The following is a 104125-nucleotide window of genomic DNA, read 5'->3' on the forward strand; positions in this document are numbered from 1 at the left end:
AGCGGTCAGGTCACCACTCCGGGCGTATGCCGGGTGGCGCGCTCCGTCAGGACCGGCGCGCCGTGGAGACGGCCACGAGCGCCTCGAGCACGTCGAGGGACGCCGCGTCGTAGGAGCCCGTGTCGCGAGCCCGGTCGACCGCACGGCAGGCGTCGTCGGCCAGGTCGGAGATGAGGCTCTCGACCCGGTCGACGGCTCCGGTGTCGACGAGCACCCGGCGGATCGACTCGACGCCGTCCAGCTCCAGGTCGTCGCGGCCGAGCAGGCTCTCGACGACGTCGCGCTGGGACTCGGACGCCGCATCGAGGGCGTGCGCGACGAGGACCGTGCGCTTGCCCTCGCGCAGGTCGTCGCCGGCGGGCTTGCCGGTCGCGTCGGGGTCCCCGAAGACGCCGAGCAGGTCGTCGCGCAGCTGGAAGGCCTCGCCGAGCGCCAGGCCGTAGTCCGACAGGGGCGCCAGCGAGCCGTCGGGGGCGCCACCCACGAGCGCACCGATGAGCAGGGGGTGCTCGATGGTGTACTTCGCGCTCTTGAAACGGATCACCTTGCGGGCCGAGGCGATCCGGGCGTCGAGGTCGAGACCGTCCCAGCCGCGGGCCGACTCCAGCAGGTCGAGGAACTGGCCGCCCATCAGCTGCGTGCGCATGGAGTCGAAGAGCTGCCGACCCCGGGCGAGCTCCTCACCGGGCAGCCCGCACGTGGCATACAGCTCGTCGCACCAGGTCAGGCACAGGTCGCCGGCGAGGATCGCGGTGCCCTCACCGAACCGGTCGGCGTCGCCCGCCCAGCCGCGCTGCTGGTGCAGCGAGGCGACGGCGCGGTGCGCGGACGGCATACCTCGTCGGGTGTCGCTGCGGTCCATGACGTCGTCGTGGAGCAGGGCAGCGCCCTGGAAGAACTCCATGCTCGCGGCGAGGCGCACGAGCGCGTCGGAGTCGGCGCCACCGGCGGCGCGGTAGCCCCAGTAGAGGAAGCCGGCCCGCAGCCCCTTGCCGCCCGTCAGCAGTCCCGTGACCGCCGACACGAGCGGGGCCGTCTCGTCGCCGATCGCGGCGAGCGACTGGGTGGCCCCGGCGATCTGCCCGTCGATCGCCTGCTGCACCCGACGGCGCAGCACGTCGAGGTCGGTGGGGGTCTGCACGGGGTCCTCCATCGAGTCGCGGGAATCGTGGTCAGCCTACGCGGCGCCCCGACCGCCCCGTGAACACGCCCATGCGTCGTGGACCTGCTCGGCCTAGGGTGTGCGGCATGGCACACGGCACGGCATCCTCGATGGCGCGGGCGGAACGGTTCACGCGGTCCATCCCGGCGATGATCGAGGCCGACACCCCCACCTTCAGCTTCGAGTTCTTCCCGCCCAAGGACGACGCGTCCGAGGCGCAGCTGTGGGACGCCATCCGGCGCCTCGAGAAGGTCTCGCCGAGCTTCGTCTCGATCACCTACGGCGCCGGCGGCGGCACCCGCGGCCGCACCGTGCGCCTGACCCAGCGCGTCCTCGAGGAGACGTCGCTGACGCCGATGGCGCACCTGACCTGCGTCGGCCACTCCGTCGCCGAGCTGCGCAGCATCGTCGGGTCGTATGCCGCAGCCGGGGTCCGCAACATACTGGCCCTGCGCGGTGACCCCCAGGGGGGCCTCGGCCAGCCCTGGGTCGCCCACCCCGACGGGCTCGACCACGCCGACGAGCTCGTCGCGCTCGTCCGCGGGTTGGGCGACTTCACCGTCGGCGTGGCGGCCTTCCCCGACGGTCACCCCGAGTCCGGCGACATCAGCGAGGACGCCGAGACCCTCATCCGCAAGGAGCGGGCCGGCGCGGAGTTCGCGATCACCCAGATGGTGTTCGACGTCGACAACTACCTGCGGCTGCGCGACGAGCTCGCGCTCCGCGGCTCGCAGCTCCCGGTCGTCCCGGCGATCATGCCGATCACCAACGCACGCCAGGTCGCGCGCATGGCCCAGCTCGCGGGCCAGCCGATGCCGGCGTCGGTCACCGACCGGCTCGAGAGCCACGGCGACGACGCGGAGGGCGTGCGGGCCGAGGGAATGGCCATCGCCACCGAGTCGTCCCGTCGCCTGCTCGACGAGGGCGCTCCCGGCATCCACTTCATCACGATGAACCGTTCGTCGGCGACGCTCGAGGTCTTCGGCAACCTCTGAGCCTCGACCGGACGGCCGGCCGAACGCCGAGGACGACCGGCCCCCAGGGAAGGGCCGGCCGTCCGGTCGGATGGTGCGTGCCGTGAGCGAGCCCAGGTGGTCAGGTGCTCACGTGCTCGAGGGCGTGGTCGCCGTGCCGTTCGGGGAGGTGGGCACCTCACCCTGCTGGGGCTGCTGACCCGACTGGCCCTGCTGGCCCTGGGGGCCGTCGCCGTCGTGGTCACCACCGCGGCCGCCCCCGCCGGGACCACCGCCGGGGCCGCCCTCCTGGACCGCAGTGACGGCGAAGGACGCGTCGACCTTCACCGTGACGTGGGTGCCGTCGGTGCGCACCAGGTGCGCCTCGTAGACGCCGTCCGAGTCGGTCTCGACGCGCTCGATCGTCGCGGTGGGCTCCTTGGCCCTGGCCGCCGCCGTCACCTTGGCGGCCGTGTCGCCCGTGAGCAGCTTCTCGTCCGAGCGCATGGGCTTGGTCGGGTCGGTGTTGCCGTTCATGCCGGAGCCGGCGCGTGCGCCCTCGCCGACCTGCCCGTAGGCGCCGCTCGTCGCCGTGCCGGTGCTGCCCGTCTCGTCCGCGCTGGCGAGGGCTGCGCCGCCGAGCGCGAGGGCCGAGGCGGCCACGATGCCGGCGCCTGCCAGGGCGATGGTCTTGTTCTTCATGCGTCCCACTCCTTCGATGGGCCGGCCTCGTGCCGGCTGTGTCCACCGTCGGCGGCGGCCCTGTGCCCACCCCCTCGTGGGCGTGGGGACCTCCTGTGAAGGCAGGGCGGACCTGTGAGCGGCCTTTCGGCGACCGGGGCGGGTCAGGTCTCCTGGTCGAAGGGTTGCCCCGGTCTGACGTCGGGGCGCGGCGGTGGCGCGGTCCCGGGGTCGGGCGCGGCCCCGGTGGCGGGGCCGCGGCGTCCGGACGGTGCGGAGATGCCGATGCGTTCGCCCCACGCGTCGTAGCGCCGCTTGTAGCGACGGATGCGGCCGGCGAGCTTGTAGACGAGGAAGGCCCCGAGCGCGAGGAGGACGAAGGCGATGGTCGCGGCCAGCCACGGGTGGGCGATGGCGAGGGCGGTGACGCCCGTGACCGTGACGTCCTCGGTGGTGCTGACGAGGACGTTGCTCGCCGGCTCGGGTGAGGTGTTGACGGCAGCGCGCAGGCCGGCCTTGATCCCGTGCGAGATGAGGGCGGTGACACCGCCGGTCGCTGCGCCGACCGCGGCGTCGAGGCTCGCCGTGTCGTGACCGATGAGGTAGCCGATGGTGGCCCCGACCGCCGGCCTGACGACCGTGTGCACGGAGTCCCAGACGGAGTCGACGTAGGGGATCTTGTCGGCGAGCATCTCGACCGCGAAGAGGATCCCGGCGCCGATGAGCACGTCGGTGCGGGCCAGGGCGTTCGGGATCTGGCTGAGGTTGAAGATCTTGTCGGCCAGCCCGAGGACGAGCACGACCGCGTACGCGTTGATGCCGCTGCCCCACCCGGTGGTGAAGGCCATGGGGATGAGCTCGGCGCCCACGACGCTCCTTCGGTCGTGCGCCGGTCGCGGGTGCGCCGGTGCGTCTGCTGCCGGGCCGGACGGCCGAGCACGGGTCCAACGTCCCCGACGCTCCCGCATTCCCACCGGCTGCGCAACGGGGGCGCGCTGTGGCCCGTTGCCGGGCAGCGGAACGGGCCCGATCCGTGAGCGGACAGGACCCCTGCACCTCTCCGTTCGCGGACCGAACCCGTGGCCCCACTCTGCCCGCGGGCGCGGCGGGCGGGCCTGAGCACGGGTACTCAGGTCTGCCCGTTCGAAGTGAAACGGCGGTCCTCGGCCGGGCCTCGGGCGTGTGCCGCGGGCCGGGGCGAGGGGTCTCGTGGACCTTCTTGACACGGTGTCGGCGGCGGGGGTTAGGGTTGTCGTATCGAACAAGTGTTCGAACGAAAATGTCAGTTCAGTCGTCGGTTGGTTGTCGGACCGCTCGTGTGGGGCGCGGGTGGTTCGGGTCGTGATGTCCGGCCTCGACGTGTCCGAGGGAGACGTGTCGTGGTGCGCAGGTTCAGTGACACCGTGCAGGTGAGAGTGCACGAGCGGGAGCAGTCCGAGGTGCCGGCCCGGCCCGAGGCGTTCATCTGGCGAGGCCGTCTCTACGTCGTGCGCGACGTCCTCGGCCAGTGGCGTGAGCGTCGGGCCTGGTGGCACGACGCCCTCGACGCCGACGAGGCGCAGGTGCGTCCCGGCGAGACGCTCGTCGCCGCGGCGAGCGAGCAGCACGTGTGGCGGGTGGAGGCGAGCCCGGGCTGGTCCTTCGCCCCCGGCGTCTACGACCTCGCCCACGACGAGTCCCCGCGCGGCGACCAGTGGTCGCTCGTCCGGGTCGCCGACTGAGGCGCCATGAGACGCGAGAGGAGAGGAACCACCATGACCACCGCCCACGACGTGCGTCGCCCACCCATCTCGGCCGCCGTGCTCGACCTGCTCGAGCGCGGCCGGACGACCCTCGAGTCGGCCTGCCGCACGAGCGACGCGTCCGAGCGCTACCGGGACGCCCACCTCGGAGCCCTGCGCGCCGCCGCAGCCCTCGTCGCCGCCCGCACCGTCCCGGCGCCGCGCTCGCGACCGCGCAGTGTCTGGCAGGTGCTGCCCGGGGTGGCGCCCGAGCTGGGGGAGTGGGCGGCCTTCTTCGCGGCCTGCTCGGCCCACCGGTCGGTCATCGACCGCGGTGGCCACATCGGTGCCCGCGAGGCCGACGACCTGCTGCGGCAGGCCGAGATGTTCCTCGAGATCGTCCAGGACCTGCTCGGCATCCCGCTGACCGTCCCGCTGCCGCAGTCGATCACGCCCGTCTCGAGGAGCCGGGCGACCGGGGCGTGACGACCAGCATGACCACCAGCACCCTGAACACCGTGAGCACTGTGAGCACCGGCGGCACCGGCGGCACCGGCGAGAGCTTCGTGCACCTGCACGTCGCCTCCGGCTACTCCATGCGCTACGGCACGGCGCAGCCGCGCCAGCTCGTCGAGCGGGCGGCCGCGTTCGGGCAACCGGCCCTCGCCCTGACCGACCGCGACGGGCTCTACGGGGCGGTCAAGTTCGTGCGCGCGTGCATGGACCACGACGTCGCCCCCATCCTCGGCGTCGACCTGGCCGTCGGCTCCGAGCAGCCCGAGCGGCGCCGGCCCGTGCGCACCCCGGTGCGCGGGGGCGCGCTCGTCGACCCGCGCCTGCCGCGCGTCACGGTGCTGGCCAGGGGCGGCAGCGGCGGTCTCGCCCCCGGCGAGGGATGGGCGGCGCTCTGCCGCCTCGTCACCGCCACCCACCTGCGCGGCGAGCGCGGCAACCCCGTCGCGACCGCGAGCCTCGTCGCCGAGCACGCCCGCGCCAGGCCCGAGGCGTCCGCAGTCCCAGAGGTTCCCGACCGTCGCGAGGCTCCCGACGAGGCAGGGGGGCGCTCCGCCCGGCGCGGCGGACGGCATACGCCATCGGTGACGGACGGCGGGCCCTCCCGGCTCGTCGTGCTCCTCGGGCCCGACTCCGACGTCGGCCGCGCGGTGCTCGCCAAGAGGCGCGACCACGCCCGCGCGGCCCTCGAGCGCTGGGTCGGCCTGCTCCCGCGCGGCGCCGTCGTCGTCGAGGTCGTGTGCCACGGCGGACCGGAGCACCAGCCCGGGAGCCTCGGACAGGCCGCCCGCATGCTCGCGCTGGCCCGCGAGGTCGGCGTGCCGAGCGTCATCACGGCAGCGGTGCGCCACACCGACCCGCAGGACGCGGCCGTCGTCGACGTGCTCGACGCCGCCCGTCGGCTCGTCGCCCTCGACGCCCGCCACCTCGACCGCGTCACGACGGCCGGGCACCTCTCGCCCACGCCCCTCATGCACGCCCTCGCCCTCGACGTCGTGCAGGTCTCCGGACCGGGCCTCGTCGGCGGCGGCGCGCTGGCGCGCGAGCAGGCGCGCGAGCTGCTCGCGCGCACCACGGCGCTCGCCACCGAGTGCGTCCAGGACCCGCGCGCCGACCTCGGCATCGGCTCGGTGCACCTGCCCGAGCCGGGCGTCCTCGGCATCCGGCCGGGCACCAACCCGCACCGGGTCCTCGCGCGCCGGTGCCGCGAGTCGATCCCGGCCCGCTACCCCGGTCGCACCGAGAGTGAGCTGGTCGCCGTCAGCGACCGGCTCGAGGACGAGCTCGGCGTCATCGAGACCCTCGGCTACGCGACCTACTTCCTCACCGTCGCCCAGGTCTGCGACCTCATCCGCGAGATGGGGGTCCGGGTCGCGGCGCGCGGATCCGGGGCCGGGTCGCTCGTCAACTACCTCCTCGGCATCTCCGGGGTCGACCCGATGCGGCACGGGCTGCTCATGGAGCGCTTCTGCTCGCCGCTGCGCGCCGAGCTGCCCGACATCGACATCGACGTCGAGTCCGCCCGGCGCACCGAGATCTACGAGCGCATCCTCGAGCACTTCGGGGGTGACCGCGTCACGTGCGTCTCGATGATGGACACCTACCGGGTGCGCCACGCGATCCGCGACGCCGGCGCCGCGCTCGGGCTGCCGCCGCCCGAGGTCGACGCGATGGCCAAGGCCTTCCCGCACATCGCCGCCCGCAACGTGCGCAACGCCCTCGCCGAGCTGCCCGAGCTGCGGGCGAGCGGCCTCGACGTGCCTCGCCTGCAGCTGATGTTCGACATCGTCGAGCGGCTCGACGGACTGCCCCGGCACATCGCCCTGCACCCCTGCGGGGTCGTGCTGTCCGACTCCGTCCTGCTCGACCGCACGCCCGTCGAGGCGAGCTGGCTCGGCTTCCCGATGAGCCAGTTCGACAAGGACGACGTCGAGGAGATGGGCCTGCTCAAGCTCGACGTGCTCGGCATCCGCATGCAGTCCGCGATGGCCCACGCGATCGAGGAGGTCGAGCGCGTCGACGGCGAGCACGTCGACCTCGACGACGAGAGCCAGGTGCCCTTCGACGACGAGCCGACCTTCGAGCTCGTCCGGTCGACGAAGACCCTCGGCTGCTTCCAGATCGAGAGCCCCGGGCAGCGGGAGCTCATCGGCAAGTTCGGGCCGCGCACCTTCGACGACCTCATCATCGACATCTCGCTCTTCCGGCCCGGGCCGGTCAAGAGCGACATGATCATCCCCTTCCTCAACGCGAGGCAGGGGTGGAAGGACCCCTCCTACCTCCACCCGACCCTCGTGCCCGCGCTCGAGGAGACCGAGGGCGTCGTCGTCTTCCACGAGCAGGTGCTGATGATCGTCGCCGAGACGACCGGCGTCACCCTGGCCCAGGCCGACGAGGTGCGCCGGGCGCTCGGCACGCCCGACGGGCAGAAGCGGATCGAGGCCTGGTGGCGGCCCGCGGCCCGTGACCGCGGCTACGCCCCAGACGTCGCCGACAAGATCTGGGAGGTCCTCAAGGCCTTCGCGTCCTTCGGCTTCTGCAAGGCCCACGCCGCCGCGTTCGCGCTGCCGACCTACCAGTCGGCATGGCTCAAGACGCACCACCCGGCCGCCTTCCTCGCCGGCGTGCTCACGCACGACCCGGGGATGTACCCCAAGCGACTCATCCTCGACGACGCCCGCACCTTCGGCATCGCCATCCTCGGGCTCGACGTCAACGTCTCGACCGGGGCCTACCGCTTCGAGCGCACCGACGACGGCGGCGAGGCCATCCGCCTCTCGCTCGCGGACGTCCACGGCATCAGCGAGGCCGAGGTCGCGCAGATCGTCGCCGGCCAGCCCTACTCCAGCCTCTCCGACTTCTGGCAGCGAGCCCACGTCTCCCGCCCGATCGCCGAGAAGCTCGTGCTCGCAGGCGGTTTCGACGCCCTGCACGACATCCACCTCGGCGGCCCGTCCCGGCTCGACGAGAGCAGTCCCGGTGTCGTGGGCCGCGCCGGGGCCGGCCTCGGGCGTCGTGGACGGGTCACGCGGCGCGACCTGCTGCTCCACGTCGCCGAGCTCGACCGCTGGTCGTCCTCGCAGCGGTCGACGCGCCGGACCTCACGGGTCTCGGCCGCGAGCCGGTCCTCGGGCTCGACGCGGGGGCGGGTCACGTCCGTCTCGGCCACCGGTGACATCCGGGCCCTCGCGGCCGCGCAGTCCCAGGCCTCCGCCGGCGCGCCACAGCACCTCGCCACGCAGCTGACGCTCGACCTCGGCGACACCCCACGCCTGTCAGCGACGAGCGGGCTGCCCGAGATGACCGGGCCCGAGCAGGTCCGGGCCGAGCTCGAGGTGCTCGGCCTCGACGCGAGCGGGCACGTCATCGACTTCTACGCGCCGCTGCTCGACGCGCTCGGGGTCACCCGGGCGCGTGACCTGCTCACCGGACGCAGCGGACGTGAGGTCCTCGTGGCGGGGGTCAAGGTCGCCACCCAGACCCCACCGATCCGTACGGGCCGCCGCGTCGTCTTCCTGACCCTCGACGACGCCACCGGCCCGGCGGACCTCACCTTCTTCGAGGACGTCCAGGGCCCGTATGCCGCCACCGTCTTCCACTCGTGGCTGCTGCTCTGCCGCGGCGTCGTGCGACGCACCGGCCCGCGCGGCGTCTCGATCCGGGCGACCGGCGCGTGGGAGCTCTCGGCGCTGCAGGACGCATGGACCTCCGGCGGCATCACCACCGTCCGCGAGACGCTCGAGGCCGCCGACGCGGCGGCGTGGGAGCGTGCCGGCGCACTCGCCGGGCCCGACGGGGCGCCGGCGGGAGTCGGCGAGGGGCCTGACGGCCGCCGCGTGCTCGTCCACGCGTCCGGTTTCAAGCAGTCGCCGTACGCCGACATCAAGCCGGCCGGGGACGACATCCGGGGTCCTCGCGGCACGAGCGGGCTCGTGCCCACCGAGACCGTCGGTGGGCCGCCACGCAAGCTGTGGCACGCGAGCCCGGGAAGCTCGGGGCACTAGGGTGAGGACGCACACGCACCCCACGCGGCACCACGCGTACCACGTTCCCAGACGGAGGATCCCGTGCCCGACGAGCAGCGCCCCCAGCGACGTGGAGGGCACCGTCCCTCGGCCGTCGTCTCTGCCGTGGGTCGCATCGCCGACGAGTGCGGCGCCCGGCTCGGCCGACCGCTCGAGGTGCTCGACCTCGGTGGCGGCACCGGTGGCGTCGCCGTCCCGCTCGCCGAGGCCGGGCACCACGTCACCGTCGTCGACCCCAGCCCCGACGCGCTCGCCTCGCTCGGGCGTCGAGCCCGAGAGGCCGGCATCGTCGACCGCATCACCGCCGTCCAGGGCGACGGCGACTCCCTCGACTCCGTCCTCGCCGGCCGTCACGTCGACCTCGCCTGCTGCCACGGCACGCTCGAGTTCGTCGACGACCCCGCCGCCACGCTCCACGCCATCGCGCAGGCCCTGGGGGAGGGCGGCGTCCTCTCCCTGCTCGTCTCCGGTCGGCTGTCGGTCGTCTTCGCCAAAGCCATCGCCGGTGAGTTCGGACAGGCCCGGGCCGCCCTCGTCGACCCGTCCGGCCGGTGGGGGAGCACCGACCCCCTCCCGCGTCGCTTCGACGTCGACCAGCTCGAGACCCTGCTCGCCGACGCCGGCTTCACCGACGTCCGGGTCCGGGGCACCAACATCCTCGGGCACCTCGTGCCCGCCTCGCTCATCGACTCCGAGGCCGACCGCGCCGCCCTCGCCGAGCTCGACGAGCTGCTCGTCTCCGGCCCCGGACGCGACTTCCTCCGCACCCTCGGAAATGCCCTCCACGTCGTGGCCCGTCGCGACTGACCCCGGCGCGACCGACCCGGTGCCGGCGAGCGCCCCGACGTCCCGGGCGGTCCGACGATGAGCCGCCGCCAGTTCACCGCCCCGACCCGCGGGGGCACCGAGCCGCCCGACGACACCGGCTGCACGGTGCTGCACGTCGACATGGACGCCTTCTACGCGTCCGCGTCGCTCATCTCGCGTCCGGAGCTGCGGGGCCGCCCCGTCATCATCGGCGGTGCGAGCGGCCGGTCCGTCGTGCTCTCGGCCACCTACGAGGCACGGGCCTTCGGGGTCGCCTCGGCCATGCCCATGGCGCGCGCCCGACGCCTCTGTCCGCAGGCGGTCGTCATCGAGCCGGACCACCGCCGCTACGCCGCGATCTCCGAGGCCGTCATGGCGACCTTCGCGACGATCACCGAGAGCGTCGAGCCGCTGTCGCTCGACGAGGCGTTCCTCGACGTCGCCGGAGCCGTGCGACGGCTCGGCCGTCCCACGCAGATCGCCGAGCAGCTGCGCGACACCATCGCCGACGAGCAGGGCATCACCTGCTCGGTGGGGGTGGCCTCGACGAAGTTCGTCGCCAAGCTCGCCTCCACCCTCGCCAAGCCCGACGGGCTCATCGTCGTGCCCCGCGAGGAGGTCGTCTCCTTCCTGCACCAGCTGCCGGTCGGGGCCATCTGGGGGGTCGGTGACAAGACCGAGGAGCACCTGCACCGCCTCGGCCTGCGCACGGTCGCCGACCTCGCCCACACCCCCCTCGAGACCCTCCAGCGAGCCCTAGGCGACGTCGCCGGACGCAGCCTGCACGACCTCGCCTGGGGCCGCGACCCGCGGTCGGTCGTGCCCGAGCGGCGCGAGAAGTCCATCGGCGCCGACGAGACCTTCGCCCACGACATCGACGACCCGGTCCGCATCCACCGCGAGCTGCTGCGCCTCGCCGACCGCACCGCGGCGCGGGCCCGGTCCGCCGGCATGATGGGACGCACGGTCTCGATCAAGGTCCGCTTCTCCGACTTCACGACGATCACGCGGGCCAAGACCCTGCGCCACCACACCGACGTCTCACGCGACATCTTCTCGACGGCGCGCGAGCTCTACGACCGGCTCGGCCTCCAGCGGGCCCGGATCCGGCTCGTCGGAGTGCGTCTCGAGGGCCTCGTGCCGTCGTCCGTCGCCCCCATCCAGGCGACCCTCGACGAGCCCGAGCACGGGTGGCGCGAGGCCGACCGGGCGGTCGACCGGGCGAGCGCGCGCTTCGGTGCCGGATCGGTGCGTCCAGCGTCACTCATGCCCGACCGACCCTCGGGTTCCCAACGCGAGCGGCGCGACTTATCCTGAGGGAAAGAAGTCCGTGTCGGCCGTTTCCGACATACGATTCGGGCACAGTCGATTTCGCACCAGGGAGGTGCCGGGTGGCACTCTCGGAACACGAGGAAGCACTCCTCCAGCAGATGGAGGAAGCCCTCTACGCCGAAGACCCTCGATTCGCTTCGCGCATCGAGAAGACGAAGTCACGCGGTCTGGGCCGTGGACGCGTCGTGGTGGGCGTCGTCGCCGGGGTCGCAGGCCTGGCGCTGGTCGTGTTCTCCGCCATGAGCAGCAACATCTGGCTCGGTGCGGGTGGCTTCGCGATCATGGTCGCCGGCATCGTCTACGCCATCACGCCCTCCAAGACCAAGCTCGCCGCCGTCGCTGCCGACGGCACGACCAAGCCGCGTCAGGGCAAGGTCAAGGCCAGCGCCCCCAAGCAGGGCACCTTCATGGAGCGGCTCGAGGAGCGGTGGGAGAAGCGTCGCCGCGACCAGTGGTGACCTTCCGTCACCACGCCTGCCTCACCGGGTGAGGTAGACCGCGACGCCCCAGGTCGCGATGATCGCGAACGCCGTCGCCAGCTCGATGCCGATGTTGAGGCCCACGGCGCGGATGGCCTGCACGGTGGCCTGCCAGGCGCCGGCGTGCTCGCGCCGCTTGGCCAGCTCAAGCACGTAGATCGCCACGACGAAGCCGACCGGCCCACCGACGACGGGGATGACGAAGAAGCCCACGACCGCGACGACCAGGGCCACCGCCACGATGACGGCGTCCACGCCTGCCGTCTTCATCCGACGGCCGGGCAGCAGGTACTTCGCGACGAGCCCCACGGCATACACGAGCGTCGCGAAGCCGAGCGCGAGCCAACCCGGCCCGTCCTGACGTGCGAGAGCCCACACGAGCACCGCACCCCACACCACGACGAGTCCCGGCAGCACCGGGACGACGATGCCGACGGTGCCCACGACCATCGCGAGCAGAACGAGGACGTTCGTCGCAGTGATCACCGGGCAGCCGTCGGCAGCGTGCTGATCAGGATGGGTTCAGGAAAGAGCCGGGTCGCAGATCGCCTGTCGGTCTCAGCGTTCGTCCACCGGAGCAGATCCCGGGATGTCGCTGAGTCGGTCCGTCTCGTCGCGGATGTCGAGAGCCTTGTCCTTCAGCGCCGGGAGGTGCTCCCGTCCGTGGTGCGCGCAGAAGAGCAGCTCTCCGCCGGAAACGAGGCGGGCGCGGATGTAGGCCTGAGCCCCACATCGGTCGCAGCGGTCAGCAGCGGTCAGTTCTGGTGCCAGTGCTGTCGTCATCGTATTTCGCCTCTTTCCTCCCTCGGGGGTTCCCCGGAGGGTAACCCTGCCATGTGCCTGCGACGCTCGGTTCGGTCCATTCGGTGGACCTCTCGTGCCTCGCGGACGTTCCAACAGTGAATCACGTGGAATCCTTCCCGACGATGAGGCTCGGTCGGTGAGACGCCCTCGCACCAACATCGTTACGCGTCGGTGATTCGCCGCGGCGCCGCTCCCGGATGGCCCGCCTGCACCGCGAGCCTGCGAGTGACCGTCGGCGACGGTGGCTAGGCTGCCCCTGCCAGCCCTCCACAGCCCGACCGCTGGCCGCTTCCCGACCGAAAGAGAACGACACCCCGTGGCCTCCGCCTCCCGTCCCGCTCCCTCCGGCAACGGCGACTACACCGCGCGCCACCTCCAGGTCCTCGAGGGCCTCGAGGCCGTGCGCAAGCGCCCCGGCATGTACATCGGCTCGACCGACCAGCGCGGTCTCATGCACTGCCTGTGGGAGATCATCGACAACGCGGTCGACGAGGCCCTGGCCGGCGTGTGCACGGGCATCGAGGTGATCCTCAGCAGCGACGGCTCCATCGAGGTCCGGGACAACGGTCGAGGCATCCCCGTCGACGTCGAGCCGCGCACCGGCCTCTCCGGCGTCGAGGTCGTCTTCACCAAGCTGCACGCCGGTGGCAAGTTCGGCGGAGCGTCGTATGCCGCCACGGGTGGCCTGCACGGGGTCGGCGCGTCCGTCGTCAACGCCCTCTCCGCCCGCCTCGACGTCGAGGTGGACCGCGGTGGCAAGACCTACGGCATGAGCTTCCGGCGCGGCGAGCCCGGCACCTTCGGCGACGCGGTCGGTGCGGTGCACTCGCCCGAGTCGACCTTCACCCCCTACGAGAAGAAGAGCGCGCTGCCCGTCGTCGGCAAGGCCAGGCGCGGGGTCACCGGCTCCCGCGTGCGGTTCTGGCCCGACCGCCAGATCTTCCTCAAGGACGCCGAGCTCGACTACGACGCCATCCTCGGCCGCGCCCGGCAGACCTCCTTCCTCGTGCCGGGGCTGCGCCTCGTCATCCGCGACGAGCGCCGGCTCAAGGGCACGCCGGGGGAGGAGGGGCCGATCGAGGAGGTCTTCCAGCACGACGGCGGGATCACCGACTTCGTCGAGTTCCTCGCCCCCGACACCCCGATCACCGACGTGTGGCGCCTCGAGGGCTCCGGCACCTTCACCGAGACGGTCCCCGTCCTCGACGTCAACGGCCACATGACCCCGACCGAGCTCGAGCGCGAGTGCGGCGTCGAGGTCGCGCTGCGCTGGGGCCAGGGCTACGACACCAAGGTCCAGTCCTTCGTCAACATCATCACGACCCCCAAGGGCGGCACCCACGTCGCCGGGTTCGAGCAGTCCATCGTCAAGGTCTTCCGCAAGCAGATCGAGGTCAACGCCCGCCGGCTCAAGGCCGGCAACGACCGGCCCGAGAAGGACGACATCCTCGCGGGCATGACCGCCGTCGTCACGGTGCGCCTGGCCGAGCCGCAGTTCGAGGGGCAGACCAAGGAGGTGCTCGGCACCAACGCCGTGCGCGCCATCGTGGCCAAGGTCGTCGAGAAGGAGCTGACCGAGCGGCTCACCTCGAGCAAGCGCGGCGACAAGGCGCAGGCGGCCCTGCTGCTCGAGAAGGTCGTCTCCGAGATGAAGTCGCGCATCAGCGCGCGCCTGCACAAGGAGACCCAGCGGCGCAAGAACGCCCTCGAGAGCTCGACGCTGCCCTCCAAGCTGCGTGACTGCCGGACCACCGACGTCGAGCGCTCCGAGCTGTTCATCGTCGAGGGCGACTCGGCCATGGGCACCGCCAAGGAGGCGCGCAACTCCGAGTTCCAGGCGTTGCTGCCCATCCGCGGCAAGATCCTCAACGTCCAGAAGGCCTCCGTGTCGGACATGCTCAAGAACGCCGAGTGCGCTTCGATCATCCAGGTCATCGGCGCCGGTTCGGGCCGCAGCTTCGACCTCGCCGCCGCTCGTTACGGCAAGGTCATCATCATGACCGACGCCGACGTCGACGGCGCCCACATCCGCACGCTGCTGCTGACGCTCTTCTTCCGCTACATGCGTCCCCTCGTCGACGCGGGTCGCGTCTACGCGGCGATGCCGCCGCTGCACCGGCTCGAGGTGATCAACGCCGGCGCGAAGAAGAACGAGCTGATCTACACCTTCAACGAGCCCGAGATGCGTCGCACCCTCGCTCGGCTCGAGAGGTCGGGCAAGAAGATCAAGCAGCCGATGCAGCGCTACAAGGGCCTCGGTGAGATGGACGCGGACCAGCTCGCGGACACCACGATGGACCCGAGGCACCGCACGCTGCGCAAGGTGACGATGCGCGACCTCGAGGCCGCCGAGAGGGTCTTCGAGCTGCTCATGGGCAACGAGGTGGCACCCCGCAAGGACTTCATCATCGAGTCCGCGGCCGAGGTGGACCGGGAGCGCATCGACGCCTGAGGCGTCGTCCGGCAGGTCGTCGACGGTCCCCGGGCGTGTGTCGGCGGTGCGACCGCACGCCACCGGCTGTGGGGACCGTGGGCGCGCCACAGCCAGCCGTGCTTACGATGTGTCCCTGCCGGCGCGACTCCCTCCGCCGGCACGCGTCGAGAAGGGGAATCGATGGTGGGCAACGTCAATGCCGAGGAGTCGGTCGCCGACGGGTGGTCCAGCGCGCCCTCGGACCGCGCGGGGCAGGAGCCGCACGAGGCAGGTGGCCCCGACGGCCGGTCCTTCACGGTCGACCTCCCCCAGTCCGGGGCTCACGGTCCCGTCCAGGACGACGCCGTGGCCCCCGAGGAGCCGCGTGAGCTCGCCGGGTCCTCGGAGCAGCCCGACGAGGACGTCGCCGTGGCCGGCATCGAGACGGTCCCGAGCCGCACCGCGCCGGCGCCCGCGCGCTACCTCACGCCGGACGAGCTGCACTGGGCCGGCGAGACCGTGCAGGCCATCTCGACGGCGTTCGCCTCCAAGGTCGTCGGGCAGGCCCGCCTGCAGGAGACCCTGCTCATCGCGCTGCTGACCGGCGGGCACGTGCTCCTCGAGAGCGTGCCAGGCCTCGCCAAGACGACGGCCGCGCAGACGATCGCGCAGGCCGTCGGTGGCCGGTTCCACCGCATCCAGTGCACGCCCGACCTGCTGCCGAGCGACATCGTCGGCACCCAGGTCTACAACCAGCACTCCGGCACCTTCGAGACCCAGCTCGGGCCCGTGCACGCCAACTTCGTGCTGCTCGACGAGATCAACCGCAGCAGCGCCAAGACCCAGTCCGCCATGCTCGAGGCGATGCAGGAGCGGCAGACCTCCATCGGCGACAAGAGCTACGCCCTGCCGGACCCGTTCCTCGTCCTGGCGACCCAGAACCCCATCGAGCAGGAGGGCACCTATCCGCTGCCCGAGGCACAGATGGACCGCTTCATGCTCAAGGACGTGCTCGACTACCCGTCGCCCGCGGAGGAGGCCGAGGTCCTGCGACGCATCGACTCCGGCGTCTTCGTCGGGGCGTCAGAGCCCGTCGTGTCTGTCGCGGACGTCAAGCGCCTCCAGGCCCTCGTCGGTCGCGTCTACATCGACCCGGCCATCGTCAACTACGTCGTCGGCATCGGCTACGTCACGCGGCATCCCCGCGACTACATCGAGCCGCGGCTCGCCGGCTACGTCGACTTCGGCGCGAGCCCGCGGGCGAGCATCGCCTTCACGAGCGCGGCCCGGGCACGTGCCCTCATCGACGGGCGCAACCACGTCGTGCCCGACGACGTCAAGGCGCTGACGCACCGCGTCCTCCGGCACCGCGTCACGCTCGGCTTCGAGGCGGCCGCCGACGAGGTGGCCGTCGAGAGCATCATCGACGCGATGGTCAACGGGATCCGCACGCCCTGACAGGGGCGCGGGACGAGGGACGCGAGATGACGACGACGCTGCTGACGCGGGTGAAGAGCAAGCTCTTCGTCCACGCGCGCCGCAGGTCGCGCAGCCTGCTCGAGGGGGAGTACGCCTCGGTCTTCCACGGCCGCAGCCTCGACTACGACGACCTGCGCGACTACGTTCCCGGGGACGAGGTGCGCGACATCGACTGGCGGGCCACGGCGCGCCACCAGTCTCCGCTCGTCAAGCGCTACGTCGCGACCCGCAAGCAGAACCTCATGCTCGTCATCGACACCGGCCGCGGCATGGCGGCCACGACCCGGAGCGGCGAGCCGAAGAAGGCCGTGGCCATCGCCGCGGCCGGCCTCGTGGGCTACCTCGCCCAGCGCCACGGCGACCTCGTGGGGCTCGTGCGCGGCACTGCCGGCTCCACCGTCGCCCACGACCTGCGCGGGTCGGAGGCCCACCTCGAGCTGCTCCTGCGTGCCGTCGACTCGGCGACGGTCCTGGACGGTGACCAGAGCAACCTCGCCACCCAGCTCCAGTGGATCGTGCGCCACGTCCGCCGCCGGCTCGTGCTGCTCGTCGTGGCCGACGACAAGGAGCTAGACCCGAACCTCGACGAGCTGCTCCGGCGCCTGCACGTGCAGCACGAGATCCTCTGGATCACGGTCGAGGACGCCGACCCGACCGCCGTGGACGGCAGCCGCACGACCTACGACGTCGCCGACACCTACACCCTGCCGACCCTCGTGCGGCTCGACCCCAAGGTGCGTGCGGCGTATGCCGCCTCGGTCCGGGAGCGGGTCGAGCGCACCACGGCGCTGCTCGACCGCCGCGGCATCAACCATGCCCGGCTCGGGTCGTCCGACGAGGTCGTGGCCACCGTCTTCGAGCTGCTCGAGAGGCAGCGCCGTGCACGCCGCTGACGCCCCGCCTCCGGGCTTCTACGCCCCCGACCCGTATGCCGCGCGGTGGCTCTGGATCGGCATCGGCCTGCTCGTCCTCGTCGCCGCCTGGTACGCCTGGGTCTGGTGGTCCACGCGGGAGCGCAAGGTCGTCGTGCCGGCGCGCGTCACCCCGGACCGGCTCTCGCGCCTGCGCGCCGACTACACGCGCCAGATCGACCTCGTCCTCGGTCGCGCGTCGGCGGGGGAGATCAGCCAGCGCCGGGCCCACCAGCAGCTGAGCGTCCTCGTGCGCCACTTCGTCCAGGAGGTCTCGGGCATCGACGCGCCCACCATGACGCTCACCGAGCTCAACGCGAGGGGCTCCCGGCTCACGCCGGTGTCCGAGGTGGTCGGCACCCTCTACCCCGGAGAGTTCGGCCCACGTGAGACGGCGACGCTCGCCGGGGCCGGCACCGTCGCCAAGGAGGTGGTGGCGCGATGGAGCTGACCGGACCCGACCTCAAGTGGCCCGCGGTGCTCGTCATCGGCACCGTGGTCGCTCTCGGGATGGCGTATGCCGTGTACCGCCTCATGTCGCGTCGGCAGGCTCGCGCGTCGGCCGCCGTCGCCAACTCGAGCGCCCTGACCGAGCTGCCGGAGTTCCGACGCGCGCTGCGCCGCCACCGGATCCGCATGGTCGTGCTGGCCTCGAGCGCCGCCCTCCTCGGCGGTGCCGCCCTCGTCGGGGCAGCCCGACCGCTCGACACGACGGTCGACCGGCCGCAGACGCGCAACCGCGACATCATGCTGTGCCTCGACATCTCCGGCTCGATGGCGGCCTACGACGCGACACTCGTGTCGACGTTCACGTCGTTGGTCAAGCGCTTCGAGGGCGAGCGCATCGGCCTCGTCATCTTCAACAGCTCCGCCGCGACCGTCTTCCCGCTCACCGACGACTACGACTTCATCAACACCGAGCTCGGCTCGGCGGGACGCGCCCTCACCGGCGACCCGGCATACGACTCGTTCTTCGCCGGGACCTTCAACGGCCGCGGGACCTCGCTCATCGGCGACGGGCTGGCGACGTGCTTGTCGAGCTTCGACAAGGTCGACACGCAGCGAGCCCGCTCGGTCGTCTTCGCGACGGACAACCACCTCGCCGGGCGCCCCATCATCACCCTCGGCGAGGCCGCGGAGCTGGCCAAGGCCAAGGGGGTGCGCGTCTACGGGCTCAACCCCGAGGAGGACGGCCCCGACGAGGAGGCCACCACCATGCGCACGGTCGTCACGGGCACGGGCGGCCAGTACTTCGCGATGAGCGACCAGTCGGCGATCAAGGGCATCGTGGACTCGGTCGAGGCCCAGGAGGCGACGCTCATCGACTCGGCCTCGCGCTCGCTGTACTCGGACGACCCGACGCTGCCGATCACCCTGGCCGGCATCGGTCTCGTCGGCGTCATCGGTGCCACGCGGAGGTGGTCGTCGTGAGCCTGCTCCCGCTCGCGCCCTGGCCGGTCCTGCTCGTGCTCGTCGTGGCCGCGCTGGCCGCCGTCTGGTGGAACCCCTCGTCGCGCTCCCTCCCCGGCGAGTCACGTGCCACGCACTGGCGCCTGACCGCCGCCGTCGTGCTGCTCGGCGCCGCCGCCTTCCGGCCCGCCGTCCCGGGCGAGCAGGTCGACACGACGGCTGCCAACCTCAACGTCTACTTCGTCGTCGACACGACGAGCAGCATCATCGCCGAGGACTACGGCGACGGTCGTCCGCGGGTCGAGGGGGTCTCGTCCGACATCTCGGCCATCGCGGCAGCGCTGCCGGGCGCGCGCTACTCGGTCGTCACCTTCGACCAGGCGGCTCGGGTGCGCCTGCCGCTGACGACCGACACCACGGCCCTCGACGCGGCCGTCGAGACGCTCCTGCCCGAGTCCTACGAGGTCTCGCGCGGCACCTCGGTCACCGAGGCCGACGCGCAGCTGAAGACCCTCCTGGAGCAGGCCGACAAGCGCACGCCGGAGCGGGGGCGGGTCGTCTTCTACTTCGGCGACGGGGAGCAGACCGCTGCGGACCCGCCGGCGCCGTTCGACATCGACAAGAAGCTCATCAACGGCGGCGCGGTGCTCGGCTACGGCACGACCGAGGGGGGCCGGATGAGGGCGACGAGGTCACGCTTCGACACCACCAGCGACTACATCAAGGACCCGGCCACGGGCGAGGACGCCCGGTCGGTCGTCAGCGACGCGACCCTGGGCTCCATCGGCGACCAGCTCGGGCTGGCCTACGTCCACCGCGAGGCCGGTGACGGGATCGGCCCCGTCGTCGACGGCATCGACCTCGAGCGGTTCGGCACGAGCGAGCAGATCGAGAAGCAGAAGGTGATGGCCCGCCGCGAGCTGTACTGGCCGCTGCTCATCGGGGTGGCGGGCATCGCCGCCTGGGAGCTGGGCGCAGGCGTCACGGCACTGGTGCAGACCCGTCGCCGCAAGGGGGCCCGCCCGTGACGCTGCTCGAGGACCGACCCCTCCAGCCGGACCGGGACGCCGAGCCCGACGCCCGTCGCCGGCTGCGCCTGCCCCGTCCGCTCCGGCCGGGGCGAGGTGGCCGACGACCGCTGCCGCCGCACCTGCGCCGCCGTCGGCGACGCCTGCTGCTGGCCTCGGCCCCCGTCGTCGTGCTGCTCGTCCTCGTGGCGGCACGCCTCGTCTCGCTCAACCTCGTGCACGCACAGACGCTGGACGCCTACACCGCCGGTGACAAGCCCCGGACCCTGGTCTGGGGACAGCGCCAGGGGTGGGTCAACGTCGTCGAGCAGTTCCGCTCGCCCTTCGCGATCGGGGACGCCCATGTGCTCTCCGGCCACTACGACCTGGCCCGTCCGTGGTTCGAGCAGGCGTTCGCTGAGGTGCCCAAGGGTGGCATCGACGACTGCAAGGTGCGCGTCAACCTCGGCCTCACCTACGAGGCCCTCGGGGACGCGGCCAAGGCACGCGAGCGCACCGACGAGTGGAAGCAGTTCTACGACAAGGGCATCACGATCACCAAGGAGCGGCCGCCGCTGTGCGAGGCCCCTGACGGCGGCCGGACCGGCCAGCAGCTGAAGCAGGCGCAGCAGCGCATGGAGCAGAAGAACGCCGACGCGCCGCCCCAGGACCAGCCGAAGCCGGACCAGCCGCAGTCGCAGCCGAGCCAGCCGGATCCCAAGCCCGACCCGGGCAACACCCCGAGCCAGGAGCAGCAGGACTACCTCAAGGAGCAGCAGCGCCAGAACACCATCGAGCGCAACCAGGAGCAGCAACAGCAGCAGGGCAGCGACGACACCTCGCCCGGCGGGAGCACGCAGACCGTTCCGAAACCCTGGTGAGCAGCCCCTTCGGCGGAAGGTCCTAGAACCACGCCTCGAGGATCGTGGCCCGGTGCTCGAGCACCTCGATGGCCTTCTTGCCGCACGACTCCGGACGCGTACGGCCCGCGGGTTCCCGCGTGACCCGGACGCGCCAACGGCGCCCGTCAGCGTGCGTGACGATGACCTGCCAGCCGTCCGCGTCCTGCTCCGGGGGGCCGGCCCACAGCGCACCGAGCCGGGTCTCGCCGGTCTCGGCGCGGACGTGCGACTCGGCACACTGCGCCGCGGCGGGCACGCCGGAGCGTCCCCGGTCGTGCACCGGTCCGAGCAGCTCGACCGGCAGGTGGCCGGTCTCGGCGGCAGCCAGGACCCACTCGGACGCGCGCTCGTCGAGGCGGGCGAGCGTCTGCCCCCAGGGGAGCAGGACAGCGGTCGGCGCAAAGCGGTGACCGCCGGTGTGCGACACCTCCCAGGCGCGCCCGGGTGCGACGCGAGCCGCGTGGGCGGCCAGGGGGCGACCCCGCACCGCGCAGCACACGTCGCGGCGACCGTTGGTGCAGACCAGCAGGGTGGCAGGAGCCGGACGTGAGCCGAGCAACGAGGCCTGAACGAGAGCGCGGCTGCCACGGGACAGCGCGCCCCAGTCGAGCCCGAGCAGGTCACCGATCTCGTCGACCTCCGCCGCGAGCAGCCAGGCGTCCTCCGGCTGGGCGCCCGAGTAGGCGACCAGCACGTGCCGTGGGCCGTCGTGCGCCGGGTGTCCTCCCGGACGGCGCATCAACATGAACCGACCGCCGGCCCGGCTCGTGCGGGCGTCCAGCTCGGCCCCGAGCTCGCGGTCGAGGTGGGACTCACGGGCCGCGTCGCGACCCCACGGTCCGGGCTGCTCGACGATGACGAAGAAGCCGGCGACGGCGGCCGTGCCGTAGGCGCTCGTGCCGTCGTGGTCCCACTGGACCGAGCAGGCGTCCGAAGCGGGGGTACCGTGACCCGTCGTCGCCGGGTGCTCCGCGTGCTCCGGCTCCGCGTGGGCCGTAGGCGAGTCCGCGTGGGCCGTGGGCGAGTCCGCGTGGGCCGCGGGCGACTCCGGCTCGTCCCGTGCCACCGACGTCCCCGGTTCCGCCGGCCCAGCGGAGGCCGCCGGTGCAGCGGGAGCCGCGGTTGCGGAACCCCCGCCCTCAGCGGGGTCTGCCTCGTCCGGGTGGCCGGTGCTCCCCGCCACGACCCCGGCGACGGCGTCGACGACGGAGCTCACCGTCGCCGAGGCCGCCGCACTCGCTGCCGCGGCGGCCCGGCGTGCGGCCTTGCTGCCCCCCGGCCGGCTCACGCGGGACCTCCTTCGAGACCGGCCTCGCCGGCCTCGGCGTCACCGTCCGACGGTGCGGTCGGGGAGGCGTGTGCCGACTGCTGGCCGTCCGCCGGGGGACCGGCCACGTGGGCGATGACCGTAGTGGTCGCCATGCCGGAGCCGTCACGCCGGCCGTCGGCGGGCGGCAGCTCGATGGAGACCCCGTTGGCTGCGGCAGCACGTGCCGGCAGGTTGCCGGCGAAGGCCAGGACGAGCGTGTCCTCGCCCCGCAGGAAGCGGTGGCAGCGGACGCCCCCGGTGGCGCGACCCTTGGCGGGGTACTCGGCATACGGCGTCACCTTGAGCGAGCCTCCCTCGGTGCCGGGCAGGGCACCGGATGACCCGGAGGACGTGACGACGACACCCTCCTTGGTTGGGTCGACGACACCGAAGAAGACGACGCGCCCGAAGCCCCCCAGCTTGATGCCGGCCATGCCACCGGCCGAGCGGCCTTGTGGGCGAACGGACTTCGCGGGGAATCGCAGCAGCTGTGCGTCGCTGGTGAGGAAGACGAGGTCGAGGTCGTCACGGTCGGCGACGGCGGCCCCGACGACCCGGTCGCCGTCCTTGAGGCTGATGATGTCCCACTCGTTGCTCTTCGGCGCGTCCGGCGTGACGCGCTTGACGACACCGCTCGCGGTGCCGAGCGCCACGACCGGCGCGTCCGCACCGATCGGCACGATGGTCAGCGGTTCCTCGCCCTTACCGAGGTCGACATAGGCAGCGAGGGGAGCGCCGCCGGAGAGGCTCGGCGCGCCGTTGGTCGGCGGGAGCGTCGGCAGGTCGAGGGCCGACAGTCGCACCATCCGGCCGGCGCTCGTGACGAGGCCGAACTCACCACGTGCGGTCGTGCGCACCGCGCCGATGACGACGTCGTGCTTGGAGCGCGAGCCCTCGGCGGTGACGGGCTCGGCCGAGCCCGTGCGGGCCAGGAGCCCCGTCGAGCTGAGCAGCACCCAGCACGGGTCGTCGGCGATCTCGAGCGGTGAGGCGGCCGTGGCCGTGGCGCTGGCGCCCGAGCTCTCGAGGAGCACGGTGCGGCGGGGCGTGCCGTGGGCCTTGGCGACGTCGGCGAGCTCGGTCGAGACGAGCTTGAGCAGCAGCTTCTCGTTCTCGAGCAGGGCCCGCAGCTCCTCGATGGCGCGCTCGAGCTCGGTCTTCTCGGTCTCGAGCTCGATGCGCGAGAACTTCGTCAGGCGGCGCAGCTGGAGGTCGAGGATGTAGTTGGCCTGCAGCTCTGACAGGTCGAAGACGTCCATGAGCCGCGCGCGGGCGGTCGCGGCGTCGTCGGAGCTGCGGATGACCTGGATGACCTCGTCGATGTCGACGATGGCGATGAGCAGGCCCTCCACGAGGTGCAGCCGCTCCTCGCGCTTGGCGAGCCGATGCGCGGTGCGACGCCGAACGACGTCGGTGCGGAAGTCGACGTAGACCTTGAGCAGCTGCTTGAGGCCCATCGTGCGGGGCTGGCCCTCGACGAGGGCGACGTTGTTGATGCCGAAGTTCTCCTCCATCGGCGTCAGCTTGTAGAGCTGCTCGAGCACGGCGTCGGGGTTGAAGCCGTTCTTGATCTCGATGACCAGCCGCAACCCGTGGGCACGGTCGGAGAGGTCCTTGAGGTCGGCGATGCCCTGCAGCTTCTTGCCCTGGACGAGGTCCTTGACCTTGTCGATGACCTTCTCGGGGCCGACGAGGTAGGGCAGCTCGGTGACGATGATGCCCTTGCGCCGCGGGGTGATCGACTCGATGCGGGCCGTCGCGCGGGTGCGGAAGCTGCCACGGCCGGTGAGGTAGGCGTCGCGGATGCCCTCGAGCCCGACGATCTTGCCGCCACAGGGCAGGTCGGGCCCCGGGACGAACTTCATCAGGTCCTCGAGGGAGCAGCTCGGGTTGGCGATGAGGTGCCGGGCCGCGCCGATGACCTCGACGAGGTTGTGGGGCGGCATGTTCGTCGCCATGCCGACGGCGATGCCGGCTGCGCCGTTGACGAGCAGGTTGGGGTATGCCGCGGGTAGCACTCCCGGCTGCAGCTGGGTGTCGTCGTAGTTGGGGACGAAGTCGACGGTGTCCTCGTCGAGCCCGGCCACCATGAGCAGCGCGGCGCTGGCCATGCGCGCCTCGGTGTACCTCGCAGCGGCCGGGCCGTCGTCGAGCGAGCCGAAGTTGCCGTGCCCGTCGACGAGGGGCAGCCGCAGCGTGAACGGCTGTGCCATGCGCACGAGGGCGTCGTAGATGGCCTGGTCGCCGTGCGGGTGGTACTTGCCCATGACCTCGCCGACGACACGCTGGCTCTTGACGTGCCCACGGTCGGGGCGCAGGCCGAGCTCGTTGGCGCCGTAGAGGATCCGGCGCTGGACGGGCTTCAAGCCGTCGCGCGCGTCGGGCAGGGCCCGGCTGTAGATGACGCTGTAGGAGTACTCGAGGAAGGCGTTCTGCATCTCCTCCTCGACGTCGATGCCGACGATCTTCTCCTCGAAGTCCTCCGGTGGAGGCGGGGGGGTCTTTCCACGGGCCATGCCGGGTGGTGCTCCTTGCCTAGCGGGTCAACGCCCCATCATCGCGCAGGGCCCTCACGGGTTCTCACCTGCCACGCCGAAACGGCCCCAGTGGGCCACCTCGCGTCCGGTGCGCCGGTGCCGACGCAGGCTCGGGCTCCTGGGTCCCGGGACGGCATACCCGATCGACACGACGCCGACGACCGTGCGCGACGCGGGGATGTCGAACGCGTCGTGGACGGCGGCGTGACGCTCGGGAGGCACGCCGAAGAAGAGGCTGCCGAGCCCCTCGTCGGTGGCCGTGAGCAGGATGAGCAGCGAGGCCATGCCGGTGTCGACGTCCCAGTAGGGCACCGGCCAGCGCGCCTCGTCCCGGTCGGTCCAGCCCTTGTCAGGGGCGGCGTACCGGTCGAGGTAGGCGTCCTTGTGGGACAGGCACAGCACGAGCACGGGGGCAGCACGTATGCCGTCGAGCCACGCGTCGCTCTCTGCGCCGGGCTCCGTCGTGGCAGCCCAGAAGGCGTCGCGCTCGTCGGGGGTGGTGAGGACGAGGAAGTCCCAGCCCTGGCTGAACCCGGCGCTGGGGGAGCGGACGGCGTTGGCGAGGCAGCGCTCGACGACCCCACGGGGGACCGGTCGATCGGGGTCGTAGCGGCGGACCATGCGTCGGAGGCGGACGACCTCGGTGAACTCCATGCGACCAGACTCCCATCTCCCGGGGGCGCGGAGCCGGGCGTGACACCATGAGCCCATGGAGGGCGGCGAGCTCAGCGACGACACCGGTGCGACCCTGCGGATCTCGGCGCGCTCGACCGGGGCGCCGGTCGAGTGGGAGGCCGACGTCGTGCTGCGCGACGGCACGGTCGCCCACGTCCGCCCCATCACGCCGGAGGACGCGGAGGGCATCCGCCACTTCCACAGCCTCCAGTCGGCGGAGTCGATCTACCTGCGCTTCTTCGCGCCGCTGCGCGAGCTGAGCGACCGCGACATCCACCGGTTCACGCACGTCGACCACCACGACCGGGTCGCCCTCGTGGCCACCCTCGACAGCGAGATCATCGGCATCGGCCGCTACGACCGCATCGACCCCCGGTCGGCCGAGGTCGCCTTCAACATCTCGGACCACTACCAGGGCAAGGGCATCGGGTCGGTCATGCTCGAGCACCTGGCCGCCATCGCCCAGGAGATGGGGATCAACCGCTTCGTCGCCGAGGTCCTGCCGCAGAACCGCAAGATGCTGACGGTCTTCAAGGAGGCCGGCTACGAGGTCACGCACCACATCGAGGACGGTGTCGTCGAGGTGTCGTTCGACATCTCGCCCACCGAGCAGAGCAAGGCCGTCCAGCTCTCGCGCGAGCACCGCGCCGAGGCGCGCAGCATGCGCACGATCCTCTTCCCCGAGCGGGTGGCCATCATCGGGGCGAGCCGCCGGGAGGAGTCGATCGGCGCTCTCGTGATGCGCAACATCCTCGCGGCGGGCTACCAGGGCGAGCTCTACCCGATCCACCGCGTGGCCGACCGCATCCAGGGCCTCACGGCCTACCCGACCATCCACGACGTGCCGCAGCCGGTCGACCTCGCCGTGGTCGTCGTCCCGGCCGCCCAGGCCATCGAGGTCGTCAAGGACTGCGGCAAGGCCGGGGTCAAGGCGCTCCTCGTGCTGTCGGCGGGCTTCGCCGAGGCGGGCGAGGAGGGGATCCGGCTGCAGGAGAAGCTGCGCCGTCGGGTGCGCCGGGCCGGTATGCGCATCGTCGGGCCCAACAGCTTCGGCCTCATCAACAACGACCCGTCCGTGCGGCTCAACGCGACCCTCGCATCGGTCATCCCCGAGTCCGGACGCCTCGGCCTCTTCGCGCAGAGCGGCGCCCTCGGCGTCGCCGTGCTCGCGTCCGCCGCCCGGCGCGGCCTCGGCATCTCCGTCTTCGCCTCCGCCGGCAACCGGGTCGACGTCTCCGGCAACGACCTCATGCAGTACTGGATCGACGACCAGGAGACCGACACCGTCGGCCTCTACCTCGAGTCGATGGGCAACCCGCGCAAGTTCTCGCGCATCGCCCGGGCCCTCGCCGCGGTCAAGCCGGTCGTCGTCGTGAGCTCCGGGGTGTCGAGCTTCGCCGCGCCGCCCGGGCACCGCACCCGCGTCACGAACGTGCCGCCGCAGGCCTTCCGCGCCCTGCTGCGCCAGGCCGGCGTCATCCGCGTCGAGAACGTCCACCAGCTCTTCGACGTGGCCCAGCTGACCCTGCACCAGCCACTGCCCAAGGGCGACCGGGTGGCCATCGTCGGCAACTCCGACGCCCTCGGCGCGCTCAGCGCGAGCGCCTGCCTCAGCTGGGGCCTCAAGGTCACGCACGGGCCGGTCTCCCTGCAGCCGCAGGCGTCGGCCGAGGAGTTCGCGGCCGCCCTCGACGCCGCGTTCGCCGACCCCGAGGTCGACAGCGTCGTCGCGGCGTTCATCCCGCCCCTCGTGACGCAGGACGAGGAGGTGCTCCAGGCTGTCCGCAACATCGTCGCGGATCACGAGAAGCCCTGTGTGGCAACGTTCCTCGGGATGCGAGGCGTCGGCGACGACCTCGCCTACGAGCAGGAAGGCGTGCGGAGGTCCGTGCCCGCGTACTCCATGCCGGAGGACGGCATCCGCGCGCTCAACGCCGTGACCCGCTACGCGTTGTGGCGTCAGCGCGACCGCGGCACCCAGGTGGCGCCCGTCGGGATCGACCGACTCAGGGCGGAGGGGCTCATCGAGGGCTACCTCGTCGACAGTCCCGAGGGCCGCGCGCTGACGCGCGAGGAGGCGCGCGAGCTGCTCAGCGCCTACGGCATACGCGTCTGGCCCGCGGTCGAGGTCACCGGGGTCGACGCGGCGGTCGCCGCGGCCACGGAGCTGACCTTCCCCGTCATCCTCAAGTCCACCTCGCCCGTGGTGCGCCACCAACCGGGGCTCGTCGGGGTCCGTGGCGACCTCGTCGACGCCGAGGCCGTCCGCGACGCCCACGCCTCCCTCACCCAGCGACTGGGCCCGCTGGGGGCCGACAGGTTCGTCGTGCAGCGCATGGCCGTGCCCGGCGTCTCGTGCGTCATCCGGGCGAGCGAGGACCCCCTGTTCGGGCCGGTCGTCAGCTTCTCCGTCGCCGGGCCACCGACCGAGCTGCTCGGTGACGTCGCGCACCGCATCCCGCCGCTCACCGACGTCGACGTCACGGACCTCATCGACGGCGTCAAGGCGGCCCCCCTGCTGAGCGGCCACCGGGGAGCGGCGCCGGTGCACCGCGCGGCGCTCGCCGACCTCATCGCCCGACTCTCGGTGCTCGCCGACGACCATCCCGAGCTGTCTTCGGTCGAGCTCAACCCGGTCAACGCCTGGACCGGTGGGGTCGACGTGCTCGGGGCGGAGGTCGTCGTGCGGCCGGCCCTCGTGCGCAAGGACCCTGGCCGGCGGCGCATGACCTGACGTCGGCGCCTGGTGGGGCCGAGTCGGACGATGTCGGGCGACTCCCGAGCGGTCCGCCGGCCTCCAACCGGTGGCCGTCCGGGGGCCGTCCGGCGGTCCCGTTGGCGCCGCGGTGCCCCGGCGCCTGTGGGCGGCGTGACCGGCTCCCTGCCGCACGAGTGCAAGGATGGGGCCATGCGACGCGCGATCCCGGGCACCGGCCGGGCCCTTCCCGAAGACCTCACCGAGGCGATCACCCGAGCCGGCTACTACCCCTCGCTCGTCTGCGACGTCGTCGAGTCCGCGATCGCCGACGACGAGGTCGTCTCGCACCTCGTGCACCAGGAGACGACCTTCGACCACGAGACCGTGCGTCGGCACGTGACCGTCCTCGTCGTCACGCCCCTGCGCCTCGTCATCGCGCACGCCGACGACCACGCCGAGTCCGAGGACAAGCTGATGGCCACCGCCACGACCGAGACGGTGCCCCTGGCGGCCGTCCGCGGCGTCATGCTGACCCACGTCGTGGCGCAGCCCGACACCTTCACTCCCGGCACCCACGGACGTGACCTCACCCTGACGCTCGGGTGGGGCGCCGTGAGCCGCCTCGACATGATCCCGGCCCAGTGCGGCGACCCCGACTGCACGGCCGACCACGGTTTCGAGGGCACCATCGCCTCCGACGACATCTCGCTGCGCATCAGCTCTGCCGCCGACGGCGAGGATGCCGTGGGCCGGGCCATGCACTTCGCCCGGGTGCTCTCCGCGAGCATCGGCGGCGGCACCGCCCACTGACCCGACGGCCGTGGCTCCCGAACCGACAGCACCCGCTGCCACGCCGACCGACTGGTCGGCCGGCACGCTGGCCTCCGTGCTCCCCTCGGTGGCCGACCGGCTCGGCGTGCAGCGGTATGCCGGTCGCGACGTCTTCGACCTGCCCGCAGCCCCGCGCACGGTCGTCGTGCTCGTCGACGGGCTCGGCCACGACCTGCTGCGCCAGCGCAGCGGTCACGCCCCCTTCCTGCGCAGCCTCCTGGGCTCGGCGCACCGGGTGCCGTGCGGCTTCCCGACGACGACCGCGACCTCAATGGGCACCTTCGGCACGGGTCTCCCGCCGGGGTCGCACGGGCTCGTCGGCATGCAGGTGCTCGACCCGGCGACCGACCGCCTGCTCAACGAGCTGTCGTGGGAGGACGGGCCCGACCCCCGGGTTTGGCAGCCCAACGAGACCGTCTTCGAGGCCGCCGAGAACGCCGACGTGACGGTCACGATGGTCGGTCCCCACTACTTCGACGGGTCGGGCCTCACCCTGGCGACACTGCGCGGTGGACGCTTCCGCGCGGCGCGCTCGCTCGAGGACCGCGTCGACGCCGCCGTGGCCGCGGTGCGCGCCACGCCCCGAGCCCTCGTCTACCTCTACTGGGGCGAGGTCGACAAGGTCGGTCACGTCCACGGCTGCCAGTCGTGGCAGTGGGGTGACGAGGTCGAGTCGGTCGACGGCGCGCTCCGGTCGCTCGCGGCCCGCGTGCCCGACGACACCTCGATCGTCGTCACCGCCGACCACGGCATGGTCGACATCCCCTTCCGCGACCGCATCGACCTCGTCGACGAGCCGGACCTCATGGCCGGGGTGCGCCACCTGGGCGGCGAGCCGCGCAACCTCCAGCTCTACACCGAGCCCGGAGCGGCCGCCGACGTCGCCCAGGCCTGGACGGCCCGGCTCGGGGACCGCGCGCGGATCCTCGAACGTGACCGGGCGGTGGGGGAGGGCTGGTTCGGCCCCGTGCGTCCGGGCGTCGAGGGCCGCATCGGAGATCTCGTCGTCGTCATGGGCGGGTCGTTCGCCGTCGTGCACTCGGGACTCATGCGACGCGAGGTCGTCGCACTGCTCGGCCTGCACGGCTCGACGAGCGACGCGGAACTCGCGGTGCCGGTGGTCGTGGTGCCACCCCGCCGGGGCGCCTAGGGTGGTGCCTCGTGGCTGAGCTCGTCTTCTTCTCCGGGACCATGGACTGCGGCAAGTCGACCCTCGCACTGCAGATGGACCACAACCACGGCGCGCGCGGGAGGGTCGGGCTCATCTTCACCAAGATGGACCGGGCCGGCAGCAACGTGCTCAGCTCGCGCCTCGGCCTCTCGACGGGTGCGCTCGAGGTAGGGGACGACCTCGACTTCTGGGAGGCCATCGTCGGGCGGGCCACGGCGGGCACGCGCATCGACTACCTCATCTGCGACGAAGCGCAGTTCTACACCAGCGACCAGGTCGAGCAGCTGGCTCGCATCGTCGACGAGATGGACGTCGACGTCTTCGCCTTCGGGATCACGGCTGACTTCCGCACCGAGCTCTTCCCCGGGAGCAAGCGCCTCATCGAGCTGGCCGACAAGGTGCAGGTGCTCCAGGTCGAGGCGCTCTGCTGGTGCGGTCGCCGCGCGACGACCAATGCGCGCGTCATGGACGGTGTCATGGTCGTCGAGGGCGAGCAGGTCGTCGTCGGCGACACCAAGCCCGGCACGGCGGGCATCGTCGAGTACGAGGTGCTCTGCCGTCGCCACTACATGCGCCGGATGACCTCGCACGCCGCCAAGGCCGCCGCCGTCTCTTCCGAGGTGCTGCCGTTCGACCTCGACGTGTGCCCCCTGCCGCCGCTGCCGATCACCCAGGCGGACTGACCCCGTTCCGGGCGCGTATGCCGCCCGGCCCGCTCGAGCGGTCAGGCTGGCTCACCGCCTGGGTCGGGCGGCCCGCGCCACCGCCGGTGGCCAACCCCCGGGGTTACGTCCGGTTCCGGTGAGGGTCGGGCGCGTAGAGCTCGCGCTCAGTCGTTCTTGCGGCCGAACATGATGTCGTCCCAGCTCGGCACGCTCGGGCGCCCGGACTTGCGGGCGGGCTGGGCGGGGCGAGGGGTGGGCTTGGGCCGCTGCGGCTGCACGCGCTGCTCGACGACGTCCTCGCCGTCCTGCTCGAAGGACGTGGAGGAGCGGGTCGACCCGGGCGACCCGCCGGGCCTCGGTGTCGCCGGGACACCGGCGGCTCCGGGCCCGCGCTCGGCAGGGATCCGGGACACGGGACGCTGGTCCGGGCGTCGGCGGGCAGCCGGCCGCAGGGGCTGGTCCTCGTCGAACGCGCGGTCGCCGCTCCGGTCGGGGCTCTCGCGGGGTTCCGGGTGGGAGTCCCGGCCGGTGTCCCGGTCGGTGTCCTGCGGTCGAGCGCTGCGGGCCTCGTCCTCGTGGGTGCGGTCGCGCCGAGACGTCGGGTCGACCGCGGCGGTGGGGGAGCCGGCGTGCTCGTCGGCGTGGGCGTCCCTGTCGTGGACGTCGATGTCGTGGGACTGGCTGTCGTCGGCGTCGTCCTGGTCGTCGTGGTCGAACGTGTCCGTCTGCGTGGCGTTGCTGTCCACCGAGGCCGGAAGGCCTGCCGAGTCGCCGTCACGATCCATGTCGAGATCGTCGTCGAGATCGTCGTCGAGCTCCCCGTCGACGTCGATGCGGTCGTCGGCGTCTGCGCGTCCGCGCGAACGGAGCTTCTCGGGCTCCGCGTCGGGACGGCCCGGCTCGTCGGCGACGGACTCACGGCCCGCCGGACGGGGGCGGGACGGTGAACCGGCAGGCTGTCCGGCGGATTGGCGCACCGGCTGGGTCGGCTCGGTGCGGCGTGCCTGTCGCCGAGCCGCCTCGACGCCCACCCGCTCCTCGACCGTGCCGGTCTTCACGACGTCAGGGTCGTCCTCGGGGTGGGTGTGGGCCGGGGGCGGCAGCTCGTCGCGCGGGTCGGCAGCCAGCTCGTCCAGGGGCAGAGCCTCCTCGGGGGCCTCGTCGAGCCCCGGGACCTCCGTCGAACGCGGGCGGCGCCGACGCCCACGCTGGGCGCTGCGCTCGCGCATGGCGGCCATGAGGTCGACGGTCTCGCCGTCCCGACGACGGGTCGCCGAGGCACCCACGCCACCCTCGGCCTCGACGTCGTAGACGCGGCTCGGGCGGTTCGAGGCAGCCAGGTGCGGAGCCGGGATCGGACCCGGTGCCTGCTGGTCCTCGTCCTCGCTGAGCCAGCGGGCCTCGTCGTCGACGGCGGAGACGGTGCGGGCGAGCGGGTCGAACTGCCAGGCGGCCTCGCGCTCGCGGCCGCCGGCGTTGAAGAGGAGCAGCACGGTCCAGGCGCCCTTGTCGGTGCGTCGTGAGTCCCACCGGGCGCTGCCGGCGTCGATCTCCCGCGTGCGCAGCCGCTCCGAGACCCGGGCATCGAGCGTGGGCGCGCCTCCGTGCGAACCGCCGCGGGGGCGCAGACGGACCTGTCGGGCCAGGCCCGCGACGTGCTCGCGCTCGGCCAGGATCGGGCCCTCGTAGCGGTGGACCTTCTCGACCGTCCAGCCGGCGCGCTCGGCCACCTCCTCGGCGGTCAGGCCGGCACGGATCATCGCCTGGACGTCCTTGGGGCGCAGACCTCCCGAGACCTCGATCTGCAGCTGTCCGAGGCGGGGCCGGTCGCGACGCACCGCGGCACGGAGCGCCTCGTCGAGCGGGACGGCGAAGCGGCTGCCCTCGTCGTCGGCCAGCAGCAGGTGCATTCCGTCCTCGTGGACGCCGACGAGCCTGAGGTGCTGCATGGGTGGGTCTCCCGGTGCCGAGTCTGCGTGGTCGTGCCTGGTCTGCGCCGACAACCCCGGTGTCCGCGTGACGGGCACGCCGGTGCGTCGTGCAGACGAGCATGCCACCGGGCCGGGTGCGAGCCAAAGCGCCCACGCCGCACAGGTACCGTTTGCTCTGGCATGCCTACCTCCTTCGCATCCGCGCAGCTCGCCCTCGACCTCGTCGGCGTGTTCGTCTTCGCGCTCTCCGGGGGCCTCGTCGCCGTCAAGAAGCGCTTCGACCTCTTCGGGGTCCTCGTCCTGGCGTGCGCCGCAGCCCTCGGCGGCGGCATCGTCCGCGACCTGCTCATCGGCGACATCCCGCCGATGGGCATCAGCGACTGGCGCCTGCTGACCGCCGCTGCCCTCGGCGGTCTGGTGACCTTCCTCTTCCACCCCGGCGTCGAACGCATCACGCGCTTCGTCCGCGTCCTCGACGCGGCGGGCCTCGGCGCCTTCGCCGTCGCCGGCAGCCTCAAGGCGGTGACCACGCCCGGGGTCTCGCCCATCGCCGCCGTGCTCGTCGGCGTCATCACGGCCGTCGGGGGAGGCGTCGTGCGGGACGTGCTCGCGGGTCAGGTCCCCGAGGTGCTGCGCCGGGAGCTGTATGCCGTCCCCGCCATGCTCGGCTCCGTGGTCGTCGTCGTCGCTGCCCAGCTCGGCTCCCTGCAGGACTGGGTGCTGTGGACCGCCGCGGGGGTCGTGTTCGCCCTGCGCATGCTCGCCGTGCGCCTGCACCTCAACGCCCCGACGCCGCTTCGCTCCAATCCCATGTAGCCGGAGCGGCGAACCATCAGCGCACCCCTGCACCACCCCGTTCGCCAGTCCCACCCGAAACCCCTCGACCACCCCGATGGCGGAGACATGACACCAGACGCAGCACCGACCCCCGACCCGACCATCGAGCCGACCATCGAGCCGACCACCGAGCCGACCAGCGAGCCGACCAGCGAGCCGACCAGCGAGCCGACCCAGGCCGCGACCGAGCACCCGCCGCTCGAGCCCTACGACGCCGTGCTCCTGCTCGGTTTCGGCGGCCCCGAGGCGCCCGAGGAGGTCATGCCCTTCCTGCGCCGCGTCACGGCGGGTCGCGGCATCCCGGACGAGCGGCTCGAGGCGGTCGGGGAGCACTACCACCACTTCGGGGGCCGCAGCCCCATCAACGACCAGAACCGCGCTCTCATCGCCGCCCTCCGTGCCGAGCTCGACGCGCGCGGCATCGACACCCCGATCATCTGGGGCAACCGCAACAGCGCGCCGTTCATCGACGACGCGCTCCGCGAGAGCCACGCCGCGGGGCACCGTCGGGTCGTCGCCCTGACGACGAGCGCCTACTCCTGCTACTCCTCCTGCCGGCAGTACCGCGAGAACCTCGCCGACGCCGCCGCAACGGTCGCCGAGGAGGGCATCGAGCTCCAGATCGACAAGGTCGCCCAGTACGCCCGGCGCCCGGGCTTCGCCGAGGCCAACGCCGGCGAGCTCGTGCGCTCGCTCCGGGCCCTCGACGGCGCGCCGGACTCCGAGATCGCGCTGCTGTTCGTGACCCACTCGATCCCGGACGCCATGGACGACACGTCGGGACCCGGCGACGGTGAGGGCAACCTCTACCAGCGTCAGCACCGGGCCCTGGCCTCGCAGCTCACCGAGGAGGCCAACCGGGTGCTCGGTCGTGACCTCACGGGCGAGCTCGTCTTCTGCTCCCGCTCCGGGCCTCCCAGCCAGCCGTGGCTCGAGCCCGACGTCAACGACCGCATGCGCGAGCTCGCGGCTGCCGGCGTCCGCACGGTCGTGACGGCGCCCATCGGCTTCGTCAGCGACCACATGGAGGTCGTCTACGACCTCGACACGGAGGCGCAGGAGACCGCCGACGAGCTGGGACTGACCCACGTGCGCGTGCCGACCGTGGGCACCGACGCCGTCTTCGTGCGCGACCTCGTCGACGCGCTCCTCGAGCGTGCGGCCGAGGCGCGCGGCGAGGACGTCCCGCAGTTCGAGGGGCGCATGCCGTCGGTGTGCGCACCCGGCTGCTGCCCCAACCTGCGCCAGGCGCGTCCCGCCCTGTGCGGCAGCGACTGAGGCCGGCGATGGCCACCACACCGGCGGGAGCCGAGGGCGCGCTGCCACAGGGCGTCACCGTCGCGGGCCTCGAGGACCTGTGCATCCGGTTCGCCACCGAGGCCGCCCGCTTCATCCGTGACGAGCGGCCCGAACGCATGGGAGTCGCCGCCACCAAGTCGAGCGAGACCGACGTCGTGACCGTCATGGACCGGCGCTCGGAGGAGCTTCTGCACCGGCTGATCCAGGCCGCCCGCCCGGACGACGGCATCCTGGGCGAGGAGGGCGCCGACGTCGCCGGCACGTCCGGTCTGACGTGGGTCATCGACCCCATCGACGGCACCGTCAACTACCTCTACGAGGTGCCGGCGTATGCCGTGTCCGTGGCCGTCGTCCTCGGCGACGCGCGCGCCCAGGGCGGTTGGGTCCCCGTCGCGGGTGCCGTCGCCGACCCCTGCCTGCGCCTGGTGCACCACGCAGGTCGTGGCACCGGCGCGTGGACGAGCCCGGAAGGGGCAGAGGGCGTCGGCGACCGGCGCGACGCCCCGGGGCCGGACCGCCTTTCGGTCTCCGCGGAGGACCGTCTGGCCCGCACGCTGCTGGCGACGGGCTTCGGCTACGACCCGGAGGTACGTGCCCGGCAGGCCGAGGTGCTGCTGCGCGTGCTCCCGCAGGTGCGCGACATCCGGCGCATCGGCAGCGCCGCGCTCGACCTCGTGCGGGTGGCCGAGGGCTCGGTCGACGCCTACGCCGAGACCGGGCTCAACGCCTGGGACCTCGCTGCCGGCTGGCTCGTCGTCGAGGAGGCCGGGGGCGTCGTCGTCGGGGCGGAGGAGCACGGCCCGCTGAGCGCTCCCGGGAAGGCCCTCACGGTCGCGGCCGGGCCGGCCCTCGTCGAGCAGGTGCGCAGCCTCTTCGTCACCCCGAGCGGCGGCGCCTCGGACTGAGCGAGCACCCGACCGGAGAACGGTCAGCGCCCCACCCGGCACGGCCGGGTGGGGCGCTGAACGTCCTCACGGGAGCGGACGGCATACGCCCGCGGTGGATGGGTGGTGCTGGGGACCGGCTCAGGCCGCCTGGAAGGGCTCGAGCTCAGGGACGCGGATGCCGTTCTCGGCAGCGAGGCGGGCGAAGGACTCGAGCTCACCGGTGTGGACCTGCACCCGGTAGTCGTCGCCCGCGGTCTGCGCGTCGGCAAGGTCGCCCAGCGCGTCGTTGACACGTTGCCTGATCTGGTCGACGAACTCGGTCATGGGTGCCACCTCCGGGCCTGGGTCGTTGATCGGTCGGGTCCGGAGACCCTACCGCGCCGTAGGACCCTCAATGTGCACCCGCCAAGGTCGGTGGATGGCAAAGGGAAGGTGAACTCTTGGTCCGAAAACGGCAGGTGTGGGAGGTGCGTCCCGCCTCCGTCTCAGGCCTTGGCTCGGGCGACGTGACAACGCGAGGGCGATCAGGCACCATACGCGCCAGCGGACATCTCTCGCCGCCGTCACGATACCGACGGCGGTATGGGGGGCCCGGGAACAAGCAGGGCCCCGCGAGCGTTCTCCGCGTCACAGACCGCAAGGCGCATCACAAGTAGAAGTGAGACAACGAGATGGCAACCGATTACGACGCGCCACGCAAGACTGACGACGACCTCAACGAGGACTCCATCGAGGAGCTCAAGTCACGACGGGTCGACAAGACGTCGTCCAGCGTGGACGTCGACGAGACCGAGCAGGCAGAGGGCTTCGAGCTGCCCGGCGCCGACCTCTCCGGCGAGGAGCTGTCGGTCCGCGTGCTGCCCAAGCAGGCCGACGAGTTCACCTGTGGACGCTGCTTCCTCGTCCACCACCGCAGCCAGCTCGCCAAGGAGAGCAACGGCATGATGATCTGCACGGAGTGCGCCGCCTGAGCGCAGCTCCGACCAGGCAGCAGCACGGCCTGGAGCCAGTAGGGTCGGTCCTCGTGACCGACCCTTGTGCTGTCCCGGTCCGGCTCCTCGAGCCGGACCTGCCGCTTCCCGGCTACGCCCACCCCGGCGACGCCGGAGCCGACCTCTGCGCGCGGGTCGACGTCACGATCGAGCCCGGCGAGCGCGTCCTCGTCCCGACCGGGGTGGCGCTCGCGCTGCCGGCCGGCCACGCCGGCTTCGTGCACCCGAGGTCGGGGCTGGCGGCCCGTCACGGGATCTCGATCGTCAACGCCCCCGGCACCGTCGACGAGGGCTACCGGGGCGAGATCCTCGTCAACCTCGTCAACCTCGACCCGCGCGAGGCCTTCACGGTCCGGCGCGGCGACCGGATCGCCCAGCTCGTCGTCCAGCGCGTCGAGCGGGTGCACTTCCTGGCGGTCGATTCGCTCGACGAGACCGTGCGGGGGGACACTGGACACGGATCCACCGGCGGCTTCGGCCCCGGCGGCTCCGCCTCGCCGACATCGGGGGAGACGCCCGGCGTGGCGTGATCATCGGATACGGTTCGCCCGGCGCTGCGTCGGCGCCGTGAACACCTCCCCGCCCGGGCACGACGCCCGCCGGGCAGCAGGACTCAAAGGACGGAATGACGTGGGACTCTTCAGCCGGGGCAAGTCGAAGGACCGCCCGGACGCCACTGCCGTGGACGCAGACCTGACCGACGACGGCCTCGACCGCGCCGGGCAGGACGAGGTCACGGACGAGGCGCACGGTGACACCGACCGCACGGACGCCGCCACCGACGGGCTGGGCGGTCAGGGCGGCCAGGTCGGTCGCGACGGCACGACCGGCCCGCTCGACCGCAGCGAGATCGACGACGACAGCGACTACCTCAACCTCGGCGCCATCTGGCTGCGCGGGCAGCAGGGCATGGAGCTGCGCCTCGAGGTCAACGAGCAGGAGCAGCAGATCACCGGTGTCACGGCCGTCATCGGTGAGTCCGCCGTGCAGCTGCAGGCCTTCGCGGCCCCGCGCACCGAGGGTGTGTGGATCGACATCCGCAACGAGATCGCCGCGAGCATCGTCGACGCCGGGGGCACCGCCGAGGTGCTGACGGGCGAGTTCGGTGAGGAGCTGCTGACGCGCATGCCGCAGGCCGACGCCGAGGGCCGCACCGTCTTCATGCCCGCCCGGTTCGTCGGCATCGACGGGCCGCGGTGGTTCCTCCGGGCCGTCGTCTCCGGTCGCGCCGCCATCGAGCCGGCAGCGGCCGAGGCCGTCCACGACGTCATCCGCACCGCCGTCATCGACCGCGGTGACGAGGCGATGCCTCCGCGCGAGCTGCTGCCGCTGCGGCTGCCCGACGCCGACGGCGCCGCCCAGGCCGACGGCTCGGCCGACGAGGCAGCGGGCGGCCCCGACCTCAACCCGTTCGAGCGCGGCCCCGAGATCACCGAGGTCCGCTGATGACCCGCCCGGGTCACGCGCCGCGTCGAGCCCTCCGTCGGATGGTCCGCCGAGCGGGGGCACGCGCGTGACCACGGGCCAGCCGGGCGCCCTGCGGCGGCTGACCGAGCGCCTGACGCGCTCGGCGCACGAGATCGAGGCCGCCGAGCTGCGTCGCGAGTCCTCGGACCTCGCCGGGGTCGTCCACATCGGCGATGCCCCGCAACGCACGACCGTCACGGTCTGCGGCGAGGTGCGCTCGGTGACCCTGCGGCCCCGGGAGGAGACCCCGGCGCTCGACGTCGAGGTCTGGGACGGCACCGAGTCGCTCCACCTCGTCTGGCTCGGCCGGCGCCGCATCGCCGGCATCGTGCCCGGCATCAAGGTGCGGGCCACCGGGCGCATCACCAACCGCCGGAAGGTCATGACGATGTTCAACCCCGCCTACGAGATCATCGGTCGCTCGGGGCAGGCGCATGGCTGACGTCGACGGCGAGGCCGCCGTGCCGGGTGTGGGGGAGGCGGACGGCGTCGCGCGCTCCGAGGCGGACCTGCGTCGTTACGTCACCGTCGAGGACCTGCTGCGCGACAAGCTGTCCGAGGCGATCGGCGGGTGGCGCGGCGCCGTCGAGTCGGCCGTGCCGACGCTCGCCTTCGCCCTCGTGTGGGCGCGCACCGAGAACCTCCGCACCGCCCTCGTCGTGGCCGGAGTCTGCGTCGCGCTCCTTCTCGTGGTGCGCCTCGTGCAGCGCCAGGACCCTCGCTTCATCGCGTATGCCGCTGCGGGAGTGGCCATCTCGGCCTTCTTCGCGCTCCGGTCGGGCAAGGCGGAGGACGCCTTCCTGCCCGGCATGCTCCAGAACGCCGGCCTCCTGGTGCTGCTGCTCGTGACGAACTTGACGCGCTGGCCGCTCTTCGGCTTCGTCGTCGGCGTCGCCGAGCCGGAGGCGTTCGCCGAGAACCCCACGTGGTGGCGGCGACACTCCGGCATCGTCACCGTCGCGGCCCGACTGGCGTGGGTGCTCATCGCGCTCAACGTCGTGCGGCTCGCGATCATGGTGCCGCTCTACCTCGCGGAGCAGGTCGCGGCCCTCGGGGTGGCCAAGGTCGTGCTGGGCTGGCCGGCCTACCTCGTGGCCATCACGGCCATGGGCGCGATCCTGCTGCGCGGTCGCACGCCGATCGACCCGAACCGGCTGGTCTGAGCCGCCGCCGCCTCCCTCGCGGACGGGCGGTGGTCGACGGGTGCCGCGGCTTCGGCAGCCTGGGGCGTCAGCCGTCGGTGTCGTCGGTGCCGTGGTGCCGCTCACCCGGGGCCACGAGGTCCTGGAGGCGGTCCTCCTGCTCGGTCGTGGTGATGAACAGCAGCTCGTCACCGGCCTCGATGGCGTCGTCGGGCGTCGGCGCGAGCGGCCGCTCCTCGCGGATGATCGCGACGAGCACGGTGTCGGTGGGCCAGTCGACGTCACCGACGCGCCGACCGGCGAACGGGCTGCCCTCGGGCAGGGTGATCTCGACCATCGAGGCCCGGCCCTGCTGGAACTCGAAGATGCGCACGAGGTCGCCGATGCTGACGGCCTCCTCGATGAGTGCCGTCATGAGGCGTGGGGTCGACACGGCCACGTCGACGCCCCACGACTCGTCGAACATCCACTCGTTCTTCGGGTTGTTGACGCGGGCGACGGTGCGGGGGACCCCGAACTCGGTCTTGGCCAGCAGGGAGAGCACGAGGTTGGCCTTGTCGTCGCCGGTCGCGGCCACGCACACGTCGGACTCCTCGAGCCGCGCCTCCTCGAGGGCGGCCAGCTCGCAGGCGTCGGCGAGCAGCCACGACGCCTCGGGCACCCGCGAGGCCTGGACGTCGTCGGCGTCCTTGTCGATGAGGAGCACCTGGTGCCCGTTGCCGAGCAGCTCACGGGCGATGGACCGGCCGACGCTTCCGGCTCCGGCGATGACGACGCGCATGGGGGATTCTTCTCCTGTGCCGGTCAGTGGGCGGCCGGGGCCTGGTCGCAGAGCCGCTCGACGCGAGCGAGGTCGTCGCGCGGGACGGTGAGGTGCACGAGGTCGCCCTGCTGGACGACCATGTCGGGCCGGGGGAGCGTGCCCTCACCGAGGCGGGTGACGTAGGCGACGCGGGCGCCGGTCTGCTCCTCGACCTCTGTGAGGTGGCGTCCGACCCAGCCCTCGTCGAGCGGGACCTCGGCGATGACGATCTTGCCGCTGGGGTCGGTCAGCTCGGGGACGGCCCCCTGGGGCAGCAGCCGCTGGATCATCTGGTCCGACGTCCAGCGCACCGTGGCCACGGTCGGGATGCCGAGCCGCTGGTAGACCATGGCGCGCTGCGGGTCGTAGATGCGCGCGGCGACGTGCTCGACGCCGAACGTCTCCCGCGCCACGCGCGCCGCGAGGATGTTGGAGTTGTCTCCGCTGCTGACGGCAGCGAAGGCGTAGGCCTCGCGGATGCCGGCTGCGACGAGGGTGTCGCGGTCGAAGCCGATGCCCGTGACGGTCTGGCCCTCGAAGGAGGTGCCCAGACGACGGAAGGCCGACGCGTCGGCGTCGATGATCGCGACGTCGTGGCCGCCTCGGCCGAGGGTGCGGGCGAGGGTCGACCCGACGCGGCCGCATCCCATGATGACGAAGTGCACGGACGCGACGCTACACCGTGACGGGGTCACCCACCCCGCAGGCCGCGCACGGCGCCCAGCCCGTGAAACGGCCGTGACGGCATACCTTCTCGGGGGTGTGTCCGCGCCGTCCCGAGTGGGTCGGTGCGGGGTGCCGATCCGTCATACAGTGTCGTCGTGCCCGGTACCGGTTCGCTGTTCAAGCGCCTCCTGCTCGGTCGTGCGATGCGCAGCGACAAGCTCGGCGAGACGCTGCTGCCCAAGCGGCTCGCCCTCCCGATCTTCGCGAGCGACGCCCTCTCGTCGGTGGCCTACGCCCCCGACGAGATCCTGCTCATGCTCGGCCTCGCCGGCGGCGCCTTCGTCGCGACGCACAGCTGGCAGGTGACGGTCGCCGTCGTCCTCGTCATGGTCGTCGTCGTCGCCTCCTACCGCCAGAACGTGCACGCCTACCCCTCCGGTGGCGGCGACTACGAGGTCGCGACGGTCAACCTCGGCCCGCGCGCCGGCCTGACCGTGGCCAGCGCGCTGCTCGTCGACTACGTGCTGACCGTCGCGGTCTCGATCTCCTCCGGCGTGCAGAACGCCGCCACGGTGCTCGGGTTCGTCCGCGGCCACGAGGTCATCGTGGCCGTGGCCCTCATCCTGTTCCTGACCGCCATGAACCTGCGCGGCGTCCGCGAGTCCGGCAAGGCCTTCGCGGTCCCGGTCTACGCGTTCATGCTGGCCATCATCGGCATGGGCGTCTACGGCTTCGTCCAGCACTTCACCGGCACCCTCACCCCCGCCGAGAGCGCCGGCCTGACCCTCAAGCCGGAGGACGGTCAGGGCCTCACCGGCCTCGCCGCGGCGTTCCTGCTGCTGCGCGCCTTCTCGTCCGGCTGTGCCGCCCTCACCGGCGTCGAGGCGATCAGCAACGGCGTGCCGGCCTTCAAGAAGCCCAAGAGCGACAACGCCGCCACGACGCTGCTGCTCATGGGCACGCTGTCGGTGCTCATGCTCGGCTCGATCATCACCCTCGGCCAGTGGACCGGCGTCAAGATCGCCGACGACCCGGGGGCGCAGCTGCTGCGCAACGGCCAGCCGGTGGGCGACTCCTACGTGCAGCACACGGCCATCGGCCAGCTCGCGAACTCCGTCTTCGCCAGCTTCCCGATCGGCGTCGTCTTCGTCTCGATCGTCACCGGCCTCATCCTCGTGCTCGCCGCCAACACGGCCTTCAACGGCTTCCCGGTGCTCGGCTCGATCCTCGCCCGGGACGGCTACCTGCCCCGGCAGATGCACACCCGCGGTGACCGGCTCGCCTTCAGCAACGGCATCCTCATCCTCGCCGGGGCTGCCATCGTGCTCGTCATCGTCTTCAAGGCCGAGGTCACGGCCCTGATCCAGCTCTACATCGTCGGGGTGTTCGTCTCCTTCACGACGAGCCAGATCGGCATGGTTCGGCACTGGACCCGCAACCTCCGGCTCGAGCGCAACGCCAAGGAGCGCTCGCGCATGCAGCGCTCGCGCGTCATCAACGCGGTCGGGGCCGCGATGTCGGCCACCGTGCTCGTCGTCGTGCTGATCACCAAGTTCCAGGCCGGGGCGAAGTACGCCATCCTCGCGATGGTCGTCCTCTTCGTGCTGATGCTCGGGATCAAGAAGCACTACAACCGGGTCCGCGACGAGCTCGCCATCGACTGGGACGTCGAGCGGCCGATGCTGCCGAGCCACGTGCACGCCATCGTGTGCATCTCCAAGGTGCACAAGCCGACGATGCGCGCGCTCGCCTATGCCCGCGCCAGCCGCCCGTCCTACCTCGAGGCGGTCACCGTCGACGTCGACCCGGACGAGACCCAGACGCTGCTCGACGAGTGGGACAAGCGCGACATCCCGGTGCCGCTCAAGGTGCTGAGCTCGCCCTACCGGCAGATCACCAAGCCGATCCTCGACTACGTCCGCTCGATCCGCAGCGGCAACCCCCGCGACATCGTGACCGTCTACCTGCCGGAGTACGTCCTCGGGAAGTGGTGGGAGCAGATCCTGCACAACCAGAGCGCCCTGCGGCTCAAGGCGCGTCTGCTCTTCACCCCGGGAGTCATGGTCGTCAGCGTGCCCTGGCAGCTCCAGTCCTCCGAGGGCGCCGAGCGTGACTGGATCGACGAGCCGCCGATCAGCGGGTCCGTGCGCGGAGGGGCGCTGTGAGCACGCGACAGCCCCGCGAGCGCACCGCCGGCGGCGAGTCGCTCGTCGGCCAGGAGTGGACCGTCGAGGTCGGGGCGGTGGCCCACGGCGGTCACTGCGTGGCCCGCCACGAGGGTCAGGTGCTCTTCGTGCGTCACACGCTGCCCGGCGAGCGCGTCGTCGCCCGGGTCACCGAGGGCCGTGTCGGCGACAGCTTCCTGCGCGCCGACGCCGTCGAGGTGCTCGAGGCCGCCGCCGGCCGGGTCGAGGCTCCGTGCCGGTATGCCGCGCCGGGACTCTGCGGAGGGTGCGACTTCCAGCACGCGTCCCTCGCGACGCAGCGCGAGCTCAAGACGGCCGTCGTGCGTGAGCAGTTCACGCGGGTGGCCGGGCTCGACGTCGACGTCGAGGTGCGCCCGGTGCCGGGCGACGAGGACGGTCTGCGTTGGCGCACCCGCGTGGAGTTCGCCGTCGACGGTTCCGGCCGTGCCGGGCTGCGTCGCCACCGCTCGCGCGAGGTCGTCCCCGTCGAGGACTGCCTCATCGCCACCCGCGGCGTCATCGACTCCGGGGTGCTCGACACGGAGTGGCCCGACGTCGAGTCGGTGGACGTCGTGGACGCCGCGCACCCTGACGAGCCGGTGCTCGTCCCGCTGCCGGCCCCCGAGGGTGCCGCCGCCGGAGGGGGTCTCGTCGGGGAGCTGGCTCGTGACGGTGACTGGGAGGGCGAGTACGTCGTCTCGGCGCGCGGCTTCTGGCAGGTCCACCCGGGCGCCGCCTCCACCTTCCTGTCGCGGGTGACCGCACTCCTGGGTGCCCAGCCCGGAGACCGGGTCGTCGACCTTTATGCCGGGTCGGGGCTGTTCACGATGCGCCTCGGCGAGCTCGTGGCTCCCGACGGGTTCGTCCTGGGCATCGAGGGCGACCGCGGCGCGGTCGCGAACGGCACCACCAACACCGAGCACCTCGAGAACGTGGAGTGGCGCGCCAACCGGGTCGACCGCGAGCTGCGGTCGCTCGTCGGGCAGGACGTCACTGCCGACCTCGCGGTGCTCGACCCGCCGCGCATCGGAGCGGGCAAGGAGGTCATGGGCCTGCTGGCCCGCATGGCACCTCGGCGCGTCGTCTACGTCGCCTGCGACCCCTCGGCGCTCGCGCGCGACGTCAAGGCCGCCGCGACACACGGCTACGACCTCGTCTCCCTCGAGGCCTGGGACGCCTTCCCGATGACCCACCACGTCGAGTGCATCGCCGTGCTGGAGCCGCGCGGCTGACGCTCGGCGACGGCACCCGTGTCGCGGTGACGGTGTGCCGTGCTGGGTGGGACGTGCAGGCTGCCGATCCGGGTGCGCGTCAGCCGGCGTGGACCGGGTCCCCAGGGCGCTGGGCGAGGCGAGTGCGCCTGCGCCGTCGGCAGCCCCGGTCCGGCGGCCCGTGCGCCGGCGGACCAGCGCCACGACCGCGGGGGCCGCGGACACGAGGACGCCGGCGACCATCACGACGTCGAGGTGGTCGGCCACGGCCGGGATCGCCCCGAACCAATAGCCGCCGCCCAGCATCGCGACGGCCCAGCCCGCGGCCCCGACCGCGTTGTAGGCCATGAAGCGCCGCCGGTCCATGAGGCCGACGCCCGCCACGACGGGGGTCAGGGTTCGGACCACCGGCACGAACCGCGCCAGGACCACGGCCCGCGGCCCGTGCCGCTCGACGAAGGCCCGTGCCTGCTCGACCCGACCGGCCGTGAGGACCCGCGCGCCGGGCCGGCCCAGCCGGTGACCGAGGTGGCGGCCGAGCAGGTAGGCGATCGTGTCTCCCGCGACGGCGGCCACGGTGATGCCGACGAGCGAGAGCCACAGGGGCAGTTGGAGCGCGCCGGTGGCGACGAGGAGGCCGGCGCCGACCATGAGCGTGTCGCCCGGCAGGAGGAAGCCGGCCAGCAGGCCGGTCTCCGCGAAGGCGACGCCCATGAGCAGCAGGAGCGCGAAAGGGCCGAGCGCCGTGAGCTGGGCGAGCAGCAGGCTGTCCATGGTGGCCTCGAGACGGTGGGTCGGTGATGGTCGGTGGTGGTCGGTGGTGGTGTGCAGAACGGCGCCGGTGGGTACCGGTCGAGTCGCGGACCGTGACGGTCGTCCGTCGACGGCGGCGACGTCGGTCTCCTCGATCGTCGCCGCCGGCACTGTGCTCGTCACAGCACGGTCCTGTGCCCGGGCTGTGGCTGCCCGTGCGGGTCCGGCTGGTACGTTGCCGCGGCAGGTCGGTCCCACGAAAGGCGACACCCATGTCCTTCAGCTATCCGGTAGCGGTGAAGTTCTCCGAGATCGACCTGGCGGGAGTGGTCTTCAACTCCCACTACCTGACGTGGTGCGAGGACGCGAAGATGGCCTTCCTCGACAGCGTCGGCTACGGCCCGTACCGCTTCGCCGACGAGCACCGGCTCGCGCTGGTGCGGCACGCCGAGATCGACTGGACCGCCAGCCTCAAGCCGCTCGACCACGCCGACATCCGGGTGTCCGTCGACCGCATCGGCACGTCGTCCTTCACGCTGCGACACGAGATCTGGCGCCGCGGGGACAGCGCCCTGCTCACGGCCACCTGCGTCATCACCTACGTCTGGTTCGACACCGGTGCCGGGGCCAAGGCCGACCTCGACCCGTCGTTCCGGGCCGCGCTGGAGCAGTCCGAGGCTCAGGCGTCCCCGGCCTGAGACCAGGGGCGACAGGAGTGCGAACGCGGACGAGGATGGGCGGGTAGGGAGGGACTGACAGGGGCCGAGCCCATGTGGTTAGATATATCTTGACGTCAAGATAAATCGAGCACCGTGACATCAGTGTTGCTGGAAGGAGCCCGACGTGGGCAGTGTTGACAGCTTCAAGGCCAAGGGGACCCTCGAGGTCGAGGGAAAGGCCTACGAGATCTACCGCCTGGCACAGGTCGAGGGGCAGCAGACCCTTCCCTACAGCCTCAAGGTCCTCCTCGAGAACCTCCTGCGCACCGAGGACGGCGCGAACATCACCGCCGACCACATCCGCGCCGTCGGCTCGTGGGACGAGAACGCCGAGCCCGACACCGAGATCCAGTTCACGCCCGCGCGCGTGATCATGCAGGACTTCACCGGCGTCCCGTGCGTCGTCGACCTCGCCACGATGCGCGAGGCCGTCGCCGACCTCGGTGGCGACCCGGCCCGGATCAACCCCCTCGCGCCGGCCGAGCTCGTCATCGACCACTCCGTCATCATCGACGTCTTCGGCCGCGCCGACGCCTTCGAGCGCAACGTCGAGATCGAGTACCAGCGCAACAAGGAGCGCTACCAGTTCCTGCGCTGGGGCCAGACGGCCTTCGACGACTTCAAGGTCGTCCCGCCGGGCACCGGCATCGTGCACCAGGTCAACATCGAGCACCTGGCCCGCACGGTGATGGTCCGTGAGATCGACGGTGAGCTCGTCGCCTACCCCGACACCTGCGTCGGCACCGACTCGCACACGACGATGGTCAACGGCCTCGGCGTGCTCGGCTGGGGCGTCGGCGGCATCGAGGCCGAGGCGGCCATGCTCGGCCAGCCCGTCTCGATGCTCATCCCGCGCGTCGTCGGCTTCAAGCTGAGCGGCTCGATCCCGGTCGCCGCCACCGCCACGGACGTCGTGCTCACCATCACCGAGATGCTGCGCAAGCACGGCGTCGTCGGCAAGTTCGTCGAGTTCTACGGCGAGGGTGTCTCGCAGGTGCCGCTCGCCAACCGCGCCACCATCGGCAACATGAGCCCCGAGTTCGGCTCGACGTGCGCGATCTTCCCGATCGACGACGTCACCCTCGACTACCTGCGCCTCACCGGCCGCTCCGACGAGCAGGTTGCCCTCGTCGAGGCGTACGCCAAGGAGCAGGGCATGTGGCTCAAGGCCGGTCCCGACCAGCCCGAGGCACGCTACAGCGAGTACCTCGAGCTCGACCTGTCGACCGTCGTCCCCTCGATCGCCGGCCCGAAGCGTCCGCAGGACCGCATCGCGCTCACCGACGCCAAGGAGGCCTTCCGCAAGGTGCTCCCGACGTACGTCGCGCACGACGAGGGTGACGCCGGCGCCGCGTCGTCGTTCCCCGCCAGCGACCCGTCGCCCCAGGGCACGACCGACGGCACCAACGGCGGCTCGAAGCCCGCCGACGAGGGCGACGGCAACGGCCGCCCGTCGAAGAAGGTGTCGGTCACCGACGCCGGGGGGCGCACCTTCGAGATCGACCACGGCATCGTCTCGATCGCCTCGATCACGAGCTGCACCAACACCTCCAACCCGTCGGTCATGATGGCGGCCGCGATGCTCGCCAAGAACGCCGTCGAGAAGGGCCTGTCGGTCGCCCCCTGGGTCAAGACGTCGATGGCCCCCGGCTCCAAGGTCGTCACGGGCTACTACGACAAGGCCGGCATGTGGCCCTACCTCGAGAAGCTCGGCTTCCACCTCGTGGGCTACGGCTGCACGACGTGCATCGGCAACTCGGGCCCGCTCAACGAGGAGATCTCCAAGGCGATCAACGACAACGACCTCGCGGTCACGTCGGTCCTGTCGGGCAACCGCAACTTCGAGGGGCGCATCAACCCCGACGTGAAGATGAACTACCTCGCGAGCCCGCCGCTCGTCATCGCCTACGCCCTCGCCGGCACGATGGACTTCGACTTCGCGTCGCAGCCGCTCGGCCAGGACACCGACGGCAACGACGTCTTCCTCGAGGACATCTGGCCGGCCCCGGCCGACGTCGAGCGCACCATCGCGGCCTCGATCAGCCAGGAGATGTTCACCGAGGACTACGCCGACGTCTTCGCCGGTGACGAGCGCTGGCAGTCGCTGCCGACGCCCGAGGGTGACACGTTCGCGTGGGACGGCGAGTCGACCTACGTGCGCAAGCCCCCGTACTTCGACGGCATGTCGATGGAGACGACCCCGGTCGCCGACATCGAGGGTGCGCGCGTGCTCGCCAAGCTCGGCGACTCCGTGACGACCGACCACATCAGCCCCGCGGGCGCCATCAAGAACGACAGCCCGGCCGGCAAGTACCTCGCCGACCACGGCATCGAGCGCAAGGACTTCAACTCCTACGGCTCGCGCCGCGGCAACCACGAGGTCATGATCCGTGGCACGTTCGCCAACATCCGCCTGAAGAACCTCCTCCTCGACGGCGTCGAGGGCGGTTTCACGCGTGACTTCACCCAGGGCGGCGAGCAGACGACGATCTACGACGCCGCGCAGAGCTACGCCGCCGCCGGGACGCCGCTCGTGATCCTCTCGGGCAAGGAGTACGGCTCGGGAAGCTCGCGTGACTGGGCCGCCAAGGGCACGAGCCTGCTCGGGGTCAAGGCCGTCATCGCCGAGAGCTACGAGCGCATCCACCGCTCCAACCTCATCGGCATGGGCGTCATCCCGCTGCAGTACCCGGCCGGCCAGAACGCCGACTCTCTCGGTCTCGAGGGCACCGAGACCTTCTCGATCACCGGCATCACCGCCCTCAACGAGGGCACGACGCCCAAGACCGTCAAGGTCGTCGCCACCAAGGAGTCGGGCGAGACGGTCGAGTTCGACGCCGTCGTGCGCATCGACACCCCCGGTGAGGCCGACTACTACCGCAACGGCGGCATCCTCCAGTACGTCCTGCGCTCGCTCGTCGCGAGCTGACGCACGCAGCACCCGTCGGGCCCCGTATGCCGCATCGCGCGGCGTGCGGGGCCTGACCGCGTCCCTGGCCGGACGACCACGTATGCCGTCCGCCCGGGTCGACGTGCCCGTCACTCGATCCGAGGTGGCCGGACGCAGAGGACGCGACCCGACCGAGCGGCACACGCAGCCGGATGGCATGCTCGTCGCGTGACCGACCGACATGCCCTCCTGACCGTGTGGGAGACCGGCTTCGACTGGTCCCCGGCCCCCGACATGGAGCACGCGGACATCCACGTCGCCGGAGCCGAACCGGTCGCCTACGCGGCGCGTGTCTGGGAGTCTCCGGTCGTCGAGTCGCCTTTTGTCGCAACGGAGCTCATCCCGTCGTGGAACGCCCGGACGCCGGCCGGCACGTGGCTGCACGTCGAGGGGCGCGTCGGCGACGATGAGGGCTGGGAGCCGTGGTTCACCTTCGCGCGGTGGGCCGAGGACGACCGGGCGGGGGAGGCGCCGATCACGCGCACGACCGTGGGTGACCAGCGTCGCGCGTCGGGCCGGGTCGAGACCGACACGTGGGTCGCGGCGCCCGGGCGCGGCGTGCACCGCTGGCAGCTCCGGATCACCGCCCTCACCGAGCGAGGGCGCGAGATCGTCTGGCCCACAGTCATGCTCGTCGCCGGTGCGGCCTCAGCCTTTGCGATCGGGGCCGATGAGCGGACGAGCGCGCCCGGTGTCGGTCGGGGGTGCGAGGTGGCGGTCCCGCCCCACTCCCAGCGCCTGCACGTCGACACCTTCCCCGACTGGGACAACGGCGGACAGTCGTGGTGCTCACCCACCTCGACGACGATGCTGCTCGAGCACTGGGGTCTGGGCCCCAAGCCCGACGAGGTGGCCTGGGTCGGTCACGCCGTCGACCCGGAGGTGGTGCACGGCGTACGCCGGGTCTTCGACCGCGCCTACGGGGGCGCGGGCAACTGGGCGTTCAACACGGCATACGCGGGCGCCCGAGGTCTGCGGGCCTACGTGACGCGGCTGCGCGACCTGAGCGAGGCCGAGGCGTTCCTGGCCGCGGGGGTGCCGCTGGTGGTGTCGGTGACCTTCCGTGAGGACGAGCTCGACGGCGCCGGCTACGCGACCAGCGGCCACCTGCTCACGATCGTGGGCTTCACAGCCGAGGGCGACGTCGTGTCGAACGACCCGAACTCGCACCGGCTCGCGAGCAACGAGCAGGTGCGCACGGTCTACCGGCGCGACCAGTTCGAACGGGTCTGGCTGGGGGACAACGGCGGTCTGGCCTACGTCATGCACCCGCGCGACGTGCCCCTGCCGGTGCCACCGGCAGAGGCCAACTGGCGGTGACGTCGGTCAAGCGCACGTAGATGTGTTGCGTTTGGCCTCTGCTGCCGCCACGACCCGGCTCGGGCCGGCGGCATCCGCCGCACCTTGGTCACGGGGCAGGGCGACGCCGTGGCCACGGTCTGCACCGGCACCCTCGCGACACGTCCTCGACGAGTGGCAGCTCGTCGTGCACCCGATGCGGCCCAGCGGGACACGCGAGACGCCGCGCCTGCGGTCCGTGGGGTGCCCGCTCAGCGACCGAGGCCGGAGCGCGGGTCGCGCTCGGTGACGCAGTAGAGCGCCCCGGCGGGGTCGCGCAGCGTGGTCCAGCCGCCGCCGTGGTCGGCGACGACCGTCGCGCCCAGCGCCTCGTGCCGTGACACCTCGGTGGGTCGGGCGTCGCAGGCGAGGTCGAGGTGGCCGGTGACGAGGCCGTCGCCCGCGGCCTCGAGCCGCTGGAGCAGGAGTCGGATCGGGATGCCGTCGGGACGCACGAGATGGCGGAACTCGGGCCGGCTCACCGAACCACGGACCGGCCACCCCGTCAGCGCCGACCAGAACGAGCACTCGGTCTCGTAGCGCGACGGCGGGATGTCGAGGCACACCTGGTCGACGATGCTCTCGTGCTCCTGGGGCCAGCGCGTCGGCCAGGGCCGCTCCGAGAGGACCTCGTGCACGAGGCAGAAGACGAACCCGCCGGGGGAGCGCAGCACCACGTAGCCGTGCTCCGACCGGTGCACCACCTCGGCGCCCAGGCCCTGCGCCCGTTCGGCCGAGGCCGAGCCGACGTGGAGGTCCAGGTGCAGGCCCGGGCGCGCCGTCGCGTCGCCCGTCGTCCGCTGGATCTTCAGGAAGGGGTCCCCGACCGGCGGGAGCAGCGTCGTGAACTCGGCGTCGTCCCCACGAGCCGGCGACACGGCATACGCCGTCACCGCGGACCAGAAGCGGGTGCCTGCCTCGTGCACGTGCGGCGGCAGGTCGAGGAAGGCCGTCACCCAGCTGACCGTCGTCATGGTCCGAGACTAGGCGAGGCAGACTGGGAGCATGCCGTCCCCGACCCCAGCCGCGACCGGTCACACCCCACCCGGGTGGCCGCCGGGCGTCCCGCCGGCCCACACGCCGGGCTGGGAGGAGCGGGCGGTGCTCTGGCTGCTCGACCAGTGCCCCCCGGACTACCGGGCGTATGCCGGGTGGCGGCGGCACCCCATCGCGCTCGCCTGGCTCGCCGGGCGGCACATCGACGGCCAGGTCGTCGCGATGCGGGACGCGTGGCGCGAGGCGCGGGTCGCCATCGGGCCGCACGTCCCGGCCGAGGCGTTGACCGAGATCCTCGGACAGATCGAGGCGGAGGGGATCCGCCTCATGGCCGCCTCCCGCTCGGCGCGCCTGCTGCACGAGGCCCTCCAGGGCAAGGTCTTCGCGCCCCGACTGTGAGAGCTCGCGAGTGAGAGTTGTGTGACGAGGTCGACAGCGTCCTGCGTGCAGCGTTGGGAGCGCCCGGACGTTGACCCGTAGACTCGACCGACCCACCCGTGTGGTCGACGGACCCACCCGTGTGGTGCCGGACCCACCCCCGAGAGGACGACGCAGCGTGGCCCTGCTGGAGACGATCACGAGCCCGGTGGCGCTCAAGGCGCTGCCGGCGGACCAGCTGCCGGCGCTGGCCGAGGAGATCCGCACCTTCCTCGTCGCAGAGGTCTCCAAGACCGGAGGGCACCTCGGCCCCAACCTCGGGGTCGTCGAGCTGACGATCGCGCTGCACCGGGTCTTCGACTCGCCGCGGGACACGCTCGTCTTCGACACCGGCCACCAGTCCTACGTGCACAAGCTGCTGACGGGACGGCAGGACTTCAGCAAGCTGAAGAAGAAGGGCGGCCTGTCCGGCTACCCGAGCCGCGCCGAGTCCGAGCACGACGTCGTCGAGAACTCCCACGCGTCGACGGCTCTCTCGTGGGCCGACGGCATCGCCAAGGGCCGTCGTCTCAGCGGTGAGGGCGACCGGCACACCGTGGCCGTCATCGGCGACGGCGCGCTCACCGGCGGGATGGCCTGGGAGGCCATCAACAACATCGCCGTCGACAAGACCCTGCCGCTCGTCATCGTCGTCAACGACAACGAGCGCTCCTACGCGCCGACCATCGGTGGCCTCGCCGACCACCTCGCCACGCTGCGCACGACGCGCGGCTACGAGCGGTTCCTCGACTGGGGCAAGCGGTCGCTCGCCAGGACGCCGGTCGTCGGCGGAGCCATGTTCGAGACGCTCCACGGCGTCAAGAAGGGCATCAAGGACATCGTCGCCCCGCAGGGCATGTTCGAGGACCTCGGGCTGAAGTACCTCGGCCCGGTCGACGGTCACGACGAGCAGGCCCTCGAGCGGGCGCTCAGCAAGGCCAAGGACTTCGGCGGCCCGGTCATCGTGCACGTCATCACCCAGAAGGGCCGCGGCTACCAGCCCGCCATCGACGACGACGCTGACCAGTTCCACAGCGTCGGCAAGATCAACCCGGAGACGGGGCTGCCCTTCGAGGTCGGCGGCCGCATCTGGACCGACGAGTTCAACGACGAGATGGTGGCGATCGGACGCGACCGTCCCGACGTCGTCGCGCTCACCGCCGCCATGCTCATCCCCGTGGGGCTCGACGGGTTCGCCGCCGCCTACCCCGACCGCGTCTTCGACGTCGGCATCGCCGAGCAGCACGCCGTGACGATGGCCTCGGGGCTGGCCTACTCCGGACTGCATCCCGTCGTCGCCGTCTATGCGACCTTCCTCAACCGCGCCTTCGACCAGCTGCTCATGGACTGTGCGCTGCACCGCGCCGGCGTCACCTTCATCCTCGACCGTGCCGGCGTGACCGGCAGCGACGGCGCGTCGCACAACGGCATGTGGGACATGACGCTCACCTCCATCGTGCCCGGCCTGCGCCTGGCCGCACCCCGCGACGGCGAGCAGGTGCGCAAGCAGCTGCGCGAGGCCGTCGACGTCTCGGACGGCCCGACGGTCATCCGCTTCCCCAAGGGCGACGTCGCCGATCCCGTGACCGCCGTGCGCGCGGTCGGTGACGTCGACGTGCTCTTCGAGAACGCCGGCGACGAGGTCGACCTGCTCGTCGTCGGCGTGGGCGCCTTCGCCGCGCTCGCCATCGAGGCGGGCGAGAAGATCGCCGCGCACGGCCGCACGGTCCGTGTGGTCGACCCCCGGTGGGTGCTCCCGGTCAGCGACGACGTCGTCGGCCTCGCCCGGCGCGCCAAGGCCGTGGCCGTGGTCGAGGACAACCTCGTCAGCGGTGGCGTGGGCGCTGCCGTGACGCTCGCCCTGCGCGAGGCCGGCGTCGACGTGCCGGTGCACACCTACGGCATACCGAAGCGCTTCCTCGAGCACGCGTCACGGGTGCAGATCCTCGAGGAGCTCGGCCTCACGGCCGACCAGGTCGTGGCCGACCTCGAGCCGAAGCTCTGACGGTCACGGCAGCTCAGCGCGCCAGGCAGCGTGACGCCGCCCCGGCGGCTCCCGCACAGGCGGGCTGCCTAGGATCGAACGCATGCAGCTTCGAGACGCAGCCGACGTGACGACGGCCCCCATCGCAGCCCTCGGGCTCGTCGGCGGCTACGTCGCCGCCCGCGAGACCGGCATCCGTCCCCTCCGGGGCGTCGTGCTCGGCGCAGCGGGGCTGTATGCCGGGCGCACCTGGCTGGCCAGGGCCGGGGCCCCGGCCACCGCCGGTCTCGCGGCGCTCTACCTCGGCGGCTTCGGGGCGTCGCACCCGCTGGCGAAGAAGATCGGCGCCTGGCCGTCCGTCCTCGCCGTCGCCGCCGTCAGCGCAGCGGCCTCGTGGGCCGTCGTCGACCGGCGGAGCTGACCCTCAACCTCCGGGGCGGGCGCCACCCATCCGGCGGACCAGGGCGTAGGCGTCGCCGACCGGCCCGAGGTGGACGAGCTTGTCGGGGTTGACGACCGCGCGGACTCCCGCGACCTGGCCGTCGACGACGTCGAGCGCCCAGACGGCGAGCAGACGGCCCTCGACGAGGAACAGCGCACCGGGATCCCCGTTGACCTCGGTGAGCCGGATCTCCATCTCCGGCAGGCGACGCAGCGCGCGCAGCCAGTTGGTGAGGGTGTGCGCGACCCGGCTGCGACCGCGCTGCGAGCGGGCGAGCGAGGGCGCCTTGCCCCCGCCGTCGCCGACGAGCTCGACGTCGTGCGTGAGCAGCGCCTCGAGGCCGGCCAGGTCGCCGGTCCGGGCCGCGGCGAAGAACCGGCTCGCCAGCTCGCTCTGCTGCTTCCGGCTGGTGGTGAACCGCGGTCGGCGCTCCTCGACGTGACGCCGCGCCCGCACGGCGAGCTGGCGCACGTTGGCCTCGGCCTTGCCGACGATGGTGGCGACCTCGCCGTAGCCGTAGCCGAACACGTCGTGGAGCAGCAGGACGGCGCGCTGCTCCGGCGACAGGCTCTCGAGGAGCACGAGCAGGGCCATCGACAGGGAGTCCGCGGTCTCGGCCGCACGGGCCGGGTCCTCGCCCGAGCCCTCGGTGAGCACCGGCTCGGGGAGCCAGTCACCGACGTAGCGCTCCCGGCGCACGCGCGCGGACCGCAGCTCGTCCATGGCGAGCCGCGTCGTAACGGTCGCGGTGAACGCCCGCGGCGAGGCGATCTGCTCGCCGCCCTCGAGGGCGCGATGCACTCGCAGGAGTGCCTCCTGCACGACGTCCTCGGCCTCGGTGACGCTCCCCAGCATCCGGTAGGCGATCCCGAAGGCCACGGGGCGCAGGGCCGTCAGCAGCTGCTCCCGCTCGGGAACGCCTGCCGTCCGGCCGTCGGCGTCGGCGTCGGTCACGCCGCAGCACCGCTCTCGGCACGCAGCTGGGCCGCCAGCTCGCGGAAGCCGTCACGCCAGGTGGCGTGCGTCGGTGCCCAGCCCAGCTCACGGCGGGCCTTCGCGTTGGAGGCGCCCCGCAGCTCGTTCATCATCACGGCGCCAGTCTCGCCCGCGAGGAGCCTGCCGACCAGCCGCGGCACGCGCAGGGGCGGCCTGGCCCCGAGCGCCTCGGCGAGCACCGGCAGCCAGGTCGCCACCGTCGCGGGCTCGTCGTCGACGACGTTGTAGATGCCCGGCGCGCCCCGCTCGACGGCCGCGACCGTGGCCTTGGCCGCGTCGGCGATGTGCACGAACGACCAGACTCCGGCGCCGTCACCGATGACGGGGAACCTCCTGCGCCGCACGGCCTCGGTCTGCTCTCCGTCCGGCCCGAGGAAGGTGTGCGGCCCGTAGAACCCGCCGTACCTCAGCACGAGGCCCTCGGTCCACGTGGCGGCCTGCACCGCGTCCTCGACGTGCCGGATGGCGCCGACCGTCTGCTCCATGCCGGGCGGCGGCGCGGTGCCGAACGGGTCGTCCTCGGACTTGACGGCCCCACCGACCCGGTCGTAGCCGGCGAAGAAGCTCTGGGCGACGAACCGTTTCACTCCGGCGGCCCGCGCCGCCGAGAGCAGGTGGTCGGTGCCCTCGGTGCGCAGCCGGTTGGTCTGGGCGAAGGCGCGGTCGAAGTGGCGCAGGTCCATCGGCCCGATCGACGTCAGCTGGTGCACCACGACCTCCGGGCGTGACGTGGCGACCGCCCGGGCCACCTGCTCGGGATCGAGCGCGTCGGCCACCACGGGCACCGCGCCGAGCCCCCGCAGGAAGGCCTCCTTCGACGCGCTGCGGGTCATGCCGTGGACCTCGTGCCCTGCTCCCACCAGGCGCGGCACCAGCTGACGTCCCATCGCACCTGTCGCCCCTGCCACCAGAACCCTCATCACGTGCTCCTTCGCTCGTCTGCGTGCCTACACCCATCAAGACGGGAGAGCAGGGCTTCCTGTGACACCTCGCATGGAGGACGTATGCCGTCATGCTCGTCCTCCCTGCGGGTGCTGACCCGTTCCGGCTCGGACAGACAGGGGTGGCGGACAGCCACATGCGGAGTCGGTCTTTGTGGTGGCAGGTCCCACCGTCGGCCGTCAGACGCTGAACTACTTTCGCCGAAACGGTTGGGCGTCAACGAATCTCGTTGCAGCAAAGGCGCGAGCGCCCGCCAGAGGTGGAGGACATCGGTGTCCAAGCGGTGGAGTCTCGCGCTCGCGAGCGTCATGATCACGCTGTCGGTCGCGGCCTGCGGCTCGCCCGGGCAGCCGGGTGCACCGGCCGGTGACAACGGCGCGAGGAGCACCGGAGGGGCCTCGGGAGGCTCCGGCGCGCCCTACAAGGTCGGCCTCGTCTACTCCAAGTCCGGGCCGCTGGCCAGCTACGGCGCCCAGTACCGCCAGGGACTCACGGCCGGGATCGACTACGCCACCAAGGGCACCGGCGCGGTCGCCGGCCACCCGATCCAGATCACCGAGCAGGATGACGCGGGCGACCCCGCGAAGGCCGTCGCCTCGGCGACCGACCTCATCGGACAGGGCAACAAGATCATCGCCGGGTCCACCTCGAGCGGTGTGGCCCTGCAGGTGGCGCCGCTCGCCAAGGACAACAAGATCCTCTTCATCTCCGGCCCGGCTGCAGCCGACGCCGTGACGGGCGCGAACCGCTACACGTTCCGCTCGGGCCGCCAGACGTACCAGGACGTCGCGACCGCGGGCAGCATCCTCGGTGACGTCAAAGGCAAGAAGGTCACGGTGCTCGCGCAGGACAGCGCCTTCGGCAAGGCCAACGTCGCCGCGGTCACCGCCATCCTCGGTACGAAGGGCGCGACCGTGACCGCGGTCGAGGTGCCCGCCGCCGCGACCGACCTGACGCCGTTCGCCACGAAGGTCAAGGACGGCTCGCCCGACCTGCTCTTCGTCGCCTGGGCCGGTGCCAACGCCACCTCGATGTGGACCACCCTCGGCCAGCAGGGCGTCTTCGACTCGACGAAGGTCGTGACCGGCCTCGACATCAAGGCCACCCACGCCCTCTTCGGGGAGGCCGCCACGAAGATCAACTTCCTCTCGCACTTCTTCGAGGGAGCCGCCGACAACGCCGCCTACCGGGCCCTCGACGCGGGTCTGAAGAAGCAGGGAGCCACCGTCGACCTCTTCACCAACGACGGCTTCGTGGCCGGACAGATGATCGTGCACGCGCTCGAGGCCGGTGGGGGAGACGTCGACAAGATGGTCACCTCGCTCGAGGGATGGAAGTTCGACGGCCCGAAGGGCGGGCTCGAGATCCGGGCGGAGGACCACGCCCTCCTGCAGCCGATGTTCACCGCCACGCTGAAGAAGGAGGGCAGCAACGTCGTGCCCCAGCTCGTCGACACGTTGGGCGCCGATGCCGTGGCGCCGCCCGTCACCCCCTTCAAGTGACCGGGGACCCACGGTCGTGATCAGTGCAGAGTCGGTCGGCTGGAAGGTCGGCGGTGCCCAGATCCTCGACGACGTCTCCCTGACCGTGGGGGCCGGTGAGCTCGTGGGCATCATCGGCCCCAACGGTGCGGGCAAGTCGTCGTTCGTCAACATCCTCAGCGGTGTGACCCGACCGTCCAGCGGCCGGATCACCCTGCAGGACAAGGACGTCACCGGCGCGAGTGCCACGAGGCGCGCCCGGATGGGTCTGGCCCGGTCCTTCCAGACGTCGGCTCTCTTCGACGGGCTGACGGCGGGTGAGAACGTGCGCCTGGCCGTGCAGGCGGCGGGGTCGGCGCCCTTCTCGCCGTTCCGCTCGGCGGGGTCGTCGACGACGGGCGTCATCGACGACCTCCTCGCCCGGGTGCGTATGCCGGGTCGCTCACGCACCCCTGCCCGTGACCTCTCGCACGGCGACCGTCGCAAGCTCGAGCTGGCGATGGCCCTCGCCTCGGAGCCGGCCGTGCTGCTCCTCGACGAGCCGATGGCGGGCGTCTCCGCCGAGGACGTCGACGGGCTGACCGAGATCATCGGCGAGGTGCGCGACGGCGGCGTGGCCGTGGCGATGGTCGAGCACCACATGCACGTCTTGCTGGGCCTCGCCGACCGGGTCGCGGTGCTGCACCACGGGCAGCTCCTCGCCGTCGGTGAGCCCACCGAGGTGACCGCCGACGAGCGGGTCCAGCAGGCCTACCTGGCAGAAGCGCTGTGAGCGACCGGAGAAGCGACGGGCGGCCCGCCCGCGAGAGCGTGTCCGTGCTCGAGCTCGACGACGTGCACGTCCGCCACGGCGGCTCGCACATCCTGCAGGGCGTCTCGTTCGAGGTGCCTGCCACCGGGGTGACGGCCCTCTTGGGGCGCAACGGCGTGGGTAAGACGACGACCCTCAAGGCGATCATCGGGCTGGCACCGCGTACTGGCCGCATCCTGCTGCAGGGCAAGGAGATCCAGTCCATGACCACGTCACGGATCGTCCGGGGCGGCATCGGCTACGTGCCGGAGGACCGTGAGGTCTTCGGGGGTCTGACCGTCGACGAGAACCTCCGTCTCGTCGACCCGGACCAGGGCGTCGACGCGCCGGTCGTCGGCCGGCTCTTCCCGGACCTCGTGGCGCGCCGGGGCCAGCGGGCGGGCACGCTCTCGGGCGGACAGCAGCAGATGGTCTCGCTCGCCCGGGTGCTCCTGCGCGAGAACGCCCTGCTGCTCATCGACGAGCCCACCAAGGGCCTGGCCCCCAAGCTGGTCACCGAGGTCGCCGACGTGCTGGCCGAGGTGGCGCGCACGACGCCCGTCCTGCTCGTCGAGCAGAACCTTCCGCTCGTGCGACGGATCGCCGACCGCGTCGTCGTGCTCGACGCGGGCACGGTCGTGCACCGCGGGGCGGCCGCTGACCTCGTGGCCGACGCCGACCTGACGCGCGAGCTGCTCGGGGTCTCCATGCGACGGGAGGGCGCAGCATGAGCGACCTCGTCCTGCTCCTCGTGACCGGCCTGGGCCTCGGAGCCCTCTACTTCATCGCGGCCAGCGGACTGAGCCTCATCTACGGCCTCATGGGCGTGCTGAACTTCGCCCACGGTGCCTTCATGACGGCCGGGGCGTATGCCGCGTGGCTGACGATGGGCGCGCTGCCCCCGGACTGGCCCGTCGTCGTCCGGCTCCTCGTCGGGATCGTGGCGGCCGTGGTTGTGGGGGCCGTGGTCGGACTCGTCGTCGAGGTCGTCCTCATCCGTCCGCTCTACCGCCGCCACATCCAGCAGGTGCTGGTCACGGTGGGCCTGTCGTTGGCCGGCGTGGCCGCGGCCCAGGGGATCTGGGGCGCCGACCCGCGAGCGGTCGTCAAGCCGGTCTGGATGGGGGGAACCACCGACGTGCTGGGGGCGCGGCTGCCCAACGACCGGTTCGTCTACGTGCTCGTCGCTGGCGTGCTGTTCATCGGTCTGCTCGCCCTGCTGCACCTGACGCGTCTGGGGCTCGTCATCCGGGCCGGCGTGGAGAACCGCACCATGGTCGAGGCCCTCGGCATCGACGTCCATCGGACCTTCACCGTCGTCTTCGCCCTCGGTGGAGCCGCTGCAGGTCTGGCCGGGGTGCTGTACTCGCAGTACGCCGGGGCGGTGTCACCGGCACAGGGTGGATCGCTCCTCATCTTCGCCTTCATCGTCGTCGTCATCGGCGGCATGGGCTCGCTGACCGGCACCGCCGTCGCCGCTGTCGTGGTGGGTCTCGTCCAGCAGCTCGCCAACTACTACGCGGCGAGCGGCGTCGGCGACCTCTCTGTCGTGCTGCTGCTCGCCCTGGTGCTCCTGCTCCGACCGACCTCCCTGAAGGGAGCGACGGCATGACGTCGCCGACCGACCACGTGACCGACCGGCCCACCGCAGAACCAGGCACCACGCATACGCCCCCGGAGGCCGTCGTCGCGGGCGCCGCGACCTCTGCGCCGTCGAACAGGGAGGGCACACGGGCCGACGGGCTGCGTCGTCTGCTCCGCCCCCTGCCGGCCCTGCTCGTCCTGGCGGTGCTCGTGTACCTGCCCTACGTCCCGGTCGAGCTGCCGGGCATCCTTCCCGGACGGGTCAACGGTCCCGGCTCCCTGCAGCTGCTCGCCACCTGTCTCGTCATCGGCGGCATCGCCCTCAGCTACGACGTCCTCTTCGGCCGCACCGGCCTGCTGAGCTTCGGTCACGCGCTCTTCGTCGCCGCGGGGAGCTACCTGCTGACCATCTCGCTGTCGACCTGGGCGCTGCCCCTCCCGCTCGCGCTGCTCACGGCGCTCGGGCTCTCGACCGTGCTCGCGCTCGTGGTCGGAGCCGTCGCGCTCCGCGTCGGCGGCATCGCCTTCGCCATGGTGACGCTCGCCTTCGCGCAGGCCGCCTCGATCATCGTCATGCGCAACCCCGGGGGCGTGACGGGCGGTGAGGAGGGGCGCCCGCTCGACCGCGATGCCGTGCCCGACCTGCTCGTCGGTGTGGCCAACGCGCCCTACCGCTACTGGCTGGCCCTCGGCTTCGTCGTCGTCGCCTGGGTGGGGGTCACCGCACTCGTGCGCTCGCGAGCGGGCCACGCCATGGCGGCGGTCCGGGAGAACGAGCAGCGCGCCGCGGTGCTCGGGTTCGGGACCTACCGCGTCAAGCTCCTCGCCCTCGTCGCAGGCTCGTTCCTCGGCGCGCTAGGCGGCGTCGTCCACGCCCTCGTGCTGGGCGGCTCCAACCCGCACCTGACGACGTCCGAGTTCACGCTCTCCCTCCTCGTCATGGTCGTGCTCGGCGGTGCCGGCAGCCGGTGGGGCGCACTGCTCGGAGGGGTGCTCTACACCTACGCCGATGCTCGGCTCGTCGAGGTCAGCGACGCCGGGGTCCTGCAGGGCCTGCCCGACCTCGTCCGTCAGGTGCTGTCGCAGCCGCTCTTCATCCTCGGCGCCTTCTTCGTCGTCGTCGTCTACTTCGCGCCCTCCGGCCTGACCGGGCTCGGCGGCAGACTGATCAGGAGGTCAGGGTCCCGATGAGCACCACACCGTCCGCCTTCGTCATCGAGCTGCCCGAGGGCAGCCTCGCGATCCACGACCTCAGCCTCGGCACTCCCGCCGCCGACGCCCCGGTCGTGCTCGCGGTGCACGGCATCACCGCCAACGGGCTGTCGTGGGCGCGGGTCGCCGACGAGATCGGTCACCGGCACGGGCCGGGAGCCGTGCGGTTCCTCGCCCCCGACCTGCGTGGTCGCGGTGACAGCCGCTCGGCCCCAGGCCCCTACGGGCTGGGGGTCCACGTCGACGACCTCACCTCGATCGCCACCGTCTTCGGATCGGCGCCCGTGCTGGTCGGTCACTCGATGGGTGCCTTCATCACCGCACTCGCCGCGGCACGGCACCCGGACCGCTTCCCGGCCACCGTGCTCGTCGACGGCGGCCTCGCCTTCCCCGTGCCCGAGGACCTCGACGTCGACGAGGCCCTCCGGTCGGTGATCGGGCCGGCCCTGGACCGGCTGTCGATGCGCTTCGCCGACCCCACGGCATACCTCGGCTTCTGGGCGGCGCACCCGGCGCTCGGCCCGGTTCTGGACGGGCCCGGCGGAGACGCGGCGCGCGCCTACATCGAGCACGACCTCGTGCAGGACCGATCGGACGGCCAGTGGCACAGCACCTGCGTGCTCGACGCGGTCCGGGCCGACGGGGCCGACGTCATGGCCGACCGGGAGACCCATGCCGGGCTGCGGACCGCCGTCTCGCAGGGGGTCCAGGCCGAGCTCGTCTGGGCCGAGCGCGGCATGCTTGACGAGCCGCAGGGGCTCTACGACGAGGCGCGACTCGCGGCGCTCGACGTGCCAGAGGGCGTTCGCACGACGAAGGTCGACGCCAACCACTACGACGTGATCCTCGGCGACCGTGGGGTCGCGGCGGTCGCGGACGCCCTCGACCGTCAGCTGCGCCCCTGAGGGACCAGTCACCCATAGGCGGACGTTTCACCGCCTGAGGGTGATGTCGAGGGGGAGCCGGCGTCCCAGACTGCCGTCATGAGCGCCCAACACGTCAACGCAGACAACTTCGTCCGGGCCGAGACCGACCGCATGTTCGCGGCTGTGCTCGCGGACGCCGGCGGCGTCAACAGGCTCAACCACAACCGGACCCCCACCCCCCTCGACCACCAGCCGGTGATCCGGATGAACCGCGACACCCTCTACAGTGCGGCCATCGTCGACATCAGCGAGGGCGCCACGCTCACGCTGCCGGACACGCAGGGCCGGTACCTGTCAGCGATGGTGGTGAACCGGGACCACTACATCAACGCGGTGCTGCACGATCCCGGTGACCACGAGCTGACGACCGACCGCTACGACAGCGACTTCGTCCTCGTCGCGATCCGAACGCTGGTCGACCCGGCCGACCCGGACGACGTCGCCACCGTCAACGCGGTGCAGGACCGCATCGCGCTGACGGCCGCCGCGAGCCGACCCTTCACCATGCCCGACTACGAGACGGCGTCCCTCGACCGCACCCGGTCGGCCCTGCTCGAGCTCGCCAAGGGCTACCCCGGGTTCGACCGGGCCTTCGGCGCTCGTCAGGACGTCGACCCGGTGCGCCACCTCATCGGTGCGGCTGCGGGATGGGGAGGTCTGCCCTCGGGCGAGGCCACCTACGTCAACGTCGACCCGGGACTGCCCGTGGGGGAGTACCGCCTGACGGTCCGCGACGTGCCCGTGGACGGCTTCTGGTCGATCTCGCTCTACAACTCCGACGGCTTCTTCGACGACGACGGGAGCAGCGTGAGCCTCAACAACCTGACCGCTCAACGGGATCCGGACGGCAGCGTGACGGTGCACTTCGGCGGCTGTGGCGACGGGCGGTCCAACTGCCTCGGCATCAAGGAGGGATGGAACTACCTCGTGCGGCTCTACCGGCCGCGCTCCGAGATCCTCGACGGGACCTGGACCGTCCCGGCGGTCACGCCCATGACGTGACGCGTGGGTCCGTCACGCCGGAGACTGCAGGGCGCGCAGTCGTAGCGCGATCTGCAGCTCCAGCGACGGGTCGGGCTGCTGCCAGGACTCGCCCAGCAGCGCGGTGATGCGCTCGAGCCGCTGGGAGACGGTGTTGACGTGCACGTGCAGCGTGCCCGCCGCGTGACGCGGGCTACCGCCCGCCGCGAAGTATGCCGCCAGCGTGCCGACGAGGTCGGTGCCCCGCCGCTCGTCGTAGTCGAGGACGGGCCCGAGCAGCTTGCGCACGTAGTCGTCGACGTCGGGGTCGGAGCCGACGATGAGACCGGCGAAACCGAGCTGTGTGGCGGCGGCCCCCTTGCCGCGGTGCCCCAGGGCGATGAGGGCTCCGACGGTGCGGTGCCCCTCCTCGTGGGCCTCCGCGATGGCGTCGACGTCGGACACCGGTCCGACACCGGCGACCGTGACGCAGGTGCGCTTGCCGATGCGCGCCGCGACCGCCCGCGCGAGGCCGTCCGCGTCCACGCCGGGCACGAGAGCGACGACGTCACCGTCGTGGGCGCCCACGATCGCCGCTTCCCCCGTGGCCGCGCTGGCCGAGATGAGCAGTGCCCGGTGACCGCCGGGGTCCTCGCCGCGGAGCACGAGCAGGCAGAACGGCTTCTGCGGGTCGAAGCCGACCGTCCGGGCGAGCGACAGCCGCTCCTCGCGTGACCCGCGCCTGCTGACGAGGTCGCTGACGAGCCGGTTGCGGGCCGACTGGCGCGCGTCGGCCGCCTGGCGCTCGAAGAGCAGCACGAGCGCCGTCACGACCCCGGCCCGTTCGACGGTGCGCTGGTCGGAGTCGGCGAGGCTGAGGCCGCCGACGTAGATCGTGCCGAGGCGCTCACGTGCGGCCGTGACGGCCACGGCGTAGATGCCGTCCTGCTCGACGAGGCGACCGGTGCCCAGACCCGGGAGGGCGTCGAACGCCGCGACGGGGTCGTGCCCGGAGGCATCGGGCTGGGGCGCCGGGCCTGCGGCGCTGTGCCGGCTGCCGTTCTCGTCGACGAGGACCGCCCAGCCGCCGAGGAGCTCGGCCAGGGCGTGGGTGATGTCGTCGACGCCGCCGCCGCCGAGCACGAGCGAGGCGAAGCGGTCGTGGGCCGCAGCCGCCTTCTCGACCCCGTCGGCGTAGTGACGGACGGTCTCGTGCGCGTCGGAGAGCGCCGCGAGCGCGTTCTCGGCGTCGGCGAGGGCACGGGTCTGCACGAGGGTGACCGCCGCCAGCGTCGCGAGGTTGCCGAGCAGCCCGACCTCCTCGCGGGTGAACGGACGCGAGGACCGGTTGGCGGCGAAGAGGACACCGACGAAGTGCTTCTCCACGATGAGCGGCGTGCCGCAGATCGCGATGATGCCCTCCTCACCGACCGCGCCGTCGATGTCCGTGGTGTGCCGGAAGCGCTCGTCGGCCCAGTAGTCGGCGGTCCAGTACGGCTTGTGGGTCGACGCCACGAGGCCGCCGAGCCCCGCCCCGAGCGCCCGCCGGACCGACTGGAAGACCGCCGAGACGGAGCCGTCGGTGGCGCGCATGAACGTGTCGCCGGCCTCGGCGTCGTAGAGCGTCAGGTAGGCGAGGTCGGTCCCGACCAACCGGCGCGCGCGGCGCACGATGGCGTCGAGGACCGAGCCGGGGTCGCTCTCGGTCGCCAGCTCGCGGGCGGTGTCGAGCAACGCCGCCAGGCCGGCCTCGCGGTGCTGGTGCACCTCGCGCGCCCCGGTGATCCGCAGCGCGAGGTCCCGGGCCTCCGCCGGCGCCTCGGCCGCCGCGATCTCGGCGAACGGGGCGTCTGCCGCCAGCAGGTGGAGCAGGTGGAGCACCTGTTCGGCTGTCGATGTCTCGCTGCGGGTGACCACGGGCAGATCCTAGGCGGGTGGGTCGGTGGGGTGCGGGGGAGCGCGGCGTCGGTGCGATGGGTCGTCGTGCCAGCACACGCCGCCAGTACGCCGTCGGCACGGCGTCCGTGGGCCCTCAGTGGGCCGTCCAGGCGCCGTCCATCGAGAAGGACGTGCCGCTGACCGAGCCGGAGGCCGGGCCGCAGAGGAAGAGTGCGAGCGCCGCGACCTCGTCGGGCTCGACGAGCCGCTTGACGGCGACGGGCGCCAGCATGACCTTCTCGACGACCTCGGACTCGGGGATCTCGTGCGTGCGCGCCTGGTCGGCGATCTGCCGCTCGACGAGCGGGGTGCGGACGTAGGCGGGGTTGATGCACGTCGAGGTGACGCCGTGGGGGCCGCCCTCGAGGGCCACGACCTTCGAGAGGCCCTCGAGCCCGTGCTTGGCCGTGACGTAGGCCGACTTGAAGGGGCTGGCCCGCAGACCGTGGACGCTCGAGATGTTGATGACCCGGCCCCAGCCGCGGTCGTACATGTGGGGCAGGCTCTGCCGGATCAGCCGGAACGGCGACACGAGCATGAGGTCGATGATGAGCTCGAACCGGTCGAGCGGGAAGTCCTCGATGGGGCTGACGTGCTGGATGCCGGCGTTGTTGACGAGGATGTCGACCTCGGTGGGCAGGTCGGCGAGGGAGTCGAGGTCGGCGAGGTCCGCCGTGATCGTGGCGATGTCGCAGCCATGCGCCATCGACGCGAGGCCGTCGGCGTCGCGGTCGACGGCGTGCACCTTGGCGCCGGCCCCGGCGAGAGCCCGGGCGACGCTCGCTCCGATGCCGCTGGCGGCGCCGGTGACGAGGGCCGTGCGGCCGGTGAGGTCGATGGGTCGGTTGACCGCCGAGGGAGCCCCGAGGAGGGAGTCCGGGGCGTCGTCGCGGGCGTCGGTGCGGGCGTCGGGCATGCGGGAAGACTAGGGAGCGCACACCGAACCCCCTGTGTGGCCGACCACCACAAAAGTGGGGCGAGTCATGTGGCGCACGACGACATGGTCACGAAGGCGCCCAGCGCGCCTTCACGACCCCGCTGGTCGCTGCGGTCGTGCGTATGGCGCTGTTCGGGAGTCTGCAAAGACTTGGTCAATTCACCGCGCTCCGGACGTGGGCGGGAAACGATCGCAGGACCGCATCGCGATCGGAGACCTGAGATGACCGACGACAAGGACTTCCCGGTCCCTCCCTGCTTCGACGACCCGGCCTCTGCGACCGAGCGCCTCACCGACATGTTCGTGAGGACGGGCCAGGCGCGACGCATCGCGACCGGCCAGGTCCCCGCGGAGCGGGCGGTCTTCCGCAAGGTGCACGGCGTGGCCCACGGGCGCATCGAGCGCCTCGACTCCGTGCCGGAGCAGTGGCGGGTCGGCTTCCTTGCGCACGAGGGGCTCGATGCCTGGGTGCGGTTCTCGAGCGATGCCAGCCCCACGACCGCCGACCTCGGCACGACGCTCGGCATCGGCGTGAAGCTCTTCGGCGTCCCCGGCGCGACGGCTTTCGGCGAGGACGGCAACACGGCAGACCTCGTCCTGCAGAACCACGACGTGTTTTTCGTCGACGACGCGAAGGAGATGGTCGAGTTCACCTACGCGGGCGTCGTGCAGCAGGACTATCCGGGCTACCTCGACACCCACCCCGAGACGCAGCGCATCCTCGACGAGATGAGCGCGCCGGAGAGCAGCGTGCTCACCGCGAGCTACTGGGGCGTGCTCCCCTTCCATCTCGGCAGCGAGATCGTGAAGTACCGCCTCGACCCGGAGACTCCTCCGGTCAACATCCCCGACGACGACCCCGACTACCTCGCGACGGACCTCGCACGCCGCCTGAGGGAGCGAGAGCACTCGCTTGTGCTCTCGGTCCAGGTGCGCACCGACCCCGACACGATGCCGCTCGACCGGGCGACCGTGCTGTGGCCGGAGGAGGCGAGCCCGTACGTCCCGGTCGCCCGGCTCGTGCTCGCCCGTCAGGACGTCGAGGCGCGCGGCCAGTGCGACTACGGGCAGAGCCTCGCCTTCAACATCTGGCGGGTGCCCGAGGACAACGCGCCCGTCGCCGAGTCCTCCATCGCCGCCGTCCGCAAGCAGGTGTATGCCGCAGGGGCAGCTCTGCGGCACACCGCCAACGGCCAGCCGCTGACCGACCCCACCGTGGCTCGTGCCACCGGCCAGACTCCTCCGACCGTCGACGACTGCATCGTCCAGGCGGTCATCCACCCCTCCATCGGCGTCGCGAGGGTGGGCAACAGCCCCGACGAGTACGTCATCGGGCCGGAGGTCGTCGACCCCGACCCGCTGCCGCCGGGCTCCTATCGCGACGCGGAGGGCCGGCTGAAGAGGCAGGCCGCCCGGTTCCGGATCTTCGGCGTCAACGCGCTCGGGACGATCGTGCGAGAGCTCACCCCGGCCGAGGACGGCGTTGAGCTGACGTGGCACGTCGAGCTCGCCAACACGAAGTCCTCGTGGTTCGGCTTCCAGCTCGCCCTCGACATCCCGGAGGCCGGCTCCGCACCGGCAACGACCCTGCGCAACCCGACGGTGAGCGACCGGTCCAGCCTCGAGATCCGCCCGGGGAGCCGGTCGGTCTCGGGCACCGGACAGGGTCCGGTGCCCTTCGACGGGGGCGCCTTCATGGGCTCTCCCGTGCCCCTAGGCGACATCCGCACCGACGAGGACGGCCGGCTCGTCGTGCTCGGCGGCAGCGGCTGCTCGGCGTCGTACGACGGCAGCCGCGCGATCACCTTCGCCAACAACGAGGCCTGGCACGACGACGTCTCGGACGGGCCGGTCACGGCGACGGTGACCCTGGACGGGCTCCCGCTCGAGGTCGTCCCCGCCTGGGTCGTCGTGGCACCCCCGAACTACGCGCCCCAGCGCACGTCCGTGCGCACCATGTGGGACCTCATGCGCGACGTGGCCATCCAGGCAGGAACCCTTGCCAGGCCGGCCCGCCCGTCGTTCCGCGATGACATCCTTCCCCTCTTCGAGCGTCTGGCGGGCCTCCAGTGGGTCAATGCCGGCTTCGCCGCAGGCTTCGGGTTCGACGGCGCTCTCGACCTCACGTCCGCTGCCGCCCTGGCCCGGCTCGCGAGCCCGCTCCCGGCCCACCGCGAGGTGCGTCGCACCGTGGCGCGGTCGTTCCGCGACTTCGATGTCGACGGCATGTCGCCCAAGCCCTGGCCGTGGCTCTACGGCGACGCCATGAACATCCCGCCGGTGTCGTCTCCCCGCCAGAACGCCGCGCTGACGGCGACCCAGATGTGGATGCTCGAGCAGTGGGCGGAGGGCTGCTTCGATGCGGACCTCGATCTCGACGAGCTCGACGGTGATGGTGGCGGGGGTGAGGTCACGCTCCCGCGCCGTGGGCCACGGGTCGTCGACGACCTGCCGGTCGAGGAGCAGGGCGACATGCTCACGAGGGCGGCCCTCGAGTTCTGCCTGGCGGATGCCTTCCACCCCGGCTGCGAGATGACCTGGCCGGTGCGCGCGGCGACGATGTACCTCTCGCCCTTCCGCTTCGCGCACGCGGCTCCGGGCTGGGAGCCGCCCACGCTGGGTGCCGTCCTCACCTCCGACTCGGTGACGATCCCCAACGGTCCGCTCTGCGCGCAGGAGCCCGGCTCGATCACCCGCTGGATGGCAGTGCCGTGGCAGACCGACACGGCCAGCTGCCGGTCCGGCTACTCGACGGCCTACGACCCCTACGTGCCCACCTTCTGGCCGGCTCGGGTGCCCAACCAGGTGCTCACTCGCGAGAACTACGAGGTCGTCATGGACGAGTCGCGCTCACCGGGCGAGCGAGCGGCGGCCTTCGCCAACCGAGCGGCGTGGATCGAGCCCCTCGGCGCCGACAGCTACACGAGCCAGATCAACAACATGGTGCGCGCCTTCGACCACCTCGGCGTCGTCGAGGTGCTGCCCGGTCCGCCCGACGGCGCCTTCCCGGCCGTCATCGAGGTGGAGGACAGCCATCGGCTCATCCCCGTCGAGAGCGGGGACGACGCTGCAGCCATCGAGGCGCGCACCGGTGCGGCCAACGGAGATCCCTCCGGGGCCCCGGCGCTCAGCTCGCTCGGCGCCAGCCACCGGGTCGGGCGGTCCGCCGCCGACGTCGACGTGTCCGGCATCGAGAAGGTGCGTCGCTTCCCCGGCGGCCTGCGCACCTGAGTCGTCAACGATGACCGTGCTCGATGCCGACGTCGCAATCGTCGGCGGTGGTCCGGCCGGTGCCGCCCTGGCGACCGGGCTGGCGATGCTGCCGGGGCCGAGGCTCCGGGTGCTCGTCGTCGACCGGGGCGCACCGGGCCGGGACCGGGGCACCGGCCGCCCTGGGCTCGGCGAGACCCTTCCCGGTGCGGCTGCACGGCTGCTGCGTGATCTGGGCGCCTGGGACGGTTTCGTCGCGCAGGGTCATCCTCCCTGTCATGCGCGGCTCAGCCGTTGGGGCGGTCCGCAGCTGATCGTGCAGGACGCAGTTCGCGATCTCGACGGAGCCGGTTGGAGCCTCGACCGCACGGCCTTCGACGACCTGATGCTCTCTGGTGCCCGGGCTCGGGGAGTGGTGGTCCTTGCCGGTCGGGCGAGCGTGGTCGGGCACGACGAGGGTGCCTGGCGGCTGCGCGTCGGCACCGGGGGTGCCACGTCGCGGCAGGAGGTGCGCGCTCGCCTCATCGTCGACGCGAGCGGTCGCGGCTCGAGGTTGCTGGCGCCCGTCGGCCGGCACCGCACCGTCGTCGACCGCCTCGTCTGCGTGTGGACGCTCCTACCGGGTCGGCACACCGCCCAGGGCACGTCCTACGTCGAGAGCGCCGCCGACGGGTGGTGGTTCACCGCGCCCTTGCCGGGTGGTCGACGCCTGCTCGCCTTCCACACCGACCCCGAGGTCGTCGACGTCAGGGCGCTCAGCAGGACACTGGGTCAGCGGGCGGCTGCCTCGGCCGAGCTCTCCGAGCAGCTGGGCGACTCCCGTCTCGACGAGGGCACGAGCCCGCGGGTGTGCGCTGCCGGCGCGAGCCGGATGCCCGACATCGCCGGCCGGGACTGGCTCGTCGTCGGTGACGCCGCGATGGCCTTCGACCCGCTGTCGTCGCAGGGGCTCTTCCACGCGCTCTACACGGGACTCACCTCGGCCGAAGCTGTCGCGCGAGCCCTGACGTCAGAGGCCGGGGTGAGCGCCGAGGCCGGCCCCTCACTCGAGCCGGTGTGGTCGGCCTATCGCGAGACGGCCCGCCACATCTACGGCAGCGAGCTCCGCTGGGCCGACCGGCCATTCTGGAGGGCGCGGCACGAGCGGATGTCCCTGGCCGGCTGAGTAGCGGTCTTCCGCTCGAGTGAGCGGAAGGCAGGAGGAGAGCCCACGTCAGATGTCGCGGAAGACCTCGATGGTCGCGCCGAGGGCGTTGAGGCGCTCGGCGAGGTCCTCGTAGCCACGGTTGATGACGTAGACGTTGCGCAGCACCGACGTGCCCGGGGCGGCGAGCATCGCGAGGAGCACGACGACACCGGGTCGCAGCGCCGGCGGGCACATGACCTCGGCCGCGCGCCAGCGGGTCGGGCCCTCGACGATGACGCGGTGCGGGTCGAGCAGCTGCACCTTGGCGCCGACCTTCGTCAGCTCGGTGAGGTAGATGGCGCGGTTCTCGTAGACCCAGTCGTGGATCATCGTGCTGCCCTCGGCGACGGCGCCGATGAGCGCGAAGAAGGGAAGGTTGTCGATGTTGAGCCCGGGGAAGGGCATCGGGTGGATCTTGTCGGTCGGCGCCTGCAGCGGCCCGGGGATCGTCGTGAGGTCGACGAGGCGGGTCTTGCCGTTGGCGGAGGTGTACTCCTCGCCGAGGTTGTACTTCATCCCCATGCCGTCGAGCGTCGCGAGCTCGATCTCGATGAACTCGATCGGCACCCGGCGGATCGTGATCTCGCTGTCGGTGACGACGGCGGCCGCGATGAGGCTCATCGCCTCGATGGGGTCCTCGCTGGGGGAGTACTCGACGTCGACGTCGATGTCGGCGACGCCGTGGACCGTGAGCGTGGTGGTCCCGATGCCCTCGATCCGCACCCCGAGCTTCTCGAGGAAGAAGCAGAGGTCCTGCACCATGTAGTTGGGGCTGGCGTTGCGGATGACGGTCGTGCCGGCGTGCCGGGCGGCGGCCATGAGCACGTTCTCGGTGACGGTGTCGCCACGCTCGGTCAGCACGATGGCCCGCTCGGGGTTGACGCTCCGGTCGGAGCGCGCCTCGTAGAAGCCGTGCGTGGCCGTGACCTCGAGGCCGAAGGCTCGCAGGGCGGCCAGGTGGGGCTCGACGGTGCGGGTGCCGAGGTCGCAGCCACCGGCATACGGCAGCTGGAAGCTCTCGTGCTCGTGCAGCAGCGGCCCGAGGAACATGATGACGGTGCGCGTGCGGCGGGCGGCCGCGACGTCGATGTCGTCGAGGTTGAGCTCGGCCGGAGGGGTGATCTCGAGGTCGTTGCTGTCCGGGAGCCAGCGGGTGCGCACGCCGATCGAGGCGAGGACCTCGAGGATGCGGTTGACCTCCTCGATGCGGGCGAGGCTGCGCAGCGTCGTGCGGCCGCGGTTGAGCAGGGCCGCGCACAGGAGGGCGACGGCGGCGTTCTTGGAGGTCTTGACGTCGATCGAGCCGGTGAGCTTCTGGCCGCCGACGATGCGCAGGTGCTGGGGGCCGGAGTGGCCGAGGGAGACGAACTCCGAGTCCAGGGCGTCGCCGATCTTGGCGAGCATGTCGAGGCTGAGGTTCTGCTTGCCCTGTTCGATGCGGGTGACCGCGCCCTGTGACGTGCCGAGCAGCTCGGCGAGGTCGGACTGGGTCATTCCTTTGTGGCGTCGGGCGTCGCGGATGAGTCCGCCGATCCGGGTCAGGTAGGTCTGAGACACGGTTTCGAGGCTAACTCATATATGAGTTATGGCAAATCGCCCCAGCCGCGGCGAGGCCACGAACCCCGGGCGGGGTTCGTGGCCTCGTGCAGCAGATGACGTATGCCGTGTGGTGGCGCGGGGTGCGACGCCCGCCTGTCAGGCGGGTGCGTTCGCGACCCCGGCCGGCAGGAAGCGCGAGCCCGTGACGGCCTCGGCGACGCCGGTGCGGTCGAGCAGGGGCGTGATGCCACCGTTCCAGAACTGGAAGCCGGCGCCCGTGATCATCGCGAGGTCGATGTCCATCGGCGCCTGCGCGACGCCCTCGTCGAGCATCCTGCGCGCCTCGTCGGCGAGGACCGTCAGCACGCGCTGGCGCACCTGGGCGAGGTCTAGGACGACCGGGTCGGCCGGCTTCTCGATGAGCTCGGCGACCTCGGGGTCGAGCACCGGCCGGCCGGAGCTGAGGTCGTAGAAGCCGCGCTTGCCCGCCGCGACGATGCGCTGGAGCGTCGGCGAGGCGTAGAAGCGGTCGGGGAACGCCTTGACGAGCGTCTCACCGTTGTGCAGGGCGATCGCCGGTCCGACGAGCCCGATGAGGACGAACGGCGGCATCGGGGCCAGGCCCGCGAAGGCACGGTCGACGACCTCGATGGGCGTGCCCTCGTCGAGGATCTTGGCGGCCTCGCCCATGAAGCGTCCGAGGAGGCGGTTGACGATGAAGGACGGGCGGTCCGCAGCGCGGATGCACGTCTTCTTCAGCGCCTTGCCCACGGCGAACGCCGTTGCGAGCGTGGGGTCGTCGGTGCGCTCGCCCGGGATGATCTCGAGCAGCGGCATGACGGCCACGGGGTTGAAGAAGTGGAAGCCGACGACGCGCTCGGGGTGCTCGAGCTGCGACGCCATCTCGGCGATCGACAGGCTGGAGGTGTTGGTCGCCAGCACGCACTCGGGGGACACGACCGCCTCGACCTCGGCGAAGACCTGCTGCTTGACCGACATCTCCTCGAAGACGGCCTCGATGACGAAGTCGGCGTCGGCGAAGCCGTCCTTGCTCGTCGAGCCGGACACGAGGGCCTTGTAGCGGTTCAGCTTGTCGGGGTTCAGCCGGCCCTTCCCAGCGAGCTTGTCGAGCTCGGCGTGGACGTAGCCGACACCCTTGGCGACGCGCTCGTCGTCGATGTCGGTCAGGACCACCGGCACCTGGAGGCGCTGGAGGAAGAGCAGCGCGAGCTGGCTCGCCATGAGACCGGCGCCGACGATGCCGACCTTGGTCACCGGGCGGGCCAGGCTCTTGTCCGGGGCGCCCGCGGGGCGCTTGGCCCGCTTCTGCACGAGGTCGAACGCGTAGAGCCCGGCGCGGAGCTCGTCGCTCATGAGCAGGTCGGCGAGCACCTCGTCCTCGGCGGCGAAGCCCTCCTCGCGGGTCGCGGTGCGCGCGGCCGAGAGCAGCTCGAGGGCGGCATACGGGCTCTTGGCCTGGCGGCCGGTCTTGACGTCGGCGAGGCCCTTGGCCTTGGCGATCGCGGCGTTCCACGCCGTCTCGTCGCGGTCGACCTCGGGGCGCTCGACGGTGACCTCGCCGGACAGCACAAGGGCGGCCCAGGCGATCGACTCCTCGAGGAAGTCGGCCGGCTCGAGGAGCACGTCAGCCATGCCGAGCTCGTAGGCCTGGGGGCCCTTGAGCATGCGGTTCTGGCTCAGCGGGTTGTCGATGACGACGGTCAGCGCCCTGTCGATGCCGACGAGGTTGGGCAGCATCCAGCATCCGCCCCAGCCGGGCACGAGGCCCAGGAAGACCTCGGGGAGCGCGACGGCCGGCACGCCGGCGCTCATCGTGCGGTAGGTGGCCGACAGGGCCAGCTCGACGCCGCCGCCCATCGCCGCGCCGTTGACGAACGCGAAGGTCGGCACCGGGAGGTCGGAGAAGGCGGCGTATGCCGCGTGGCCGGCCCGGGCGATCTCGATCGCCTGGTCGCGGGACCCGATGAACGGCACGCCGGTCAGGTCGGCGCCCACGGCGAAGATGAACGGCTTGCCGGTGACTGCGACGGCGACGATCTCGCCGGCCTCGGCACGCGTGCGCAGGGTCTCGACCGCCGCCGTGAGACCGGCGATCGACTGCGGGCCGAAGGTGTTGGGCTTGGTGTGGTCGAAGCCGTTGTCGAGCGTGATGAGGGCGAGCGTGCCGGCGCCACCCGGGAGCGCGACGTCGTGCACGGGGGTGTGCGTCACGACCTCGGTCGCGAAATCGGCTGCAGCCGTGGGCTTCTCGGTCGTGGCGGTCACGCGACGTCCTCCTTCTCGGTCGAGGCGACGTAGTCCTCGTGGTGGGGGTTCTCCCAGATGACGGCGCCGCCCATGCCGATGCCGATGCACATCGCGGTGAGGCCGTAGCGGACCTCGGGGTGCTCCTCGAACTGGCGGGCGAGCTGGGTCATGAGACGCACGCCGGAGCTGGCGAGGGGGTGACCGGTGGCGATGGCTCCGCCGTACTCGTTGACGCGCGAGTCGTCGTCGGCGATGCCGAAGTGGTCGAGGAAGGCGAGCACCTGCACGGCGAACGCCTCGTTGAGCTCGAAGAGGCCGATGTCCTCGATGGTGAGGCCCGCCTTGGCCAGGGCCTTCTCGGTGGCCGGGACCGGGCCGACGCCCATGACCTCGGGCTCGACGCCGACGAACGAGAAGGAGACGAGGCGCATCCGCACCGGCAGACCGAGGTCGGTGGCGGCCTGCTCGGAGGCGAGCAGGCACGCGGTGGCGCCGTCGTTGAGACCGGCGGCGTTGCCGGCGGTCACGTTGCCGTGCGCACGGAACGGGGTCTTGAGCTGGCCCAGGTCGTCGACGGTCGTGCCGGGGCGGGGCGGCTCGTCGGCGGTGGCCAGGCCCCAGCCCTTCTCGGCGTGGCGGGTGGCCACGGTGACGAGGTCGCGCTGGATCTTGCCGTCGGCATACGCCTTGGCGAGCTTGTCCTGGCTGCCGACGGCGAAGGCGTCGGAACGGGCCTTGGTCAGCTGCGGGAAACGGTCGTGGAGGTTCTCGGCGGTCTTGCCCATGACGAGCGCGTCGGGGTCGACGATCCTCTCGGACACGATGCGCGGGTTGGGGTCGACGCCCTCGCCCATGGGGTGACGGCCCATGTGCTCGACGCCGCCGGCGATCGCGATGTCGTAGGCGCCGAAGGCGATCGAGCTGGCGGTGTTGGTGACGGCGGTCATCGCGCCGGCGCACATCCGGTCCACCGAGTAGCCCGGGGTGGTGTTGGGCAGACCCGAGAGCAGCGCCGCGGTGCGGCCGAGCGTCAGGCCCTGGTCGCCGATCTGGGTGGTCGCCGCGATGGCGACCTCCTCGACCTTGTCCTTGGGCAGGTTCGGGTTGCGGTGCAGCAGCTCGCGGATGCACCGGATGACGAGGTCGTCGGCGCGGGTCTGGGCGTACATGCCCTTGTCGCCGGCCTTGCCGAACGGCGTGCGGACGCCGTCGACGAAGACGACCTCATGAAGTGCGCGGGGCACAGTGCCTCCTGGTGTGGTTCTGGGGCGGTCAGGACGAGACTACTGCTCGGTAACTTCGAGGCCAACGGACCCGTGGGTGAGCATCCTCACGACGGGCGGGGCGGGGCGCGGCGAAGAGGGGCGGGGCGCGGCGAAGTCGCGCAGCCCGGGTCCGCGGGCAGGTCCCCGTGCGGAGGCATCGCGTCTCGGTCAGGAGGCGCGGCGGCCGGCCCTCAGGCGGGTGGGTTCTCGCTGCAGGCGAGGGAGATGAGCGGCGCGGTGATCGTCGTCTGCCAGCGGCGGGCCCCCATGGCCGACAGGGCCTCGGCCACCTCGGCGGTCGTCGGGGCGGCCGGACCCTCCCAGAGGAACCGGCGCAACAGGTCGGGAGTCAGGAGGTTCTCGACCGGGACGGCCAGCTCTTCGGAGACCGCCCCGAGCAGCTCACGCGAACGCGCGAGACGGGCTGCCGCCACGGGGTCGCGGTCGGCCCACGCCTTGGGCGGCGGCGGTCCGCTCGGGGGCAGCGACAGCACCGGGAGGTCGGACTCGGGCAGCGCGAGCGCGCGCCCGACGACCTCGATGATCGCCTCCTGGTGCCGGCGGACCGAGCGCGCCAGACGGGGCTCGGCGGAGCCGACCGTGCGCGGCGGCTTGGTCGCGCGCTGGTTGGCGATGGCGATCTCGCTGATCGCGGCGTCGGGCAGGATGCGCCCGGGCGAGGTGTCGCGCTGCTGGGCCATCGCGTCGCGCCACAGCCACAGCTCACGCACGATGGCGAGGCCTCGGCGCCCTCGCACCTTGTGCATGCCGGAGGTCCGGCGCCAGGGGTCGACGCGGGGCTCCGGACCGGTGAAGTCCAGGAGGTGCTCGAACTCCTCGGTCGCCCAGGCGATCTTGCCCTGCGAGGCGAGCTCGGCGGCGACGGCGTCACGAAGGTCGACGAGCACCTCGACGTCGAGCGCGGCATACCGCAGCCACGGCTCGGGGAGCGGTCGCACCGACCAGTCGACGGCGGAGTGCTCCTTGGCGAGCTGGAGGCCGAGGTAGTGCTCGACCATCGCGCCGAGACCGACACGGGGCAGGCCGGCGAGGCGCCCGCCGAGCTCGGTGTCGAAGAGTGACTGCGGGCGAAGCCCCACCTCGGCGAGGCACGGGAGGTCCTGGGTGGCGGCGTGCAGGATCCACTCGGCGTCGCCGATGGCCTCGCCGACGGGGGAGAGGTCGGGGCAGGCGATGGGGTCGATGAGCCAGCTGCCCGAGCCCTCGCGCCGGATCTGCACGAGGTAGGCGCGCTGGCCGTAGCGGTAGCCCGACGCGCGCTCGGCGTCGATGCCGACCGGGCCGGTGCCGGAGCCGATGGCCTCGGCGGCGCGCAGCAGGGTGCGCTCGTCGACGACGACGTCGGGCACCCCGTCACGTGGGTGCGTCAGCGGGACGAGGCCCGACGCGAGGTCGGCCGGAGGCTCGTTCGCGAGGTCGGCAGCGGCGTCGAGGACCGGGGTGCGCTCGGTGGGCTCGGTGGGCTCGTTCGGCTCTGCCGTCACCGTCGCTGCCCCGGCAGGGGGACGACACCGTCGGGCAGGGGCGGGATGCCGGCGATGGTGCACAGCATGTCGGCCCAGGCGCGCAGGTGGTCGGCGGCGTCCCCACCCACCGGCGTCCACGAGGCGCGGATCTCCATCTCGACGCTGGCCTCGCGGTCGGCCAGGCCGGCGAAGCTCTCGCTGACGACGCGTGTCACGGTGCCCGCCTCTGCGGTCCAGCCGAGGTTGCGGTGCGTGAGGGAGTCGGTGAGCCAGGACCAGCCGACCGCTCCGAGCATCGGGTCCCCGGCCAGCTCGGGCTCGAGCTCTGCACGCGCGAAGGTGACGATGCGCCACTGCCCGTCCCAGGTGTCGGGGGCTGCAGGGTCGTGCAGGACGACGAACCGGCCGGTGGCCAGGTCTTCGTCGGGGTCGGCAATGTCGATGACGTCTGCGGTCAGGGCGGCGGCGTACGGGGCGATGCGCGTGGGCGCCGGCACCTCCGTCAGACGGATCTCTGAGCGCAGACGGACGTCTCGCAGGGCGCTGAGCGTCCGTGCGAAGACCGCGCCGTGGTTGCCCGGCAACGTTCGCGTGTGCACCAGATGAGGGTATGCCGGAGTCGGGCGTTCTGTCCTCAGGGCGCGCCGGTGGTGGGTGGGGCACGGCGCGTGGCACGGGGCGCCCCGGCCACCGTGGCAGGATTGACCGGTGCCGACCACAGCCCCGCCTTCCACCCGCCAGAGCGACCTCGTCCGCGCGGCTCGCCGCGAGTCGGTGACCCGGACGCCGGTGTGGTTCATGCGCCAGGCGGGCCGGTCGCTCCCGGAGTACCGCGCCGTCCGCGAGGGCATCCCGATGCTCGAGTCGTGCATGCGCCCCGACCTCGTCACCGAGATCACCCTGCAGCCGGTGCGCCGGCACGGCGTCGACGCAGCCATCTTCTTCAGCGACATCGTCGTCCCGCTCAAGGCGATCGGGGTCGACCTCGACATCGTCCCCGGGGTGGGCCCGGTCGTGGCGCGCCCGATCCGCTCGGCTGCCGACCTCGACCAGCTCGTCCCGCTGATGCCCGACCACGTGCCCTTCGTCACCCAGGCCGTGCAGCAGCTGGTGCGCGAGCTCGGCGAGGTCCCCCTCATCGGCTTCGCCGGCGCGCCCTTCACGCTCGCCTCCTACCTCGTCGAGGGCGGCCCCTCGAAGAACCACGAGAAGACCAAGGCGCTCATGCACGGCGACCCCGACCTGTGGGACGCCCTGTGCGCCAGGCTCGCCCAGATCTCTGGCGAGTTCCTCCGCGTGCAGGCGCAGGCCGGTGCCAGCGCCGTGCAGCTCTTCGACTCGTGGGCCGGCGCCCTGTCCAAGGCCGACTACGCCGCCCGGGCCATGCCGCACTCCGCGACCGCCCTGGCTGCTGTGGCCGACCTGGACGTCCCCCGGATCCACTTCGGGGTGGGCACGGGCGAGCTGCTGGCGCTCATGGGACAGGCGGGCGCCGAGGTGGTCGGGGTCGACTACCGCGTGTCGCTCACCGACGCCGTCGAGCGCCTCGGGCCGACGTATGCCGTGCAGGGCAACCTCGACCCCGCCCTGCTCTTCGCGCCGTGGGACGCCCTCGAGCGTCGCGTCCGCGAGATCGTCGAGGAGGGGCGCCACGCGCCGGGGCACATCTTCAACCTCGGTCACGGCGTGCTGCCCAGCGTGGACCCCGACGTCCTCACCCGCGTGACGGCGCTCGTCCACGAGTGCTCGACACGATGACCACGACGACGGCGGCCCCGTCGGTCGCGCGCTCGAGCCTCACCATGCTCGGTGGGTCGGTGGCGTCGCGCGTGCTCGGCGTCGTGCGCAACGGGCTGCTCACCGCGATCATCGGTGCGCAGCTGGCCGGCGACGCGTTCTCCCTCGCGAACACCCTGCCCAACGTGCTCTACGTCCTCGCAGCGGGCGGCATCCTCAACGCCGTGCTCATCCCGTCGCTGGCGCGGGCCATGAAGCTCGAGGACGGCGGCCAGGAGTTCACCGACCGCGTCATCACCGTCGCCCTGGCGGGGATGGCCCTCATCACGGTCGTCGTCATGGCGGGCGCCGGCGGCTTCGTGTGGCTGCTCGCGCGCAACTCCTCGCCGCAGTTCAAGGACCTCGCGCTCGCCTTCTCGCTCATCTGCCTGCCGCAGATCTTCTTCTACGGCCTCTTCGCGCTGCTCGGGCAGATCCTCAATGCCCGGGGACGGTTCGGGGCGTTCGCGTGGGCGCCCTTCATCGCCAACGTCGTCGCGGTCGCCGGGCTCGTGCTCTTCCTCGCGGTCTTCGGGCGCCCGGACGACGGTGCCGGCGGGCAGCAGCGCCCCCGTGAGCCGTCCGAGTGGACCGGTCCGATGATCTGGCTCTTCGCGGGCTCGGCGACGCTGTCGGTGGTCGTGCAGGCGCTCTCGCTCGTGCCCGCCCTGCGCCGGACCGGATTCCGCTACCGGCCGCGCTGGGGCCTGCGCGGTGTCGGGCTCGGCGGTGTCAGCCGGCTCGCCCTCTGGGCCTTCGGCGGCCTGGCGGTCTCACAGGTCGGCTTCTTCATCAGCCAGGGCGTGCTCAACAACGCCACGGCCCAGGCCGGCGCCCTCGGGCTCGAGGACGCGGCCCGCGGGCCGGCCGCCTACAGCATCGCGTTCACGCTCTTCATGCTGCCGCACGCCTTCGTCACCGTCTCGATCATCACGGCGCTCTTCCCGCGCTTCTCGGCGGCCGCGGCGGCCGGTGACACGGCCAGCCTGCGACGCGACTTCCGCACGGGCCTGACGATGCCGCTCGTGGCCAACGTGCCGATCATGGTGGCCGTCATCGTGCTCGCCAACCCCATCGTCGCGCTGCTCAACCCCGGGATCGACACCCGTTCGGTCGAGGTCTCCGGCAGCGTCCTCGTCATCATGATCCTCGGCCTCGTGCCCTTCGGCCTCGACCTGCTCTGCTACCGGATGTTCTTCGCCCTCGAGGACGGCAAGCCCACCGTGGTCATGCAGGCGCTGCTCACGGGCATCAGCGCCCTGGCGGGCGTGGTGACCCTGTTCATCAACCCGGTGTGGGCCATCGGCATCATGGCCATGGGCCAGACCGTGGGCAACGTCGTGAGCTCTGCGGTGGGCCTCTACCTGCTGCGCCGGCGCACCGGCCCCCTCGGCCTCTCCAGCGGGCTCGTCACCGCGGCGCGGGTCGGAGTCGCCGCGACCGTGGCCGGCCTCGTGGCCTGGGGGGTCACCCTCGTGCTGCACCCCATCACCGGGGCCGCCATCGACAGCTCGTCGTCCGACCTCAAGCGGATGTTCGCCAGCGCCCTGGAGATCGGTCTCGTGGGGCTCGTCTTCGGTGTCATCTACCTCGGCATCGCCCACGCGCTGCATGTCCGCGAGGTGCGCCAGGTCGCGGACCTGCTCCGCCAGCGGCTGGGCCGCTGAGCCAGCCGCTGACGGAGCGCTGACGGAGCTTGCCGATCGAGCGCTGACCGAGCTCCCGATCGAGCCGCTGACGGAGCCGCCGGTCGAGCTGCCCCACTGATCGACCGGACGGCTCGCGAGGCGTCAGCGGCGCCGTCAGTCCTGAGCCACGGACTGCCCGGGCGCGGTGGGTGCCGAGCCGGCCCCCGTCGCGCCGGCGCCCGTCGAGGTGGCCGGCGACGCAGTCACCGGCTGGGTCTGAGGTGCCGAGATCGCGGGCTCCTGGCCGGCGAGCACGGGCGAGGTCGGCGACGGCATACCTGCGCCCCGTCGGCGCCACACCCGCAGGCCCAGCAGCGTGAGCGGGACGAGGAGCACGAGCCACGGCAGCAGCACGGCCAGGCCGGTGAGGATCACGGTCGCCGAGCCGAGCAGGCTGTCCCAGGCCGTCCGCAGGCCGCCGGAGACGCCGTCCTGGGGGACGACCGGCGCGGTCGCATCGGTCCAGAGGGTCACGGTGACGTCGCTCATCGTCGTCATCGCGTCGAGCTTGGCCAGGCGCTGCTCGAGCGAGTCGAGGTCGGCCTGCCTGCGGCTCAGCTCGCTCTCGAGGGTGATGACCTGCTGGAGGTCGGTCGTCTTGGCGAGGAGGGCACGCACGCGGTCGATCCCGTCGCGCATCGGCTGGATGCGCGACTTGGTGTCGATGTAGGTGTCGGTGACGTCCTGGGACTGGGACGAGCGGTAGCTGACCGACCCGATCGCCGAGAGCTGGGTCAGCACGTCGTCCAGGGTCTTGGCCGGGACGCTGAGGACGAGACGGGCCTCGTCGACGCCGACGTCCCGCGTCGCTGTGCTGGCGTCGAACCGGGGGTCGACCCCGCCGGGACCGACGGGCCCGCCGGTGGGGTCGAGCGAGGTGACGACGTTCTCGGACGTCACCTGCCCACCGGCGTCGGTGGCGACGACGCGGACACGGGCCGCCGACCCGGCGAGGTCACCGACCTTGATCCCGAGCCATGCCGAACGGGCGATCTTGGACTCGATCACCGCGACCGAGCTGCCCAGCCCGGTGCCCTGCGTGGCCCCGCTGTCGGCCGGGGCCTTGGCTCCCGTGCCGGCCCCGGCGTTGGCGTCGGTCTGCGGCGCGACGTCAGAGCCGACCACTCCGTTTCCGGGGGCAGCGCCGGGACTCACCTCACCGGCCGACGACCCTCCCGACGTGGCGGCCGACCGACCGGAGTACGAGGATCCCTGAAGGGCCCTGAGGCCCAGGGGGATCGAGAGAGCGAGCACCGCCGCGACCACGACGAGGACGGCGAGGAGGCGGCGCCGTGCGGGAGGTCGCGACGTGGGACGCGGCAGCCGAGGCAGGTGGGACGCAGCAGTCATGGCAGGCCTTCCGACGGGTCGCCTCGGCCGGACCGGCCGGTGCCGGTCTCGGCGGAACGTGTGGCGACGTGCTTGTCACGAAAGACACGGGAGGCGACCGGATCGTTGCGTCCGGTCGATCCGCTCCTCGACTCGCGACCACGACCGGGACCACGGGCGCGCCCGGTCGGTCGGCCACGGGCCCGCAGGCCCTGCGTCAGCCCCGGCGGACCCGCCGCACGACGAGCCACACCACGAGGGCCACCGCCGCGCCCCTGACGACCCAGTCGAGCACCGACGAGTACTGGTCCACGAGCTCGTAGCGCGAGCCGAGCACCCAGCCGAGACCGATGAGCAGGCCGTTCCACAGCGCGCTGCCGGCGATGGTGAAGACGGAAAACCGCGCGAGCGGCATGCGGACCGCCCCCGCCGGCAGGGATACGAGGCTGCGCACACCGGGCACCAGCCGGCCGAAGAAGACCGAACGCCGGCCGTGGTCGTCGAACCACTCCGTCGCGCGCAGGAAGTCGTCGCGGTCCACGAGGGGCAGCCGGCCCATGAGGTCGACGGCGCGCTCCTGCCCGAGCCGGGCGGCCAGGAGGTACAGCGTGAGGGCTCCGACGTAGGAGCCGACCGTGCTCGTGACGAGCAGCAGGGCGAGGTCGAGGCCGCCCTGGCGCGCGATGAACCCCGCCAGCGGGAGCACGACCTCGCTGGGGATCGGCGGGACGACCGTCTCGACGAAGGTCAGACCCGCGACACCCCACTCGCCGAGCCCCTGGATGACGCGATAGGCGACCCCGACGAGTCCGGACAGCTCCGCGACGGGCTGGGCGACGAGCATCGCGGGGGTACCCATGGTCCCAACCCTCCCCCATCGGTAGGGCCCTGGCCAAACCGCCGACGGGCGGGTGGGAGAGTGGCGACATGGTCAGGTCGGTCGCAGTCGTCGGTGGCGGGATCAGCGGGCTCGCGGCTGCCTGGGAGCTGTGCCGCCGGGGCGGTGACGTCGCGGTCACCGTTCTGGAGGGCTCTGACCGGCTGGGCGGCAAGCTGCGCCTCGAGGACGTCAGCGGCGTCCGGATCGATGTGGGCGCGGAGTCGGTCCTGGCGCGGCGTCCCGAGGCCCTGACCCTCTTCGGTGAGCTCGGCGTCGACGACCTCGTGACCCACCCCGGACCGGCCGGAGCCTCGATCGTCTCGCGGGGGAAGCGGTGGCCGATGCCGCGCGGCACCCTCATGGGCGTGCCCTCGGACCCGTCGTCGGTGCGCGGCCTGCTCACCGACGAGGAGGTGGACCGGCTGGCCCACGAGACCGTCCCGGGCCCGGTGCCGGGAGACCTCTCGGTCGGCGACCTCGTCGACACCCGGCTCGGCGCGGCGGTCACCGACCGGCTCGTCGAGCCACTGCTGGCCGGGGTCTATGCCGGGCACTCCCGCGAGATCTCCGCGGAGCTCGCCGTGCCGGCGCTCGCGGACGCAGCGCACACCGGCCGCCCCCTGCTCGAGGTTGCCCGGGCGGCCGCAGATGCTGCGACCAACGGCCCGTCAGCCGGTCGCCCCGTCTTCGCCTCGCTGCGCGGTGGTCTCGGGACGCTGCCCGAGGTGCTCGAGCGCGAGCTGCTCGCCGCCGGCGTGCAGGTCCGGACGTCCGCGGTGGTCCGGGGTCTGCGCCGCGACGGCTCCGGCTGGGTCGTGTCGACCGGACCCACGACGGCCGTCGTCGAGGAACGGTTCGACGCCGTCGTGCTCGCGGTGCCCGCGGCTCCTGCGGCGCGACTGCTCGGCGGCGTGGCACCGGACGCGGCTGCTGCGTTGCGGGGCGTCGAGTACGCCTCGATGGCCATCGTGACCCTCGCGCTCGACGGCCCCCCGCCGGCCGTTCTCGACGGCAGCGGCTTCCTCGTCCCGCCGACCGAGCCGCTGACCATCAAGGCGTCCACCTTCAGCTCGGTGAAGTGGCCGTGGCTCGCTGCGGCCCACCCCGAGCGCACGTTCCTGCGTGCCTCGGTCGGCCGACACCGGGAGGAGGCGGGGCTCCAGCGACCCGACGACGAGCTCGTCGAGCTCGCCCTCGCCGACCTGCGGACGGTCCTCGGCCCGGGTCTAGCCGACCCCGTCGACGCACACGTGCAGCGGTGGGGTGGGGGACTGCCGCAGTATGCCGTGGGGCACCGTGCGCGCCTCGCCCCCACCCGCGTGCTCCCGGGTGGGCTCGCCCTGTGCGGGGCGGCATACGACGGGGTGGGGATCCCGGCGTGCATCGCGTCCGGACGGGCCGCGGCCCGCAGCCTGGCGACCCCCTGAGGAGCCAGCCTCGGGCACGGGGGATGATGGACCCATGAGCGAGCGCCTGTCCCCGGCCCAGATGCGAGAGATCAACGACACCATCCGCTACTGCATGTGGTCGGTGTTCAGCAGCGTGGCGCCGCTCGGCGACGACCGCGGCAAGGTGACCGCCGAGCTGGAGACCTTCCTGGCGGACCTCGCGGAGGAGGGCGTGGTCGTGCGCGGCCTCTACGACGTGGCCGGACTGCGCGGCGACGCCGACTTCATGGTCTGGTGGCACGCCGAGACGATCGAGCAGCTCCAGTCGGCCTACCACCGACTGCTGCGCACCGAGCTCGGGCAGCACCTCGAGCCGGTCTGGAGCAACGCGGCGCTGCACCGCCCGGCGGAGTTCAACAAGAGCCACATCCCGGCCTTCATGGCCGACGAGGTCGCCCGCAAGTACATCTGCGTCTACCCCTTCGTCCGCTCCTACGAGTGGTACCTCCTGGAGGACGGCGAGCGCCGCGACATGCTGCGCGAGCACGGCCAGATGGCCCGCGACTTCCCGGACGTGCGGGCCAACACCATCGCGTCCTTCGCCCTGGGTGACTACGAGTGGCTGCTCGCCTTCGAGGCCGACGAGCTCCACCGCATCGTGGACCTCATGCGCGAGCTGCGGGCGTCACGCGCCCGCAGGCACGTGCGCGAGGAGATCCCCTTCTTCACGGGCCCCAAGGTCGAGCCGGCAGAGCTCGTCGCGAACCTGCGCTGAGGGCCGACGTCACTCGTCGAGCGCCCTGGCCACGATCGCGATGATCGGGATGAGCAGGAACGAGAGCCAGCTCTTGGTGATGAAGAACGCCGCGACGGCGATGAACGGCGACAGGCTGACCAGCGTGCGGCCCAGCTTGCTCTGTGCCGACCGGCCCCTTGCCGGCGGCTGAGCCGGTCCGGTGCCCGACAGGGCCGCAGGCCGCAGCGTCGGACGTGGCTCGGGCAGGTCGGTGAAGAGCGAGGTCAGGTCACGCCTCACGACGGCGTCGGTGGCGCGGCCGCGTCGGTCCTCGTAGTCGTTGGCGTCGAGGCGCCCTGCCGCATGGTGGTCGGCGAGTGCGGACAGGGCCTCCTCGCGCTCGGCGCTGCCGATGCGGATGTCGCCGTCGTCCTCCATGGGACGAATCTAGGCGAGGAGGCCCCGTCGTCGCAGCACCCTGTGCGCGTGGGCCTGCTGCCTGCTCAGGCCTGGGCGGCCGGGTCCTCGTCCGGCTGCAGGCGCAGGGAGATCGAGTTGATGCAGTAGCGCTGGTCCGTCGGGGTGTCGTAGCCCTCGCCCCCGAACACGTGGCCGAGGTGCGAGCCGCAGTTCGCGCAGCGGACCTCGACGCGCTTCATGCCGAAGGCGCGGTCCTCGATGTACTCGACGGTGTCACCGGCGAGCGGGGAGTAGAACGACGGCCACCCGCAGTGCGACTCGAACTTCGTGTCGCTGCGGAAGAGCTCGGTGCCGCAGGCGCGGCAGGAGTAGACGCCCTGGGTCTTGGTGTCGGTGTACTCGCCGCGGAAGGCCGGCTCGGTCCCGGCCTGTCGCAGCACCTGGTACTCCGCGGGCGTGAGGGCGGCGCGCCACTCCTCGTCGGTGCGCTGGACGGCATACGGCTTGCCGGAGGTGCTCGGGGTGCTCGAGGTGTCGCGATGTCTCATGACCTGACCAACGCCACGTCCGCCCCGTTTGTGCCCGCCCGGCGGGCGCCGTGTGCTTACGACGGTCTTACGCGTCGACGCCCGCACGGCAACGAGGGGTCCCGGCGCGTCCGGGACCCCTCGTGCCTCTCAGGCCGTCGACGGGCCGGCCCGCCTCACCTGCCGTTGGGCGGGACGGTGCAGGTCGCCGTGGCGGTGTTGCCGGCGGCGTCCGTGGCGGTCAGGAGCAGGTCGCCGCGCACCGTGACGTGCCAGTCGACCATGCCCGAGAACGGCACCGACGAGGGCGTCGCACCGGGCGCCTGCGTCAGCTTGACGTAGGTCCCGGGTGCGTAGGGCCCGAAGCTCGCGCCGGTCGCGGTGTCCGTCAGCCGCACCGTCGTCCCGGGCAGGTTGTCGGACGCGACGAGCTGGTAGAAGCCCGCCTTGCTGTAGCCGGGAGGGGTGACCCCGTCGGGGTTGACGCCGGGGCCGCACGCGACGGTCGGCGGGGTCACGTCGTTGACCTTGATCGTCACCGTCTGGACGAAGTCCGGACCGGCGTCGGCGCCGTTGACGAGGAAGGTCGTCGTGCACGTCAGGGTCGCACCCTGCGTCGCACCGGGAGCGACGGTGATCGCCTCGTCGAGCACGACGTCCTCACCGCTCGTCACCGTGCGGGGAAGCGTCGGAGCGAAGGCGATCGACAGACCGGGGTCGCAGGAGACGTTCGCGGTGACCTCCGCGGGCAGGTTGCCGAGCCCGGCGAGGATCGCGTCCGCGACGCCGGCCTCGGCGACGCTGGGGAAGTACTGGCCGCCGGTGGCCGTCGTGATGGCCGTCGCCTGGCCGCCGTTGTCGAGGCCGTTGCCCGAGCCAGAGTCGACGTTGATGGCGACGACCCTGGCCGCCACGCCCTGGAGCGAGGCGATCGCGTCGGCGAGGGTGTGACCTTCGCTCGGGTCGTGCCCGTTCGAGTCGCCGAACCACGCGAGGGCGCGGGTGGAGCCCGAGCGGAACGCGATCTGGCCGCCGCCGGAACCGATCTGCCACAGGGCGTCGAGCTGTGCCTCGGGCGTGTCGCCACCGCCGCAGAGGGCGATGCTGTTGACGGCGTTCACCGCGTCGGTCCTGCTCGCCGTGAGCTGCCGGACGAGGCTGAAGGGCGTCTCGCCGGTGTCGCAGTAGGCGACGACCGCGAACTCGGCGTCGGGCTGGGCCGCCTGCACCGAGTCGATGACGGCGCCCATCTTGGCCTTGACGTCGTTGAGGGCGCCGCCCATGCTGCCCGTCCGGTCCACGACGAGCACGATGTCGGGCTTGGGTGGGATGTCCGGCGTGGTGACCGTCTTGGTGACGTGGACGGTGGAGCCCGGGTCGACGGACGCGTCGTAGGTGGCCGGGCTGACCCCGGCGCCCATCGCGAGGGCGGGCGTGGCGACGAGCGCCCCGGCGGCCGCGATGCTGAGCGCGCTGCGGCGCATGGCTGTGAACACGGTGGTCCCCTTTCGTGGGAACGAGACGGTGGCTGACGTGCGCGGATGGCCCTCGCACCCCGAGACAGGCAGGTCGTGGACCGAGCCCCGAGTCGTCCCGACCTGACTGCGACCGGCCCGGTGGAGGTTGTCGGGCCGGGGAACGGCGAGGGCTCCCTCAGCTGTGCCTGTGGACGTCCGTGCGGCTCCCGAAGGACGGAGCCGCGAGATGTCCGCTTTGATACGTGTTGATCCGGGCGACGGCCGATGAGGGTGGCGGTGACGGTTGGTGGGCGACGCGCCCAGAGCCCCTGTGCGGGGGCCTGCGGCCCGTCGTTTGCGACGATGTGCGCGTGCAGGTGCGCCGACTCGTCTCGCGTCCGGTGCTCGTGGCGGCCGCCGCGGGCACCGGTTCCGTGGTGGGCATGGCCGGTGGCACGGTCGCGGCGGCGGCCTACTTCGCGCGCAAGGTGATCACCCCGGACGAGCTGCAGCCCGACGACGTCGAGATCCTGCGCCACGACGCCGACACCGTGACCTTCGCGGTGACCCCCGAGACGGTGGTGCCCGGGCGCTACGGCGTGTGGCTCGACGGGGGAGCCGGCCACCTGCGCGTCGGCGACATCGTCGACGCCGATGCCGATGCCGATGCCGATGCCGATGCTGGTGCGCACGCCGGGACGGTGACGCGCCGGCTGCTCGGCGTCGACCGTGGCGTCGTCGAGGTCGGGACCGCCCGGTGGAACCAGTACTACTACTGGGACCGGCCCTCCGTGAGCCTCGGCCTGCGCGACGAGGACGTCAGCATCCTGTCGGACGTGGGCCCGTTGCCCGGCTGGCTGGTCCGTCCGGACGGCGGTTCCGGGGGCGACTGGGCCGTGCTCGTGCACGGCCGCGGTGCCCGTCGCGAGGAGACCCTCCGCGCCGTCCCGGTCCTGCGTCAGGCCGGCTGGACGAGCCTCGTGGTCGGCTACCGCAACGACCGCGACGCACCACGGGGACCGGACGGTCGCTACAACCTCGGGCTGTCGGAGTGGCGCGACGTCGAGGCCGCGATGGGGTATGCCGTGTCGCACGGAGCGCGACGCATCCTCCTGCTCGGGTGGTCCATGGGTGGAGCGATCGTGCTGCAGACGCTCGACCGCTCGCCCCTGTCGAGCTACGTCGTCGGTGTGGCCCTCGACTCGCCGGTCATCGACTGGGGTGTCGTCCTGCGCCACCACGGACGCCTGCACCGGATGCCCGGCCCGCTCGTGCGGGTGGCCACCGACCTGTTGGGCTCGCGCCGGAGCCGACGGCTCGTCGGGGTGCGGGAGCCCATCGACGTCGCCCGCACCGACTGGGTCGCCCGGGCGGACGAGCTGCGCCACCCGATGCTCGTCATCGCCTCGGACGGTGACGACTTCGTGCCGGTCGGGCCGGCCGTCGCGCTCGCGGGCCGACGACCCGACCTCGTGAGCTTCGAGCGGTGGGACACGGCGCGGCACTGCCGCGAGTGGAACTACGACCCCGTCCGGTGGGAGCGCGTGCTGCGCCGCTTCGTCGAGAGTCGTTGAGCACCTGACCGACTCGTCGTGGGCTGCCGCGTCGGCCGGTACGGTGTGCCGTCACGACTCGAGCACGCGAGCCGAGGTCACGATTCGTCGCGGCGCACGAACCACCGACCCATCAGGGTGCCGTCCTGCTCGACGAGCAGGCCGAGGTCCAGCTCGGCCGGGGTGCCGTCGGACCCGACGGGGCGGGGGTGCTCACCCCCGACGAGCTGCGGCGTGATGGTGAAGCAGAGCTCGTCGAGCTGGTCGGCCGCGAGGAACGAGCCGAGCAGGCTCGGGCCTCCTTCGGTGAGGACGTGGCGCCACCCGCGCTCGCGCAGGGCCGTGACGAGCGCTGCTACGTCGAGCTCGTCGTCGCCGCAGACGATGACGTTGTCGCCGCCGAGGTCCCGGCGGGCACCTTCGAGACCCGGCGCCGAGGCCGGGACCGCCAGGACCGCGCGGCCGTCGCGGCAGCCGCTCAGGGTCGGCGGCACGTCACCGCGGCTGCTCACCGCGACGAGGGGGAGAGCGTCCGGGAGCCCGAGACCCCCACGGATCCCGATGAGCGAGTCGTCCACCGACAGTGGGGGATAGCCCTCGGTGCGGATGGTCCCTGCGCCCACGACGACGACGTGGCTGAGCGCACGCAGCAGGTCGAAGACGACGTGGTCGGCCTCGTTGTTGATCGAGCCCGAGCGGCCGTCCGCACCGGTCGCGGCGCCGTCGAGGGAGGTCACCATGTTGCAGCGCACCCAGTCCTCAGCGGGGGCGGCATACGCCGTGACGAGGGCGTCGGTGTCGAGGTCCGTCAGGGGCGGCAGGCCGGAGCGACCGGGAACGAGCAGCTGCATCCGGCCAGTATCGGCGACGGCTGGGGTGGGCGCAGGATCGGTGGGCCCGCATCCCGTCGTGGCGGCGTCCGGTCCGGCAGGATGACGCCATGGGCAAGGGCGCGAAGGGCAAGGGCAAGAAGTCCGACAGCAAGAGCGGCAAGGGCGGCAAGGCGGCCAGGAAGGCGAGCAAGGCTGCGGCCGAGGAGGTGCAGCAGCAGGCCCGCGAGGACGAGGTGGTCGCGGAGCACGAGGCCGAGGCAGTCGAGGAGATCAAGGACGTCGCCAACGCGCTGCGCGTCGGCAAGGGCTTCGTCCTGGCCGATGTCGACACCTCCGCCACTCCCGGCTTCACCGGCGACAAGCTGGCGGGCAAGGCGGCGCTCAAGGCGTGCGAGGCCGAGCTGTCCGACCAGCTCGAGCGGCTCTTCGCAGAGGCCACGGCCGGTGGCAGGAGGTCGGTGCTGCTCGTCGTCCAGGGCATGGACACCTCGGGCAAGGGCGGCATCATGCGCCACGTCATCGCGGTGAACCCGCAGGGCGTCAAGGCGACGGCGTTCAAGGCGCCGACGAAGGAGGAGCTCGCGCACGACTTCCTCTGGCGCATCGACAAGGCCCTCCCGGGGGCCGGTCAGCTCGGCGTCTTCGACCGGTCGCAGTACGAGGACGTGCTCGTCGTGCGTGTCCACGAGCTGGTGCCCGAGGCGGTGTGGTCGAAGCGCTACGCGCAGATCAACGCCTTCGAGCGCCGGGCGGCCGCCGCAGGGACCACGATCATCAAGGTGATGACCCACATCTCCCGGGACGAGCAGAAGTCGCGTCTGGCCGAGCGGCTCGACCGCCCCGACAAGTTCTACAAGTACAACCCGGGTGACGTCGACGAGCGGGCTCACTGGGGCGCCTACATGGAGGCATACCAGGCCGTCCTCGACAAGACCTCGACGGTCGGGGCTCCGTGGCACGTGGTCCCCGCCGACCGCAAGTGGTACGCCCGGCTCGCCGTGCAGCAGCTGCTCCTCGAGGCCCTGCGGGGGCTGAACCTGCAGTGGCCGCAGGCCGACTTCGACGTCGAGGCGGAGAGGAAGCGGCTGTCCGCCAGCTGACGCGAGGGCGTATGCCGCACAGCGGGTTCCGCGGTGTGCGCCCGGTCAGCCGGCGCGCTCGATGATGCTCGACGTGGCGCCGGCGAGGTCGACGTCGAGCGAGCCGAACGTGTGTCCTCGACGTCCGCCGATCCGGCTCGCGACGAAGGCGTCCGCCACGGGGCCGGGGGAGTGCTGCACGAGCAGGGCGCCCTGGAGGGCCACTGCCAGCGCCTCGACGACGGAGCGCGCCCCGAACGCGGCGGCGGGGGAGGCCGGGTCCAGCGAACGGGCCTGTGCCAGAGCGGAGTCCACGTGCGCGTCGAGCTCGGCGCTGCGTCCGCGTACCTGGTGGAGCTCTTTGGTCAGCGCCTCGAGGGTCGTCGGCTCACGGGTGACTGCACGGATGACGTCGAGGGCGTTGACGTTGCCGGAGCCCTCCCAGATCGAGTTGAGCGGGGCCTCGCGGTAGAGCCGGGCGAGGCCGTTCTCCTCGACGTAGCCGTTGCCACCGAGGCACTCGAGCGCCTCGGCGACCATGGGAGCGGTGCGCTTGCACACCCAGAACTTGCCGAGGGCCACGCCGAGCCGGGCGAGCTCGGTCTCGCCGGTGTCGACGGCGTGCGCCAGACGCAGCCCGAGGAGGGTCGCGGCCTCCGACTCGAGGGCGAGGTCGGCGAGGACGTTGCGCATGAGGGGCTGGTCGACGAGCAGCGCGCCGAAGGCAGTGCGGTGGCGGGCGTGGTGCAGGGCACGCGAGACGGCGTCGCGCATCGTCGCCGTCGACCCGAGGATGCAGTCGAGACGGGTCGCCCCGACCATGTCGATGATGGTGCGGACTCCGCGCCCCTCGTCCCCGAGCCTGCTGCCCCAGGTGCCGTCGAGCTCGACCTCGCTCGAGGCGTTGGAGTGGTTGCCCAGCTTGTCCTTGAGCCGCTGGAGGGCGAACGCGTTGCGCGTGCCGTCGTCGAGGGCGCGCGGGACCACGAAGCAGGTCAGGCCTCCCGGCGCCTGGGCGAGCACGAGGAAGACGTCGCTCATCGGGGCCGAGCAGAACCACTTGTGGCCCGTCAGGCGGTAGGTCTCACCGGGCAGCGGGCCCCCGGGTGTCGGCGTGGCCCGCGTCGTGTTGGCGCGCACGTCCGAGCCGCCCTGCTTCTCGGTCATGCCCATCCCGGAGATCGCGCCCGCCTTCTGGGCGACCGGGCGGATGCCGAAGTCGTACTGCCGGCTCGCCAGGGCCGGGAGCCAGCGGTCGCCCAGGGTGCGGTCGTGTCGCAGGGCCGAGCCCGCGGCATACGTCATCGAGACGGGGCAGCCGTGCCCGGCCTCGACGCGTGACCACAGCACGAAGCCGGCGGCGCGGCGGACGTGGGCGCCCGTGCCGGCCGGGGCCGTCCACGGCTCGGCCGTGAGCCCCGCCCCGACGGCCTGTGTCATGAGCCAGTGCCAGGACGGGTGGAACTCGACCTCGTCGACCCGGTTGCCGCGGGCGTCGTAGGTGCGCAGGAGAGGCACGTTGGCGTCGGCGAGGCGACCGTGCTCCTGGGCCTCCTCGGTCCCGGCGAGCGCGCCGAGGGGAGCGAGGTCTGCGAGCGCGTCGGGTCCCGCCCAGCGCTCGACCGACTCGCGCAGCGGGGCGTCGTCGGTGAGGAAGTGCTGGCCGAGGAACGGCGGCACCTGGTTGGTCACCTCGTGTGTGTTCACCCCATCGAGCCTAGGCGGCGCGGGGTGGCGCCCGCCGGGTGGACGCGTGTCGCGAACGTCACCGGTGACCGTCCTGCCGGGACGGCGGTTAGCCTCGGAGGCGATGAGCGTGCGGACGAGGGTGCGGGCAGTGCTGGAGCGGGTGCCGTGGGGCATCCCGTTGGCGAGGCTGACCCTCGAGACGATCCGGGTCTGCCTGCGCTACCGCGTCACCGGCCTCGCGGCCGAGGGCGCGTTCTTCATGCTGCTGAGCCTGCCGCCCCTGGTCCTCGGGCTGTTCGGCGGCCTCGGCTTCGTCGGCGGCTGGATCGGCGCGGACACGATCAACAGCATCGTGTCCGCGATCCAGGTGTATGCCTCGCGCTTCCTCACCGAGTCGAGCATCAACGAGCTGCTGCTGCCGACGATCGACGACGTGCTCCGCGACGGACGTGCCGACATCATCTCCGTCGGCTTCATCCTGTCGCTGTGGTCCGGGTCGCGGGCGCTCAACGTCTTCGTCGACACGGTGTCGATCATGTACGGGCAGAAGGACGCCCGCGGCATCGTGCACATGCGCGCGTTCAGCCTTCTGCTCTACACCTTCGGCATCCTCTCGGCGGTGGTCGTGCTTCCCCTCATGCTCCTCGGTCCGGGGCTGCTGGCCTCGTGGCTGCCGGACGCGGCGGCGACGGTGACCAAGGCGCTCTACTGGCCGACGCTCATCGTCTTCAGCGTCATGCTGCTCGCCTCGATGTACCACGTGTCGACGCCGCAGCGGAGTCCGTGGCGGCGGAACATCCCGGGCGCCGTGCTCGCCATGGCGATCTGGGTCGGTGCCTCCTTCGTCGTGCGGGTCTCGCTCGAGGCCTCGATGGGTGGCTCGTCGATCTACGGTCCCCTCAGCACGCCGATCGTGCTGCTCGTGTGGCTGTATGCGCTGGCCGTGGCCATCCTCATCGGCGCTGGGCTCAACGCGGCCGTGCGCACCCTCTGGCCGGTCGACCTCCACGAGGGCGTCGACGTCCGCCTCGTCAACTGGGCGAGGGAGGGCGCGGGCGGTCTGCTGGCGCGAAGCGACGCCGACGGTGCCGACGGCGCCACCGGCCTTGTCGCCGACATCGACCCGCCCGTGACTGCCGACGGCGTCGACGTCCCTGCCAGCCCGGGCGTCCGCGTGACCGGTGACGGCACGCGTCGCGGCCGCGACCAGCAGTTCGAGAGCACGGACGCCGGACCGATCAAGACGGCCATCCGCCGCGGGGTCGGGGAAAGCGCCCTCGGCGCCGAGGAGGCGGCCGGCCGGGTGCCGGATCCGGTGTCGGATCGAGCGCCGAGTGAGGCCCCGAGTGAGGCCCCGGATCGGGGTGTCGGACGGCCCTGACGGGGTGGTCGGAGCCGGTTTTGTATCTCGTGGATCGATCGGCTAATGTCTACCAAGCACCGAGCGGGAAGTTACAACGCTGGTGTTCCGCGGACGTAGCTCAGTTGGTAGAGCGCAACCTTGCCAAGGTTGAGGTCGCCGGTTCGAGCCCGGTCGTCCGCTCGGAGGCAAAGATCCACTTGCCTTCCACGGTGGAGTGGCCGAGAGGCGAGGCAGCGGCCTGCAAAGCCGCGTACACGGGTTCAAATCCCGTCTCCACCTCGGTGAGACACCAAGCAGTACCAGCAGGACAGCAACACCCACGGGCGATTGGCGCAGCGGTAGCGCGCTTCCTTGACACGGAAGAGGTCACTGGTTCAAACCCAGTATCGCCCACCAACACCAAGCAGCCCCTGACCAGCGGAAACGCCGGTCAGGGGCTGTTGCTTTGTCTAGGCCAGGTTGACGCGAGCCTGTGCTGAGTGACTAAGTGAGTGACTATGTATCACCGCGCGGACCCTGGCGCCAGGCGATCGACCTACGGCTCTGGGCCGAAGATCCGGTCCATGGCTTCTGCACCCTCGGTGATGACCGGTCGGAGCTGCTTGCGATAGACCGCCTCGGTGACCACCGTGCCGCGGTGGCCGACGAGCCGAGCGATCTCCTCTATGGAGACCCCGGCGTCTGAAAGCAGACTGACGAAGCTGTGTCTTAGCTCTCGTGGTGTCCAGTCAGCGGCCTCCAGCCCGGCCCGTTGAGCCACGGCACGAAAGGCTCGACGCACATTCGCGGGATCGAGCGCTCCTCCTGTGCGGGTGCAGAAGACCAGATCGCGGTCAGTCCACGAATCGCCGGCAGCCTCCCGCTGGTGGAGCTGTGCCAGTTTGTGGCTCCTGAGCGCTTCAACGCATCGTGACGGGAGGCGCAGTGTGCGACGCGAAAGCTTCGTCTTCGTGTCGCCATGTGCGCGAACGGAGCGCCACAGCTGGAGAGTCGGTGGCACTGGGGGAGTCTGTGACGGCGAGCCGTCGAGGTCGACGTGAGCCCACGTGAGTGCCCGTAGTTCCTCGGTGCGCGCGCCGGTGAGCAGCGAGACGCTGATGTACGCGTTCATCTCGGTTGACTCGGCCGCAGACAGCAGCGCCTTGGCCTGCTCGAGCGTCAGGGCCTTCGAGGCTCGGCCGGGACGACCTGAGGGGACTTGGCAGAGCAAGACGACGTTGCGCTTGACCCTGTCGCGAGCCATTTGGCGGTCTATGGAGCGTCTGAGGATCGACAGCAACTTGCTTAGCGTTGACGTGCTCGCTGTCTGGGCTTCCTTCGCCAACCAGACGTCGACGTCGTCAGCCGTCAATTCCCGGAGGCGCCGTCGGCCGAGTCCCGGAATGATGCGTCGTTCGCTCAGAATACGGCTGGCTTCAACGGTCTTGGGGTCCCGGCCGCTGAGCCCATAGGCCAGCCAGTCTCGGAGTGCGTCCTCGACGGTGAACTGGTGACCTTGCACCCCAAGGCCGTCGTCCATGTCTCGCAAGATCTCTCGCAGTCGCGTCTTCGCCTCAGTCTTGGTGACCCCGCTGGCGCGCTTCACGATGCGCTTGCCGTCCGGCTTGAAGCCGACGTGAGCCGTGGCGACCCAGCGTTGCCGGGATTCCGAAAAGTGCAGCCCGCCCTCGCCCCGACTACGCCTGGTCGGCACGGTGACGGGCCTCCGTCTCAAGCAGGGCAACGTAGCGCTCAAGGGCACCTGCGGTGACATAGCAGCGACGCCCCTCATGCACGGCCTCGAGCCGACCGGCGCGGATTTGCTCGTAGATCACCGACCGGCTCATGCTCAGCAACGCCATGGCGTCGGGGATCGCGTACAGAGCCCGCTCGGCAAGGATTGTCATCCCGTCCTCCTGTCTGTCCTGATGCGCGAACAGCCGAGCGGGGGCACGATTTCGCCCTCGAAGCCAGCTCGCCAGCAGCCCTGCGAACAGACAATCACGCGTCCGCGGCAGGGAACCGGTGTGCGCCCATTGGCGGCGGAAAGACGCTGCATCTGTGGACATCGGCGACCAATCAACGGTGTGGTTTGGCCAGCGGCATCGCCGATGAATGGCCGCCTTGGTCGCGACGTCCGAGTCCGGCGGACTTGGCCGCGGGCGGCGATCGGTACGGTGCACCCGTGGGAGCGAGACGGGGACGAAGACGCAGCGGCGGGGTGCCGTACGGCACTGCGCGCTACCTGATCAGCGAGCAGTATGCGCCCGAGTACGTCGCCGCCAAAGGCCAGCGGTACAGCCATGTGGGGTGGCTGTACAAGTTGTTGCACTTGTGCCCACGGCGGGATCTGATTGCAGCCTTGACCCTCGCGGCCCGCGTCGCCAGCGACCCGGCCGAACGCGACGAGTGGACCGCGTACGTCCTGGCGAACGTCGATCCAACACTCGCCGCCGCGATGCGTTCAGCGCTGGCCCCGACCGACCGGGGTCCCCACTTCGTCTTCCTGGCACGGCAGCCGGTGCTGCTGGCCTTGAGGGCGGCCTTGACTGAGCCGGTCGTCCGCGGACCCGGCGACGACGACCCACGCATCGCCGCCACGTTGCTCTCTCACCATGTCGCCCACGGCGACATGGTGAGTCGGTATTTGCGCGGGCCCGAACCGGTCATGGGTGGCCGCCCCGAGTCGGACACGATGCATCTGGTGGTGCACGCCCTCTTCAACCTGCCTCTGGATTACGGCGCCCTGATCGCGCGCACGGAGTTCCTGTGGACGCACTACGAGTCACAGCTGACCCGATATCCGCCGAGGGCCCCTCTGCGCGACATGGTCCGCGAAGCCACCGGGCTGGACCTTGAGGACATCCTGGCCCTAGCCTTCGCCCTCTTCGCTCACGTCAGCAGCCTTGGGGTCCATTCGACTTCCGTCGCGCTCGACATGTCCCAGCTCGGCCTGCCAGCCGACGTTGTGTCGAGGTTTCTCACCCTCTTCTCCGACAGCCGCGCGGGTTTCGCCCGCGCGCTGAAGGGCGGTCCTGTCGGAGCTGGGGAGTGGTTCTTCCTGCCGTTCGAGAACCGTCCCCTCTTGCGGCTCAGCAAGACAGACGTTCTCGTCATCGACATGGTGCTGCTGCAGCGCAGGTTCACCAGCGCCCTGTACTGGCTGGTGCACGACCATGAGCGAGACACCCACGGCAACACGGCCCGGATCCAGTGGACACAGACGTACTCCGAGCTCGTCGAGATGCACGCCGAGCACCTCCTGAAGGATGCAGCGCCGCCGATGCTCGACGGCACCAGCAGCTTTTTCACGGAAGAGACAGTCAGACTGCTGGGTGGGTCCGCCGCGGACTGCGGCATCGACTTCGGCGACTTCGTCCTGGTGGCCGACATCGTCCAGCACAACGTCAAGGTTCCCGCCCGCGCTTTCGCGGACGCCTCAGCGTTCAGGGACGACGTGAAAAAGTCGGTGCTTGGCAAGGCACGCCAACTCGACGACACCATCGAACAACTCCTGACCAAGGTCGCGCATCGCGCGCATCCCTTGGGAAGGCGTCCTCGACGCGTCGTGCCCATGGTTGTCGAAGGTGCCGAGTTCCCGGTCATCGCCGAGACCACCGCATACATCAACGACGAGCTCGAGTCCGCTGGCCTGCTTCGACAGCCAGAGTGCACCCGCTTGCTCGTCGTGACGTTGGCCGAGCTGGAGATGCTCGCCTCCCTCATCCATGCGGGCATCGTCGCGTCCGCCCGTGCGGCCATTCACGGGTATGCCATCGACCGCGGCGGCGACAGCTTCACGAACCATCTCCATCGCAACTACGCCATTGGCGGGCCGATGCTTCGGGCTTCCTTCATGGCACAGCAGCAGTCGCTAGCGCTCGCCGAGGTCCTGAAGCGCCTACAGGTCCAGCCGGAAGATGACCGAGCGTGAGCATCACCACGAAGGAGCATCCCGGCTAGCGGCACTGTCAGCCGTGGAAAGGGTCCCTTGTGGCCTGCAACCTGGCGACGCCGTCCCGCGGCAACGTCCACTCCGCGCGAGATGCCGCCGACTGGCCCTTTCAGGACGGGCGAACACGCGGCGGACGGACGTATATGGATGCAGGCCGCGGTGGGTGCCCAGGGAGCAGCCGCCGTTGCCCTGAGTCCATATGCTCTCGATGCGGCTTCACCGGCCCGCTGTCTTCGGGTAGTTGGAGTCCAATGAGGCGAATCGACACATTTGACGTCGGTCCTTTGCTATCAAGGACGGCGACGGTGTGCGGTGGTCGCGCGTCGGTGACAGGGGAGTATTGATGGCTAAGCGCGGGTTCTTCGCGGAGATGAATCACCAGGCCCAGCAGGCGGAGAAGCGTCGGCGTCAGCAGGAGGCGGCCGCGGCTCGTGCGCATGCCTCCGCAGTGCGTGCGGCGGAAATTGCGAGGCGGAAGGCGGAGAATGCGCGTGCGGCGACCGCCCGTGCGTCGGCTGCCGAGCAGAAGGCAGCGGAAAGGGTGGCCGCCCAGTTGTATGCGGAGGCTCGTGCCGCCGAGGCCAACTCCATGAACGTCGAGCTGGCGAACGCGTACGAGGAGATCGACGGGCTGCTCGCCGCGACGCTCGAGGTCGACGACTACGTCGACCTGGAGTCGCTGAAGGTCACGTCCGTGGAGCACCCGCCGTTCAGGCCTGGAAGGCTCGCGGTGCCGGCCGAGCCGATGCCGGAGCTTGTCTACCCGCCGCAGCCGGAGTTTGTGGGCCCCCCGGCACCGACCGGACTTTCCGGGGTGTTTGGCAAGAAGAAGCACCAGGAAGCTGTTGCGCAGGCAGAGGTAGATCACCGCCAGCAGTGCGGAGCGTGGCAGGCGCACTGCCAGAAGATGCACGATGACTACGTAGCCGAGCAGGCCGGGCGCGAGCAGGCGGAGGCGCAGCGCGTCAAGGACCTCGTCGAGGCCGAACATACGTACAAGAGCGAGTGCGCGGAGCGAGAGGCGGAGGCCGAGCAGCGCAACGCCGACCTGACGAAGCTCATCAACGACCTTGCCTTCGACGTCCCCGACGCGATCGAACAGTACGTCGGTGTCGTGCTGTCCAACTCCGTCTACCCCGAGAACTTCCCGGTCAGCCACGACTACGCCTTCGATCTCGACTCCCGCGAGCTGGCGCTGACCGTCCGCATCCCCGAGCCGGCCGACGTGCCCGCCGTAAAGGAGTACCGGTACGCCAAGGGCAAGGACGAGATCACGCCGAGCATGCTCCCGGTGAAGGCGCAGAAGGATCGCTACGCGGACGCCGTCTGGCAGGTTGCGGTGCGCACCCTCCACGAGGTGTTCGAAGCCGACCGCGCCGGCAAGATCCACACCATCGCCCTCACGGTAGGAGTGGACCGGATCGCCCCGGCCACAGGCCTCCCCGAGACGGTGCCCCTCGCTGTGGTGTCGGCAGACATGGAGTCGTTCGGCGAGTTCGACCTTGCCCGGGTCGTGCCGCACGCCACCCTGACCCACCTCGGGGCCGCCGTGTCGAAGGCCCCGTTCGACCTGGCACCGGCCGACACCGGGTCAGGCGTCCGAGTCCGAGGTCTGGGGTGAGGTTCAACTCGCCGCCGGGGTGGCCGACACCACCGCCGGGTTGGACCCCACCGGCCGGCTGGCGACCGGACCCCTCTTGGCCCGACCCGCCGGAGGGGTGGCAGCTGTGGCTGCCAGCCGAGCACGACGACGGGCCGCTGTCTGTGCCCGACACCAAGCCGGCTTCGGCCGAGCGATCCGTGCCGGACCCTTCGTCCGACGATCTGGTGATCCCTTCACCCGAGGGGCCCGCAGTCGGAACGTCCTCGGCGTCCGCTGAAGAGATCGGCAGGCTCCAGCGCCGGGTCACACAGTTGGAAACGGCTCTGGCCGCGACTGCGGGCGCGGCTGATGACGTCGTGGAGCTCAGCGACCAGCAGGTGCTCCAGGACGTGGGCATCTACCGGTACCACCATCCTCTCGAGGACGCCGCCGCCTACAAGGACCGGCTCCGTGAGATCGAGTGCCGGGTCGACGAGTTCGTCAAGGGCCGGCGCGCGGTGCTGGCCGCCGACATGTTCACCTTCGCGGGCAGCCTCGCGAAGGGCCGGAGGATGGTGTGGGACCTGTCCAAGCTCATGCTTCGGGCGTACAACTCGGAAGCGGACTCGTGCGTCCGGTCCCTTCGCTCCGGCAATGCGGTAACGGCCACCCGGCGTCTCGACAAGGCGGTCGCGGCCATCGAGAAGCTCGGCGCGATGATGGAGATGCGGATCAGTCCCGACTACCACGCGTTGCGGGTGGCCGAGATCGAGCTCACCGCGGACTACCAGATGAAGGTCCAGGAGGAGCGCGAACGCGCACGGGAAGAGCGGGAGCTACTACGCGAACAGCGGCGTGCCGAGCAGGAGCTCGCCGCCGAGCGGGAACGACTGGAGAAGGAACGGGCCCACTACGCCAGCGCGCTCGCCGCCCTCCGCGCTTCCGGTGACGACGCGGCCGCTGACGAACTGGCAGGACGCCTCGGTCAGATCGACGCAGCCATCGAGGCCAACGACTACCGGATCGCGAATATCCGCGCTGGTTACGTCTACGTCATCTCTAACGTCGGCGCGTTCGGCCCGAACGTCGTGAAAATCGGTATGACCCGCAGGCTCGAGCCGCGCGACCGCGTCCGCGAGCTGGGGGACGCATCGGTGCCGTTCACATACGACATCCATGCGCTGTTCTTCTCCGATGACGCGATCACCCTGGAGAACGAACTGCATAAGGAGTTTGCCGACCGGCGCGTCAACTGGGTGAACTTGCGCCGGGAGTTCTTCTTCGCCACCCCTGAGCAGGTGCGTGACGTCCTGGCCGCCAAGGTCGGCGGGCTGCTCGAGTTCAGCAGCACCCCGGAAGCGGTCGAGTACTTCCAGAGCCGCGGCTCCTGGCCGACCTTCGACTGAAGCTTCCTCGCCAGACGCCGTGCTCCGATCACGAGCCGGGCGAGGCCAGGTCGGAGGCGGCGGGAGGACGCGCCTCGGCGACCATCTGCTGGCCACTGCTCAACGGCCTTTGCTCTGGGCTCCCCCCGGATCAGAAGTCGTGCCGCTGACGTGGGACACCTTCACAACACCGCACCGTCCGTCGCCCAATTCCCGTAGCGTTCGCACAATGGACAACTCCCTGGAGGCCGACCGCGTCAGAGTCGGGATGCTCATTGATGATGTCGAAGGGACGCCATATCAACAGTGCACTCTGACTCGCGATCCGTCGCAGGGTGCGCTGCTGTCTGTTCCCTATGTGAATGGAGTGGAGCAGTTCGAACTGCCGAGCGAGTGGTTTGAGTTTGGCACTGCCTCGCCCCCGGAGTCCCTCCTATTCGCCGATCCCGACGGCCACGTCACGCTGACTGGCCTACGGTTCAGGGGAGCCCGCGGACTTGTCTACTCACTTGGTCGGCTCGACGCTCGAGTCGCAATTTTCGGACAGCCCAGGAAGCTTCAACGCGAGTACCGGGTCAAGACCCTGCGCTCCCGACTCGATGGGCTGCACCATTTCGCCGCCTTCGAGTCCATTGACATTGGTTTTAGGCGCAAGGCCGACCGGTTCAAGGTTCGCGTGACCCTCGACCCAAAGGACGTGGTCGAGGCGAAGTCGGGATCCTTCACCCTCGCCATCAGGGCCACGGCGCCATGGGATGCCATGGATGGGATCGGGTTCACCACCCAAGCGGACGCTGAGCTCGAAACGACCTGCGCTGAGGGCGCAACCGTGGACGAACACATACAGGCGCAGTGGGCGGTTCGTGCTCTCCTCTCCATTGTGCAAGGAACACAAATTCGTTGGCGAGCTCATAAGGTCCTAGACCACCAATTCCCAACTTGGATGCTTGATGGCCACGAAGAGAAGCCTTCCTTCGTCAACGTTCTCTATCAGCGCACCGCCGGCGACTTCGTGGCACCTGTGGCCGAGACTACCGATCTACGTTGGCCAGCCATCCGATTGGCTGACTTGGGCGCCGGCGGGCTACAGCGGTGGCTCGACCTGTATTCTCAACCCTTGGTTCGTCGAGCAGTAGAGCCTGCAGTCGAGGTGATAAACGGCGCGACACGCTTCGTGGAGCCACGACTGCTCATGACTGTCCTAGGTCTCGATGCCATGGGGTACTTCCGCGATGACCTCCGCAAGCCGAAGACACCCCTGCACATGCAGATTGAACGTTGCCTGCTGGCGAGCGGGCTGGACGTGTCAGCGCTGGGGTCGGTGCGGCAAGTTGCGACTGCCATTGCTCATGTAAACAACGACATCAAGCATCCAGACAGAGACCATCGTCCGGACGGTATCGTGATGCGCCTAGTCGCCGACTTGGCCCTGTTAGTGATGAGAATGCAGACGTTCGAACTGTTGGGTGTCCAAGACAAGTTCCGTCCGGTGCGAGAGGGAGGCATGCCCGCTGTTGTCCAGGCATTTGAGCGCAACGGCGTGGCCATTCGAGACGAGAGGTTCTTGTCCACCTAGTCCGGGCTCCGGGGAGGGGATGAGCGAGGACTCGCCAAGGATAAACCGTCATGGCCCACCCATCACGCTGCTGCATGACCGCAGCGGTCCTCGATGCGGCCAATCAGCCGCTGTCGGCGATCCAGTGCTGCCAGCGCTGACGGCAACGCCTGTCTCAGCCACCGCCGGACATTCGGGACCGAAGGATATCCAAGTTTTGCCTGCAGGCGAGCGTCGTTGAGTGGCCGCTCCCCAGAATGGAGTCGCATTCAGCGACCAACTTCACTAACTGGCGCACGGCGTTGCGCAATTGACCACTTTGTGCAATCCACCAAGCCAGATTCGCCCTCGCGCCCAGAGTCACAGGGTGCTGTGGACCCATCACTTTGGCACAGTCACTTGCCAGAGTCTTGAACAATTTCGCCGCACCACGCGGATCACCAGAATCTCCGATCCAGTATCCGAGGTTCATTCTGGCGGTCAAAGTCTGGGGATGTGTATCCCCTAGCGCAACGGTTAGATCAGCAACTAAATCCTCGAAATGCTGTACGGTTCCTGTCGTGTCACCACTCTTGCCAATCCAATAGCCTAAATTGTTGCGCGTCGCCAAGGTGTCAGGGTGTGTGGCACCCAAGAGGCCGAACTGCGCCTCAAGCAACTCGCCAAATTGCAGTACCGCGCCGCTGGCGTCACCTACTCGACCCGTCCAAGACGCAACGTTGTTGCGCGTGCCCAAAGTTTCCGGGTGTTCGGGCCCGAACAGTCGAAGTTGGTCTTCAAGTAACTCTTGGAACAGGCGAAGACACCTTTCAGGGTCTCCTGATTCGCCGATCCAAAAGGCTAGGTTGCTGCGGGTTATGAAGGTCGATGGGTCCTCTGCTCCTAGCGCTTCGATCTGGAGCGGCAGCAGGCCTTCCAGGATGGCGATGGCACGGTTGTAGTGGCCGGCCTCCCCTACCCACCTGCCTAAGTCACTTTGCGCTTGGAGGGTCGCTGGGTCCAACGGCCCAAGAGATTCCTGGCATTTTTGGGCTATCTCCTTGGCTTCACCAACGGCCCTCTCCACCTGACCAGACTCTCCCCAAGCGAGGGTCAGGTCGCGTCGTAGGGCCAAGGTCTCTGGGTGAGAGGCTCCCCAGCGCGCGGTGGAACCCTCGACTAGCGATATCAGGGGCTCGATCGCCTCCTCTGGCCGCCCAGCCTGTACGAATGAGGCGGCGATATTCAGTCGTACGGTGCGCGTCCTGGAATCATCTGTTCCCAATACCCCCTCGCAATCCCTCAAGAGCGCCTCGAATTCTGCGATCGCGTTGTCGAGCTGTCCTGAGAGCCCGAGCCAAAGTGCTCGTTGATTGCGCCAGATGAGAGTTCCTTCTTCATGAAAGCCCATCAGCGCAAGATAGGGGCCCTCGACGCGAGCGACTGCGGCCCGAAACTGGTGTGCGTCAGCCAGCGCTTGGGCAGTGACAAAGACGGCCTCGGCCTCCGTTGCCGACTTGGTCCCGTGGATTCGGGTGAATGCGGTCAACCACTCAGCGAACTCGAGGCGCACCCCGCTCTGGTCGCGGTTCTGATCGTCGTCTCTCAAGGCATCCATTTGCTCCCCAAGCCATGAGCGAGTCGAATGGAGCATTTTTTCGCGCACTCCTTGGGTGAGGTGTGATGTCGCGATCTCGTAGAGGATTGGCTCAACGAAGCGCTCTTTGGAGGGGCTTGCCTGTTCTTCCGTGGTCCAGTGATAAGGATCTTGAGCTGCGGCCATAGCCACATGAAGTCCAAGCACCTTAGGCGCAACGGCTCGACTAATGATGGCGGTGATAGGCTCTCTGCGCCATGAGAACATCGAGTTCGGGATGGCCCCCGACGCCAACGCTAGTGCATCTTGCACGTCGCGAGACATCTCGCTCCATCTTGCCTCGTATAGAGCTTGGAGGGTGAACGGTAGGCGAGACATATCAAGTTCAGAGACGATTAAGCGGCCAGCGCTTGCACTTATTCTCTCCTGCGTCTCATTGAGCGTGCAGAACAACTCCATCGTGAGCGGGTTGGGATATCTCGCCGCAATTTGTGCGGCATCATGATCTGATGTGTCGGGGGCGTACCGGCGCAGCAATGTTTGCAGGTCCTTGGGTTCGAGGTCCGGCATGTCCCAGATTTCAACGTTCCCCTGCAGCTCCGTCCGGCTACGCCATTTCGTGTATGGAGCATTGTTCTCGCCTTCGGGCCAGGCCGTTCCGATCACGAGCACTGGATGCGCGCCGCGACGCTGCGATGCTGCGTCGAGGAACTCGGCAAAGGATGGGCTCATTAGGTGGAGGTCCTCGATGACTAGAACTCCGGGCACGTGAGCATGGGCAAGATCAGTGAGGGCCGCGGCGAGAGCCCTTGCTTCATCGTTCAGCTCAGCCGCAACTTCGCCTCCTAAAAGCGTCGCGTTCTCGAGCGCCGCCTTCTCGAAACGATGCTTGGAGAGCATCGCGTGAGCTCCTCGAGCCAAGGACACCCCGAGTCCGAGCGCAGGAACCGACAGTCCGATTTGTTGCATCGCTAGAGACGCACCCTCAAGTCCGCCCTCCTCCAAGGCCCCCTTGACATGTCTTGTCGACGACGCTCGAAAATGAGGCCATAGCGACGGTCGAAAACGAGGCCACCCAGACAGATTGGATGGGTGATCTCAGTGGAGGATTGGGCTCTGATCCGGCGGCTGGTCGCCGATGGTGTGCCGC

At 71.3% G+C, this 104125-nt stretch carries 86 protein-coding genes, 3 tRNA genes and 1 pseudogene; 57 read left to right on the plus strand and 33 right to left on the minus strand.

From position 1 onward, the window contains the following. Positions 1–46: 46 nt before the first annotated feature. The gene (locus ABD297_RS15920) at positions 47–1141 is read right to left on the minus strand and encodes a polyprenyl synthetase family protein (RefSeq protein WP_344256019.1); all 1095 of its coding nucleotides are present in this window, start codon (positions 1139–1141) and stop codon (positions 47–49) included. 107 nt (positions 1142–1248) lie between these two features. Between ABD297_RS15920 and metF the strand changes: the two genes are divergently transcribed. Next, positions 1249–2157, plus strand: coding sequence for a methylenetetrahydrofolate reductase [NAD(P)H] (gene metF / locus ABD297_RS15925; RefSeq protein WP_344256020.1), 909 nt, complete (start codon positions 1249–1251; stop codon positions 2155–2157). Positions 2158–2265: 108 nt separating this feature from the next. Here the strand turns inward: metF and ABD297_RS15930 are convergent, their stop codons facing one another. Both ABD297_RS15930 and ABD297_RS15935 read right to left on the minus strand, forming a co-directional pair. Then, the gene (locus ABD297_RS15930; RefSeq protein ID WP_344256022.1) at positions 2266–2817 is read right to left on the minus strand and encodes a hypothetical protein; all 552 of its coding nucleotides are present in this window, start codon (positions 2815–2817) and stop codon (positions 2266–2268) included. Positions 2818–2960: 143 nt separating this feature from the next. Further along, entirely contained in the window at positions 2961–3665 is a 705-nt protein-coding gene (locus tag ABD297_RS15935; RefSeq protein ID WP_344256023.1) for a DUF4126 domain-containing protein, read from the minus strand. Between the two features lie 513 nt (positions 3666–4178). On the opposite strand from ABD297_RS15935, the gene ABD297_RS15940 reads away from it, so the two are divergent. The 6 genes from ABD297_RS15940 to ABD297_RS15965 all read left to right on the plus strand — a co-directional run bounded on the left by ABD297_RS15940 (position 4179) and on the right by ABD297_RS15965 (position 11652). Further along, on the plus strand, positions 4179–4517 hold the full coding sequence (locus ABD297_RS15940) for a DUF6504 family protein (protein WP_425581180.1): 339 nt from the start codon (positions 4179–4181) through the stop codon (positions 4515–4517). Between the two features lie 33 nt (positions 4518–4550). Next, positions 4551–5003, plus strand: a complete 453-nt coding sequence (locus tag ABD297_RS15945; protein WP_344256025.1) for an SAV_6107 family HEPN domain-containing protein — start codon at positions 4551–4553, stop codon at positions 5001–5003. 110 nt (positions 5004–5113) lie between these two features. After that, complete coding sequence (locus ABD297_RS15950; RefSeq protein ID WP_425581183.1) at positions 5114–9034, plus strand: DNA polymerase III subunit alpha; 3921 nt, start codon at positions 5114–5116, stop codon at positions 9032–9034. A gap of 63 nt (positions 9035–9097) precedes the next feature. Continuing rightward, a complete protein-coding gene (locus ABD297_RS15955) occupies positions 9098–9862 on the plus strand; it encodes a class I SAM-dependent methyltransferase (protein ID WP_344256027.1) in 765 nt (254 codons plus the stop codon). 57 nt (positions 9863–9919) lie between these two features. After that, positions 9920–11179, plus strand: coding sequence for a DNA polymerase IV (gene dinB, locus ABD297_RS15960; RefSeq protein WP_344256028.1), 1260 nt, complete (start codon positions 9920–9922; stop codon positions 11177–11179). Between the two features lie 74 nt (positions 11180–11253). Beyond that, entirely contained in the window at positions 11254–11652 is a 399-nt protein-coding gene (locus ABD297_RS15965) for a DUF3040 domain-containing protein (RefSeq protein WP_147064250.1), read from the plus strand. Between the two features lie 21 nt (positions 11653–11673). Here ABD297_RS15965 and ABD297_RS15970 read toward each other — a convergent pair whose 3' ends face one another. Continuing rightward, a complete protein-coding gene (locus ABD297_RS15970) occupies positions 11674–12159 on the minus strand; it encodes a DUF456 domain-containing protein (RefSeq protein ID WP_344256029.1) in 486 nt (161 codons plus the stop codon). A 72-nt stretch (positions 12160–12231) separates the two neighbouring features. Then, positions 12232–12456, minus strand: a complete 225-nt coding sequence (locus ABD297_RS15975; protein WP_344256030.1) for a DUF7455 domain-containing protein — start codon at positions 12454–12456, stop codon at positions 12232–12234. 337 nt (positions 12457–12793) lie between these two features. Here ABD297_RS15975 and ABD297_RS15980 point away from each other — a divergent pair, with 337 nt between their 5' ends. The 7 genes from ABD297_RS15980 (at position 12794) to ABD297_RS16010 (ending at position 20578) form a co-directional block, all read left to right on the plus strand. Further along, the gene (locus ABD297_RS15980) at positions 12794–14929 is read left to right on the plus strand and encodes a DNA gyrase/topoisomerase IV subunit B (RefSeq protein WP_344256031.1); all 2136 of its coding nucleotides are present in this window, start codon (positions 12794–12796) and stop codon (positions 14927–14929) included. A gap of 162 nt (positions 14930–15091) precedes the next feature. Continuing rightward, a complete protein-coding gene (locus ABD297_RS15985) occupies positions 15092–16348 on the plus strand; it encodes an AAA family ATPase (protein ID WP_344256032.1) in 1257 nt (418 codons plus the stop codon). Between the two features lie 26 nt (positions 16349–16374). After that, entirely contained in the window at positions 16375–17262 is an 888-nt protein-coding gene (locus ABD297_RS15990) for a DUF58 domain-containing protein (RefSeq protein ID WP_344256033.1), read from the plus strand. Continuing rightward, a complete protein-coding gene (locus ABD297_RS15995; RefSeq protein WP_344256034.1) occupies positions 17249–17731 on the plus strand; it encodes a hypothetical protein in 483 nt (160 codons plus the stop codon). The genes ABD297_RS15990 and ABD297_RS15995 overlap by 14 nt, the downstream gene beginning before the upstream one ends. Next, positions 17722–18711: a VWA domain-containing protein gene (locus tag ABD297_RS16000; RefSeq protein WP_344256035.1), complete on the plus strand. Its 990-nt coding sequence runs from the start codon at positions 17722–17724 to the stop codon at positions 18709–18711. The genes ABD297_RS15995 and ABD297_RS16000 overlap by 10 nt, the downstream gene beginning before the upstream one ends. Beyond that, on the plus strand, positions 18708–19718 hold the full coding sequence (locus ABD297_RS16005) for a vWA domain-containing protein (protein ID WP_344256036.1): 1011 nt from the start codon (positions 18708–18710) through the stop codon (positions 19716–19718). Before ABD297_RS16000 ends, ABD297_RS16005 begins: the two co-directional genes overlap by 4 nt. Continuing rightward, a complete protein-coding gene (locus tag ABD297_RS16010) occupies positions 19715–20578 on the plus strand; it encodes a tetratricopeptide repeat protein (protein WP_344256037.1) in 864 nt (287 codons plus the stop codon). The genes ABD297_RS16005 and ABD297_RS16010 overlap by 4 nt, the downstream gene beginning before the upstream one ends. Before the next feature lie 22 nt (positions 20579–20600). Here ABD297_RS16010 and ABD297_RS16015 read toward each other — a convergent pair whose 3' ends face one another. From ABD297_RS16015 to ABD297_RS16025, 3 genes are read right to left on the minus strand one after another with little or no spacing between them, the layout of a single operon-like run. Beyond that, positions 20601–21887 carry a ferredoxin family protein gene (locus tag ABD297_RS16015; protein WP_344256038.1) on the minus strand — a complete coding sequence of 429 codons (1287 nt, stop codon included), beginning with the start codon at positions 21885–21887 and terminating at the stop codon, positions 20601–20603. Then, complete coding sequence (locus ABD297_RS16020; protein ID WP_344256039.1) at positions 21884–24424, minus strand: DNA gyrase/topoisomerase IV subunit A; 2541 nt, start codon at positions 24422–24424, stop codon at positions 21884–21886. Before ABD297_RS16020 ends, ABD297_RS16015 begins: the two co-directional genes overlap by 4 nt. A gap of 54 nt (positions 24425–24478) precedes the next feature. Next, positions 24479–25099: a nitroreductase family protein gene (locus ABD297_RS16025; protein ID WP_344256040.1), complete on the minus strand. Its 621-nt coding sequence runs from the start codon at positions 25097–25099 to the stop codon at positions 24479–24481. Positions 25100–25154: 55 nt separating this feature from the next. Here ABD297_RS16025 and ABD297_RS16030 point away from each other — a divergent pair, with 55 nt between their 5' ends. From ABD297_RS16030 to ABD297_RS16045, 4 genes are all read left to right on the plus strand, one after another. Then, positions 25155–27854 carry a bifunctional acetate--CoA ligase family protein/GNAT family N-acetyltransferase gene (locus ABD297_RS16030; protein WP_344256041.1) on the plus strand — a complete coding sequence of 900 codons (2700 nt, stop codon included), beginning with the start codon at positions 25155–25157 and terminating at the stop codon, positions 27852–27854. 174 nt (positions 27855–28028) lie between these two features. Next, the gene (locus tag ABD297_RS16035) at positions 28029–28628 is read left to right on the plus strand and encodes a DUF5998 family protein (protein ID WP_344256042.1); all 600 of its coding nucleotides are present in this window, start codon (positions 28029–28031) and stop codon (positions 28626–28628) included. Positions 28629–28638: 10 nt separating this feature from the next. Beyond that, entirely contained in the window at positions 28639–29799 is a 1161-nt protein-coding gene (locus ABD297_RS16040) for an alkaline phosphatase family protein (protein ID WP_344256043.1), read from the plus strand. Positions 29800–29810: 11 nt separating this feature from the next. Next, the gene (locus ABD297_RS16045; RefSeq protein WP_344256044.1) at positions 29811–30503 is read left to right on the plus strand and encodes a thymidine kinase; all 693 of its coding nucleotides are present in this window, start codon (positions 29811–29813) and stop codon (positions 30501–30503) included. Between the two features lie 146 nt (positions 30504–30649). Here the strand turns inward: ABD297_RS16045 and sepH are convergent, their stop codons facing one another. After that, complete coding sequence (gene sepH / locus ABD297_RS16050) at positions 30650–32434, minus strand: septation protein SepH (RefSeq protein WP_344256045.1); 1785 nt, start codon at positions 32432–32434, stop codon at positions 30650–30652. Between the two features lie 162 nt (positions 32435–32596). Here sepH and ABD297_RS16055 point away from each other — a divergent pair, with 162 nt between their 5' ends. From ABD297_RS16055 to ABD297_RS16065, 3 genes are all read left to right on the plus strand, one after another. Further along, the gene (locus ABD297_RS16055) at positions 32597–33232 is read left to right on the plus strand and encodes a trimeric intracellular cation channel family protein (protein WP_344256046.1); all 636 of its coding nucleotides are present in this window, start codon (positions 32597–32599) and stop codon (positions 33230–33232) included. An 87-nt stretch (positions 33233–33319) separates the two neighbouring features. Continuing rightward, positions 33320–34531 (plus strand): ferrochelatase, encoded by a 1212-nt coding sequence (locus ABD297_RS16060; RefSeq protein ID WP_344256047.1) that lies wholly within the window; start codon positions 33320–33322, stop codon positions 34529–34531. 8 nt (positions 34532–34539) lie between these two features. Beyond that, a complete protein-coding gene (locus ABD297_RS16065; protein ID WP_344256048.1) occupies positions 34540–35457 on the plus strand; it encodes an inositol monophosphatase family protein in 918 nt (305 codons plus the stop codon). Positions 35458–35577: 120 nt separating this feature from the next. On the opposite strand, the gene ABD297_RS16070 is transcribed toward ABD297_RS16065, so the two are convergent. After that, positions 35578–35763, minus strand: coding sequence for a hypothetical protein (locus tag ABD297_RS16070; protein ID WP_344256049.1), 186 nt, complete (start codon positions 35761–35763; stop codon positions 35578–35580). A gap of 347 nt (positions 35764–36110) precedes the next feature. Between ABD297_RS16070 and ABD297_RS16075 the strand changes: the two genes are divergently transcribed. The 5 genes from ABD297_RS16075 (at position 36111) to ABD297_RS16095 (ending at position 39061) form a co-directional block, all read left to right on the plus strand. After that, complete coding sequence (locus ABD297_RS16075) at positions 36111–36410, plus strand: DUF4193 domain-containing protein (RefSeq protein ID WP_030146251.1); 300 nt, start codon at positions 36111–36113, stop codon at positions 36408–36410. A gap of 53 nt (positions 36411–36463) precedes the next feature. Further along, positions 36464–36961 carry a dUTP diphosphatase gene (dut, locus tag ABD297_RS16080; protein WP_344256050.1) on the plus strand — a complete coding sequence of 166 codons (498 nt, stop codon included), beginning with the start codon at positions 36464–36466 and terminating at the stop codon, positions 36959–36961. 100 nt (positions 36962–37061) lie between these two features. Further along, positions 37062–37877, plus strand: coding sequence for a DUF3710 domain-containing protein (locus ABD297_RS16085; RefSeq protein ID WP_344256051.1), 816 nt, complete (start codon positions 37062–37064; stop codon positions 37875–37877). A 67-nt stretch (positions 37878–37944) separates the two neighbouring features. Further along, positions 37945–38340: an OB-fold nucleic acid binding domain-containing protein gene (locus ABD297_RS16090; RefSeq protein WP_344256052.1), complete on the plus strand. Its 396-nt coding sequence runs from the start codon at positions 37945–37947 to the stop codon at positions 38338–38340. Then, positions 38333–39061 carry a DUF3159 domain-containing protein gene (locus ABD297_RS16095; protein WP_344256053.1) on the plus strand — a complete coding sequence of 243 codons (729 nt, stop codon included), beginning with the start codon at positions 38333–38335 and terminating at the stop codon, positions 39059–39061. The genes ABD297_RS16090 and ABD297_RS16095 overlap by 8 nt, the downstream gene beginning before the upstream one ends. A 67-nt stretch (positions 39062–39128) precedes the next feature. Here ABD297_RS16095 and ABD297_RS16100 read toward each other — a convergent pair whose 3' ends face one another. Together ABD297_RS16100 and ABD297_RS16105 are read right to left on the minus strand one after the other, a co-directional pair. Next, positions 39129–39821, minus strand: coding sequence for a potassium channel family protein (locus ABD297_RS16100; RefSeq protein WP_344256054.1), 693 nt, complete (start codon positions 39819–39821; stop codon positions 39129–39131). A 23-nt stretch (positions 39822–39844) separates the two neighbouring features. After that, the gene (locus tag ABD297_RS16105) at positions 39845–40507 is read right to left on the minus strand and encodes a potassium channel family protein (RefSeq protein WP_344256055.1); all 663 of its coding nucleotides are present in this window, start codon (positions 40505–40507) and stop codon (positions 39845–39847) included. A 204-nt stretch (positions 40508–40711) separates the two neighbouring features. On the opposite strand from ABD297_RS16105, the gene ABD297_RS16110 reads away from it, so the two are divergent. Together ABD297_RS16110 and ABD297_RS16115 are read left to right on the plus strand one after the other, a co-directional pair. After that, on the plus strand, positions 40712–42673 hold the full coding sequence (locus ABD297_RS16110; RefSeq protein WP_344256108.1) for an APC family permease: 1962 nt from the start codon (positions 40712–40714) through the stop codon (positions 42671–42673). After that, positions 42670–43926 (plus strand): class I SAM-dependent RNA methyltransferase, encoded by a 1257-nt coding sequence (locus ABD297_RS16115; protein ID WP_344256056.1) that lies wholly within the window; start codon positions 42670–42672, stop codon positions 43924–43926. The genes ABD297_RS16110 and ABD297_RS16115 overlap by 4 nt, the downstream gene beginning before the upstream one ends. Positions 43927–44256: 330 nt before the next feature. Here the strand turns inward: ABD297_RS16115 and ABD297_RS23730 are convergent. Then, positions 44257–44679 (minus strand): annotated as a pseudogene (locus ABD297_RS23730) (DedA family protein); the annotation flags it as partial. A gap of 251 nt (positions 44680–44930) precedes the next feature. Here ABD297_RS23730 and ABD297_RS16125 point away from each other — a divergent pair. The 3 genes from ABD297_RS16125 to ABD297_RS16135 all read left to right on the plus strand — a co-directional run bounded on the left by ABD297_RS16125 (position 44931) and on the right by ABD297_RS16135 (position 49647). Continuing rightward, positions 44931–45356, plus strand: a complete 426-nt coding sequence (locus ABD297_RS16125) for an acyl-CoA thioesterase (protein WP_344256058.1) — start codon at positions 44931–44933, stop codon at positions 45354–45356. A gap of 145 nt (positions 45357–45501) precedes the next feature. Further along, positions 45502–48306: an aconitate hydratase AcnA gene (acnA, locus tag ABD297_RS16130; protein WP_344256059.1), complete on the plus strand. Its 2805-nt coding sequence runs from the start codon at positions 45502–45504 to the stop codon at positions 48304–48306. Between the two features lie 189 nt (positions 48307–48495). After that, a complete protein-coding gene (locus tag ABD297_RS16135; RefSeq protein WP_344256060.1) occupies positions 48496–49647 on the plus strand; it encodes a peptidase C39 family protein in 1152 nt (383 codons plus the stop codon). Positions 49648–49877: 230 nt separating this feature from the next. Here ABD297_RS16135 and ABD297_RS16140 read toward each other — a convergent pair whose 3' ends face one another. Continuing rightward, positions 49878–50639: a VOC family protein gene (locus ABD297_RS16140; protein WP_344256061.1), complete on the minus strand. Its 762-nt coding sequence runs from the start codon at positions 50637–50639 to the stop codon at positions 49878–49880. Between the two features lie 31 nt (positions 50640–50670). Between ABD297_RS16140 and ABD297_RS16145 the strand changes: the two genes are divergently transcribed. The 3 genes from ABD297_RS16145 (at position 50671) to ABD297_RS16155 (ending at position 53483) form a co-directional block, all read left to right on the plus strand. After that, complete coding sequence (locus tag ABD297_RS16145; RefSeq protein ID WP_344256062.1) at positions 50671–51060, plus strand: hypothetical protein; 390 nt, start codon at positions 50671–50673, stop codon at positions 51058–51060. A gap of 157 nt (positions 51061–51217) precedes the next feature. Then, positions 51218–53083, plus strand: coding sequence for a 1-deoxy-D-xylulose-5-phosphate synthase (gene dxs, locus ABD297_RS16150; RefSeq protein ID WP_344256063.1), 1866 nt, complete (start codon positions 51218–51220; stop codon positions 53081–53083). A gap of 82 nt (positions 53084–53165) precedes the next feature. Beyond that, positions 53166–53483, plus strand: a complete 318-nt coding sequence (locus ABD297_RS16155; RefSeq protein ID WP_344256064.1) for a hypothetical protein — start codon at positions 53166–53168, stop codon at positions 53481–53483. A gap of 3 nt (positions 53484–53486) precedes the next feature. Here the strand turns inward: ABD297_RS16155 and ABD297_RS16160 are convergent, their stop codons facing one another. Both ABD297_RS16160 and ABD297_RS16165 read right to left on the minus strand, forming a co-directional pair. Next, positions 53487–54458 carry an RNA polymerase sigma-70 factor gene (locus ABD297_RS16160; RefSeq protein WP_344256065.1) on the minus strand — a complete coding sequence of 324 codons (972 nt, stop codon included), beginning with the start codon at positions 54456–54458 and terminating at the stop codon, positions 53487–53489. Continuing rightward, positions 54455–55420: an NAD-dependent epimerase/dehydratase family protein gene (locus tag ABD297_RS16165; protein ID WP_344256066.1), complete on the minus strand. Its 966-nt coding sequence runs from the start codon at positions 55418–55420 to the stop codon at positions 54455–54457. Before ABD297_RS16165 ends, ABD297_RS16160 begins: the two co-directional genes overlap by 4 nt. Before the next feature lie 294 nt (positions 55421–55714). Between ABD297_RS16165 and ABD297_RS16170 the strand changes: the two genes are divergently transcribed. The 7 genes from ABD297_RS16170 (at position 55715) to ABD297_RS16200 (ending at position 62437) form a co-directional block, all read left to right on the plus strand. Further along, positions 55715–56944 carry a substrate-binding domain-containing protein gene (locus ABD297_RS16170; protein ID WP_344256067.1) on the plus strand — a complete coding sequence of 410 codons (1230 nt, stop codon included), beginning with the start codon at positions 55715–55717 and terminating at the stop codon, positions 56942–56944. A 16-nt stretch (positions 56945–56960) separates the two neighbouring features. Continuing rightward, positions 56961–57695 (plus strand): ABC transporter ATP-binding protein, encoded by a 735-nt coding sequence (locus ABD297_RS16175; RefSeq protein WP_344256068.1) that lies wholly within the window; start codon positions 56961–56963, stop codon positions 57693–57695. Continuing rightward, positions 57692–58444: an ABC transporter ATP-binding protein gene (locus ABD297_RS16180; RefSeq protein ID WP_425581181.1), complete on the plus strand. Its 753-nt coding sequence runs from the start codon at positions 57692–57694 to the stop codon at positions 58442–58444. The genes ABD297_RS16175 and ABD297_RS16180 overlap by 4 nt, the downstream gene beginning before the upstream one ends. After that, positions 58441–59325 carry a branched-chain amino acid ABC transporter permease gene (locus tag ABD297_RS16185; RefSeq protein WP_344256069.1) on the plus strand — a complete coding sequence of 295 codons (885 nt, stop codon included), beginning with the start codon at positions 58441–58443 and terminating at the stop codon, positions 59323–59325. Before ABD297_RS16180 ends, ABD297_RS16185 begins: the two co-directional genes overlap by 4 nt. Next, complete coding sequence (locus ABD297_RS16190) at positions 59322–60488, plus strand: branched-chain amino acid ABC transporter permease (protein ID WP_344256070.1); 1167 nt, start codon at positions 59322–59324, stop codon at positions 60486–60488. Before ABD297_RS16185 ends, ABD297_RS16190 begins: the two co-directional genes overlap by 4 nt. Beyond that, a complete protein-coding gene (locus ABD297_RS16195) occupies positions 60485–61414 on the plus strand; it encodes an alpha/beta fold hydrolase (protein WP_344256071.1) in 930 nt (309 codons plus the stop codon). Before ABD297_RS16190 ends, ABD297_RS16195 begins: the two co-directional genes overlap by 4 nt. A gap of 78 nt (positions 61415–61492) precedes the next feature. Then, a complete protein-coding gene (locus tag ABD297_RS16200) occupies positions 61493–62437 on the plus strand; it encodes a DUF1254 domain-containing protein (RefSeq protein WP_344256072.1) in 945 nt (314 codons plus the stop codon). Between the two features lie 12 nt (positions 62438–62449). Here the strand turns inward: ABD297_RS16200 and ABD297_RS16205 are convergent, their stop codons facing one another. Together ABD297_RS16205 and ABD297_RS16210 are read right to left on the minus strand one after the other, a co-directional pair. After that, complete coding sequence (locus tag ABD297_RS16205; RefSeq protein ID WP_344256073.1) at positions 62450–64312, minus strand: helix-turn-helix domain-containing protein; 1863 nt, start codon at positions 64310–64312, stop codon at positions 62450–62452. 115 nt (positions 64313–64427) lie between these two features. Continuing rightward, positions 64428–65249, minus strand: a complete 822-nt coding sequence (locus ABD297_RS16210) for a 3-hydroxybutyrate dehydrogenase (RefSeq protein ID WP_344256074.1) — start codon at positions 65247–65249, stop codon at positions 64428–64430. A 243-nt stretch (positions 65250–65492) separates the two neighbouring features. Here ABD297_RS16210 and ABD297_RS16215 point away from each other — a divergent pair, with 243 nt between their 5' ends. Next, the gene (locus ABD297_RS16215) at positions 65493–68501 is read left to right on the plus strand and encodes a LodA/GoxA family CTQ-dependent oxidase (protein WP_344256076.1); all 3009 of its coding nucleotides are present in this window, start codon (positions 65493–65495) and stop codon (positions 68499–68501) included. Positions 68502–68511: 10 nt separating this feature from the next. Beyond that, positions 68512–69645: an NAD(P)/FAD-dependent oxidoreductase gene (locus tag ABD297_RS16220; RefSeq protein WP_344256077.1), complete on the plus strand. Its 1134-nt coding sequence runs from the start codon at positions 68512–68514 to the stop codon at positions 69643–69645. Positions 69646–69693: 48 nt separating this feature from the next. Here ABD297_RS16220 and ABD297_RS16225 read toward each other — a convergent pair whose 3' ends face one another. From ABD297_RS16225 to ABD297_RS16245, 5 genes are all read right to left on the minus strand, one after another. Further along, a complete protein-coding gene (locus ABD297_RS16225; protein ID WP_344256078.1) occupies positions 69694–71223 on the minus strand; it encodes a helix-turn-helix domain-containing protein in 1530 nt (509 codons plus the stop codon). A 138-nt stretch (positions 71224–71361) separates the two neighbouring features. After that, positions 71362–73491 carry a 3-hydroxyacyl-CoA dehydrogenase NAD-binding domain-containing protein gene (locus tag ABD297_RS16230; protein WP_344256079.1) on the minus strand — a complete coding sequence of 710 codons (2130 nt, stop codon included), beginning with the start codon at positions 73489–73491 and terminating at the stop codon, positions 71362–71364. Next, positions 73488–74717 (minus strand): thiolase family protein, encoded by a 1230-nt coding sequence (locus tag ABD297_RS16235; protein ID WP_344256080.1) that lies wholly within the window; start codon positions 74715–74717, stop codon positions 73488–73490. The genes ABD297_RS16230 and ABD297_RS16235 overlap by 4 nt, the downstream gene beginning before the upstream one ends. 212 nt (positions 74718–74929) lie before the next feature. Then, complete coding sequence (locus tag ABD297_RS16240; RefSeq protein ID WP_344256081.1) at positions 74930–76243, minus strand: HRDC domain-containing protein; 1314 nt, start codon at positions 76241–76243, stop codon at positions 74930–74932. Further along, a complete protein-coding gene (locus ABD297_RS16245) occupies positions 76240–76824 on the minus strand; it encodes a DUF3000 domain-containing protein (protein WP_344256082.1) in 585 nt (194 codons plus the stop codon). The genes ABD297_RS16240 and ABD297_RS16245 overlap by 4 nt, the downstream gene beginning before the upstream one ends. Before the next feature lie 109 nt (positions 76825–76933). Between ABD297_RS16245 and hemE the strand changes: the two genes are divergently transcribed. Together hemE and murJ are read left to right on the plus strand one after the other, a co-directional pair. Further along, a complete protein-coding gene (hemE, locus tag ABD297_RS16250; protein WP_344256083.1) occupies positions 76934–77983 on the plus strand; it encodes a uroporphyrinogen decarboxylase in 1050 nt (349 codons plus the stop codon). Then, positions 77980–79668: a murein biosynthesis integral membrane protein MurJ gene (gene murJ / locus ABD297_RS16255; protein WP_344256084.1), complete on the plus strand. Its 1689-nt coding sequence runs from the start codon at positions 77980–77982 to the stop codon at positions 79666–79668. The genes hemE and murJ overlap by 4 nt, the downstream gene beginning before the upstream one ends. Positions 79669–79803: 135 nt before the next feature. Here the strand turns inward: murJ and ABD297_RS16260 are convergent, their stop codons facing one another. Together ABD297_RS16260 and ABD297_RS16265 are read right to left on the minus strand one after the other, a co-directional pair. Further along, complete coding sequence (locus ABD297_RS16260; RefSeq protein WP_344256085.1) at positions 79804–81039, minus strand: DUF4349 domain-containing protein; 1236 nt, start codon at positions 81037–81039, stop codon at positions 79804–79806. Between the two features lie 196 nt (positions 81040–81235). Beyond that, on the minus strand, positions 81236–81877 hold the full coding sequence (locus ABD297_RS16265) for a DedA family protein (RefSeq protein WP_344256086.1): 642 nt from the start codon (positions 81875–81877) through the stop codon (positions 81236–81238). Between the two features lie 68 nt (positions 81878–81945). Between ABD297_RS16265 and hemG the strand changes: the two genes are divergently transcribed. Further along, a complete protein-coding gene (gene hemG / locus ABD297_RS16270; RefSeq protein ID WP_344256087.1) occupies positions 81946–83325 on the plus strand; it encodes a protoporphyrinogen oxidase in 1380 nt (459 codons plus the stop codon). A 34-nt stretch (positions 83326–83359) separates the two neighbouring features. Beyond that, positions 83360–84061, plus strand: a complete 702-nt coding sequence (gene hemQ, locus ABD297_RS16275; RefSeq protein ID WP_344256088.1) for a hydrogen peroxide-dependent heme synthase — start codon at positions 83360–83362, stop codon at positions 84059–84061. A gap of 9 nt (positions 84062–84070) precedes the next feature. Here hemQ and ABD297_RS16280 read toward each other — a convergent pair whose 3' ends face one another. The 3 genes from ABD297_RS16280 to ABD297_RS16290 form a co-directional block, all read right to left on the minus strand. Next, a complete protein-coding gene (locus ABD297_RS16280) occupies positions 84071–84460 on the minus strand; it encodes a DUF1707 SHOCT-like domain-containing protein (protein WP_344256089.1) in 390 nt (129 codons plus the stop codon). Positions 84461–84525: 65 nt separating this feature from the next. Continuing rightward, a complete protein-coding gene (gene msrB / locus ABD297_RS16285; protein ID WP_344256090.1) occupies positions 84526–84990 on the minus strand; it encodes a peptide-methionine (R)-S-oxide reductase MsrB in 465 nt (154 codons plus the stop codon). Between the two features lie 155 nt (positions 84991–85145). Next, positions 85146–86465: a vWA domain-containing protein gene (locus tag ABD297_RS16290; protein ID WP_344256091.1), complete on the minus strand. Its 1320-nt coding sequence runs from the start codon at positions 86463–86465 to the stop codon at positions 85146–85148. A gap of 332 nt (positions 86466–86797) precedes the next feature. Here ABD297_RS16290 and ABD297_RS16295 point away from each other — a divergent pair, with 332 nt between their 5' ends. Then, positions 86798–88000, plus strand: a complete 1203-nt coding sequence (locus tag ABD297_RS16295) for an alpha/beta hydrolase family protein (protein WP_344256092.1) — start codon at positions 86798–86800, stop codon at positions 87998–88000. A 77-nt stretch (positions 88001–88077) separates the two neighbouring features. Here the strand turns inward: ABD297_RS16295 and ABD297_RS16300 are convergent, their stop codons facing one another. Beyond that, positions 88078–88830: a dihydrofolate reductase family protein gene (locus ABD297_RS16300; RefSeq protein ID WP_344256094.1), complete on the minus strand. Its 753-nt coding sequence runs from the start codon at positions 88828–88830 to the stop codon at positions 88078–88080. A gap of 89 nt (positions 88831–88919) precedes the next feature. Between ABD297_RS16300 and ABD297_RS16305 the strand changes: the two genes are divergently transcribed. Then, the gene (locus tag ABD297_RS16305; RefSeq protein ID WP_344256095.1) at positions 88920–89912 is read left to right on the plus strand and encodes a polyphosphate kinase 2 family protein; all 993 of its coding nucleotides are present in this window, start codon (positions 88920–88922) and stop codon (positions 89910–89912) included. Positions 89913–89957: 45 nt separating this feature from the next. Here ABD297_RS16305 and ABD297_RS16310 read toward each other — a convergent pair whose 3' ends face one another. Next, complete coding sequence (locus ABD297_RS16310) at positions 89958–91598, minus strand: acyl-CoA dehydrogenase family protein (RefSeq protein WP_344256096.1); 1641 nt, start codon at positions 91596–91598, stop codon at positions 89958–89960. 103 nt (positions 91599–91701) lie between these two features. Here ABD297_RS16310 and ABD297_RS16315 point away from each other — a divergent pair, with 103 nt between their 5' ends. The 4 genes from ABD297_RS16315 (at position 91702) to ABD297_RS16330 (ending at position 93339) form a co-directional block, all read left to right on the plus strand. Continuing rightward, positions 91702–92961 carry a YihY/virulence factor BrkB family protein gene (locus ABD297_RS16315; RefSeq protein ID WP_344256097.1) on the plus strand — a complete coding sequence of 420 codons (1260 nt, stop codon included), beginning with the start codon at positions 91702–91704 and terminating at the stop codon, positions 92959–92961. Positions 92962–93050: 89 nt separating this feature from the next. Continuing rightward, positions 93051–93123 (plus strand) — tRNA-Gly (locus ABD297_RS16320). A 28-nt stretch (positions 93124–93151) separates the two neighbouring features. Beyond that, positions 93152–93222, plus strand: a tRNA-Cys gene (locus tag ABD297_RS16325). A 42-nt stretch (positions 93223–93264) separates the two neighbouring features. After that, positions 93265–93339, plus strand: a tRNA-Val gene (locus ABD297_RS16330). 139 nt (positions 93340–93478) lie between these two features. On the opposite strand, the gene ABD297_RS16335 is transcribed toward ABD297_RS16330, so the two are convergent. Together ABD297_RS16335 and ABD297_RS16340 are read right to left on the minus strand one after the other, a co-directional pair. Continuing rightward, complete coding sequence (locus ABD297_RS16335) at positions 93479–94636, minus strand: site-specific integrase (RefSeq protein WP_344256098.1); 1158 nt, start codon at positions 94634–94636, stop codon at positions 93479–93481. Then, positions 94620–94829, minus strand: coding sequence for a helix-turn-helix domain-containing protein (locus tag ABD297_RS16340; protein WP_344256099.1), 210 nt, complete (start codon positions 94827–94829; stop codon positions 94620–94622). Before ABD297_RS16340 ends, ABD297_RS16335 begins: the two co-directional genes overlap by 17 nt. 314 nt (positions 94830–95143) lie before the next feature. Between ABD297_RS16340 and ABD297_RS16345 the strand changes: the two genes are divergently transcribed. The 4 genes from ABD297_RS16345 to ABD297_RS16360 all read left to right on the plus strand — a co-directional run bounded on the left by ABD297_RS16345 (position 95144) and on the right by ABD297_RS16360 (position 101420). Beyond that, positions 95144–96856 carry a hypothetical protein gene (locus tag ABD297_RS16345; RefSeq protein WP_344256100.1) on the plus strand — a complete coding sequence of 571 codons (1713 nt, stop codon included), beginning with the start codon at positions 95144–95146 and terminating at the stop codon, positions 96854–96856. A gap of 364 nt (positions 96857–97220) precedes the next feature. Beyond that, positions 97221–98498, plus strand: coding sequence for a hypothetical protein (locus ABD297_RS16350; RefSeq protein ID WP_344256101.1), 1278 nt, complete (start codon positions 97221–97223; stop codon positions 98496–98498). Continuing rightward, entirely contained in the window at positions 98495–99865 is a 1371-nt protein-coding gene (locus tag ABD297_RS16355; RefSeq protein ID WP_425581182.1) for an SNIPE associated domain-containing protein, read from the plus strand. Before ABD297_RS16350 ends, ABD297_RS16355 begins: the two co-directional genes overlap by 4 nt. Positions 99866–100073: 208 nt before the next feature. Beyond that, on the plus strand, positions 100074–101420 hold the full coding sequence (locus ABD297_RS16360; RefSeq protein ID WP_344256103.1) for a hypothetical protein: 1347 nt from the start codon (positions 100074–100076) through the stop codon (positions 101418–101420). 154 nt (positions 101421–101574) lie between these two features. On the opposite strand, the gene ABD297_RS16365 is transcribed toward ABD297_RS16360, so the two are convergent. Then, complete coding sequence (locus tag ABD297_RS16365) at positions 101575–103875, minus strand: tetratricopeptide repeat protein (protein ID WP_344256104.1); 2301 nt, start codon at positions 103873–103875, stop codon at positions 101575–101577. Positions 103876–104125 lie beyond the last annotated feature (250 nt).

Source organism: Terrabacter carboxydivorans, assembly GCF_039532035.1.
Classification (GTDB): Bacteria; Actinomycetota; Actinomycetes; order Actinomycetales; family Dermatophilaceae; genus Terrabacter; species Terrabacter carboxydivorans.

Bases quoted from the DNA above. Each gene is read 5' to 3' on its own strand.
- hemQ (WP_344256088.1), top strand. From the start codon at position 83,360: ATGAGCGAGCGCCTGTCCCCGGCCCAGATGCGAGAGATCAACGACACC.
- ABD297_RS16140 (WP_344256061.1), bottom strand. From the start codon at position 50,639: ATGACGACGGTCAGCTGGGTGACGGCCTTCCTCGACCTGCCGCCGCAC.
- ABD297_RS15975 (WP_344256030.1), bottom strand. From the start codon at position 12,456: ATGACGACAGCACTGGCACCAGAACTGACCGCTGCTGACCGCTGCGAC.
- ABD297_RS15950 (WP_425581183.1), top strand. From the start codon at position 5,114: ATGCGCTACGGCACGGCGCAGCCGCGCCAGCTCGTCGAGCGGGCGGCC.
- dinB (WP_344256028.1), top strand. From the start codon at position 9,920: ATGAGCCGCCGCCAGTTCACCGCCCCGACCCGCGGGGGCACCGAGCCG.
- ABD297_RS16300 (WP_344256094.1), bottom strand. From the start codon at position 88,830: ATGCAGCTGCTCGTTCCCGGTCGCTCCGGCCTGCCGCCCCTGACGGAC.
- ABD297_RS15930 (WP_344256022.1), bottom strand. From the start codon at position 2,817: ATGAAGAACAAGACCATCGCCCTGGCAGGCGCCGGCATCGTGGCCGCC.
- ABD297_RS16305 (WP_344256095.1), top strand. From the start codon at position 88,920: ATGGGCAAGGGCGCGAAGGGCAAGGGCAAGAAGTCCGACAGCAAGAGC.
- ABD297_RS16000 (WP_344256035.1), top strand. From the start codon at position 17,722: ATGGAGCTGACCGGACCCGACCTCAAGTGGCCCGCGGTGCTCGTCATC.
- ABD297_RS16055 (WP_344256046.1), top strand. From the start codon at position 32,597: ATGCCTACCTCCTTCGCATCCGCGCAGCTCGCCCTCGACCTCGTCGGC.
- ABD297_RS16200 (WP_344256072.1), top strand. From the start codon at position 61,493: ATGAGCGCCCAACACGTCAACGCAGACAACTTCGTCCGGGCCGAGACC.
- ABD297_RS16125 (WP_344256058.1), top strand. From the start codon at position 44,931: ATGTCCTTCAGCTATCCGGTAGCGGTGAAGTTCTCCGAGATCGACCTG.
- ABD297_RS16070 (WP_344256049.1), bottom strand. From the start codon at position 35,763: ATGACCGAGTTCGTCGACCAGATCAGGCAACGTGTCAACGACGCGCTG.
- ABD297_RS16185 (WP_344256069.1), top strand. From the start codon at position 58,441: ATGAGCGACCTCGTCCTGCTCCTCGTGACCGGCCTGGGCCTCGGAGCC.
- ABD297_RS16095 (WP_344256053.1), top strand. From the start codon at position 38,333: ATGGCTGACGTCGACGGCGAGGCCGCCGTGCCGGGTGTGGGGGAGGCG.
- ABD297_RS16145 (WP_344256062.1), top strand. From the start codon at position 50,671: ATGCCGTCCCCGACCCCAGCCGCGACCGGTCACACCCCACCCGGGTGG.
- ABD297_RS16020 (WP_344256039.1), bottom strand. From the start codon at position 24,424: ATGGCCCGTGGAAAGACCCCCCCGCCTCCACCGGAGGACTTCGAGGAG.
- ABD297_RS16100 (WP_344256054.1), bottom strand. From the start codon at position 39,821: ATGCGCGTCGTCATCGCCGGAGCCGGAAGCGTCGGCCGGTCCATCGCC.
- sepH (WP_344256045.1), bottom strand. From the start codon at position 32,434: ATGCAGCACCTCAGGCTCGTCGGCGTCCACGAGGACGGAATGCACCTG.
- metF (WP_344256020.1), top strand. From the start codon at position 1,249: ATGGCACACGGCACGGCATCCTCGATGGCGCGGGCGGAACGGTTCACG.
- murJ (WP_344256084.1), top strand. From the start codon at position 77,980: ATGACCACGACGACGGCGGCCCCGTCGGTCGCGCGCTCGAGCCTCACC.
- ABD297_RS16365 (WP_344256104.1), bottom strand. From the start codon at position 103,875: ATGCTCTCCAAGCATCGTTTCGAGAAGGCGGCGCTCGAGAACGCGACG.
- ABD297_RS16155 (WP_344256064.1), top strand. From the start codon at position 53,166: ATGCAGCTTCGAGACGCAGCCGACGTGACGACGGCCCCCATCGCAGCC.
- ABD297_RS16035 (WP_344256042.1), top strand. From the start codon at position 28,029: ATGCGACGCGCGATCCCGGGCACCGGCCGGGCCCTTCCCGAAGACCTC.
- ABD297_RS16220 (WP_344256077.1), top strand. From the start codon at position 68,512: ATGACCGTGCTCGATGCCGACGTCGCAATCGTCGGCGGTGGTCCGGCC.
- ABD297_RS16315 (WP_344256097.1), top strand. From the start codon at position 91,702: ATGAGCGTGCGGACGAGGGTGCGGGCAGTGCTGGAGCGGGTGCCGTGG.
- ABD297_RS16215 (WP_344256076.1), top strand. From the start codon at position 65,493: ATGACCGACGACAAGGACTTCCCGGTCCCTCCCTGCTTCGACGACCCG.
- ABD297_RS16075 (WP_030146251.1), top strand. From the start codon at position 36,111: ATGGCAACCGATTACGACGCGCCACGCAAGACTGACGACGACCTCAAC.
- ABD297_RS15945 (WP_344256025.1), top strand. From the start codon at position 4,551: ATGACCACCGCCCACGACGTGCGTCGCCCACCCATCTCGGCCGCCGTG.
- ABD297_RS15990 (WP_344256033.1), top strand. From the start codon at position 16,375: ATGACGACGACGCTGCTGACGCGGGTGAAGAGCAAGCTCTTCGTCCAC.
- ABD297_RS16265 (WP_344256086.1), bottom strand. From the start codon at position 81,877: ATGGGTACCCCCGCGATGCTCGTCGCCCAGCCCGTCGCGGAGCTGTCC.
- ABD297_RS16350 (WP_344256101.1), top strand. From the start codon at position 97,221: ATGGCTAAGCGCGGGTTCTTCGCGGAGATGAATCACCAGGCCCAGCAG.
- ABD297_RS16060 (WP_344256047.1), top strand. From the start codon at position 33,320: ATGACACCAGACGCAGCACCGACCCCCGACCCGACCATCGAGCCGACC.
- ABD297_RS15985 (WP_344256032.1), top strand. From the start codon at position 15,092: ATGGTGGGCAACGTCAATGCCGAGGAGTCGGTCGCCGACGGGTGGTCC.
- ABD297_RS16065 (WP_344256048.1), top strand. From the start codon at position 34,540: ATGGCCACCACACCGGCGGGAGCCGAGGGCGCGCTGCCACAGGGCGTC.
- ABD297_RS16110 (WP_344256108.1), top strand. From the start codon at position 40,712: ATGCGCAGCGACAAGCTCGGCGAGACGCTGCTGCCCAAGCGGCTCGCC.
- msrB (WP_344256090.1), bottom strand. From the start codon at position 84,990: ATGAGACATCGCGACACCTCGAGCACCCCGAGCACCTCCGGCAAGCCG.
- ABD297_RS16340 (WP_344256099.1), bottom strand. From the start codon at position 94,829: ATGACAATCCTTGCCGAGCGGGCTCTGTACGCGATCCCCGACGCCATG.
- hemG (WP_344256087.1), top strand. From the start codon at position 81,946: ATGGTCAGGTCGGTCGCAGTCGTCGGTGGCGGGATCAGCGGGCTCGCG.
- ABD297_RS16030 (WP_344256041.1), top strand. From the start codon at position 25,155: ATGGAGGGCGGCGAGCTCAGCGACGACACCGGTGCGACCCTGCGGATC.
- ABD297_RS16210 (WP_344256074.1), bottom strand. From the start codon at position 65,249: ATGCCCGACGCCCGCACCGACGCCCGCGACGACGCCCCGGACTCCCTC.
- ABD297_RS16025 (WP_344256040.1), bottom strand. From the start codon at position 25,099: ATGGAGTTCACCGAGGTCGTCCGCCTCCGACGCATGGTCCGCCGCTAC.
- ABD297_RS16195 (WP_344256071.1), top strand. From the start codon at position 60,485: ATGAGCACCACACCGTCCGCCTTCGTCATCGAGCTGCCCGAGGGCAGC.
- ABD297_RS16165 (WP_344256066.1), bottom strand. From the start codon at position 55,420: ATGAGGGTTCTGGTGGCAGGGGCGACAGGTGCGATGGGACGTCAGCTG.
- ABD297_RS16190 (WP_344256070.1), top strand. From the start codon at position 59,322: ATGACGTCGCCGACCGACCACGTGACCGACCGGCCCACCGCAGAACCA.
- ABD297_RS16280 (WP_344256089.1), bottom strand. From the start codon at position 84,460: ATGGAGGACGACGGCGACATCCGCATCGGCAGCGCCGAGCGCGAGGAG.
- ABD297_RS16260 (WP_344256085.1), bottom strand. From the start codon at position 81,039: ATGACTGCTGCGTCCCACCTGCCTCGGCTGCCGCGTCCCACGTCGCGA.
- ABD297_RS16360 (WP_344256103.1), top strand. From the start codon at position 100,074: ATGGACAACTCCCTGGAGGCCGACCGCGTCAGAGTCGGGATGCTCATT.